The following is a 115,343-nucleotide window of genomic DNA, read 5'->3' on the forward strand; positions in this document are numbered from 1 at the left end:
GGCTAGTAATGGTGCTGCCATATTCCCTGCTGCATTCGCATTTACTATATCAGCATTACCCACAAAAGCTGCTGCTCCAAATCCAAGGAAAATGGTCATGACATAAAAGATCCCAATGATCCAGGTAGCATATACAACTGAGCTTCGTGCTGTTTTAGCATCCTTTACCGTAAAGAAACGCACAAGGATATGCGGCAAACCAGCAGTTCCAAGAACTAGCCCCATCGTCAGCGATAATGTATCGAGACCATCTGTGTATTTAACACCCGGATTCAGGAATGCCTCCTTTAATGGAGTAGCCGTACTCATCTGTTCAAACATACTTGCAATATTAAAATTAAATTTGGCAAAAACAATGAATGAAATGATAAAGGTCCCTGCCATCAGTAATACAGCTTTAACAATTTGAACCCAGCTAGTAGCATGCATACCACCAAAAATAACGTATATAGTCATGAGAGCTCCAACAATTAAAACGGAGGTGGCATATTCTAAGCCCAGCAATAATTTAATCAGAGCTCCTGCCCCTACTAGCTGAGCAATCATATAAAATATAGAAATAGACATCGTATTAAAAGCAGCTACACCACGTATTTTTTTTGCATCAAACCTTGCTGCCAGCATATCTGCCAATGTATATCTGCCCAAATTTCTAAGTGGCTCAGCCACCAAATAAAGTACAACCAAGTAAGCGACCAAAAAACCTATACTATAAAAGAAGCCATCAAAACCTGTTAAAGCAACTGCACCGGCTATCCCCAAAAACGAAGCTGCAGACATATAATCACCCGCTATTGCTAAGCCATTTTGCCAACCGGTCAGACCACCTCCTGCTGTGTAAAACTCACTCGCATTGTTTGTTCTTTTAGAAGCCCAATAAGTAATAATCAAAGTAACAAATACAATAGCGAGAAACATAATAAAAGCCGTATAATTCATCTACTGTTTACCCCCTAATTTCAACACCTTATCACTTAAGCGGTCAAATCTGGCTGCTCTTTTAGAATAGATCATACATAACGTCCACGTCATAATAAACTGTGCAAAAGCAAATACCCAGGCCCAAGTGATATGTCCATAGAAAGAATTATTCAGCACCGATGAATAGGATGTCATTATAGGAAGTGCAAAATAAAAAATTAGGAAAAACAAGGTTAAGGGTATTATAAATTTTTTCTTTTCATTTAAAAGTTGTTGAAACTCTGGACTTTTTACAATAGCCGAATAATCCCTTTTCCCCTTTTGTTCCTCCTTGGATAGCATTTTTTCTTCCATCTTAATCCCCTTTCTAATATTTAATTGAAGCGCTTACAAAATATTCTAAATATTCCAAACACTATTAGTATACTCTATTCAGTGCCTTTGGTAAATCAATATTTAGGCTTATTTTTATACAAGCCAAAATAAGGTTTAAAAAGACGAGATCGTTTAATAAAAAGGATTTACATAAAGGGATTCTACTCAACCAACCAAGCACTATAAAAAAGGTTGTTTACGTAAGGATTTTGCTTGTAGCATAAAAAAAGAGATAGCTTTTTACTATCTCCGTTGCAGTTAAAAAAGTATTTACCTTTTATCCAGATGGTTCTTTAGGATTTTATACATGAGAATACCAGCTAAAATGCCCACTATTGAAAAAATAATCCCTTTAAGTATGTCTTGTGGTTCATCTAAGTCTTGTTTAAATTCATATTCTTCTTTTCTATCTGCTTTTACATATTGACCAGCAGATTCTTGTACGGCTAAGGCTTCCTCTGTACTAACCCCTTTAATTTTATAGTATTTAGTACCTTTCGGATAAGCATTTGAAAAATTACCCGATTGGGGTTCCATATCCGAATACTTTGTTACTTGACCAATTTCATCCCCAATTGCAGTTACGGATTCTTCACTTATTTCATAGACATACCCTTCCCAAACCACAAACGGGTATAACCATTTAGTTGCCATTGTTTTAGCTGGTAAAAATGAAATAAGTACAACAAATAAGACTGTAATCAAAGGCAGATATTGTTTTTTCAACTAAGTTCCCCCTTTATCGTGATTATCACTCATTATTCATGTTTCATTGATCGTCTTGTTGAACTAGCCAGTCTATATCCTATAGTTAAATATCATTATTTTTATAATACCACAATATGGATATTCGTTTTTTTATTTAAGAGCAACAAAAAAGAGGCCTAAAATGGCCTCTTTTAAAATCAATTTATATAATCTGTAGGATTTATAGCATTTGATTTACTTTGTGTCCAAGGTCCTTTATGAAGCTCAAAGTGTAAATGCTGGCCTGTTGAACGTCCAGTATTTCCCATCAAACCAATTTGCTGGCCCTTGCTGACAGATTGTCCAGCGCTTACTCTCATACTATTGTCTCTCATATGCGCATACACTGTTGTGTATTGTTGCCCATTAATATAGTGAGTGATAAATACTACATTACCATAACTAGATGATTTGTAAGCTCTAGATACAACACCGCTTGCAGCTGCCACGATTGGAACAGTACCAGATGTTGCAATATCAACTCCGCCATGTGATTTTCCCCATCTTGGACCATATCCAGAAGTATAATACCCTGCAGATGGTTTCATGAACATCCCAGATGAGCTTCTTGGAGCAGGTGCACTGTATGTTGGTTCACTTGCTTTTGGTGCACTGGATTTTTTAACAGACGAACTTCCTGATGATGCACTGGAGGAGGATTGGCTCTTTTTAGCTTCCTCTGCTCTTTGTGCTGCAAGTTCTGCCTGACGTTTTTTCTCAGCAGCCGCCTCAGCCGCTTTTTGTCTGGCAACCTCAGCCTGACGTTCTTTTTCCTGTGCAATTGCTTTGCTTAAAGCAGTTTCTTGGCCAGCTAAAATAGAAGATTCTTCTTCCATGCTTAATTTATGCTCTTCCAAGTGTTTCTCTTCAAGTTTAAGCTTTTTCATTAGTTTATTTTTTTCTTGCTTTTGATTCTCTTGTTTTGCCTTCAAATCTGTTAATTCTTTTTTCATAGATTCCAAGCTTTTTAGCTTAGTTTCTACTTCTTGCTTTTTCTTCTCTAAATCCTTTTTATCTTTTTCTTGTTCAGCGATTAAATCATTATCAGCTTCCATTATTGTAGATACGGCATTCACCCGTTCAACAAAGTCACCAAAGCTGCTCGCTCCCACTACAACTTCCAGATAGTTCATCTTTCCGCCTGTAACCTGATAGGATCTAGCACGTTCTTTTAATAATTCTGTTCTTGCTTCAATCTTCTCTTCAAGTACTACGATATCTTTTCTTAATTGTTCAATATCTTTTTTTGTGTCACCAATTTTTGTATTTATTTTATCTATTTTTGAATTCGTTTCAGTAATCTCTGATTCCAGCTTTTTAAGTTGGGCTGTTAAATCAGTTTGCTGATCTACTACATGACCGATAGATTCGTTTGTTTGATTAATATCTTGATTTACTTTCTCTTTTTCGCCCCTGATTTGATTCTCTTTTTTCTCTAATTCTGATAGTGATGCAGCCGTAGCATATCCTCCTGAGAATAATGAACCTGCACCAACTGCTAAAGCAATGTTAAACGCAATAAATGACTTCTTCAAGCAATGATCCCCTTTCAATGTCTCACATGTTAGTTTGTATCTTGCTTCTCTCTATATAAGTGACTATTAAAATAAGCGACTAGTAAAAATTCATATATATAATTGCCAATCAAACCAATGATTGGTACTGCCTTATTATATCAATCTGACAAATTTTATCTACCATTCAAACATTACATTTATATTTCGTCGAATTTCGATCTTGTAATATATTTAATAAAGACTGTTTTTATAGTAATTTCGACACGTTTTTCACCCATAAAACTACTAATCACAGATAAAAATGTACCTTTACACCCAGAAAAATAATCCCAGACTCTTGTTAACGAAATAAAAGTTTATATTTTCTGAATTATTAGGGAATAGTAAAAAAGCCTGTTTCTTTACAGAAACGGCTTCTAATTTAGGCTAATCTATTCAAAAATAAAAATCAGGAAGTCTCTTTTTTTCTGCGTGGAGCTCTTTTTCTGGCTGGCTTTGTTGCTGGTTTTGTTTGGTCAATAGATGCTTGGAGTGCTGCCATAAGATCAACAACATTCGATGCTGTTTTCTTTCCAGCTGTAGGTGTGACTGTATCGGATTGTTTTTTCTGCTCAATCAATTCAATTAAAGCTGTCCGGTATTCATCATGATATTTAGATGGATCAAATGTGGTAGTCAGCTGATCGATTAATAAAATAGCTGTATCCAATTCCTTCTGCACAATCTCTTCCACAGCGGGAATATTGGGTACGTCTGCAGCCTTTCTTACCTCATCAGGAAAATGAATGGTCTCCATTAGTAAAGTATTTTCTAATATTCTGACCACAGCGAGCGATTCCTTTGCACGGATCGTAATTTTCGCCAGTCCTACTTTTCCGGATTCTTCTAACGCCTTCCTCAGCAGGGAATAAGCTTTTGTACCGCCCTCATTTGGTGACATATAGTAACTCTTATCAAAATAAATCGGATCGATTTCTTCTATTTTGACGAAATCGATAATTTCTACGGCCTTGTCCTCCTGCTCTTTCTTCAAATTTTCCAGTTCTTCATCATCCAGGACAACATATTTTCCCTTCACATATTCATAGGCTTTGACAATATCCTCTTGGCTCACCTCTTCCCCGCAAACTGAACATACTTTCGAATATTTGATAGGCGCATGGCATTTATTATGTAAGGTGCGCAGGGATATATCTTTATTCTCCGTTGCCGCATGAAGCTTTATTGGTATACTGACAAGACCAAAACTAATAGTTCCCTTCCAAATTGTATGCATAAATACACCTTCCTTTTTTGTATATTATATCCAAATTAATTAATTTTAAAATGATTATTCAAGGTGATGTTATGGTTTATGTTCTTTTTTGATAAAGTCAATAATTTGTTTCATTTGGCTCGATTGATCAACTGTAAAATAATTCTCAAACGGATTCATTCCCTTTATTAATCTATCCTTAACCGTTTTCATTGAGTATTGCTCTGTCTGCAATCCTTTCTTTACTTCATCCCAAAACAATGGTGCTGCAACAGAGGGGTACGCTGTTTCCCTCGGTGAATACGGACAAATAATCGTCTTATCTTTGTCATGCTGAATATAGTCAATATAGAGACGGTTCGCTCTATTTTTTTTCATTCGTTCTATTGTAAATTTGTCCGGAAAACGGTTAATTAGATAGAGAGCAATGAATTCAGTAAATATACGTGTTTCTGTATAACTGATAGCAGCTCCCTTTAAAGGAAGATGAATTTGAATCCCCTTTCTGCCTGATAACTTCACGAAAGCCGTTAACTGAAATTGATCAAGTATTTGTTTCATTACCAGTGCAGCTTTTACAGCAAAGCTTAAATCGCCCAGTTCAGGTGGATCAAGATCAAACACGATTTCTGCCGGATTTTGTTTATCAATATCATTAAAGGGAATATGAAATTCAATGGCTGCCTGATTCCCGAGCCATAAAAGAGTTTCGGTATTATTACAAACGGTATAGTTAATATCATGGTTCATATCCGTTTTTACAAAATCAGGTGCATAGTCAGGTGTAGATTTCTGATAAAATCCCTGTGAACCGACACCTTCTGGATATCTTTTAACTGTTAAGTGCCTGTCCTTTAAAAAGGGCAGCATAAAGTCTGCTACAGTAAGAAGGTAATCCAAATACATTTCTTTGGTCACTGATTGTTCTGTCCAAATGATTTTCCCAGGATTCGTAATGGCTACCTGTTCATACTGGGAAAGCAGTAATTTCGTCCATGTACAGGCTGTCCAATTCTCAGCTACTGCCAGGCTTACATAGACCGGTGAATTTAATTTATAATTTGTAACTCCCCGGTATGCCACTTGTATACAAATACCAGGAGGGACCTTATAAATCTGTTGCTGCCCTTTCCCGGTTTGTTGTAAGACACCCAAAATAGCCTCGCGCTCTTCGTCAGTAAATGCTTCTTTTACTTCAGCAACCTCAATAATTTTTTCTTCATGAAGAACAGCCACTGTACAGACTTTATTTTCACTATCATATTTAGTTAAAAAACATAGGCCTGTATATCTCATATCTCTAGCTCCAATAGGCATTTCTGTGGATCGCGGTCGACAAATGATTCTAATAACGGCTGTCTTAATGTCATTGATTCTGTCCATTCCAGATAAGAAACCTTCACTGTATAAATGGGTTGTATCCAATGATACTGCTTTGTATTTCCTATTTTTGAGGTGAAGGGATTTTCAGTCTGTAAGACTTTTTCCATAAATTCTTTAATCACCTTCCACTCCTCCAGCTTATAGCGGCCTTTCCCGGCACGGCCAATATAATGGAGTTCACCCGAGGGGTCATACAATCCCAGTACCAAGGATTGCAGTTCACTCCCCTTGGTCACATATCCCCCAACTACCGCAATAAGATCTTTATAAAATTTCACCTTCTGCCACCGACCGTCTTTCCCATTCAAGCTATAGGGTTTACGCAAATCCTTAGCAACAATACCCTCTAATCCCTGCTCCTTGACGGCCTCGTATAATGCCTCTCCATTCGAAAAGCTTTCTACAACCTGTACATTCTCTGTTGGCGTAATGATGGATGACAATAATCTCTGACGTTCTGCAAGGTCGTCATCAATAACCCATTTTCCATCCAGATATAAAATATCAAAAACCATAAAGATGACTGGTTGTTCTTTTATAGCAAGATGAATCAATTCTGATCGGTTCATCCGGTCCCGCTTCATTACTTCATGAAAAGATGGCTTTCCATCTTGCATAGCGATAATTTCGCCATCCAAAATCACAGAAGTTGCAGAACAATAGCTGCCCAAATCCGTAAACTCCGGATATTGCTTTGTTCTATTATTTAAATTACGATTAACCAGTTCTACTTCATCATCTATTTTATAGACTAACATCCGTACACCATCCCATTTAACCTGGAAGATCCATTCCTCCCCTTTTGGTATAACTTCAGCTGAAATCGGTTCAAAGGGTTTTATAGGGTCCATATTTTCTCCTTCCATTTAAAGAAGTGTAACAGCATTCGACATTTCATATTTATAGTATGGGAATAAAGACAGAGAATATGTCAGTGAGTGAATAATCAAGTCTATGAGGTGTAGTATCATCAGAAGCATTTAAAACCTCCAATGAACTAAGTAAATTGGCTTCGAAGATTCTGGAGGTATCTGTAGAGACAAAACATATGATCCATTACGGTGTATGAAGGAAATCCTTGCTGAAGATACTAAAAAAAGATAGCCATTACCTTGGCTACCTTTTGATTGCTATCAAATGATTATGACTATAATTACAGAATGATTTATCAAATACCCGTCATACTTGATTTCAATATGACTGGATTTAACTTAATATATACAAAATTTACTTACAGTAATGATTCAGTTCCATCGACGTATATTTCAGTGCCGGAAACATGACTTGATTCGTCAGATGCAAGGAAGTATACCAAATTCGCTACCTGTTCAGCTGACCCAGGACCATCTGCCAATGGCTGCATTCCTTCAGGATATTCAATTGGTATTTCGATTTCCTTTAAACTTTCAGACTTAGTTGTGCTGTTATCGATATTTGTTTCAATTGCACCAGGACAAATAGCATTAACTCGAATTTTATATCTGGCCAACTCTAAGGCTGCCATCTTCATAAATCCAATTTGACCGGCTTTTGAAGTACTATAGGCTGCCATACCAAAACCAGCGAACCGTCTATTTCCATTGATTGAGCTTGTAATTATGATGCTGCCACCTTGCTCTTTCATATAAGGAATGCAGTATTTAACAAACAAGAATGTGCTTCTAAGATTCGTTTCAATCACTTCATTCCAGTCCGAAATTTCAAATTCTTCAATAGAAGACAAGGTCCCGTTTATACCAGCGTTACTGAACAGAATATCAAGCCTTTCCCACTTATCCATGACCTGTGAAATTCCTTCACGAATTTGAACTTCATCACGGATATCAACCTGATAAACACAGGCTTCTCCTCCAGCATTTGTGATTTCTTCCTTTACTTTCTCTGCATTATCAAGATTTATGTCCATGATACAGACACGAATGCCATTGTCCGCAAACTTCTTAGCTGTGGCTGCGCCAATACCTGAACCTCCACCAGTAACGATTGCAACTTTCCCCTTTGATTTTTCAGATAATACCATACGTTTCATCTCCCATGTACATTTCTATTTATCTACTTATTTATCCATTAAGCACACTATTGAAACGTATGACTGAACGGTTTATACGTATATTCATAGAACAATTCCTATATTCCACCAATTTTTTAAAAATTATTTCCAAACCCTCTTATAAACATTACTCCTAACAGATATAATTAATATATCAAGCATGCGGTGCTGCCGAAAGGAGAAACAATAGGTTTATGTTTTCACTCAACCAATTTATAAAAAGCAGAGGGTTCGTCCGTTTTCTCACCATCTTATTTATAATAGGGATCTTCTATGCCCTTAGAGATATGATGAATTTAGTTCTATTCACTTTTATTTTTATTTTCTTAATGGGCGGTTTAGAGAGAATCATTTCATCTTCCATATCCAAAATCAGTCCAATACGAATTAAGCCACAAATAATAATTATCCTGCTCTATACAATCATAATTTCCTCTTTGGTTATGATCGTCTATAAATATATACCTATTATTACTATGCAAATAACCGACCTTGTAAAAGTAATTATTGATTTTTACAAACACCCGCCTGATAACACAGCAATCGATGTTGTGATCAGTGCAATGCAAAAATTTGTATCACCTTCTGAAATTGAGGAAAATGCAGTGGCACTGTACAGTTATGCTGCGAATATCGGCAAATTAAGTCTGCAGTTGTTTTTAGCTCTGCTGCTAAGTTTATTCTTTCTTTTGGAAAAAGAAAAAATAAAACGATTTACCCGTTCATTCAAGAAAAGCAAGCTGGGCGTTTTATTCACTGAATTAGAGTATTTAGGAAATATATTTGTAAATTCATTTGGTAAGGTTATTGAAGTTCAATTTTTAATTGCCTTTGTTAATGCTATATTATCGACTATTATTCTATATTTCTTAGGATTTCCACAGCTATTGGGACTCGCATTTATGATTTTCCTATTGGGACTTATTCCTGTTGCGGGCGTTATTATTTCCTTAATTCCTCTTTGTACAATTGCCTATAATATTGGCGGAGGAATGCATGTTTTATATATAGTTATCCTTATAGCAGCCATTCATGCTTTGGAAAGCTATGTGTTAAATCCTAAATTCATGTCTGCCAAAACACATTTACCTACGTTTTTCACATTTCTGGTCTTGGTGTTTGGTGAACACTTCCTTGGAATTTGGGGGTTGATTCTAGGTATTCCTATTTTTATCTTCTTATTAAATATGCTTGATGTTCCAGATGCTGAAGTGACTGAACCTAAGCAAATATAATTGACCATAAAATAGGCATGAGTTTCGGGAATCTTCCGAACTCATGCCTTTTATTATTCTTATATATTTTAATTTCAAATCAAGCGTACGTCTTAGAAAACAAGGCTGCAGTCGAGCCTTTTTAAATTCGTTGTCTGTACAAGGTTAGTAACTCTTTTGTAAATCCATCTATATTAGAAAAATCATTTTTAAGTGTTTGAGCTAGCTGCCCTTTTTCAATGAATAACACCCTGTCGGCAAGTTCTGCGGCAACATCCATCATATGAGTAGAGAAAATCGTTATTGTGCCTGCTTCTTTAAGCTTTTTGATGATATCTATAAATTCATTAATCCAGTAAGGATCGAGTCCATTGGTCGGCTCGTCCATAATTAAAAGTCTGGGTTCAGCTAAAATCGATTGGCCGAATAACAGCCTTTGTCTCATGCCTTTAGAAAGATTTTTTACGAGCTCTTTCCGCTTGCCGGTTAATCCCAAACGATCAATCACATCTCTCACTCGATCATTGGAAACCTCTCGGATAGCAGCATAAAAAGACATAAACTCCTCTACATTCATATCACCCTGAGCATAAAATTCATCAGGCATATAACCGATCAATGATACATATTCTTTATTTTGTGCAGTCATATTGACCTCATCCAACAAAACCGTTCCGGCTGAAGGGGAAGAGATACTGGCTAAAATATTCAGGATAGTACTTTTCCCAGCACCGTTTCCTCCGCATAAAGCAACACATTGGCCTTCCTGCACTGCCAACGAAAATGGCTGCAACGCTGTATCGGTTTTATAGTGTTTTGAGATATCAGTCACTTCTAACCTTGTCATTGTGCTCTTCTCCTTTTTAAAAACCAAATTGCAATAAAGCCTAACGCGGCAATAAATACAAAGGCGTATAAGAATAGTACTCCCCATACAATTCCTTCATTAAATAGCGGAACCAATCCATCATAGGCTTGACCGAAGATAGAACCGCCATCCAATCTGATTACCAAGAAAAAGCGTAAGAATTCTGCTGGATTTACGATCATCGCAATTTTCATAAGCACTCCTATCATTGAATAAGGTAAAGCACCTAAAACAGCGATTAACGCAGTCGGCCATATCATGATAAGAAGAAACCAGACTGCCACTGATAAAGTAAGTGCCTGCCATTTTGTGCTTACAAATGACCCTATAAAAAGGCCAAGTGTCAGGAAAAATAAGATTAACAGCATGCTAAATAGAAAAAGAACAAGCATCCAAGTTAATGAAATATCAATCCCAGTCAACAATCCAATTATCATACTCAGCCAATATGCAAGTGAAAAACACACTGCCTGGGCAGTAAATTGGCCTCCCAGTTTACCAAAAAAGTAGGAGACGACATCTAATGGATACGTACATAATAATCTCCATTGACCATTTTCCATTTCATTAGCTATTGAAAAGGAGCCAAAAATCAACATAAATAATGGCAATATATATAACATAATATTAACAACTGTTCCTGTAATATTTGTATATCCTGAGATTGCTCCATTTGTCCGCTCCAATGCCAATAAAAGAGAAATGACAACAATCCATAGAATGGCGATTGAATAATACGAACGGCCTCGCGAAGTCATTCTCCATTCAGAGCTCCATATGTTCCACATCCTTCTTCCCTCCCGTGAGGACATCTAAATAAAAGGCAACCATGCCGGCTGCCTTGTTTTTCTTTACCTGTTAACTATGGCCATGACTGTCCGTTTCATTATGATTCATCTCTTTATGCTGTTTCCAATCATGTTTTTGTAAATCGTCGTAGGATAATAAACTTCCTCCTGATTCTTCAACAAATTCTTCAGCACTTGATTGGTCTTCAAAAGAAATCACGTGGTATGACATTGGTGTCTTGATTTCTTCTCCATAAACGAAATAGGAATTTTCAACATCTATCCATTCTTTAGAATGATAATCACGTACAAAGGTCTTTTCAATTTCCTTTTCCTCGTTTTCATCTGTCCAGTTAAACATGCAGCCAATGTCGTCAAAAACAAATGTTTTACCATCTGTTAGGATAATTTCTGTTGCATGCTGATTATCCGCAACCGACATATTACAGTTTGCGCATGTGTCAGTCTTTGGATCAATTTCCACTGGCTCAGCCGATTCATTACCGCAGGCAGACATAAGCATAACTGCTCCAATTCCGACTAACGCAGTTTTCCATAATGAGTGTTTCATTGTTGTTTCCTCCCTTTTATGAATAGAAATAAACTGCCTATAAACAATAATCCGCTGACTATCCATACTGACAGATCAGCATGATTTTTTTGATTGTTTGATTGGATAGATTCCATTAAGGGAGCTGAGTCTGTTAATAGCTCTTCATCCGTACTTTTCAGCATTTTTTGCAGAATTGTTATTCCCGGTGCCTGGAAAAAGAGCTGATACTCGGGAACTTCCTCTGTCAAAGCCAGAAAATAAGGATCGGCTCGGTAGATTAAATTACTTATACTATCTCCGTCTGAATCTATTTTCGCTGATGCGTCCCAGTAGTTCCCATCCAATTGATTCCCTTCACTTTCGATGGCCTGGGCATCATTCACATTACCCAGGAAATCATTTCGGTTAATCCGATTTTCCTCTGATTCTTTAAACTGAATACCTACAAAATTTGATTGCAGCCTGTTATTCTTAACGGTATTCATATTGGCCTTTTCAATAAATATGCCAATCCGATTATTGTGAATCTCATTTGTTTCAACCGTAACATTCCTTGAATCGTATAGTAACAAACCCTGAGAATTCACATTTTCATTATTTTCAGCGAATGTATTCTTACGTACGATTGCATCTTCCGCACCCATGATCATGGCACCCGTAAAGTTATTGAGTGATTCATTCCCTTCGATCAAACAGGAATTGGAATACATTAAATGCACCCCATAATGGGCATCCTGAATTTTATTGTTTTTAAATGTATTATGATGGCTGTATTCTACATAAAATCCATCCTGAACATTACGTATTGAATTTTTACTGAATGTGTTGTAATTTGACTCCCATAGATTAATAGCATGGCCTTCAGACGTTCCTGTAAATGAACTTTCTAGTACACTTACATGATTCGCTTTATCCAGTTTAATACCATTCCCAGCTGATCTGATTGTGAGATCGTTAAGTTTATGATGATTTCCAGCCAGCACAATCGCAGATTCATCAATTGGTAAGCGAGTTGCCTCTATTTCAATATTTGATATCTGTACATCCTTACCAGAAATGTTTATAAAGGACCCCTCTCCTGTATAACTCAGCACTGTATCCTCTGTTCCTTTAATGGTCATTGGCTTATTTATAGAAACCGGATCTTCATAGGTACCACTTTTAACAATCAAAGTTCCTCCAACGGGCGTTTGGTCAATTTGCTGCTGCAGAGTTGTTTCTGCGAAACTACTCGGTTCATATATAATCCATAATGCTACAAACACTAAAAAGATGCGTAACCTCTTCATCAATAACCCACCTTTTTCAATCAATCGTTCGCTCCACATTAAGCAGTTAATGGTATAATCATATTCTTTTATATAATTATTTTACTAGAAAAATAATTCTGTTTTCCAGTATAAAGCTATCAAGCCTATCATTCCTATATCTATATGGAGCTATTTTATGAAGATCCTTATATGTATCAGCCTTGAGGGTTAATGAGTGAAATTACTAACAACCTATTATTGTAGAAGTTTATTCTCCTTCATGAGAATAAACTAAGGGGATAGTAGAAGGACCCGTAGAATTGAGACGATGCAAACTGGAATTGAGCGAGTAAGTAAACTAACCGAAAATCTTAATGGACATCTCAATACCAGAAATGAATGGATTGGAACCATTAAATAAAAATACACTACCATCTGTCAAAATCATCATAATCATCGTGTCCAAACAACATTGTATGGTTACATGAAGCGTTTATAAATGAGATCTAAACCTTTGAAAACAGATGGATAAAAATAAAGGAACTGAATGAACAGCCATATATATGTTCAATGTACAGTTCCCTTTTCATTTAGCAATGTTTCTCTAACCTCAACAGCTCTTTTATAATAAATAGATTTCGGCATACTCTTTAATAAATCATAAGTTTTATTAATTTGCTCCAGGGCTTCATCCTTGTGGCCCTGTTGATTTAAACAAAGAGCAATATAGATTCCTGCAGATTGCACCATTCCTACATCGATGGGATGCACCAAAGCACCGGATAGATGGCATTTACGTAGATTTTCCAAAGCTCGATCAATTTCTCCCAGACCATATAGTGCTTTCCCATATTCCAGATAATAAAGTTCGTCTATCTTTTCCGGATTAATCGCAAATTCTTCTAGGTAGTAAATAGCTTTTTTGTAGTCTTTTGTTATTTCATTATGATAAACCGCATATAAAAGTGGAAACATCATTAATGCAATCTTATTTTCCGAAAAAATTGCATATTCCCGAGACTTACTGATTAATCTAAGAAACTCCTTATCATCTCTCATCACAAGCGGATAATTGGAAGCAATCCTGTATATATCATCCATACGATAATAGACATTCGTCTCTTTGGACAATGTGATGGCTTCCTGCAATTTTAAATGGGATTCTTCATATTCTTCTAACGCTGATAAGACGATTCCTTCATCCAATAAAAGCTTCAATTGAAATACGGTATTTTCTTCAAGTCCATTACCAGAGTAGAATTTTCTGATTTCACTCAAAATGATTAAAGATTCATCCCACTTTCCATGCCACAAACAATATTGATGATAAAACCATAATGTTTCAGCACCGTCTAGGAACAAAGAATTCATCTGAAAATAAGAAGCTGCTAATTCAATATATTTTTTCATATCTGGTTTATCCAATTGAAAGCCTGCTTCTGCATATAAACTGTATAATTTCGCTTCAATTACACTACGTGGTAAATTCTCAGAAACCCGCTTAGATAATTTATCGCAAATAGCTAAATAGTTTTCTTGTTTCTTATCATTCTTGATTTCATTTAATAAAGGTAAATAATCCTCTTTCTCATTCAGAAGATCACTAGGTTCACAACCAAGCTGTTGAGCAAGATATTCTAGTGTGCTCATCGATGGCGTTGCTTTACTGTTTTCAATTTGGCTCAGCATTCCCTTTGTCAATCGATCTCCAGCCAACTCGGATTGAGTCATCCCTAAAGCTTTACGTAACGTTTTAATTTTATTGCCCAGCATGGTTATCCCCTCCTTATGGAAAGTATACGGTAAATACTTCCGATTCACAAATTAAAGTTTAATTATTTTAAATTTTTTGTTGACTTCCAAAAATTAGTATTTATATAATAAGTTTAATGATATTAAACTTTTAAACTAAAGGAGAAAAGCCCATGAGTGTACGTTATACCGAAGCAGAACAAGAGAGATTAAGCGCAAGGAATATTTTATTATTTTTTATTGGAAAATTTATTTCGTTATTTGGTGCAAGCATCTATTCATTCGCCATCGGATTATACATTTTAAAAATTACAGGTTCAGGTACAAGTTTTGCACTTGCTCTTGTGTTTGCCTCTGTTCCCCGAATTATATTTGGGCCAATTGCCGGAACCCTTGCTGATCGCTTTAATCGTAAAACGATCATTATTTTGACCGAAATTCTTAGCGGAATACTCATGTTTTTTATGATTGGTTATTCTCACTTCTTAGAGCTCTCACTTGCATTGTTATATACATCAGAAGTTCTGCTAGGGATTTTTTCCACCTTCTTTTCTGTGACTGCATCTTCAACCATTCCCTCAATGGCTGGGAATAAATCGATACAAAAGGCAGGCTCATTAAACCAATCCGCATCATCGCTTGCCGGTATACTCGGTCCAATCATAGCTGGTATTCTATACGGATTCTTAGCAATTGAGGAAATCATTTTGCTAACTGGAATCACCTTCATACTTGCCGGTATAATTGAATTATTTATTATTTTCAACCTGTACACTGAGAAAGCGGAACAACAGGAAAAGACGCAATTCATGAAGAGCTTGGCTGAAGGCTTCTCCTATTTAAAAGAAAATGATTTTTTATTCTCCCTGCTCAAAGTATCGCTTTGGATTAACTTCTTCTTTGCGGGTATAAATGTTGCAATCCCCTACATCCTGAACACATCACTGAATTTTTCTTCCCAATCATACGGAATTGCTGCTTCGATGGTTTCTGTTGGAGCACTCATCACATCATTAATCATTTCACAACGCCCTGAAATGAAAGATAAATTAAAGAAAATCAGATTGGGCTTAATTGGTTTAGCAATACTTGTCATTATGATTGGCTTGCCTCCTATTCTCAAAATGACTTCAGAGATTGCTAATGTCGGATACTATATCATCATCCTTGGAATGATTGGTTCTATCATCATGATCGTAAATATTCCCATTCATGTACTAATACAACGTACAACCCCGCCCCACTATCTAGGACGTATTTTCGGATTAGTTGAAACGATTGCATCTGCGATCTCACCGCTTGGGATGATTCTTTTCGGCATCTTGCTTGACTACATACCAGCTTTTTATATACCGCTCATCACTGGATTTTCACTGCTCTTAATTAACATTCTTGCTACGAAAAACATCAAAGAACCAGAAGAAGTCGAATTAGCGAGTTAATGAGAAAGAGGAATCGCCCATCTGGGTCATATCCAGCTGGGCATTTTTTTAGTTTTTACTGGCATATGAGATTATCCTGCAGATTAAAGGGATATCCAGTCAGTTTCCCATTTAACGAAGTGTTTCTGATTGAGTTTTCAGCTAGCTTCCGGCCGAATTGACTTTGATTCCAGCCAATCTATGCTTTAATCCAGCCGTTTCCTCTCCGAATCCAGCCAATCTGAACCACATTCCGGCCGATTCACCCTGGGATTCAGCCACACTACATTTAGACGCATACCTATATATGTAGGATTAACCCCAATATTTAGTCATCTCTAAATCCGATCCATCATACAAACCGTCTCAGCAAATAAATCTCTTTAAACAAAAAAACTCCCTCCATAGCGATAATCTACATTATCGAATGAAGGGAGCTCCAACTCTCATTTACTATTATTTCTCTTCAGGAAATGCTTTTGAATATAAATTGTATCCGCCATCAAGGTTTTTAACTTTAATGCCGTTTCCTTCAAGTATTCTGGTAGCTAAGTAACCTCTCATACCTACCTGACATGTAAGATACAAATCTTTATCAGTTGGAATCTCTGATAACCGCTCTCTCAATTCATCTACGGGAATATTGACCGAGCCGGCAATTGCTCCTTTAGCAACCTCAGCCGGTGAGCGGACATCTATTAAATAACCTCCGCTTTCCACTATCTCATCAATTTCATGCCATTGCACTGTGCTGACCATTCCCTCAATAATATTGGTCGCCGCGTAACCAGCCATATTTACAGGATCTTTAGCTGAGGAATATGGAGGAGCATAGGCAATCTCGATATCCGGAAGATCTAATGCCGTTAAGCCACCTTTTATAGCTGTCGCGATTACATCTATACGTTTGTCTACTCCATCCTTTCCAACTGCCTGCGCTCCGTATATTTTCCCCGTTTCCTTATCGAAGATCAGTTTTAAATGCAATTGGGAAGCACCTGGATAATAGCCAGCATGGCTGCTTGGTGCCACATGTACAACCTCATATGGTAGACCTAAAGATTTTAGCATCTTTTCGTTGCTTCCTGTAGAAGCAACGGTCAACTCAAACACCTTCGCTATGGAAGTACCCAATGTTCCGGTATAAACACTTTCTTTCCCGTGGATATGATCCGCCACTAAACGCCCTTGACGATTGGCAGGCCAAGCGAGCGGTACATAAGTATCCGTTCCATTAATATAATCCTTTACTTCAATGACATCTCCGACTGCATAGATAGATGGATCTGATGTTTGCAGATGCTCATTTACTTTTATCGCATCCCGAACCCCAAGCTCGAGGCCGGCATCTTTCGCGATGGTACTTTCGGGTTGAACACCAATCGCTAAAAGAATCATATCTGTTTCTACTTCTTTACCGCTTTTCAACCGAATGATACGACCATTCTTTTCAAAAGATGATACACCATCTTCAAGGATTAAATGAACTCCATTGTCCCGTAAATGTGTGTGAACCATTTGAGCCATCTCTAAATCAATTGGTGCCATTACCTGATTTCCCATCTCAATAACTGTTACATCTATGCCGCGCTCCCGTAAATTTTCGGCCATTTCAATTCCTATAAACCCACCGCCAATGATGACAGCCTTCTCAGGTTTATCCTGATCCACCTTTTCTTTGATCCGGTCCGTATCAGGAACATTCCGAAGTGTATAAACAGATTTAGCCTCATCGATTCCCGGAATGGCTGGACGAACCGGTTTTGAACCCGGAGATAGTATTAGCACATCGTAGGATTCCTCATATTCCTCGCCTGTCATTGCTTTTCTGGCTATGACAGTCTTCTGCTCACGATTGATTTTGATAATTTCTGTCCAGTTGCGTATATCTAAATTATAGCGTTGACCCATTCCTTCAACCGTTTGAACAAGCAGTTTATTACGATTTTGGATAACTTCTCCTATATAATATGGAAGACCACAATTCGCAAATGAAATATATTCACCTTTTTCAAACATGATGATTTCATCTTTTTCGCTTAGACGACGCAGTCTTGCCGCAGCAGATGCTCCGCCTGCCACACCGCCAACAATTAAAATCTTCATTTTAATAGACCTCCATTAGTTCATCAATTAGTCTAATCGTAATATACCCCTTTGGGTATGTCAATTTATCGAACTTACTTGTTTAATCTCTATCATTGCTCCCCGAAAAAAGTTTTCATAACAACCGTTTTACTTTTAAATAATACAAAAAAGCAAACCCACCCTTTAAGAATGGATTTGCTTATCATTACAGCTAAAAAGATTTTTTCAAATAATAGTTCTCGTGTTGTTTAACTTCCTCCATGTTTTTAGGCAGTAAACGATAGAACAGGATACCACTTGCCAGAAGGATAACACCGAAAATAAATGTTTTTAAATCAGCCGTTCCTTTGATGATTACCCATATGGAATATGCCGTCGCCAATACGGCTATGGTACCATCAATAATTCGTGAACGCATTTCATTAGATTTATACGTCTCTCCAGTCCAAACTAATTTCAATTGGAATGAGGAGGAAATTAAATATGGAACTAAATAAGATAGTGTCGCAATATAAATAATGAAGTCAAATGCATGAGCAATCGAATTTGAAATAGTTGAGAAGATAAATAATTGACCTAAACCATTCGAAACAATCATGGAAAAATTAGGGATCCCACGCTTATTGACCTGCAAAAACTTAGGTATAAATAAACCTTGTTTTGCTGCCTGATACGGTATTTCAGCACTTAATAAGATCCAGCCAATTGTTGAACCAAATAAACTGATCAACCCAATGACTGCCAATGCTTTCCCACCAATGGGTCCCAGTACTGTTTCAATTGCATCAATTAATGGTTTTTCTGAATGAATAAGTGCATCCTGTGTTAATAATCCCATAACAAGAGTACTGATTCCCATATAGATAGCCAAGGCAATTAATAGCCCTAAAACGGTCGCTCTTTTTACATCTGCTTTTTTCTTCGCCCTTGATGCGAATACAACCGCGGATTCAACCCCTAAAAAAGCCCATAAGGTAGAGACAGCAGCAAAATTTACCTGACTGAGTAATCCCTGACTCTCTCCATCGATCATACGAGTTTCCGCAAACGGTATAATATTAGATTGTTCAAAGGCAAATAGCCCAATTACAATGAATAATCCAAATCCAAGTACTTTTGCCGCAGTCGCAACAAAGTTTAATTTACCGGCATTCTCAATGCCTCGCATAATAAAGAAATGAACGCCCCAGAGCATGATTGTACAGACAAGGAATGTTAAGGCATTTCCTACTTTTAGACTAAAATTCCCTATACTGAACAGTTCAGCCGTACTCGTTAAACTTGGGAAGAAGGTAGATAAATACCCTGCAAACGTTGTGATAATGGCAATATTACCAGCAAAATTACCAATCCAATATCCCCATGTGGACATAAAACCAGATAATCTAGAGGCTAAGGAATTTTCCTTGAACAATTCCTTAGCATAAATCTGGGGGCCACCTGTTAAATGTGGCTTCCGAATAGCCAGATTTCCAAAAACCAGTGCAATAGTCAATACTCCTAATCCTGTTAAGCCCCATGCCATGACTACTCCGGCAGGACTAGCTACTTCGGCCAACGTACGCGGCAGCATAAAAATTCCAGACCCAACCATGTTGCCGACTACAAATGCCGTTAAAATCCAAAAACCCAATTCCTTCTTGTTGTTCACGATAATTCCCCTTCCAAAGCTGTCATGTTACTCTCTATTTTTGAATTATCCATATCTGTGTAAATAAACCAAATAAAAAACACACCTTATTGTTAAGGTGTGCAACATTTTATGATTAGCCACACCAGACAATAAATGGATAGTTCTCCATGGAATAAATACCTATCACGAAGTATATATTCCATGACAGTCCTGCACCTGTTCGGATACAGTCCCAGCTGCTCTCTTCGGAAAAAAAAGAGCGCTTCGGCAGATTTTCCTTTCAACTAAAGTCAGCAAGCTTTCCGGCTCTCGTTTAGTTTACTAATAAAATCCGCGACCTCTACCTCATCTTTTAGTCCGATGAGGATTTGTATAAAATTATTATTCCTGTATAAAGGATACAGTGAAAATGAGAATGCTGTCAATACTATACGACAATGTTATTTAAAACGAATTATTTATGATTAATCCATTTATTTTGGAAAGCAGCTATACTGCTATATTCGGACTCCAATTTTCTGTATATATTGATGTAAATGGGCAATAATTCCTCATATCTTTCTACATTCGCTTCAATCGGCGTATGGACATGCGTAGTTCCTACATAATTTGATACAACGGAAAGATCATCAATTTCACCAAGTGCATATCTGCCGAGTACAACAGCCCCTAAACAAGAGCTTTCAAAGCTTTCAGGTACATCCACTTCCTGATTAAAAATATCCGCAAGCATTTGCCGCCATAACTCTGAACGCGCAAATCCCCCCGTTGCTCTGATTTTGGTCGGTACTCCTATCAATTCCTGCAAAGCTAATAAGACTGTATAGAGATTAAAAATGACTCCTTCGAGCACCGCTCTGACCATATGCTCCTTTTTATGATGAAGTCCAAGTCCAAAGAACGATCCTCTGGCATCAGGGTTCCAAATGGGCGCTCTCTCTCCTGCCAAATATGGATGAAACAGCAGTCCATCTGCTCCCGGTGCTACTTTTGAAGCTATTTTGGTGAGTACCTCATACGAGTCAATTCCGAGGCGTTTAGCTGTTTCTACTTCTGCTGAAGCCAGCTCATCTCTTAGCCATCTGAAAGTCATACCCCCATTATTAACCGGTCCGCCAATCACCCAATGCTTATCCGTCAATGCATAGCAAAAAATTCTGCCCTTTTCATCCGTAATCGGCCTATCTGTTACTGTACGAATGGCTCCACTTGTTCCAATTGTAACAGCCACAATCCCTGGATCAATCGCATTGACACCCAAATTGGAGAGAACGCCATCACTGGCTCCTACTACAAATGGAGTATCCCTGGGCAGCCTCATTTCCTCTGCATAAGCGGAGTCCATGCCTGATAAATAGTATGTAGTTGGAACTGGTTTAGATAAATGGGTCTCTGTAATACCCGCAATTGCCAGTGCCTCAGAATCCCATTCTAAATTTTCAAGATGAAACATTCCTGTTGCTGAAGCAACCGAATAATCAATCACATATTGCCCAAATAATTTATAAAAGACATATTCTTTAATGGAAATGAATTTATAAGTCCTACCCGCTAATTCGGGATGATCATTTACCAACCAAGTGATTTTTGTAAGAGGAGACATCGGATGGATTGGCGTTCCAGTTCTCCGATAAATTTCTTGCCCATTCCTCTCATTTTTAATATAGTCGGACCACTTCTTTGAACGGCTGTCAGCCCATGTAATGCATTGAGTTAATGGGTTCCCATTTTCCTCAACTGCAATTACGCTGTGCATTGCCGAGCTAAAGGATACTAAAGACAATTCGTCAGGATTTATTTGACTTTGGACCATTACTCCTCTTATTGCATTAAGTACAGCATGAAAGATCTCATCCGGATTTTGTTCTGCTGTAAGCGGAGTCGGGCTATATAACGGGTACTCTACATGATAGGTGCTGATTACAGATGCGTCTCCCGAAAATAATACAGCCTTTGTACTGGTGGTTCCTATATCAACTCCTATATAAAACATCTATCTTCCCTCACTTCCCTAAAAGCTCAATACTAGATTCTTACCTTTATTCATATTTTTATAAACAACTTAACACAATTTGACAGCCATTGATTATTTTTTTCACGGCTTGCATATACTTTCTACTAACTAAAAACGACAACAGGAGGCTTCTTACATATTGAAGAATAAAACAATTGCCATTCTTGTTCCATTCTTTTTGCTCATATTTCTTTTTATTTACACACAGACAAAAAAAGAGCCTATTACAGAGGAATCTATACCAGTTTTGACTCAAACAGGAGTTAAGGAAGGTCAATTCGCACCGGATTTCGAATTAACGAATCAGGACGGAAAAATCATAAAATTGTCTGATTTTCGCGGTCAAAAAGTTTTATTAAACTTTTGGGCAAGCTGGTGTCCACCCTGCAAATTAGAAATACCAGATCTCAACGAATTTTATAGTGAACATAAAATGGAGGAGATTACTGTATTAAGCGTGAATATGACCTATTCAGAAAAGAACAAGCAAACCGTTCAAACCTACCAAAATATGTATAAAATTAAGTATCCTGTATTACTGGACCAAACAGGTACTATTGCTAAATTATATAAAATTTTAACGATCCCAACCAGTTATTTCATTGACTCTAACGGCATCATTCAAAAGCGAATGATCGGACCCTTGCAAAAAGAAACGATAGAAAATCTGATGGAAACACTAGATTAAGGAGTGATCCATAGCACTTCTAGAAAAATATTACAAAAAAAGACAAAATTATCCTTTATTTTCATACCTAAACCATAGTAAAATAATATCTATGGAAAAGATCAATTTCGAATCAAGGGGTGTTGTTTCACGAATGAAAGCATACAATATTTTAATTACATTGATGCTTGTGTTAATTAGCGTGTTGTCTATTAAAAATTTATATACAGGCCATTGGGACTTGCAATACTCCCTATTAAACGGCGGAATGGCTATTATTGTTTTAGGTATCTTTACGGCTTATACACAGTCTTTAAAAGAACAATCCAATTAAATAACAGCTGGTTTGGAAGAATCCAAACCAGCTTTTTTTGTATCATTCATGATTCCTTACTATCGCTTGAACACAAACGGGTTTCGAAAGTGAAATCGTATTCCCTGTAAAGCTTGGAATACCTTCTTGATTAATTTCAAATAAAACTAATGAATCACTTTTCTCATTTGCTGCAATAAGTACTTTTTCTTCGTCTATTAGCTCGAAATTTCTCGGCCCCTGTCCTTCCGTATGTGTAAATGCGATAATTTCTGGTATACCTGATTCTGCCACTTTGTACGTTGCAATACTGTCATGCCCTCTATTTGAGGCATATAAGAATTGGCCATCCTCTGAAATGTGTAAATCGGCTGCAGTATTTTCCTCTTTATAATCATCCGGCAATGTAGTAACCACTCCTAAAAGAGACTCTGGTATACGTTGTTCATTTAATTCGAATACAGCGATTGTATTGCTTAATTCCTGGATGACATACATGATTGGCAATGTAGGGTGAAAGGCAAAATGTCTTGGGCCCGACCCAGGGATAGTAGACATTTCAGCTAAATTAGAAAAGTCCTTATCATCGTATACATAGATTTTATCAGTACCTAAATCTGCTGCAACCACAACGGAGGAATTCGGTACAGGTACGATTGAGTGAGCATGCGCTGCATCCTGTCTGTCTGCCCAAACCCCTGATCCAACATGTTCATTTGTTGTCGTATGCTCTCCAAGTGATCCATCTTCCTGAAGTTCTATCCTGGTTACCGTGCCACCATAATTACTAATGTATAAACAAGATTCATTTTCACTAAGACTGACATAGCAGGGTGCCATCCCATTCGTAGATTTACGATTCAACTCTCTAATCTGTTCAGATTGGCGATTGATTGCATAAGAGACAACCATCCCATATTCTACTTCACTTACCGCGTATAAATGAGTTTGAGCTTTATTTATAACAAGAAAGGAAGGATTTTCAATACCTGTATATTTCTCGACTAATTCAAGTTTCTTTTCTTTCACGTTCAATTTGAATAAATGAATACCTGCACTTGGTTCTTCAGCATAAGAACCGGTATAAATCATCCATTCATTTTTCTTATTTTCTTGAATTTCATTCATCTTGACTGCCCCCATCCCATGTTAAATAAACTAAGTTTCTGATTTATTTCTATTCCCCTTTTTAAAGATATTGAATCCTAAAAACCCCACAACCTATATTTCAAGGAAGTGGGGTCATTTATCCATACTGATATTAATTAGTAACCAACTCGGATTGTGGGTTCGCAGCATCATGCAATGCAGTTTCAAGCTCTTTTGTATAAATCTCTGTTTGCTCTTCAGTCCAATGCAGTACTTGTTTCATATATGAAATCACTTGATCTTTGTATTCATGAACATGCGCAATATCGAATAGGACCATACCTGTTCTGCGATTAAAGAAGTCAAGCGGCGTATAAGCAAGTTCATATTCAATTGCATAGCCCAATTTAGCCAATACTGGCAATGGCAGCCCTATTTCGTCCGCTTTTTCTTTGTTTTTTCGGGCTATTTCAAACAGAAGTGGAGCATTGGATCCATATGTTGAAATAATCTCTCTAGCTTCTGCATCTGATAACCCGGTACCGATTGCTTTTTCTTTAGTTTTACTTATATATGAATTAAATTTAGCTGATCCTCCAACACGTCCTCCGGATATCGGCATTTTTTCGGTATAGCAGCTACCAAAATGTTTATATCCTTCATCTCTGAATTGTTTGGCTACTAAATCCAGCACGGTTTCAGCCATTTTACGATAGCCAGTCAATTTTCCGCCTGCAATGGTAATTAATCCAGAATCAGATACCCATGTTTCATCCTTCCTGGATATCTCAGAAGCACCTTTCCCCTCCTGGCTGATTAATGGACGCACTCCAGCCCAGCTGGATTCCACATCCTCTTTAGTAAGTTTTACGGAAGGGAACATATAGTTAATAGCATCCAATATATAATCTCTGTCTTGATCTGTCATTTTGGGATTGATTGGATCTTGACCATAAAATGTATCAGTTGTTCCAACATATGCCTTACCTTCACGCGGAATCGCGAATACCATTCTTCCATCAGGTGTATCAAAATAAACCGCTTGTTTCAAAGGAAAACGGGATTGATCAATCACGATATGTGCACCTTTAGTAAGCTGAAGCACTTTACCTTTTTTAGAATTGTCTTTTTCACGGATAAAGTCTACCCAAGGACCTGTTGCATTTATGATCTTCCTTGCTTTAATTTGGAAAGAACCCTCATCCAATAGATCTTTCACATTTACGCCTACTATTTTTCCATTTTCATAGATTAAATCCTCGACCTTGGCATAATTCAGTAAGCTTGCTCCTTGTTCAAATGCTTCTTTCATGACTTCCATCGTCAGGCGGGCATCATCGGTTCTGTATTCAACATAGTAACCGCCACCCTTTAAGCCATCTTTTTTAACCAATGGAGCCTTTTCAATCGTTTCTTCTACTGTAAGCATGGTGCGGCGCTCTTCCTTTTTCACTCCAGCAAGAAAATCATACATCTGTAAGCCAATGGAAGTAGTAAATTTACCAAATGTACCGCCTTCATGGAAGGGTAATAGCATCCATTCAGGTGTTGTAACATGGGGACCATTTTCGTAAACAATAGCCCTTTCTTTCCCAACCTCTGCAACTACTCCTACTTGCAATTGCTTTAGATAGCGCAATCCACCGTGAACCAGCTTGGTTGAACGGCTTGATGTACCGGCTGCAAAATCCTGCATTTCAACTAGCCCTACCTTCATCCCTCTAGTAGCGGCATCTAAAGCAATCCCTGCTCCGGTAATTCCTCCACCAATGACAAGCACATCGAAATGTGTGTTTTGTAATTTATTTTTATATTCATGTCTATTTAAACTATTTAAACCCATCCTCTTGTTCCTCCTCTGTAGATAAGTGCTATTGAGATAATAAAAAGAGACCACAAAATACATTACCCTTAATTAAAGGAATGTACTCGCGGTCTCTTAAAATCTCTAACCTTATATTAACTTATTTTCATTATATCATTTTTTGAGAAAAACTCATACAAAATTGAATTATGATTTAAAGGTTCTGGTACTTGCCACAGCTCTTTCCCAACCATCAACTAATTCATTACGTTTCTCTTCTTCCATAGTTGGTTCATATGATTTATCAATGATCCATTGGGCAGCAATTTCATCCTGGCTTTCCCAGAATCCAACAGCCAGTCCAGCTAAATAAGCAGCTCCAAGGGCAGTCGTTTCATTAATTTTTGGTATTTCAACCGGCACGTTTAAAATATCACTCTGGAATTCCATTAAGAATGAATTCTTAACGGCACCGCCATCGGCACGCAATGTTTTCAATTCAATTCCGGATTCCTCTTCCATTGCATCAATAACAGCTTTTGTTTGGTAGGCTAAAGATTCAACTGTTGCTCTGATAAAGTGATCCTTTGTAGTCCCTCTTGTCAGACCAAAAACCGCTCCTCTTGCATCACTATCCCAATATGGAGTCCCTAGACCTACGAAGGCTGGAACGACATATACTCCATCGGTAGAGTCCACTGCCCGGCAATATGTCTCGCTATCAGCAGCATCCTTAAGCATCCTTAATCCATCTCGGAGCCATTGAACAGCAGAACCTGCTACAAAGATACTACCTTCCAATGCATATTCAACTTTACCATTTAATCCCCAGGCTAAAGTTGTCAATAATCCTTTTTCCGATTTAACCGGTTTTTCACCTGTATTCATGAGCATAAAGCAGCCTGTTCCATATGTGTTTTTAGCCATTCCTTTTTCAAAGCATGCCTGACCAAACAATGCTGCCTGTTGGTCACCAGCAATACCTGCAATTGGTATACTCTTACCAAAGAAGTGATAATCAATCGTTTGTGCATATACCTCAGAGGACGGACGCACTTCTGGAAGCATGGATTTCGGAACATCCAAAATCTCCAGCAATTCATCATCCCACTCAAGGTCATAAATATTGTACATCATTGTTCTTGAAGCATTGGAATAATCAGTAACATGAGCTTTACCGCCGGATAGCTTCCAGATTAGCCATGTATCAATTGTACCGAATAATAATTTCCCTTCATTGGCTAAATCACGTGCCCCTTCTACATTGTCGAGGATCCACTTAACTTTTGTGCCAGAAAAATAGGCATCTATTAATAAACCAGTTTTGGAATGAAAAAGATCATTATGGCCAGCATTTTTCAATTCCTCACAAATATCTCTTGTTTGGCGGGATTGCCAAACTATCGCATTATAAATAGGTTGACCTGTTTCTTTATTCCACACCACCGCTGTTTCACGCTGATTTGTAATTCCGATTCCTTCTATATCTGTTGCCTCTATACCTGATTCTGAAAGACAGCCTGCAATAACAGCGAGTACTGAACCCCAAATTTCATTGGCATTATGCTCCACCCAGCCCGGCTTAGGGAAGTACTGCGTAAATTCCTTTTGAGCACTATGTACAATTTCCCCTTTTTTATTGAATAAAATAGCTCTGGAGCTAGTTGTCCCCTGATCAATTGATAAAATATATTTCTCCATTTTTTTCATCTCCCATCTACTAATTTTTATATTATAATCGATTTCTTTAAAGTTAGTAACTTATAACCTTGCTTTTGCTGGATCATTAGCCTGTCGAAGTGCTTGTTCTGAATCTTTATTAGTTATAAAATAAGCGATTACCAGGATAACCACAGTGCCAGCTAATACTGCCCAGAAAGCTCCAGTCAGCGTATTATTGAAGACCGCTTTATGGAATAAAGCCCCCAAGGATCCGCCAAGGATGGGTCCTACAACTGGAATCCAAGCATATCCCCAATTAGATGGGCCTTTCCCTGCTATCGGAAGAAGCGCATGGGCAATACGCGGACCCAGGTCACGCGCCGGATTGATGGCATAACCGGTTGTCCCCCCAAGAGCCATACCGATTCCTACAATTAAAAGACCGACTGCGAATGGATTTAAGCCTTCCGTAAAATCATTTGCTCCAATAAATTGCAAACCAAGTAATAAGATAAATGTCCCTATAATTTCACTAAGTAAATTTGAAAATGTATGAGGAATAGCGGGACCAGTTGCGAAAACCCCTAATTTTGTCCCTGGATCTTCAGTCGCTTTCCAATGAGGTAAGTATTGTAAATAAATAAGAGTTGCCCCAATCATTGCTCCAATCATTTGTGCCAAAATATATCCAGGTACATCTGCCCAAGCAAAATCTCCGCTAAACGCAAGACCAAATGTAACAGCAGGATTTAAATGAGCACCGCTAATGCCGCCAACTGCAAAAACGCCTAATGTAACACCAAGCCCCCAGGCAATGGTAATAACAATCCAACCAGCATCCTTTGCATAAGATTTGGTTAAGTTAGCTCCAGCACATACTCCTGCTCCAAAAACAATCAAGATCATCGTACCTACTAATTCTCCCCAAAATGGTGTCATTCCTTCCATCTCCCTATCATATAATTTCATAAAAAATGGAGAAACAAGCACTAAAGTATTCCTACTTATTAAGGAATACTGCCACCTGTGTCTCCATGTCTTTTCACATACTTATTAACTTAAACACAGTGTAAAACTATTTGTAAACGCTGTCAATTAAAAACGAAATAAATAGGGAATTCGACTCATTCCCCTGCAAAATACTGCCAAAGATCTCGTTTAGACGAGGTTATTGAGACAGCTCCAGCTTCAAGTGCTTCTTTCGCTTCTTCAACCGTTCGGATTAAACCACCCGCAAAAATGGGTAGCTGAATTTCCCCTGCAACTTCTTTAATCATATTTGGAAGTGCACCCGGAAGTACTTCAATATAATCGGGCTGTGATTTTTTAACCATCTTATAGCTGCGTTCGAGCGCATGGCTATCAATCATAAAGATTCGCTGGACAGCTAATGCCTGATGTTTTTTTGCTTCTTGGATAACCGCTGATTTTGTAGATATGACACCAAATGGTTTAAACTCCTGACAAAGATATTGAGTACCATATTCATCATTTTTTAATCCATTGATTAAATCCACATGAAAAAACAGCTGTTTATCTGCCATTTTGGCCATTTGAGTAATATGTTTGATTTGACCAAGATGAGTCTCTAAAATAACACCTGTTTTAAATTTCGATTGTAAAAACTTTTCAAAGTCCTTCATAGTTGAAGCTGCCGGTAATATTTTCTGATTCAATCTAATCTCTCCCATTTGGACCCCTTATTCATAGGTAAAAATCCCTTTCAATATAGAATACAATTAATCTATGTATTCTTCTACTAAAAGGGATTTATATGATTATGATTAACGTACTATTTCTGCATCCCCTGCTGATTCATTCTTCTTGAAAAAGGATAATCCAACAGATAATCCCGCAAACAGAACCAGGAAGACAACTAGTATCATTGCATTTCCAAACATCATACCGAAGTCATCCAGAGATACCAATGCACGGAATCCCGCAATCGAATAAGTCATCGGTAGGACAGTGCTTAGATCACGTAAATATTCAGGCAGCATATCGATTGGCAATGCAGATCCGGTAGTAGAAAGCTGCATAATCAAAAGTGCCACACCTATAAACAAACCAATGTTGCCGGCAAGCATAGTCAGGAAGAACACAATTGACATAAATGAAATACTCGCCAATACAGCAAACAAGATGAGCAATAGACTATTCGCAAATCCTGAGTTAACAAAGAATATGGTAAAGCCAGAAAGAAGAATCGCCTGACCAGCTACCAATGAAGCGAGCAAGCCAAATCTTTTGGAATACCATGCGAAGTTTGAGATAGCTGCATCCATTGGTTTTCTTACTCCAACAACCAACATCATTAATAAAACACCGACAAATAAAGCTAAAGATAATACATATGGAGCGTTTGCATAACGATAATACGGATAACTATTAATTTTTGAATCGATCAGCTCAACCGGAGAGGAGAACATGCTAATCGTTTCATCAGTAGCATTTATACCTGCCGTTTTTTCTGCTCCGTCGCCTAAACCGTTGGATAATTCAAGTGTGCCGTCTTTGATTTGACCGACACCTTTATCAATTTCAGTTACCCCTTCCTTCATTGTACCCCAGCCAGTGTTAACTGTTGCGTTACCATCAGCTACTTGCTTAGAACCGTCAAATAGTTGCTTAGATCCATCAACAGCTGTTTTCCAGCCAGCATTCACTGTGGCATTACCACCAGCCACTTCAGCAGCACCATTTTTCAACGTATTCAAAGATGTTGACAATGTACCCCATGCACTATTTACTGTTGCTGTTCCGTCTGCCACTTGCTTGGAACCATCATAAAGCTGTTTAGAACCTGCTACTGCGGTTTTCCAGCCATCGTTAACCGTAGCATTACCGTCCGCCACTTGCGCTGCACCTTTATTTAGCGTGTCTAAAGATGTTGTTAACGTACCCCATGCAGTATTAACTGACCCTGTTCCTGCTGCTACTTGTTTGGACCCTTCATAAAGCTGTTTAGAACCAGTGACTGCTGTTTTCCAGCCTTCATTTACGGATTTATTACCGGCAGATACTGTGGTAAGGCCATTATCCAAATCAAAAAGACCATTCGATAAGGTCGACCAAGATTGGTTAACGGTTGCCGTTCCATCTGCCACTTGTTGCGAACCATTGTATAAATCTTTTGATCCATTAACCGCTGTCATCCAACCGGTTGCAACTGATTCATTTCCTGCTGCTACCTCGGTTAGACCGCCTTTAATCGTCCCAACTCCAGTTGTAATGGCTCCCCAATTTGTATTCACTGTACTGGTTCCTGTTTCTATTTGCGCTGCACCTGCTGCTAACTCAGATGCTCCTGTAACAATTTTCTCTTGACCCGGTATAATTTGTTGATCAAAAGCACCTGCCAATTTTTGTACCCCTGGCTGCAATTTACCTGAAATGCCTGCAGATAAGGATTCAGCCCCATTTTTCAGACCATTTTCTTTCCTAATACCCTGATCAACTGCTTCTACCCCAGCCGCGACATCCTGGGCACCCTTTAATAACTTTTGAAAATCCGGATCATCTTTTATACCTGGATAGATTAGCGCTATCTTATCTCCTAACTGTTTTATTCCACCTGCTACATCACTTGAACCCTTTGCAAGAGCCGGTGTATTGGCAGCTATTTCATTTATGCCGTCTCTTAATGCTGCACTTCCATCTACCAAGGTTGGCATACTTCCATTGAGTTGATTTACACCATCTTGCGCTGACTTCAATCCCACTAACATATCAGAAGTTCCTGTTTTCAAATCTCCTGCACCTGCATTTAATGCTTTACCACCATCTGCAAGTTCCTGAATTTTACCACTATTACCATCTAACTGAGAATATAAAGCTGCTGATCCATCTTTTAGTTCATTTGCACCTTTTGCAAGTTTCTCAATATCAGAAGATTTTCCACTCATTGTTCCGTGAAGTTGATTTAAACCATTTTTAAGATCGTCTGACCCCTTAGCCAGCAATTCAATATCTTCTGTTTTCCCACTTACAGTTGAGTACATGACAGAGGAACCCTTCTTCAAGCTCTCTGTCCCATCTGCAAGTGCTTCAATATCCTTCTCCTTCGCACTAAATGTTCCTGATAAGGTCCCTAAACCATCTTCAATTGACTTTGATCCGTCTGCTAGTTGTTGAATTTCAGCGGCTTTACCGCCCACTGTTGAATAAATTAAACCTGATCCATCTCTGAGTTCAGCTGCGCCATCAGCAAGCATTGCAATACTAGCTGAACTTCCTGCCATTGTGCCATTCAACTGGCCCAACCCATCCTCAACCTGCTTCGACCCACTTGCAAGTGTATTAATATCACCGGTCTTACCACTTACGGATGAATAAATAAGGCCTGAACCATTACTAACCTGAGCTGCTCCATTTGCCAATCTTGCAATATCAGCAGATTTTCCAGCCATGGTTCCATTCAATTGACCGAGGCCTTGTTCAAGTTCTTTTGAACCGTCTGCAAGTTTTTGAATATCTCCTGTTTTTGTTGTTAATGAATCCAGTAGGGTTCCAGTACCGTCTTTCAGTTTAACAGAGCCTTCGTGAAGCTTTGTTGAACCATCCGCGCCAGATTTAAATCCTTCTGCTACATCACCAAGCTGGGCAAAAACTGTGCTGGTATAGGTAGCGGTGATTGTATCAGCAAGCTGCTCCTTAATTGTTCCTATAGCTGTTTTCGTTGCTGTTGCAGCTATAAAATGCAGCCCTTCATTCTGCGTATACTTTAGTTCCGGTTTTTCCGGATTTTCATCCATTACGGTTGCTACCTTTTGGGAAAAGTCTTCAGGAATCTCAATTACCATATAATATTCATTATCATTAAGTCCGCGATTTGCTTGTTCCTTACTGACAAATCTCCATCCCAGGTCATTCCCGTCTTTCAGTTTCGCTACCAAATCTCTACCAACATTGACTTCCTTGCCATCTGTTACAGTACCTGAATCATTATTCACAACTGCGACCGGTAAGTTTGATAGATTATCATATGGTCCCCAACTTGGCGTTAACATAATCAACCCATAAACTAACGGTACCAGTAAGACAGCAATTAACGAGATCCAAAAACCTCTCCTGCGACCGAGTTCTGACATCCGATTTCCATTACCTAAAGAGCTCATGCATTACCCCCACTTGTCTGATTTATCTATATTAAGGCGGTTATGAAAGCGCAACCACTCGTATACTGATTATATATTCTGAATATTTAGTAAAACTCCTTCTAGTAATTTAACAAATTTGTAAAATAATTAGATATTTTGTACCTTTTTTTAATTTACAATAAGAAAATCTTATGACTAAATTAAAGAAAAACTTATCATAAGTAGTCTTTTAGACCTTTTTTATTTCCAAAAGACTCCATAAAAAAACTTCCCTACAAGAGACGGGAAGTTTTCTAATCTATTATTTTGGTCTTTCCAGAACAAATTGTTCTCCAATCTTCATAAAATTTTGGCCAGCAAGCCGGGAAACAGGCTTGAGCAATTCTGTACGGATTGTGCCATCCTTGTAGATGGCTTCATCTATATGATAAAAAACAATATTACCGATTAATAGATCACAACCTGCATCTTCTGCTGTATGGCCTCCAAGCGGAATTACTTTATGTACGGTACATTCCATCCGAATTTTCGCAGGGCTAAGCCCTGGAACTCGTACATGAACACTATCTACTGTTTGAAAGGGCGATCCTTCTAGTTCACTTTGGTCCGGAGGTAATTCGGCTGCTGTCCAATTTGCTCCCTCTACGTTTTCTTCATCTGTAATATGGAGGACAAATTCACCCGAATCAATTGCATTTCTTGCTGTATCTTTTCTTTCACCGTTCCTTCGCTGGATGGATACAGCAATCAGCGGGGGATTTGAACTAACGATTGTAAAATAACTAAAAGGCGCAATATTTATAATTCCTTCGTTAGAAATGGTTGAGATAAGAGCAATCGGCCTGGGAACGATTGCCCCTGTTAAAAAGGTATAATTCTCTCGTTCACTCATTTCGGTTGGATTTAGCGATATCATCTAATCATCTCCAATTTATTTAAATTGCTGAGAAAACCATAAGCCTGCAGCCTCAACCTCTGATTGAGTCAACTGGTGTCCGTTATTTTCCCAATAAACCTCTACTTGGGCTCCGGCAGCCTTCAGCATTTCACTCAGTTCTTCTGTTTCTTCCGGTGGACAAATGGGATCGTTTTTGCCGGCACCTATAAAGATTGGCAGACCTTCCATTTCCGGTAGCTTCATTCCTCTTAACGGAACCATAGGATGATGCAAAATAGCTCCCTTTAATACATCCTGGTAATGAAAAAGCATACTGGCAGCTATATTAGCTCCATTTGAATAGCCGACTGCCAACACATTGTTTCGGTCAAATCCATACACGACTGAGGCTTCGTTTAAATAATCGTTTAGTTCCTTTGTACGAAACTTTAAATCTTCAACATCAAAAATACCTTCAGCCAATCTTTTAAAGAACCTTGGCATTCCATTTTCCGAAACATTGCCTCGGACACTTAAAACAGATGACTCAGGTGAAATCAATTGAGCAATCGGTACTAAATCATGCTCTGTTCCACCTGTACCATGCAGCATAAAAAGTGTTGGAAGTTTCATATTTGTTCCCTTTATAAAATAGTCTCTCATGCATATTCCCCCAATTGATCGCTTGAAACGTTCCAATTTATCCCTTGAATTCTTGAGATTCTTACCTCACAGGATTTCAATTCTATTAAGATCACTTTAAATTTATCTTGAAACTAGTATATTATAGAACTTTATTTATTACAAAATTGAGCAGCAAGGGTATTCCTCTATTAAAATAATCGATGAGGATAGAGGGCCATTATAGTGATTGTCCATAAAAGTATTCAGATAACCAACCAACGCAAAAAGGTCCTGATCAGCACGGAAAGACTCTGATCAGGACTATTCATTGATACCGATAATATGGTTCCACATTGTTACTTCTAACCTTTCTTTCAATCTGAGTTTTGTTTCTTTGGCTACAGGTTATTAAAATACCTTAGTAAGCCGCTAAATGTTATTGGAGTTTTTCGTTAGTTAATAAGCAAGCTCTCTACAGAAGGGGAGTCGGTATAGAAGAATCAATCGCTTCTAAAACATGAATCGTTTCATGTAAATCCTCCTTTGTTATTATCTCAAACTTCTTTCCAATACCCGACAGAGCACTCTCACATATTTCAATCCTAACCCCTCCTTTATAATAAAAAAGAGCCTATTTTATATAGGTCTCTCCATTCTTTTTCTACAGCTAAATTGCATCTTTTTCATATTTTTTAAAATGATGTAATTATAGATAAACAGCAGTTTATTATTATAAATTAATGTGAAAGTAAGAAATCAATCACCCGATCCGATGCTTTACCATCATTTAAATCACAAAACTTATCGTAAAATTCAGGATAATTTTTAACTTTTTTCCTAGCAATATCCTTCAACACTTCATACAATTCCTCTTCATTTTTACAAATTGGTCCAGCATGAAAATCCTTTAAATCAAAATAAGAACCCCTTAACGTTCCTACATAGTGGTCATAATCAGGTACGTAATAGATAACAGGTTTTCTACTGCAATACCAATCAAATACAATTGAGGAATAGTCAGTGATTAAAACATCTGCCGCGCACATTAATTCCGTCGCATCATCAAAACGGCTAACATCAATCACTCTATTAGAAAGATTCGATAAAGTTTTTCCGGAGCTACTCATATGATGAGAACGTATGAGTAAAACTGCATCCTTAGGAGCGTATTTTATGAATGTCTTTGGATCCAATAATAAATCAAACTCAAACATCGCGTTACCAATATGTTTTCCATCCCTCCATGTAGGAGCGTATAAAAATACAGGGGTAGAGTCACTTAGAATTCCCAAGTTGGTTCTGATTTCTTTTCTTTTATTCTCATACTTTTTATTTTGATAGAATATATCATTTGCCGGATAACCATACTCCAAAATAGGACCCTTGTATTTAAATGCTGATTTAAAAATGTCAGTTGAATATGTATTTGGTGTTAAGAGTGCATTCCATGTCGTTGATTTTGTATAAAATTCCGGGGTTGACCTCTTTTCTATAGGTCTTGATGTTAAATCCCAATGAAGTCTTTTAAAAGGAGTTCCATGCCATGTTTGTAAATAAAACGTTTCAGGTCTATGATACCAAAGAGGAAATGTTGTATTATTGACGATGAATTTAGACTGAGCCAACAGTTTGTAATACTCTTCACTTGCCCGTGATACTATTAAGGGATTACCAGGTATCTTAGAATCCCCTTCATAACACCAAATATAAGTTAAATCAGGGTACCTCTCAAGCATTCTTTCATAAATATAACGCGGATTTCCGGTATACTGTTTTCCTAGATTACTTTCAAAAAAGATCATCTCATTATTAATAGTCAGTTTTTCTACAGCATTTCGATACTGCCAAGGTTTACCATACCCACGATGCTCAGCTATTAAGTTAAATAACTCTGGATGATGTGGAAAGACCTTTTTCTTCAAATCATCTTCTGACATATTGGAAAAATAGTTAATAATCAGTCTCTTTAATTCATTGAAATCTTCATTCATTTACACCCCTCCATCCACCAATATATTTCAAATTTAAATAGGATCAATCTTTAACCTCTATATCTATTATTGCAATTATATACATTTTTGTAAAATACAAGCTTAACATATTAACTAGTGAAGACACTTTCCTTAATTCATGCTGCGAATGAAAATCATTTCTACCTCACAAAAAAGTGATGATGAAGGACATTGGAGTGAAATATGCTTTTCATGTCTAAAATAAAGGGGGCTAGCCTTATAATGTAACTGAAAATTTATTAAAAGCACTTCATTCTAATTAATATCTCACCCCATTAAATTACAATTGATTTAAGTCAGTAAACAATCTAGTCATATTTTTTATATGAACCATGACTTCGCTTGAAAGACTAATTTTCTATAATCAGACTTAGGTTGGTGCCAAAACGATTTAGCAAACTCTAATCATTGTAATTGGAGTATCTCCTTCCCATACATACCTCTTTTTCATATATAGTGCCATCAATCGGGATAATTTCAATTGATTTACCTGTATGTGGTGAATGAAGAAGTTTACCTTGTCCATAATAAATCCCGACATGATGAATGGCTCCTTTTCCATGATCATAGGCAAAGAAAAGCAAGTCCCCCCTTTGCACTTCATTTAAAGCAATCTGTTTGCCCTCCTGCGCCTGTTCACTTGCATCGCGCGGAATAGAATAGCCATTTGCCTTATAAATGGTATAGGTAAATCCTGAGCAATCATATCCATAGCTGCTCAGTCCACCCCACAAATAGGGCAAGCCGACAAATTGCTCTCCAGACATGACGATGTCTGCATTACTCCCTTGAACCTCCCTCTCTTGATTGTTAAGTAAAGCAATATCGTCTCTGTGTAAAAATCCAATACCTAAAGGTGTGTCTACAAGTATCTGTCCATCTTTTTCACCAAGATACGATAACCTTGTTTGATAGCTTAATACGAGGGTTTCTTGTGTTTTCTCCAGTGTAAGCAAAGCCTTCCGACTTGTAATCAAGGCAAAAGTGTCATTGGATTCAGGTTCATAATTCTCCAGCTGGCATAGAGGAACCCAGCCTGGATATCCTCTGGTATCTTTCTTTGAAGACTGCTCGATAGCGATGATATGGGCCCAGCCATGTTTGCATTCGAGCAGCAGGACCTGTTCCCCAAATAATAATTGGGTCTGGATTCTATTGGATTCGCATAAATCAAGCCGCTCAGCCTCATTCATAAATAGAAGCCATTCCTCCAATCGGACCGGATGGCTAATGGCTGGCCGATCAAGCTCTCTATAGGACTGATTAGTAGTCCAAACGGTTGCTACAGCTACATTAACAGTCATGATTTTAGGAGTATCTCCCACTTTGTGATCCCCTCTCACTTGAGCTGAATATTCCTGATACCTAATCCATCCGTTTCAGGTAACATAAATTTACTTCCATTATATTGTATGCCCCCTTCAACCAAGGAGCGGGATAACATGAGAGGGGCATCAAAATCATAGCGGGTAATATTACGTTTACTTACAGCAAGGTGAGCAGCAGCGGTTAAACCTAAATGCGTTTCAATCATACTGCCCATCATACATTCCATCCCTGCCGCCTCAGCTAATTGATTAATGTATTGGGCGTAAAAAATCCCCCCAGTTTTCATCAATTTAATATTAATCATGTCTGCACTCCGTGTACGAATGACCTCTAAGGCTTGCCTTGGGGTAAATACACTTTCATCTGCCATAATACATGTATTCACCTGATTCGTTACTTGTCTGAGCCCTTCCAAATCATCTGCCTTCACCGGTTGTTCCACCAATTCAATTTGTAAACCCATATCTTCCATACGGCTGATTGCCCGAATCGCTTCCTTCGCTGTCCATCCCTGGTTAGCATCCAGACGTATCGTAATCTCATTCCCCACACACTTTCTAATTTCTTTCACTCTGGCAATATCTTCATTTATATTACCGAGACCTACTTTAACCTTTAAGGTCGTAAAACCGCTCTTCACATATTCCAATGCCTCCTCCCCCATTACGTGAGGGATATCCACACTTACCGTAAAGTCCGTTTCAAGCTGAGAGCTTCTGCCACCTAAATACTGATAGAGAGGCAGCTTACTATTCTGGGCCAAACAATCATAAATGGCCATATCAATTGCCGCTCTTCCGCTTGAATTCCTTGTCATAATAGCGGAAAGATCATGAAAGATCTCTTCGAAACTCAAAATATCTTTTCCTATTAAATAGGGTTTAAAGAAATCGTGAATCGCTGTTTCTATTGATTGTAATGTATCACCAGTAATAACAGCAGTTGCGGTTGCTTCTCCCCATCCAACCAGGCCATTATCACATTGAATTTTCACATAAACAGAGTCAGCATTGTTTACATTCCGTAATGCTGTTTTAAATGGTTTAAGTAAAGGAACTTGTATACGATAGGTTTCAATATTACTAATCTTCATCAGCAATGCCGCTTTCAATGGTAAGTGTCTTCTCTATCGTGTTGATTTTGGCTTTCACGCCAAGTGGTACTCCGACATGTGGATTGCAATGGCCAATTTTAAATCCACTCATAGCTGGCTTATTAATCAATTTTGTATAGTGAGTCAACACCTCATCGAGGGTGAGTGTTCGTCTGCTTTTTGGCTCGCAATCGGCAAAATCACCAATGACTAGACCGGCAATATCATTTAACTTTCCAGCCAACCATAAGTGATTTAAGAAAATATCGATATTCCTTGGCTCTTCATAAATATCTTCTATTAGAAGTATCTTTCCCTTCGTATCTATTTCAAAGGGAGTCCCCAAGGTCGTTGTCATCAAGCTTAGATTGCCTCCTACTAATTCTCCCTCCGCTTCTCCCTCGATAATGGGGTGCAATGGAGAGATATCCTCTGTATAGATCAATTCTTCAGATTGAAACAGCTGTTTAAATGATTCCTTAGAGCGAGGATGAATATCTTCATTACCTAAATCAGATGCAAGCATAGGCCCGTGAAAGGTGACTAAGCCAGTCTTTTGTCGAATCGCCGTATGTATAAATGTAATATCGGAATATCCCCAGAAAATCTTTGGGTTATTTCTGATTACGTCATAATCGATGGCATCCGCAATTCGCGCCGTCCCATATCCTCCACAAGCACAGATAATGGCTTTTACATCTTCGTCCTTAAACATCGCTTCAAGATCTTCCACCCGATCAGCGTCTTCGCCTGCAAGATAACCATATTCCTTATAGATATGGCTGCCCATTTTTACAGTAAGACCTAAATCCTCTTCCAGAAAAGACAGTGCTTTTTGAAGGGCCTCCTTCTTCGGAGGACTGGCAGGAGCAATAACGCCCACTGTATCTCCCTCTTTGATACGTTTTGGTTTAAGTTGTTCTAACATCTTCTCACTCCCCAATTATGAAATAAAGGATGCTCTATTGAACATCCTTAAATTAGCCGAGAACTATAGGTTCGTTTCTTTATAGGAATCTTCAATACTAAAAATTACGATTCCTACAAAATAAAAAGCCAACTAAACTAAATGTATGTAAAATAAATCAGTCCTATTCAGTTCTATACCTAAAAACAACTAGCTTTTTGTGTAGATTTTTTTCCACATACCCTCCCTTATTTTCCTAATTATCAAATAATTAAAGCGAAAAGAAAACATAAAAAACTCATTTCTTCAAAGAGTTCCAAAAAGTACTTTTACCTTCCCTTATTCATAATAACAATAACCCATTTAATTTACATAAATAAACAACGATTTGGATGAACGATTATTAATTACCAAAGACAATAAACCTATACCTATAATAAGTAAGCCACTTGGAGATTGGATTTATGATTGGAGTTCCTGTTGAACTGACATTCATTGCATCATCATTACAAAACCCTAGGACTTATTAATTGTCGACTGTTTAACACAAAGTTTCTCGACAGTTGATTTTGTATCGAAAAATATCGTATTGCTCCATTTAGCTTTATAGCATCTATGGTTACAATAGGTATAGGAGGTAGTTGTATGTACTCATTAAATTTTTCGCATAACCTTGCTAACCTGCGCCGTAAAAAGAAACTCACCCAAAAGGAATTAGCGGATTTCATCGGCGTTACGAAAGCATCCGTATCTAAATGGGAAAATAAACAGAGCTTGCCGGACATCTTACTATTACCCCAGCTCGCATCCTTTTTAGATGTAAGTATAGATGAATTGCTGGGCTATGAAGCACAGTTGAGTCGTGAACAAATCCAAAAGCTATATGTGGAGCTTGCTTCTGACTATACAAGACTGCCCTTTAATGAAGTAATGAATAAATCAAGAGAACTGGTTCGCCGCTATTATTCCTGTTATCCCTTTTTACTCCAGATGTGCATCCTTTGGCTGAACCATTTTCCTCTCGCAAAAGACCAGGATGAGCAACAAAGAATTTTGCACGAAGCTGTAACACTTTGTGAGCATATTGAGGAAAATTGTAAAGTAATAGATATTTGTAATGATGCTATTACTGTGAAAGCTGTAATCAACCTCCAACTCGGTAAAGCTGCAGAAGTCATTGAAGCATTGGAGATGATGGCAGATCCGACTCGTATTTCTCACCAAAGTGATTCAATTTTGGCGCAGGCTTATTTGGCTGTCGGGGATTTAGAAAAAGCCAAAAGCTATACACAAATCAATATGTATCTACATTTGATATCGCTGATTGCAACTGCGGTCCAATACCTAGTCATTCATATGGATGACCCTGCAGTATGTGAAAAAACGATTAAAAAAACAGAAGGATTGATTCAGCTGTATGATTTAGTCACCCTGCATCCGAATAGCGCAGCACAATTTTTCTATCAGGCAGCACTTGTCTATATCACAAATGGAGAAAAAGAAAAGGCATTGGCAATGCTAAGGCAATATGTTCAGACAGCTCGAGTGCTTTTTACCCATAAGCACGCGATTCTCCACGGGGATACTTATTTTGACAGGCTGGATGAATGGATTAGCAAGCTTGACCTAGGGGCATCACCACCCCGAAATATGCGCCTTGTGGCAAAGAGTGTATTGGAGTCTTTTAAGCATCCATTATTTACAGCACTTCAAGACGATCTGGAATTTCAGAGAATACAAAGAGAACTTACGGAAGGAGTAAAATATTATGAATGAAATCAAAGAATTCTTACCCTTTATTATCCCTTTGGTTATTGCAGAATTTACATTGCTGGGTTTTACCATACATCATATTTTGACTCATAAGACCTATAAGCGCGGCAGTCGTACCATGTGGCTAGTTATCGTGATAATCGGCATGCAATTCATAGGACCCATTCTGTATTTCCTGCTGGGAAAAGAGGATGCATGATGAATATGTTAACTTTATCTCATGTTAAAAAGCGGTTTGGAGATAAAAAAGTATTAGAGGATGTCACTTTTTCTGTACCGGAGCATACTGTTTTTGGTTTTGTGGGTCAGAATGGTGCTGGGAAAACCACGACTATGAAAATCATTCTTGGCTTGCTGGAGGCAAACAGCGGAGAGATTACTGTTGGCGGAGAAAAGGTTCGCTACGGCGATACTCCTACAAATCGGCTTATTGGATATTTACCTGATGTACCTGAGTTTTATTCTTTTATGACTCCTATGGAATATTTGCATTTTTGCGGTGAGCTCACAGGGATGTCATCTTCGAGTATCAAGGCTCGTACCAAGGAGCTTCTGGAGCTTGTGGGACTCTCCAATGAGAAACGGCGAATCAAAGGATTTTCACGCGGCATGAAGCAACGGCTAGGAATTGCACAAGCGCTTTTCAACCGACCTAGGCTGCTGATTTGCGATGAACCTACCTCCTCTCTCGATCCTGTCGGAAGAAGGGAAATTCTAGATATTCTTACAGCAGCAAAGGAACATACAACCATTCTCTTTTCCACGCATATCCTATCCGATGTTGAGCGTATATGTGATGAGGTCGCATTCCTTCACGATGGAAAAATTGTATTCCAGGAATCAATGGAACAGTTAAAAAGAGACCATGCAAGCATCGGGTATGAAATTGAGTTGGAGTATCCTGAAGATACGGAAAAACTGCTTGCTGCTTTTCAAAGTATGAAAAAAAGTAATGAGAAACATCTATTGCTGGAACGAACTGACCAGGTACAGACAGAAGCTGTCCTACGTTTTATTTTGGAGAATCATATCCCTTTCCGCCGTTTCGAAAAGCAGGAGCTATCGCTGGAATCTCTGTTTATGGAGGTCGTCAGTAAATGAAATCTTTTCTAGCTTTTTTCAAAAAAGAGTGGATGGAATGGAGTCGAACAGGACGAATGCTCATTCTACTGCTAGTATTTGTACTTTTCGGGATTATGAATCCAGCCATAGCAAAGATAACTCCATGGATGATGGAGATGATGGCAGACTCTCTGGAGGGATCGGGTCTTGTCGTTACAGAGGTTACAGTAGATGCCTTAACCTCCTGGACTCAGTTTTATAAAAACATGCCAATAGCCCTGATTATTTTTATACTGCTATGCAGTGGATCCTTTACTTCAGAATATCAAAAAGGAACACTCATCCCTGTTCTGACAAAGGGTCTCTCTCGCTGGAAATTCATTATCGCAAAGAGCATGATGATATTTACATCATGGACAGCTTGCTATTGGATTTGTTTTGCTATCACTTATGCTTATAATGCTTTTTATTGGGATAATACCACCGCTATGTACACCAGCTTTGCAGCAATGTGTTACTGGATTTTCGGGCTTTGGGTGCTGTCATTTATGGTACTGTTTTCTACACTATCCTCCAGTAATACCACTGTTTTACTCGGAACTGGGGGTACTGTACTGGCGGTTTATCTCATCGGACTTTTCCCAAAGCTAGAATCTTTCACACCGATAAAGCTAACTGAAGCCATGAGTCTCCTGACAGGTCTTGAAGCACCGGGAGAGTTTGTCACTCCGATTGCACTATCTGCCGGCATGGTCGGAATATGCCTTGCTGTTGCGGTAACGATTTTCAAAACAAAAAAGATATAAGATATGTTAAAACAGAAGCCACTGTCAGGATTATCCGACAGCGGCTTCTGTTTCTCTACATTATATGAACTATATGTAAAATATTTTTAAAGTCTAATTTTATTTCTCGCAGGAGAGAACCAGTTTTTCCATGCAAGTACTACGATGAAAATCAAGAAAAAAATGACCGCAATGAAGCTCAAATACTTGAGACCAATCATATTTCCGAAATAAAATCCAATCGTCATATAAAGGGTTGTCCATAGTAAGCTTGCTAAAAATGCGAGTGAGGAAAATTTTGCATAGGGTAATTCACGTGTTCCTGACATATAGGGAGTTAGCTGTCTAATTCCCGGCAAAAAATACCCTATAACAACCATTTTATTTTCAAATCGATCAAACCTTGTATGCATACTCTGCCAGCGTTCCGGTGTGATTTTCACTAGATTTCCATACTTCTGGATAATGGATGTCCCAAGCTTCCTTCCAATCATATAGGTAAAAAACATGCCCACATTAGCACCCAATAGAGCAGCGCAAATGGCCCAAAGAAAATTAAGGTTTTGTTCAGCAATGACAGCACCGATAAAAATAACAAATGTTTCTTCAGGTGCAGGAATACCTACAATCCCGCAAAATAAAACAAAGATAATCACCCAGTATCCATACAGCTGTATATAATGTGTAATAGCATCAAGCGTCATGTAGTTTCCTTCCTGTTTTCAAACCAATGATACATATATATTCCTGTTAACGAGATTTATATTGATTTTCCTGGTTCGCCTGGTCTTTTTGATCTTCAGTATAGTTGTCCACATCAATGGCATATATCGGCCTTTGTTTAACCTCTTTAAAAATCTTGCCAATGTATTCACCCACTATTCCAATACCAATCAACTGCAGCCCGCCAATAATCCATAGAGAAATCATAATGGAAGTCCAGCCAGATTGTGTATTCCCCAGTGTTTTTTGAATCAGAGCATAGCTGCCTGCGACCACACTGATAAACAGCGTCAAAATGCCAATGTAGGTAACACAGCGTATCGGCGCAACACTAAAGGAGGTAATCCCATCAAGCGCAAATGAAATCATTTTCTTCAACGGATATTTAGACTCTCCCGCTTCTCTTTCCTTCCGATCATAAAAGACTTCAGCGGAGGAAAAGCCAATCATCGGAATCATCCCTCTTAAGAACAAATTCCGTTCCTTATATTTTAAGAGTTCTCCCAATGCACGCTTGCTCATTAATCTAAAATCTGCATGATTAGGAATTAGTTTAATTCCCAATTTACCCATCATACGATAAAAGCTAAGCGCTGTGGTCCGCTTGAATATAGTATCCTTCTTCCGCTGATCTCGGACCCCATAGACAATATCATATCCCTGGTTGTATTTTTCAACCATCTCTTTTATGACCTGAATGTCATCCTGTAAATCAGCATCGATGGAGATGACACAATCGGAATGCTTTTGAGCCGTCGCCAGACCAGCGAGCAATGCATTTTGATGACCCACATTGCCAGCTAATTTCAGGCCCTTGACTAACCTATTCTGTACACTCTCCATTTGTATTAAATCCCAGGTATCATCAACACTGCCATCGTCCACAAATAAAATAGCACTTCTTTCTGAGATTACACCGGAGTCCAATAACTCTTTTAGAATGGATGAAAGCTCTTCAGATGTTTTAGACAATACCTCCTGTTCATTGTAACAAGGCACAACAATGGTTAATACAGGCAGATTCATTATGAGTAACTCCTTTACATGACATGATATAGATAGATCTTCCACGCTGAATCTTCATGATCAAAAACATCCATCAATTCAAGGTTATTCTCCTCTGCATTCACAATAGGTACAGCTGAGATTATATATTGACCGCCCATTTCTTTCAGTACATTCGTATTCAACTCTAAATTTTTTATTGTTTTGGATGTATTTTTTTCGTAATCATATTTCTTTCCAAGCTCATCCACGAAAATATAACAACGCCCGCCCCATTTATCAAAATATTTTTTAAGCTGAGCGTTCTTATCCAGCTCACCCTCAATAATTTCTCGGAACTGATGCTTGTACGCTAATGGATAGTAATTGTTATACGTATCCAAGGTATAAAAGCCATTATATTGAGCAATGGCAGGATGTAATCCTATACTCACCACTCTGTACGTATCCTGAGGTTTTCCAATATAATCTTTAATCTCAGTAAATTGGTCAACAGCATAAAACTCCTTAAAAGTCGGTGCATTCAGTCTTCCATAATACACTTCCGGATTGTACATAAATAAGACAATCAGCTGAGCAACAATGACCCCTTTTGAAAACTGCCTCCATCCCCCTCCATTTTTCCAAAGAATGCGGCAGGACAGGGCAAACAATAAGTACAAAACTAACGGTCTCAGGAAATGAAAACGGGCAAAATTAAAATTATTTAAAAGTGAAATTTGTTCTTTCAAGGATGCCCATCCCTCATAAAACCAAAACGCATACCACGCAGACAAAATAAAATTCAAAATAAACAGCTGCACATAGCGTTTCTCACTTTTCCAAAGCTTATTCCGATAAATAAACCATAAAGCTATAAATGACACAGGCAAAATAATATATTGATGAAGCGTTAATACATGATTATGTCCAATTATGTAATTTTTAAATATAAGCCGTACAGATCGCGCAAATCCTAATGCTGAGCTGAAATATTCATCCCGGCTGTTGGGCTCTTCAGGAAATACTAAAGAATAAACCAAGCGATATTCAATCAACAAGTAAATAAAAGTCATTAAAGCAATACTGCCGAAGAACTTCCAATTAGGGTCTTTTTTCTTGATCCAATCATAAAGCCAAAGCAATCCCATAGCCACCAGGAAGAAAAAGAACCCCAGGACAAAGCTCGAATAAAAAGGCAGTAGGATTAAAATGAGCCAATCCGTCCATTTACTATCTCTGCCTCTAATATTTAAAAAAGCATACAAGGCTAATGGATGACCTAATGTTGCAAGCATTCCGGATGGCCAAAAAGGAGTCAAAGCAAAGGCCAGTGCAACGAATACACGAATAAAGCCATATTCCTCTTTTCTAACAAAATGCTTTTTAAGTAAGAGGTACATGCCTATAAACGCAAAGATCCTGGTAATCGCCTGACTGATTGAATATGCCGTCATGGATGGTATTAAATAATGGAGCCACTCAATTCCGCTGAATTCGGTTCCAATTGCATTCCTCGGCAAACCATTAATGATTTGTGGAATAGTCTCATTTATCGGCCCAAACAGCATTTGATTATCCTTCAGAACCTTATACCAAGCGATATTGGAATCTAAGTTATCATGCACCCGTATATGAGAATTTTCACCAAGTATAAACATCGGAGACAAATAAATGATCAGCAACACCGTCGCAGCTATCAATAACTTAGTTTCCTCAGTCCATTTATTTCTTAATTCCCCCACAGCTATACACCGACTTTTCAAGATATATTTAAACTAACCCACCAATAATTGTAAAATTGCAATGTACTCATGGTAGCTATTTACATATCCGATGTCAAGGAGCTATTGGGTCAATATGAATACTGATAGTCGCAAAAATAGGCACTTTTAAAATATAGTCTTACTGAAGTAAGTAAAGATAAATCATCACTACGAAAACAGCTAAAAGTAAAAAACCAATTCAACCCCGGGGTTTTACCCCTAAAGGATGAATTGGTCTCCGCGACACTTTGTAAAATTTAATTCAGGTCATAGTTATATTTCCTGCAGCAATGGTAGTAAATCTGCCAGTTTCTTAATCTCATAGGTAGGCTTCACTTGATCCGTTACTTTAAGATAGCGGTTTACCCAAACAGATCTTATTCCTGCCCGATTGGCACCGAGAATATCTGTCATCAGATTATCTCCAACCATTAGGACATCTTCTTTTTCAACCTCTAATAACCCTATAGCATGTTCAAAGAGTTCGGGAGCCGGCTTCCCTTGTCCAAAATCCCCTGAAATAACAATATGATCGAAATAAGGAGCTATTTCAGGTGTTATTTCCAGTTTTGTTGTTTGCAATTGCGGTGAGCCATTTGTCAGTAAAAGAAGCTTAACACATCCCTTTAATTGGTCCAGCACTTCAAAGGTATCCTCATAAATAAAGGGATGTTTTCTTCTTTCTTCAGGAAACTTTTCTGCTAATTCCTTGCCTAAATCCGCATCCTCTATTCCCAATGCTTTCAATCCATTCGTCCACGCATCCTTGCGATAGAGCGGCATAATTTGAGCCATTATTTGAAATTGCTCATGGTTGTCCTGAAAATCGCCCCATAACCCCTCAAATGGATTTATCCCAATCATTTGTGTAAATGCGAATGTTTCATAGGAGCTGTACAGTTTAGCGGCTTCCTTTCTTACTGATTCTTCCAGCTGCACTGGATCAATCTGATATTTGTTTATAGCCAACCTGCAGGTTACCCTGAAGGCTTCCTGAACACTTTTTTGATCCCATAACAATGTATCATCGAGGTCAAACATGATTGCCTTTACCATATCGGTTCCTCCGTCCCTGCATCAACCACTCCGGTTAGTATCCTATTAATATAGAAATGTTTTGTTCTTTCGTAAATGACATCATGAAACATTTCTATAATGGATTTACCACTTTTCCTTACACGCTCACACTGGTAAAAAATTCATTGTAAAGAGCAGCCACTGCTCGGTTTTCCTGAAGTTCTTTCACACCAAACATCATGCTGACTTCAGAAGACCCCTGATTGATCATTTCGATATTGATGCCGGCATCAGACAAAGCCTTGGATGCCCTGGCAACCGTACCAACATTCGAACGCATTCCCTCTCCTACAATCATAATCAAGGATAAATTGTGTTCAATTTTCACTTCGTCAGCCTCTAATTCCTCTATAATCCGGTTTCTAATAATCCCTTCAAGCTCAGAGTCCATTTGATTCTGTCTTAAAATAACAGTCAAATCATCAATTCCAGAAGGAACATGCTCATAGGACAACTTTAAATCCTCAAGGATTTGAAGAAGTTTACGTCCAAAGCCTATTTCTCTATTCATTAAATACTTGCTAACATAAATGCTGCAAAAATCATTGTCACTTGCAATACCGACAACCGGACCATTGGTTAACTCTTTTTTATTCACAATCATGGTCCCAGGAGATAACGGATTATTCGTATTTTTAATATTCACTGGAATCCCTGCTTTAAAGGCGGGAATTAATGCTTCATCATGTAAAACACTAAAGCCAGCATAGGAAAGTTCACGCATTTCTCGATACGTCAATACACTGATTTCCTTTGGTTTATTAATAATCGTTGGATTAACAGAAAATACGGCATCAACATCTGTATAATTTTCGTATAAATCAGCTTTAACTGCATTAGCCAGAATTGCACCTGTAATATCCGAGCCGCTCCGCGGGAACGTCATCACCTTTCCATCCGTTGTATAACCAAAGAATCCTGGAAATATGACGATTCCTTTTTTATTTCTTAAATGATACAGATTGGCATACGATTCTGCTAAAACCTGAGCATTCCCCGGCTCATCACTGACGATTAATCCTGCCTCACGAGGATTCATATATTCAGCCTCAACACCTCTGGCTTGGAAAAAAGCAGCTACCAATTTGGCATTATTGTCTTCTCCACTGGCTTTAACGGCATCCATAAACTGCCCCTTATCACTTAGGTCTCCATTAAGAATTTCCAATAAATCAGCTTTAATTCTTTCGACGACAGAGCCTGAAATAGATAAATCTTCTGCTATTAATCGGTATCGATCAATAACCATATCAAATAAGTATTGATCACAAGCCCCATTTAACCAGCTTTCTCCACATGCAATGAGCAAATCAGTCACTTTTGTATCGGATGAAAATCGTTTACCTGGTGCCGAAACTACCACAATTTTACGTTGTGGATCTGATACGACAATCTCAAAAACTTTATTCAACTGCTCACCGGATGCAAGAGAAGTTCCCCCAAATTTAACTACTTTCATTCTGCATATCCCCTATGTTTAATTTTCAGATAATATAAACTATTATCACTTCTCAGCGCTAAAGTTTCAAGAGAAAATATGAAAAATTTCAAATAATATCCATTGTAACTTCCATTCTTTGAAAGTAAGCCTACTCTTCAAAGAATGAGAATGGCTGATTGCCTCATGAAGGCGTAATAAATATTCTAGATATCGATCAAATTTTGATACCGCGGAAATGAGTAAATGGTACATTTTAAACTTGTCATTTTAGACACAAGTCGAAAATATATTTTAAAAAAACAATAGATTACGAGGAAAAATAAGGTAAAATCATTATTGTCTGGAGGTGGTTAACTTATGTTTGTGGCATCTTTATTTGGATTTATTTCTATATTGGTATACTTAGGAATTATCGTTTTTATTATTTATGTAGCACTTACTATCTTAAAGTTAATGAAACAAAAAAATGAATATCTAAAGGAAATTCGTGACGAAATCAAGAAAAGTAATAGCATCAATCAGTTAAATCCATAATCTTGATACAGTCCTTTATTCTTTATAACTTGTACCAATAACAATAGAAGGGCCGTCACTATGACTTGCCCTTTTTAAATTCTTGAATTTTTTAGTAACTATTATTTTACTTCTTCTTTATTTAATACTCCAATTGCACCAACCGTAAATCACATCGATCGTCCACGAAACATACATGGCAACCAGAGATCACTGTCCAATCATATAGAATGCTTCTTCTAAGTAAAAAGGTTATATACAGTTAGCCTATTCTACCTACAGGGTGAGGTAATTCCGATTTAAGGATTGTCTAAATCTAAAATTTCATCAAGGTGCTGGGCATAGTATGAAATACCACGCTTATAGTACTGAAGGATTTCATCATTTGTAGTTTCCATTAGATTCATTAAGACAATTTCCATAGCCCTTTTATATTCCCCTGTGTTATATAATGCCATAGAATAAAAGACTTGCAGGGCTCGATGTTCAGGAAATTCCGTCACACCACGATGAAGGATGTCAACAGCTTTTTTATAATATCCCAAAATCCGGTAACTGCTTCCTAAACCAAGGAAACATCTTTGTAGATTAGTACCGGATAGACCTTTTTCGATTGCTTTAACATAGTATGGAATTGCTTTTTTACATAACCCAGAATTATCAAAGGCAATCCCAATTTGATAATTTATTTCTGCATTTTCCGGATCATTTTCTGATAGATTTAACAGAAGATTAAGTGCATGATTTAAGATAGCCGAATCCTGTTTTGCACGACCATCTTCCCGCATCGCAATAGCATTATCCAGAAGCTCACGTACATTTTTATCCATTTATTCCCACCTCATTATTTCTTGTAATTTACAATCAGCCGCCTTCCCCTTGTTTCCTACATTCGACAATATTGAATGAAACCCCTTTTTAGAAAAGTACAATTAGATCCAGATTTCTAAAATAGTTGTTATAAATCATCGCAGAACGAAGGGGCAAGAAATATTTTGATGAGATTTTGTTAAGAGTTCTAGCTAACACATCTACTAAATGTTACATCCCTCTTTTATCTTTTTCATTGCCCTCCAAAAACTCAACCGGTACTGTTTTTGTTAACCAAACATGATTTTTTGATCGATAAAACACATATCCTTGTTTCATCATTTCACCACTTCGTACACGATACACAACCGGTTTTCCATGGCGTTTTCCTACATTGATTGCCGTTTCTTCATCAGATGATAGATGAACATACAAACGACTCTTAGGAATCAGTCCAATACGTTCAATGGATTCTGTATACTTTTCTCCTGTACCGTGCCATAAAAACTCCGGTGGGTCCACGATTTCCAGCTCTACATCAACCGAAATGGAATGTCCTTGATTTGCTCGAATAAGCGTCTTGTCCTCATTAAAAGCGTATCTCTGCTTATCATCGGTTCGCACAATTTCCTCTAAGATGTTCATATCAAAAGGATATTTTTTAGAAATACCCTTAATCAATTCCTCGACATTCGCCCATCCATGCTCGTCCAGGGTTATTCCGATCGATTCCGGTTTGTGACGAAGAATCAAACTCATAAACCTGCTCGCTTTAATCAAACTCATTTTTGGGTCCTCTTTTATAACATAAAAATGCGAATAGAAACTCCACGTTCGAAGCTGATTCTCGATTATTCGAATAGTTTCTTCTATTCTCTCATAAAACGCGTTGTATTTTCGCGAAACCAATGATTTATAATAGCCGATTGGCTCATGATATAATGATGAAATAACCATTTATATAGGATCTAAAATAGGAGGCAAATATTTTGTCCAAACTAGCTACTTTATTAAAAGAATCTAACTACACCGTTATCTTCACAGGTGCAGGTTTTTCGACTGAAAGCGGATTACCAGATTTCCGCTCAACTAATAACGGATTGTGGAAGAAGCAAGATCCAGGCACTATTGCCAGTACAGATGCACTTAATCAAAATGTCAAAGAATTTTTTGAATTTTATCGCCAGCGTGTGGTAGGAGTGAAGGAACACGGCCCACATAAAGGCCATTCTATTCTCGCTAAATGGGAACAGGAAGGTATTATACAAAGTATTATCACGCAAAATGTGGATGGATTCCACCAGGAAGCCGGCAGCAATCGAGTAGCAGAGTTGCACGGAACCTTACAAAAGGTGCATTGCCAAACATGCGGTAAGGAATATGGCAGTGAAATGTATTTAAATGAATCCTATCAATGTGAGTGTGGCGGTAAGCTTCGTCCATCCGTCATTTTATTTGGTGAAATGCTGCCTGAAAAACCATTCATGATGGCTGAGGCTGAAAGTGAAAAAGCAGACCTGTTTATTGTTCTCGGATCATCGTTATCAGTGACACCTGCTAATCAGTTCCCTTTAATTGCTAAGCAAAATGGTGCGAAACTGGTTATTATTAATTTAGAGCCTACTAATTTTGATTTTTATGCAGACCTCGTGATAAATGATCGTAAAGCAGGCGAGCTTTTAGCAGAAATAGATGCCGAGTTATCTGAAAATAATTAAACAGATTCATGCCAATCTTTGAGAAGAAGATTGGCTTTTTATATGCAGTTATCTTCTATCTCAGTACCTGGAAGCTGTACAAATTAGTACTAAACAAAGGGCTCTGTTCGTATATATTGCTGCTAATGTCTGTTAATTAACAAATACCTAAATTACTTCATACAATATTAAAAATTGGAGTTGTTATTCATGGCGAGATGGATTGACATATCAACATCGAAACATCAATTAAAACTTTTTGACGGAAATAGGCTGATAAAAGCTTACCCAATTGCAGTTGGAAAAATGTTATCACCAACACCTACTGGGACATACAAGATAATTAATAAACAACGTAATCCTGGAAGACAATTCGGAGTTCTTTGGATGGGTTTGTCAAAGCCTCATTACGGTATACATGGAACAAATACCCCAGCTTCAATCGGTAAGAATGTCTCACATGGTTGTATTAGGATGTTTAATCATGATGTTCTAGAATTATCATCTAGAGTTCCAATTGGCACTAGGGTTGTTATTCATAAATGACTCTGTTAATCTAGCTCCTCTTACTGCATAATTTTGGTCAAATACGACATAAAAGCATCGCTTCTCTTATTCAACTAATCTTCGCCTTAGTTGAATAAGAACGAGAATTCAAAAACGAACATTATCTACAAACAGAGTCAAACAAAAGAACGACCCATTAATGAGCCGTTACCATATCATTCTACAATTCATTTAATTTAAGATTTTAGAATATCGTGGTCAACATAACGTTCCCCATTCAGAGAACTGATTACATTTATCGCGACTCTTGCTCCGTCCCCTGCTGTTATAATTGTATGCATGCTCACACCAGCAACTGTGCCGGCTGCCCAGACATGATCAAGATAGGTTTTACCGGAATCATCGACATCAATCACTTTTTTAATACGCGGTTCAGTACCATCCTTTGTTTTGATGCCTGAAGCTTCAGCGAGGTCAACTAACAAACCGGAAGCCAAGATAACTTCACTTGCCATATAGCTGGATTCTTCCGTTTGAATGATAACTCCATCATTCGCCACCTCTATTTTTTCAACGGTTGCAACCTTGAATTCAGCGCCGAATTTCTCAGCCTGTTTTTTACCGATAGCAATAAGATCAGGTCCAGCAATTTCTTCTACACCATAGTGATTTTCAATCCAGGCACGTTTAGTGACACTTTTATCATTATCCAACACTAATGTTTTTTTACCTGCTTTGGCAGTGAATAATGCAGCACTCGCACCGCTTGGTCCTGCTCCAATAACTATAACATCATACATATCCTCAAACCTCCCCCAACCAATTATAAAATCCCTCTTATTATAACGGAAATAATTACCAAATTCTATCGAAGTGATTCTTCCATCGATCTGACCAATCGTTTCAGTGAAACCAAGTTCTTTTATAATAGTCACAATTTCTTTATTAGCAAATGGTAGGTTAATAATCTGCTTGGATACCTCAACTGAAATATCCTCTTCCAATCACATTCATCCGGTAAAAAAAGAGAAAAGAGCATCTATATAAAAAATCCAGGTGATCAATGACTCACCTGGATTTTTATACGTAATTAAGCAATTAGCGAACTGCTTTCTCACGGGTTATAAGTACGTAAATAACCATCGACATGAATACGGACACAGCCGCTGTCATATAAATGCTGCTGTAGCCAAATGAATGTCCAATCTGTCCGAAAATCACGGCTCCTATCCCTATGCCTAAGTCAAAGAACGAGTAAAATGTAGCATTAGCCATTCCTTTTCGATTTTGAGGAGCCTGATCAATTGCCCATGCCTGCAAGGCTGGCTGAACACTACCAAAGCCAAATCCATAAAGGAAAGCCGCAAACAACATCATGCTCGTACTAGGCAACCAGGATAGTAATAGCATAGCAATAAAAATTAATAATGTCCCCGGTATAAATACAGCCTTGTGCCCTTTGCGATCATATAATTGCCCGGCAAACGTTCTTGTCAACATAACAGATAATGCATAGATAACAAAATACCACTGGATTCCATCGATTCCCTTTTGTGTTGTATATAAAGGAAGAAAAGTAGCTATTCCCCCAAAAGTAAATGTGATGAAAAATGCCAGTATGGATGGTTTTAACGAGCTTTTTTCATATAAATCAAGTATCTTCTTACCGGTTGGCTGTACTGTCACTTTCTCAGCTTTCTTGAACTTAATCTGCGTTGCTACCAGAAGAGCAATAATTCCTAGAATAGCACAAATTAAGAAAAACTGATTAAATGGCATCATAACAACCAAAGCAAGACCAAGAGATGGCCCAATAGCCATCGCAATATTTCCGGACAGCCCAAAGTAACCCATTCCTTCCCCCCGTCTTGATGCCGGAACCAAGTCTGAAGCAACCGTACCAGTAGCTGTAGTTAATGCTCCCCAACCCAATCCTTGAATAATCCGCATCATGAACAGCAAAGCAATACTTGCCATAAAGCCAAATGACCCGAGGGTAAGGATAACAACAATTAAACCTCCGAAATAGACAATTCGTCTTCCCTTCGTTTCTAATGCCTTGCCGGCAAAGGGCCTAATCAGCAAAGCTGAAAATGTGAAAATCCCGACTACCGCTCCTATAAGCTGGTCACTTCCACCTAGATGTTTAACGTACAACGAAATTGTCGGCAAGGTCATTTGAAAACCTAAAAAGATCAGGAAGTTTGTAATACAAATGAAGACAAAATCTCTTGTCCATATTTTTTCCTTCTTTATTTTTTGTTTAACTCCTTGTTGTGCTTGATCAATCATTTTATTTTATACCTTCTTTCTGCTCCTTTACATTATTTATCTTACCCGAATACGAAACTATCTTTCTATGGAAATTTAAAAAATACACAAAAAATCCCCTCTTCTGTCGGCAAGGGAGTGATATATTGTTATTCCCATCTGATAGTATCCTACACTATTCTGCAGTAAAGACTACTTACTAAAATGGATTTATATTTATCTTTCCTTTGATATTGATAGATTCTACAGCTGAATCTACCAACGAAATCTATTTCTGATTATGGAATACCCAACTCACTATATACTTGAATATATACCCACCAATAAAATAAAACTCAAATCTATTTGTACTAGAACAGTGGGAGTTGAGCTTTACTATTTATTATTAAAAATCATAACAAAAATGATCTTAACACAATTGATTAGCATACTCATTCAATCGGTAATCTACTTTATCAATTTATGATGGAAAGCATAAATTACTGCCTGGGTACGGTCCTGAACCTGAAGTTTACCTAATATATTGCTCACATGCGTTTTAACTGTTTTAAGTGCAATAAATAATTGATCTGCTATCTCTTGGTTCGTCTTGCCTTCCGCCATTAATAATAAAATTTCCATTTCTCTAGATGTTAAATCTTCGTGCAAATCTCTTTTATTTGCATTCCTAAATTTAGACATGAGTTTATCTGTCACTTCCGGTACCAGAACGGATTGCCCCTTATAGGTTTCGCGTATCGAATCTGCTATTTCACTTGCTTTCGATGTTTTTAGCATATAGCTGATTGCACCTGCTTCAAGAGCAGGGTACACTTTTTCATCATCAACAAAACTCGTCACAATGATTATTTTTGCCTCCGGCCACTTCGCAAGAATCTGCTTGGTTGCCTCAATTCCATCCATTTCTGGCATCACCAAATCCATCAATATTACATCAGGCTTTAGGCTCAATGCCATTTCGACACCCTTAAGTCCATTTTCCGCTTCCCCTACCACTTCAATGTCGGATAAAGAAGATAAATAAGCAGAAACACCTATACGAACCATCTCATGATCATCTACAAACAATACTCTTATCATACTTTCTCACCTACATTCACTAATGGTACTCTTACTTCGATTCGCGTGCCTTGCTTTGGTACCGAAACCACCTTTAGAATGCCGCCAATTTCTATCGCCCGCTCTTTCATATTTTGCAACCCGTAAGAGCCAGCCTTTGCTTCATCTGCGGTAAATCCAACACCATCATCGATCACTCTCATAATTAAAGAACGTTCATGCTGAATAATATACACTTCCAATAATTGTGCTTTAGCGTGCCGTAATGTATTCGAAACGGATTCCTGGAGGATTCTAAATAGATGATCCTCAATCCCTTTCTCCAATTCCAGATCTTCTACCTTCCATTTTACCGTAAAAGGGATTTTTTGTTTGAGTTCGCTCAAAAGATTATCTACGCCTTCCTTCAAGCTTTTATCCTTTAAATGTACAGGACGGAGATGTAAAAGTAAGGCCCGCATTTCTAATTGGGACTGTTGAATCATACTTTCAACCATCCTAAGCTGTTTTTTCTCCCTTGTCTCTTCATCCCCACCTGATTCATTGATAGCTGACATAAGCATGGAAGCAGCAAAAAGCTGTTGGCTGACAGAATCATGAAGTTCTCGGGCCAATCTGTTTCTCTCCTCTTTAACCATTGCCTGAACTCGTTTTTCCTGTTCCACTGAATTTTCAGTAGCCAGAGCCTGAGAACGTTTTGCCTGATCAAGAAGGACTGTCTGGATTTGTTTTACTTTCTCGACAGATTCAGATAACTCCTTTGTCTTAATCTCTTTTTCCGAAAGGTTTTCCCCGAGGTTCACACTTCGTAATGTATCATTTAACTGATTTATTTCAGATTTATAGAATAACCCGCTTGCAATTCCGAACAAGACACCAAACAACAGGGCAATACTTAGCGCAAATAACAGAAATGGCACATTAAAGATTTTCTTCTCATATAGAGGAGTCCAATCAGAGGAGAAAAAGATTACATAATAACATAAGAATATAGTTAAAAATAGCAGTAGAGAGATTGATATACAGATCAGTAATTGGCGTTTTAGTATACTCATATCCACTTCACCACCAAATTGCCAGCACCAATCGAAGTAACGACCTTTATTTTATAGCTAGCCTCGTTATATCCTTCTGACCTATACATAATTTGCTGATTTCTAAGCTCTTTTTCCTTTTCTTCTAATAAACGCACTTTTCCATATAAACAGGTATGGGATATTTGCACACCAACATCGTACGGTACAAATATTTCAATGTCCCCAATACCATTCCGAATCGAAATGACTGATATTTCCTTAGGTAAGACTGTATTGCTCAAATTGATATGAGTATCTCCGTATACGCTTATCACATTCAGATCATTCCATTCGTATACGTACTCAGGAGTTTGCTGACTTCCAAAAATTCTATTCGTAATCACAGGCTTAGATATTTCACCATTCTGTTTTTCCTGTTCAAACGATTCTTTAGGTTTGATTTGAATAGGTTCACGTCTCTTTTGAAGATGTTGAGAAATAAAATAGAGAAGAAGAATAAAGAAAATGAGCCTGACAATGAATAGATTAATTAAGCCTATAAGACCTGATATTATACCCATCCAAAATATCATTTTCCCAAATAGTTTAGAATAACGGGAATAGCCATAATAAATACAAATTCCCGAAAATAATATGCTAAAAAGAATTTCATGAAAGCGAAAAAAGATAATTTCAATTAAAGCAATGATTAAAATAGCAATTACTATTTTTTCTGCCCAATGGCCTTCTTTATATCTCTGCATATTCCTACCCCCTATCTGTCATTCATCATAGATGAACACCTGCTGATTACTAATCTAAAACAGACGCAGCAAAATACTGCGTCCTACATACTAGAATACCACTTTTTAATTCACTGTTTCCTTCCTTTTTAAATCTTTTTCAATTTCTGCAATGCGGGTATCAATCGTTGCTTCATAATAATTGGATTTCACTCTATTTTCTATTTGCGTCATATAATCATCAATTTCTAAGGATTGCTGCCCCTCGTTCTCTACTGCATCTTTACCGAACTCCATTAATTTGTCCATTTTATGATGGACCTTTGCAATATTTTCCCGTCCCATCAGCTCAAGTCTCTTTATATGCATATCTTTCAGCTTTTGCTTCATTAAAGTAAACTTCTCTTCAAGCTGCTTTAAATCAAGGCCAATTTGCACAAGCAGATGTTCAATTTTGGCTGAACGATCCTCATAAACCGCCTGTTCGTTAATGGCAAATTCGTATAATTCACTCACATCACCTGCTTCCTTAGCAATATGAGCCTGATGTTTACGTTTATCAGCCATTTCCTTAGCAACCGTTAATTCACGCTTCATTTCCTCTTTCAATCGATATTGACGCTGTATTAGTTGTTGGACCTGTTCAACCTCTCTTTCGGATTGTCTCAAATATTGATTCAATTTTGAAATTGGATTCCGCTCCTCCTGCTTATCGATTAAATCATGAAGATCTGCTTCCACCGAATTTTTCATACGAGTAAATAAATTTGCCATGTTTCCTGCACACTCCTCATTTAAAATTTTTATTTAATTGTTCCCATTCTTTTTCAAAGTTTGTAAATGGATCATCAGGACTCACATAGTCCTTTTCCTGCTTATGCTCCTTATATAGATAATAAAGAACATACATAGCCACCAAGCCAATTAGCGCAGGTATATTACCAACTGAAGCCAATAATGTAATGACCGCAATTGCTCCCCAAACCACTTTCGACACATTTGTATCTGCCTTCATGAAGCCTTTCACGGCAAAATACAAAATAGCTAATGTGATGGCCAATGTAATAATGGAACCAATATTACCGATCACGATTAGACCAGCCACCAGCACAATTAAGATCAATCCGAGATTTTTCATTGATATTCCCTCCTTATGTCTTTAGTTTAGCTTGGAAGAATATTCTTTATAACGACCCTGAGCTTGATTCCCAGCTAGGTCTTGAGGCGTAGCTGAACTAGGACTATTAAAAAGAGCCTGTAGTACTGCTTCCAAAAAAATAGCGCAAAAAATAATTAGGGAATCGAGTATTACAATTGGAGAAGAAAATCCTATCCAGCTAGTGCTGAGATGACTATTTCAAGGACAATGGCTAAGAACCTGGTAAAGAAGTATAGTAAGCTATTAGTAGTATGCAAACAAAGGAGGATATTATGGAGAAAGGAATTGAAATTATACATAACACACCCAGCCCTCAGGAATATATAGATTTGCGAATAGCTGCGGGATTGAGTCCAAAAGAAAAACAGGCCGCTGGTATCGCACTGAAGAATTCAATCTTTGCCGTATCTCTTAGAGAAAACGGAAGGCTAATTGGGATGGGCAGAATTATAGGAGATGGAGGCTGTTTTTATCAGGTAGTGGATATAGCTGTCAGCCCCGATATGCAAGGAATGGGATTAGGTAAAGTAATAATGGAAAATCTGACAGACTATCTAAATAACCATGTGCCCCCTGGAGCATACATCAGTTTAATAGCAGATATTCCAGCTGACAAGCTTTATCTGAAATTCGGTTTTGAATATACCGCTCCCCATTCTGTCGGGATGTATCGAAAAATAATCTAGTTTTAAAGAATACGTACTCAGAGTCCATTAAACTCTGATTTTTTGGTTGACCATTCAGGTCTTCTTTAATAAATGTCCGATATCTCCTCTTATTTGTCTCTCACAAGTTAATCTGGCCTTGTATGTTTTATAAATTCGTACTTTTCTACTTATCCTCTCCTATGTGTTTCTACCCACTCTTCTCTTTTTTTCGAGTATAAATCCAATAATAAGCTAAGACGTATTCACCATTTTTTGAAAAATCAAAAAATTAAAAAGACTATTTATAATCATGGTGTTAAATTAATAGTGTGGTAGATAGTAAGTTATTTACCTTATATTCCATTATTGATAACCAAGGGAGGGATTTTGTAGTTTTAAGTTTTTGACAAATGAAGGGGAGGTTGGAGCTTTGCATTTCAAAAATACTAAGAATGTAGTTTTTGCTTTACTATCACTAGTATTACTCTTATCTAACTTATTAATCGGTATAGGAACAGCGAGCGCTAATACATATGAAAATACTAAACTAAAGCCCTTTAGTAACACAGTAAAAAAGAAACTGGATGTAAGTAAATATGACCCAGATGAAAAGGTACGGGTTATTGTAGAACTAGAAGGTAGCCCTGCAATTGATTACGCCACTAAACAAGGTGTTATGTTTAAAGAACTCTCTAAATCAAAACAATCGGAATTACAATCCACAGTTAAAGATCAACAATCCAATTTTCTTTCCTCTGTTAATAAAAAACGCGTAAAGTTTGATGTGGAAAACTCCTTTACTGTTGTTGCAAACGGAGTCAGCGGTGAAGTGAAGGCTTCGGACATTTCAAAAATCGAGAGTATTTCCACTGTTTCTTCCGTTTATATTGCCAATGAATATGAACGACCGAAAGTAAAACCAGAAATGGTATCAAGTGGAGATATTGTTAAAGCTGAAGAAACATGGGTCAGAGGGTACAATGGTACGGGTACAGTTGTCGGTATTATTGATACTGGAATTGATCCTAGCCATAAAGATATGATTTTGACTGATGAAAGTAAAGCTAAATTAAAAAAATCTGATGTAGACTCAGTTGTATCCAAGAATAATCTCCCAGGAAAGTATCACACTACAAAAGTTCCATATGGATATAATTATTATGATAAAAACCAGGAAATATTAGATTTAGGGCCTGATGCATCCATGCATGGAATGCACGTAGGCGGGACAGTTGGCTCCAATGGCTCTAAAGATGCCGGTGGTATTAAGGGAATTGCCCCTGAAACACAATTATTGGCTTTAAAAGTTTTTGGCAATGATGCTGCTATGCCTTCTACTTGGGGCGATATTTACATTAAGGCTATTGATGACGCCCTCCTGCTTGGTGCAGATGTGCTTAATATGAGTCTAGGATCAACCGCAGGATTCCAAAGTCCGGAAGATCCAGAACAAAAAGCAGTGGAAAGAGCAGTAAATAATGGTGTGCTGATGTCAATCTCAGCAGGGAATTCTGCACAAATCTCTGATGGATATGCAGATCCTCTTGCAATCAATCCTGATATAGGACTTGTCGGTTCACCAAGCGTTTCCAAAGATTCAATTTCTGTCGCATCATTAGAAAACACGAATGTATTTGTAGACAAATTCGAATTAACAATAGGCGGAACGACTTATCCGGCTGGATATAAAACACAGTCCTCTCCTCTGCCACTAGATGTTTTTGGCACAAATGAACAGGATGTCGTTTATGTAGGAGATGGACACCCAGATCGATATAAGGACAAGGATGTAAGGGGTAAAATTGTCTTTGCTGTCAGAACTGGCGCTGCTCCAAACTATGGAGAAATCCAAAAGCAAGCAGAAACTGCAGGTGCAATTGGTGTTATTGTCAGAGGAACACCGGCACATGGCGATTTTGTAAGCATGGCCTTAAACAGCCCTACCATTCCACTAGTTTCACTACGTGTGAGTGATGGCACCATGTTTGAAGAGAAAATCAAAGCAGCCGGTGACATTGGCAAAGTTAAATTTACCGGGGAAATGATTCAACTTGAAAATGGTACAGCTGGTCAATTGTCGACCTTTACTTCTTGGGGAGTAACGCCAAATTTAGATTTCAAACCAGAAATTACGGCACCTGGTGGAAAAATCTATTCCACATTAAATGATAATAAATACGGAGTTATGAGTGGTACATCCATGGCTGCACCCCATGTATCAGGCGGTTCAGCTCTTGTTTTAGAGTATGTAGAAAAAACTTTCCCGAACCTAACAGGCAAGGATAAAGTTCAGCGCGCTAAAACTTTATTAATGAACACATCTGAAACTATTAAAGATCCTGCTGGCACGACATACTATTCACCACGCCGCCAAGGTGCAGGTGTAATGAAATTAAATTCAGCAGTCACTTCACCAGTTTACGTTGTAGCCAAGGGAACTAATGAAGGAAAAGTCACATTAAAAGAAATTTCAACTGATAAGTTCTCCTTCACACTGACAGCTACTAACTTCAGTGAGAAAGATGCAACCTATACAGTTGATACCAGCGTGCTTTCTGACGCTCTATATGTGGCAGGCGGATATACATTTAATAATTTGACTCCTCAGGAAATCAAAAAAGCGATTGTTGCATCCGACAGTGAAATTACCATTGGAGCTGGAAAATCAAAAGATTTCACGATCACAATCGATTTAAAAAATGCCAAAGCTGATTTAGAAAAAGCAATGAAAAACGGATACTTTATCGAAGGCTTTGTTTTCTTAAAAGCCAAAAATGTAGAAGATTCATTACCTACCCTATCCGTACCATTCGTTGGTTTTAAAGGCGATTGGAACAAGGCAAACATTATTGACCCAATGAATAATGATGCTAACTCATTCTACGGATATACAGGTCTCGCTGATTCATATACTGGTGAATTTTACGGTGTTAGCCCATTTGATAAGAACCAAATTGTCGATCCTTCTAAAATAGCTTTTTCACCAAATGGAGATGACCATAATGATACCGTAGCACCAGCCCTATCATTTTTACGAAATAGTAAGACAGTGGAATACAGTATTACCGATACAGATGGTAACACCCTTCGTAAAATAACGACTGATAAGTACCAAAGAAAGAATTATGCAGCCGACTCTGTTGTCACTTTCGACTTCTTAACAGAATGGGATGGCAAAGTAAACAATAAACAAGTCCAGGAAGGCTTGTACTATTACCAAATTAAATCAACGATTGATTTTGAAGGCAAAGAACCTCAAGTATTTAAAATGCCGATTTTGGTCGATAATACAGAGCCAACTGTATCAGAGCTTAAATATGATGATGCAACTAAAACTGTCACTTTTAAAGCAGAGGATACAAAAGCCGGGGCAGGTCTTAAATATATCGAGCTTTCCGTTAACGGTAAAACACTAAAAAATTATGTGGAACCAAATAACAACAATACCTATAGTGTTAATTTAACGGATCAAAAGTATAGCGATGATACCCCTGTCGAAGTGAAGAACGGAGATAATATCAACGTTATAGCACATGATTATGCAGGTAACCGTGGTGCTAAATCATTATTGGATAAGAAGGTTCCTTACATTGTCTCTTGGACACCGGCACCACTTGGAGTCTATGATTATTTGAATGTTGAAATCGATGGATATGTAACGGACGATTCTGAGATGGACTATGTTTGGGTTGAATATGAAGGAAAACGACAAAGCCTACCTCTTGAATGGGATGAAGAAATTAAACAATATTACTTCGAGGATACTCTCGATTTCTCTAAGGAAGGTAAAAAGGACATTCGATTCTATGGAGCGGATGTAGCCGGCAACAAGATTGATTTTAACAGAGAAATCTTCATTGATACAAAAGAACCTACCATTGATATTGACTATAAAGCATTTTCACCAGGCGAAAGCCAAAAGGTTAAGGTAAAAGTTAACGACAACTATAATGCACTGCGGTTACTCGTGAACGGAAATGAAGAAATAAACACGTTTAATGATCTGGGAGATTTACCTGTATACGCACCTTACTCTATATCTAAGGAAATAGAACTTGAAATAGAAGAAGGTGTTAATGAATATGAATTCGTTCTTGAAGATATTGCGGGACACCATGTTACGAAGACAATTGAAATTAATAAAGTTCCTGTACCGGTTCGACCATCTGTAAATACAGTAACAGATGCCAGCACTAAAATCACAGGTACTGCTCCATCCGATTCAAAAGTAACCATCACAGACAAAAAGAACTTAACGCTATCTACAACAGCGGAAAATGGTAAATTCTCAGTAGATTTAAAAACCAAACTAAAAGCGGGTACTAAATTATACGCTACTGTTACAGATCCGAAAACTGGATTAGTGAGCGAAGTAACAACGATCACAGTAACAGACAAAAGCGCTCCTTCTAGTCCTTCTGTTAACGCTGTTTCGGATAAATCAACTACCGTAACAGGTAAAACAGAAGCTGGAGCAGCAGTGACGGTAAAAGCTGGTTCCAAAACTCTTGGTACAGCTACTGCCAATAGCAAAGGAAACTATACCGTCAAAATCAATAAACAAAAAGCTGGCACTTCCCTTTCTGTAACTGCGAAAGATAAAGCTGGCAATACAAGCAAAGCGAAAACGGTTAAAGTGGCCGATAAAACAGCTCCTTCTGCACCTTCAGTCAATACGGTATCTGACAAGTCAACAGCCATAGCAGGAAAGACAGAAGCAGGTGCGAAGGTGACGGTGAAATCTGGTTCCAAAACTCTTGGTACGGCTACTGCCAACAGTAAAGGAAACTACACAGTCAAAATCAAAAAACAAAAAGCTGGCACTTCCCTTTCTGTAACTGCCAAAGATAAGGCTGGCAATACAAGTAAAGCGAAAAACGTTAAAGTCGCAGATAAAACAGCCCCATCCGCACCTTCTGTTAATACGGTCAAGTCAAGTTCTACAAAGGTTACCGGTAAAACAGAACCAAGTGCGAAAATAACTGTGAAAGCAGGATCCAAAACTCTTGGTACTGCGACAGCCAACAGCAAAGGGAACTACACGGTCAAAATCAAAAAACAAAAAGCCGGCACTTCCCTTTCTGTAACGGCTAAGGATAAAGCAGGAAACACAAGCAAAGCAAAAACAATCAAAGTGAAAAACTAATTACCCAAAAAGGTGTCCTGGCAGGAAATCCAGGACACCTTCTTCTTTACAGAGATAGATAATTACTGTACAAGAGTAACTTTAGTATTCTCACTTTGGAGTTATGTGTTGAATATTAGACTTATAACAGAAAAACGTTTTCGGATGAGGAGGACTGATAGTATGCTTCAAATGTTCTTATACAATTGGCAAGTTAGAGAAGACTGGTTTAAATGGTGTCAAAACGTTTCTAGTGAGGAATTGATAAAAAAACGCATCGGGGGAATGGGCAGTATATTACATAATTTATATCATGTCATTGATTGTGAACAAATATGGATTAATCAAATGAAAGGATCAGGAGTCGTTGTCAGAGATCTCACCACTATTACTGAATTGACAGATGTCATAGACTTTTCTAATGAAATTAAAAAACTCACTACAGAATTTATAAACCCCTGGGATTCACAAATGGACAATAAGATACTGAATATAACGAATAGAAACGGGCATACATTTTCCTTCACCTATGGAAAAATCCTCCGCCACATCATCACTCATGAAATACATCACGTTGGACAACTATCTGTTTGGTCAAGAGAATTAGATATAAAGCCTGTATCTTCCGATTTACTATTCAGAGATTAATCCCCCTCTCCTATTAAGAAGGGAACTTGACTTCTTGTTCCCTTCGAGTGTATCTGTATGTACTATTAAAGTTCAGGGCACCTTATTTAAGAGGTGATTTTATCCTCTCCTCACATAGATTCCATACACCGCTTTACACAAAAAAAGAGATACTCCATACAGTTTTCTTTTATTCATTCCGAAATACTACTATTTCAGTACACTCTGCTTGCAATATAAACATTAGATTGTTATATTAACAATTTGTATAATAGTAACAATTTTCTTTTTTTATGTAAAAAATACAATCATGGGGTGACATAATGAATTATCTATGGGGTTTGTTAGGAATTATTTGTATTTTAGGCATTGCTTTTCTTCTTTCCACTAACAAACGAAATATTAATATCCGTACAGTTGTCGTGGCACTAATTATCCAAATTTCTTTTGCATTCATTGTTTTAAAATGGCCGCTTGGACGAGCAGCCTTTCAGAAAGTAACCGATGTTGTAAACAACACGATTGGTTATGCTAATGAAGGAATCAGCTTCCTGGTTGGTGGACTTTATACACCAGAATCCGGGATTACACATGTTTTCTTATTTAATGTTTTAGGAATCATTATTTTCTTCTCTGCCTTAATCTCTGTTTTATATTACTTAGGAATTATGCAATTCGTAATCAAATATGTTGGTGGTGCCCTTTCAAAACTATTGGGTACTAAAAATGCAGAAACATTTAATGCAACTGCCAATATATTCGTAGGTTGTACGGAGGCCCCTCTCGTAATAAAACCATTCATTGAGAAATTAACGAAATCAGAATTGTTTTCTGTCATGGTATGTGGGTTAGCCTCTGTCTCCGGAAGTGTATTAGTAGGATATGCTTTATTAGGTGTTCCATTGGATTATTTACTTGCTGCCAGTATTATGTCAGCACCCGCGGGACTATTGCTTTCTAAGATCATGATTCCGGAAACCGAAGAAAGCCAGGAGGATGCGGAAGGCTTTGAGATGACAAAAGATGAAGAATCAACAAACGTAATCGATGCAGCTGCAAACGGAGCCTCAACAGGTCTTCAATTAGCTTTAAATGTTGGAGCTATGCTGCTTGCTTTTATCGCCTTGATTGCATTGTTAAATGGTATGTTAGGGTATATTGGCGGTTGGTTTGGATTTGATCAATTATCCATCGAGCTAATTTTAAGTTACATATTCGCACCATTAGCTTTTGTAATTGGCGTTCCGTGGAATGAAGCTCTGCAGGCTGGAAACTTCATCGGTCAAAAACTCGTCATTAATGAATTTGTTGCCTACAGTAATTTTGCACCAATGATTGATACAATGTCAGATAAAGCCGTTGTCATTATCAGCTTTGCATTATGCGGGTTTGCCAATCTTTCTTCTCTTGGAATCTTACTCGGTGGACTTGGCAAGCTAGCACCAAATCGCAGACCGGACATTGCCCGTTTAGGAATAAAAGCGATTATTGCCGGCGCATTGGCATCTTGTTTAAGTGCTGCTATTGCAGGCATGATTATTGGTTAATCATGCTCCGATAAAAATTTAATGATAAATCAAGAAATGAGGCTGCCTCGTAAGCAATTAATTGGCTTACTGGCGTCTCATTTTTTGTTAAGGATTTCCGTAAGTCCTTTAATCTGGTATTAAAGCTAGATTATTTTTTATTACTCTTAAAGCTCCATTCGTAAACTAATTGATCATAAAAGAAAAAGAGACGTCACTTTAATCATGACGTCTCTTCCCTATCAAGCTTTTTATTGATTAATGAACGCGCACTACACGTCCATTAAATTTTTGTTTCCAGTACCCTGTTTTAAGGCTGGCAATTGCTACACCAGTAGAGCTTTGGGAACCGATGAATTTTCCACCGCCAACATAAATGCCGACATGGCCATCTTTTTTATACGTATCGAAGAAAACCATATCTCCCGGTTGCATTTGGCTTGTTGGAATCTGTCTTCCTGCATATTTCAGAGCATCTGTGCTCGCTGGTACTGAGTATCCACCTTGTTTAAATGCCCAGCTAACAAAACCGGAGCAATCAAAGCGTCCTGCTGCAATATCAGCTTGTGTTCTTCCGCCGCCGAATACATAGACGGAGTTCCCAATATATTTATTGCCTGCAGTAATAACGGTTTGAATATTTTTATTTTGGGTAGAACTATTAGTAGAACTTGGCTTCTTATTAGAAGAGTTTGAATTAGCTGGTTTAGAGCTAGTTTGTTCGTTCTTCGAAGTGCTTACAGCTTCTTCTTTAGAGCTGGAATTCACTTTAGTTGTTGTTTCTTCTTTTTGAGTATTAGCGATCTTTTCAACTTTCTCTTTTACACTGGAAGTTTCTTTTACAACAACTGGCTCTACCACGATGTCGATATTTCTTGCTTTGGCTTCTGCCAATTGGCGTTGGCTTTCTTCTTCCTTAGCTTTAAGCTCTTCCTTTAAGGAATTTGTTTGATTTTGTTGTTGCTTAATATCCTGCTGCATTCCAACAAGCTCTGTTTTCATATCCTTTAAGCCAGCAAGCTTGTCTTCCACAGTTGCTTGTTTATCCTCAAGTTTCGTCTGATCTTCCTGAATTTCATCAATTAATTGACGATCCGCTTTAACAATTGTTGAAACTGCTCCGATTCGTTCAATAAAATCTCCAAAACTAGTAGATCCAAAAATGACCTCTAAATAGCTGACATTACCATTTGTTTGCTGGTATGTAACAGCACGCTTCTTTAAAATTTCTTGGCGTTTTTCATTTTTTTCTTCCAGTTCGGCAATTTCTTTATCTAAAGTCTCTACTTGTTTTTCCGTTTTGACTATATCTTCTTCTGTTTTATTAATCATACTTTGATTATCTTTAACAGCCTGGTTTATTTGAGAAATACGAGTATTAAGAGTAGAGATTTCAGCTTGTACCTCATTTAAAGCAGCTTGAGCTTTATCAACCTCAGCTTGCCTGGCCGGGTCTTTTGCAGCACTTGCTGATGGAATGCCTATGTAACTGCTGAACCCAAGCAATAAAGCCGTACTTAGCGCAATAATTCTTTTATTCATCATTAAGATATTACCTGCTTCCTAGTTTTTTAATTTATCGGGTCTTTCATACCATTTCTATTTATCTATTTATCTAACATGGATAAGTATATCATGCTAATTTAACAAATAAGTTATAGTAATATTACAATTATGTTTCAAAAACATGTACAAGTTTTTATTTTGTAATAATAGGGTATAAATAATTTCGATTCTATAAAAAAACTTACAAAAGGTAATTTATTTAGTAAAATAAATGTAAATTACTTTTAACAGAAGAAGAAAATTAAGCTAAAATCCACTTAAAAATCCCGTGATTATTGGCGAATCAAACCTATTTTATTATTTTAATAAAACATCTAAACTATCCAAGTATTTTCTATGATCCTCTTATTTCCATATTTCTAATCTATAATCCCCATTCTAATAGCCTTTACAGCTACTTCTGTTCGATTTTTGGCATCCAACCTTCTCATAATAGTCGAAATATAGTCTCTGACTGTATACTCACTTAAATAAAGCTGAACAGCTGCCTCTGTTGTAGATGCTCCTGCAGCCAATAACTTAATAATATCAACCTCACGCGGAGAAAATGATAGTTTACGCTCCAAATCACTCTGTGTTACAGAATTTTCAGGGTTCGTAAACCTAAGCAATAGCTCTCCTGCACTTTGCCCAAATTTCATTAATGCGGGATACAAGCTCCTATCCCGCTCAAATTTCCGCCCTGGCCCTTTATCTAGTAAAATTCCGCCAATCATCTTACCTTCTTCCGGAACATAAATAGGGACAATTAACAGGGATACAAGATTAAATTGCTTAATAAATTTTTCAGGAAAACCATATGTGGCATCCTCTATATAAATAGGCTGAAAATTACGCAGCTCATTTCCTGCGGGTTTTAATTTATTCAAATAATGTGTCAGTGCAGGAATGTTTATGATTTGTTCCTGAATCTCTCTAACTTGCCTAACTTCTCATTTAGTTTTGATTCAGGCGTCGGTAGCCAGATGGAAGATAAAAGTGAAGAGGAATTAAAGGATATTATAAAAAATCTACAAGAAGGGACTAAAGACGAAAAAGAAGAAGAAGAAGAAGAAGAAGAAGCAAACGAGTCAGACGAGCAAGATAAAGAAGAAACGAATAAAGAGGAAGAATCGGACAAACCTTCGGGCGATCAACCTGCGACTGAACCTGAAACACCGGAAGCTGAGACACCGGCTACTGAACCTGCCCCGGATCCTGCTGTACCACCTGAACCAGAAGAGGAAGAAGACGGTGGAAATCCGGATGATGGGATAGAAGAACCTGAGCCTCCTGTTGACGATGGCACAGACGAAACTGAACTACCAACTCCGCCACCTGCTTCAAAAACTACTTATCTATCTATAAAGGAGCTGTCGAAACGAATCGACAGCTCCTTTGTCATGACGGTTTAAACGAACTTACATTTGGAAAGAGATAGGGTTGAACTGTCGTATCACTTCTTACAAACAACGGATGCAGGGGATGCCCATCTCTTGTTGTACCCAGGCAGTTAGGATCATATCCCTTAAACCAATCCGATAATTCCTGATAATCTTTGTGAAGGATGGTACAGTTTTCTCCCCAGCCAACGATAATTTCGGAACCGCTGTGTAAGGCATTTTCTAAATAGAAGCGATTCTCAGGGCCTGTAGCCTCCTCCAAGGACAGATTCCTGAGATCTCTCCATCCCCTGCTACGATACGCAAATACATTTACCAATTCCACAGAGCCGCAATCTAATTTCTTAGCAAATGAAACACAGCGCATAGTCGTCCGGTCATCCACCCTGTCATCAGCCTCGCTTGGGTGTAAAAGAACAAAGACAGCTTTTCTTAAATTGTAATCATCCCATTCCCTCTTTAGGGAATATCGATAATTTCCTTTTATGATGGCACTCCTTTTCAATCGATTTCCCCCTTTCCGTTCCTATTATTATGTATAAGCTCCTGAGGTGACTTTTATGATAAAATTGGCCAACAATCACTGAGGACAATTTTGGTCCATTATTTTATTTGGAGCTTGACTTGTTGTTTGTGGGTAAGCGGGTAACCGCCAATTTCCAAATGAATTGGGCCTTTTGTTACTTTTTCAGGTTGAAATTCCACTCTTACTTCTTTTCTCTCTATTCCTTCACTTGACCTGAACGACTGTTTGTGCCCGGTAATATCATTACCGGCTCCATCTGTGACTAATCCAATATTCAAACCATTATGATTATCAGGAGTATCTAGCTGAACAACGATTTCCCGCCCTTCGATTTTTGCTGACTGAATGATTCCATCCGCTGGGTATTTTAAAAGATGACCGTCTTTTTCATCAATTTGAATCGTAACATCTTCCTTATTTAATGCATGGATTCCGTCAAATACGATATAAAGCTCCTTTGAAGTATTAAAAAAATTACTTTCTATATAAACTAAATGTTCATCGTCATTTATATAGGAAGCCATTACTCCACTGTTCCCATTTCCCCACTCTTCACCTTTCTCATCAACAACCCTTACATTTTCAAGGACAAAAATACGCTTTGTATTTGCCTTATCATAGCTAATACTTATAACCATACTCAGCGGGTATGTGTCCACTTTTGTAAAAGTGATAACCTGATTATCTACTTTAACTGTTTTATTTATCCGTATTTCCTTATGCTGATTCTTATAGATAGAGTGATCAATGGATAAGGGAAAATGGAATGTATTTAATAACTTATCGCTCTGATCAACTTCAAATGAAATTTTAATATCACTTTCCTCATTCAGCGATTCATCAAATTTAAATCTTACACTTGTAGAGTTCTCTTCCTCCATAGATGAAGATGGATAGTATACAATAGAGAGTTCATCTTTTTCCTTTCCATCTACAATCAGTTCAATATTGCGATTACTTATATTCTCCCTTTCTTCTTGTGCCTCTACTTTATAAAAAACAACTAAATCATGATGATCGACAATCAATGATTCAACGGTAATCTCTACGCCATTACTTTCTTTTTTAAGTTCAATTTCCTGTAAAAAATCATTCTCCACAGCAGACATATAGCCTTTATCGTTTCGAATTAGATTGATAATTTTTTCTGCGCCCGGTATGGACAAGAGGGCATTTGCAAAGGACGGTGATACTCGCACCAGGCTAATGCAAGACAGGAGTACAATAGCAGCCGCTGCCAATCCTGAATATTTTATAAGTCTTTTTCTCTTCTTGTGTTTTGCTTTACTAAAGCCTGAGTGAATGGCTGCGGAAACTTTTTCGTTTGGTACAGGCACATATTCCATTTGTTTTTTTAAATCCAATAATTCTTGTCTCTCTTTTTCATACATGGCGGGCACCTCCCGATTCCTTCATTAGTTCCTTGAGCTTCCGAAGGCCTCTGTAAAGTCTGGTTTTAACCGTACTTTGCGGGCATTCACATATCTCGGCAATCTCACGTATGGGCAGGTCCCGTAAATACTTTAATACGATCATTTCACGTGATGGTTCATCAAGGAACATGAGAGCTTCTTCTATTTCAAGCTGACCATAGTCATCCGTATGGACCATTTCCTGTCCAATGAAATGATGGTGTATTTTTTTGGCCTTCAATTCATTTGAACAAACGTTTAATAAAATTCTTACAAGCCATGTGGAGAAATAGGATGGCTCTCGCAGCTTTTTAATTGAACGGTATGCTCGAAAAGTCGTTTCCTGGATAGCTTCCAGAGCTTCCCCTTCATTTTTCAAATAGACAATGGCCATTCGATACAGCTGTTCCTTATGAAGATCTAATAAAGTTAAAAATGCTGTATCATCCCCTTTTATAGCCTTTTGTACTAAAGAAAGATCTTCATGCATGCGGCACCCCCTGTTTTTTCTCTCTATCTATTAGACCGTTTATCCTAGATAAAAGTTTCATTTTTTATAAAATTTACCATATTTTTATAGTTAATAAGATTTATAGCATAAAAAAAAAGACCTCAAAAGCAAGAAGTCAATAATTTATAAATCTAATTAGAGGACATAAAGTATAGAAGGGTTATCAATGGAAATATCATAAATGCTATATTTAATATCTGAGTAAACCATAGAACCATAGACTTTTTATGAGCAATTTTATTAATATATAGAAAAGAAGCTGCACCAATAGCACAGGGGATCAAGCCTAATAATGGATACCTTTGAGGATCTGAGTTGACTGATTGGATAAGTGCTAGTATACATACTACCAAGCTTACCCCCATTAAAAGCGCTGGGATCCATACTTTATTTCTATTCATTCCCCATACCATCCTTTCCGCAGGACAACTAATATTTATATAAATTGATTCAATTAATCCCATTTTATGCACTCCACTATCTAATAAATCCTTCTCACTATAAAACAAAATAAAAAATGATTGGTAATGTGATTAAGCTAAGTATTGTACTTATAAATGTACAAACTGAAACAAATTCCGGCTTTGTATTAAACTGAATAGCATACATCGTCGTATTTGCAGCAGCCGGCATTCCCGCCATGATAATCATTAATTGTTTAAGCAAGGAATCAACTGGCAAGAGGATTGAAATTCCCCACGCTACAAGCGGTGCTATTGCCAATTTAATGATTAATGCATACGTAACCTTTTTATATTCAATATTCTTTAGGCTGATTTTAGCCAACTGCATGCCTAAAACAAGCATGATTGTCGGAATAGCAGCGCTTCCAACTAAATCAATGGTAGTCATTAAGGAATGAGTAACGGTAATACCCGTGTACTGAAATAACAGTCCAAAAATCGCTCCATATGCAACAGGCATACGTACTACTATTGCAAGTGTATCTCTAATCCCTCCGCCTATATCGCTTCCTCGCGCCGCTACATATACCCCAATTGTCGCCATCACAATACTTTGGGTGACCATTAAGATAATGGCATAATCAAATCCGGCAGCCCCAAACAACAATAACGCGACAGGTGTTCCATAATTACCATTGTTCATAAAAACTGAACCAAGAATAAGTCCGCAGGTTTCCTTTATGTTGTATTTATTTATAAAGGCAATAAAACATACAAAGATAATAAGTGCTATACAAAGCCCAAACGCGTAAATAACAATATAAAGATAATCTAACGTCAGTTCATTAGTATAAAATGTTTGAAACACCAGTAAGGGTGTCATTAAATAAAGGGACATCGTTGAAATCGTTTTCGGATCAAACCCTATCTTCTTCTCGCCTATAAATCCTAAAGCAAATATAACAAATACCGGAATCAATACATTAAAAAACTCCATCTGCTTACCTTCTCTCTGGTTGAAACTATCATCTTTCACACACCATTATACCAATATTTTCCTATAAAACTTCAAAATATTTTAAATTTTTTAAACAGTCATTTTATTTTACTTATTTATCTATTAAAATAGAAATTATTGGAATTTAATTAAGGAATCAGGGAGGCATTATGCAGTCTTTCAAAAATTTATTTAGTCCATATCGGGGGTTACCCAAAGAAATCTATATCATATTCTTTGCGCGAATTATTAATAGTCTGGGAGGGTTTGTACATCCGTTACTTGTTTTAATCCTCACCCAGAAGATTGGCATGGATAGTGCCCAAGCTGGACTATATGTTACTTTAGTCAGCGTTATTTCTGCACCAAGTATGATTTTAGGCGGAAAGCTGGCAGACACTTTGGGAAGAAAATTTATTATTGTTGTTTCACAAGGTCTAGGAGGCATAACCGTTATATCCATAGGTTTAATAGAGCCTTCGATGACCATGGCCTATTTGCTTATGTTATCATCACTCTTCTTTGCTTTGTGCTCACCTGCCTACGATGCACTATTGGCGGATTTAACTACCCCAGAGAATCGGAAGGGTGCTTATTCATTAACCTATATGGGTTTTAATTTAGGTTTTGCAGTTGGTCCAATTATGGCCGGTCTACTATATAAAAATCATTTAGATCTTGTTTTCATCATAGATGGTATCGCTACTCTCTTAGCTACAACATTGATTTTTATTTTTATAAAAGAGACAAAAACCAAACATATTTCGGTAACAGAGAAAACGGAAAGAAACCTTGAGCAACATGTAGAAGGATCTGTTTTTAAAGTGCTGAAGGCAAGGCCTATATTAATTATGTTCGCTTTTATTCTATTATGTATTGAATTTGAATACGCACAATGGGCATTTACCATACCTCTGCACTTAGAGGAGCTATTTAATGATTCTGGTGCAGCTTATTACGGAACACTTGCCGCATTTAACGGTATATTGGTTATCTCGTTTACGCCGATTATTACGAAACTGACAAATAAAATAAGGCCTATAAAAGTGATAGCTACCGGAGCCTTGTGCTATGCTTTTGCCTTTGGTATGCTCGCCTTCACCACGATTCTTCCTTTCTTCTATGTATCTATTTTTATCATGACTATTGGAGAAATCATGATTGCGATCAATGCTTCGACCTTTATCGCTAATCAAACACCAGCTTCGCACAGAGGCAGAGTAAGCAGTATTCTTCCACTGGTAATTGGCGCCGGATATGCAACAAGTCCAATGATTATGGGAAGCTTTATTGCAGCTTACTCGATTACATCAGCCTGGATGGTAATTGGATCCCTCGGATTCATTTCAGCAGGACTTATGTGGATGCTGCAGAAGAAAGATTTAACCAATCAGCCTGACACCGACCATGTGAAGGTTGGTGCTTAATCTAATAGCACATAGAGGGGGCAATCACATTCTCTTTTCATCATGTGATTGCCCCTTTAATGGATGATAGCAAACTGCTAGTACTGAATAACGTTAAGTGTTTCACACACAAAAGCTATTCTCCTGTTAGCTCGGCTGACCTGGTTCCCTTCTTATTAGAAAGAGTATAGAAATGTTATTCTTTTTCAAGCCTTTCAACCCAAACAAAATATTCATAATCAGGAATAGGCATAATCATTCTTTTATCATTTTCTACTGCCGTTTCATTACTCACTCCTGCAACAAAAGTATTTGTTTTGGATGAATTTGTATCATGTTTACTTTTTGGTATAGGAATATTAATAGTGTCTTTTACATACCAATATAAATCATTACATCCTACATATGCCACAGCCCATTCCGTTTTATTATTCGCTTCCACTTCCAATACGTAAAAGCCTTGTTTTTGATTATCACTTGTTGAATTTAATATTTTTGTCATTTTAAATTTATCTTCTTTTGAATAATATGATTCTAAGGCTTCTTCTGGTGTACCAGCAAATCCACTACAAGCACACAAAAGCAAACTGCATGCTACTATGATTAGTTTTTTCATAAAATCCCTCTTTTTTGTTTTTCTCAACCTTGTCTCTTTTCTACCATAATAACAAATTTTACCATTAGTAAATACATAAATTTGGTACTTCCTATCTATATGTGCTTATATTCACAATGAAAACCGTCTCCTATTTTACAGGAGCTCTTCTCTATTGAAGTTATATTCTGGCCATTAATACGTTTTTGGGAATTATCGTTGGGAGAGGAATATGATTACAAAGTAAAAGGCGGCGGAGGTATGGATGGGCACATGAGCTTTAACTATGTAGTTTCTACTTTATTACCGGAATCTCTTCCTGAACTGACATTTAATTTTACTGAATATCAAACTCCTTTCAAAAGAAAAAACCAACAGGCCTTGAGATAAAAATATATTAAATGATTAAAGGACCAATCGCGGTCCTTTAATTTAAACATGAAGCCATAGTATGTATAAAGATCATAGTTGAGAATTAGCTAATTGATACATCCTCTTTTGAAACGATTTCCCATCCATTAGCTGTAAGCTTATTTATATAGTCATTAAAACTAATTTCCTCTAATTCAATTGCCATTGGGCTAAGAGATACATAGCATTCATTATTCTCATAATTAACAGTCACCTTCACAACCTCGTATCCATTGTGAAATCCGGGATCAAACCCAGGATCTTCAATTATGTCTCCTATTACCGGACGGATAGTTGACTCAACTGTTTTCATCATCATTTCGCTTCTATTATTTTCTTTGTCCCTGGTAGAGGTTAAAAAGACGAATAAATTAATTTTCATATCTTGTCTCCTTCTTAAATGGTTTTAAAAACTTTAAAGACATGTTCAAGGATGATTTCATTGCACGTCTGGTTCTTTTACAATCACTTCCTGAGCTTTGTTAATTTAATGATAAACCTGATTACTGGATGCATTAATTTGTTGCTCACATACTCTTGCACGAATTTTTGTGGTCTCAATAATTTTATAATTACCATGTCTGACAACTGTTCTGGTTGTGTTGAGTTTCAATTCGTCTGCATATTCTTTAGAAATTTCCACAATACACGAAGCTTCCCTCAGTATTATAATTTCTCCAAAGATAAATAAATTTCCTCTTTTGAAGACAATCACATCACCTATTTCTCCTTGTACATATTGATCTCTATACTCGAAATCCATTTCACTACTCACCGTCCATGTTTTTATAATTAATCAACTAAAGATATATATTCATTGTTACTATCGACAGTTTTTTATGTATTTTTACACATTTTTTATTTCTATAATATGGTTAAAAAGATACAATCGTACATATCTTTAATTTATAATAAACATATCGAGTTTTAACAGTTAACGAGGTAGGTGCAAGTATGGATCAGCAACAATTATATTTTTCAAGTACAATTGGCAGTCAAAAGCCTGAAACTATCCGTAATAAAACAGCAGCCTGCCCCTTTTGCCAAAGAGATGAGCTTACCGATATTCTTGAGACAAAGGGAGATATCATTTGGTTGATGAATAAATATCCCACCCTTCTGGATACCTATCAAACGGTCATCATTGAAACCAATCAATGTCATGAAGATATAAGGGGATATGAACAAAAGCATATGCGTGAATTAATACGCTTCAGTATTGCCAAATGGCTTGAAGTCGAGAAGACTGGTGAGTATGAGTCCGTTATCTTATTTAAGAATCATGGTCCCTTTTCAGGCGGCAGCATTCAGCATGCCCATATGCAAGTCATTGGGATGAAACATGTAGATTACCATAAGAATATGGCTATGATTGATTTTGAGGGCACAGAGGTTTACAAGAAATCCGGTATTGAGTTAAATGTATCTAAGTATCCAGTTATCGGCTTTACTGAATTTAATTTAATATTGAACACTTTAGATGAGATTGATGATTTTGCTGATAAGCTTCAAATCCTGGTCCGTTATATTTTGGATGGTTTCCATAAGGGATGCACCAGCTATAACCTTTTCTTTTACCATTTTCACGACTTGATTATTTGCAAGGCCATCCCACGCTTTGTTGTATCTCCCTTGTTTGTCGGCTATAAGATTCCACAGGTCCTTATGGAAGATCGGCTCGATATCATTAGGAACGATTTATCCAGTTTACTCAGCCAGGCTTAGGCTTTTCGCAGGTCTTTCCTCCCGTCTTATAGCGGGAGGTTTTTGAATTTCAGTATTCATTGCTGATATAGGAACCAAATTAATAAAAACAGTATCATCAGGAACAACCAAAATACGACTTGGAAATATGGCCTTTTCAATACTAAGCCTCCACAGAATGAATTAGATGACCACAAACGCAAAAGTACTCTTCCAGAGCCAACTCCCATATTTATAACGCATATAATCTAATTTCCACAACAAATAAGGACGAGTCTCGAGTCTATGACCATCGACAGCGACCAGCCATTGATTTTCGCCCGTTTTCACCTGATCTATACTATGCATTCCATCCTTCCGCCAGTCATTCGTCTTTGTGCCATGTAAGACAAGATTAATCTCTCTCTCCTCATAGCAGCTATCATTAAGTTCTGTAATTTCAAATACTCTGACGGCACGTCCATATGTAGGCTTTCCATCCTGCGTATAACGATAAATTCTGTCGTTCTCAACAATCACTCTACCACCAAGCCGCGTAACATGATGATTATTGCATATCAGAGGGCTTTTTGGGTGCTCGCTCCAATCTTCCATTAAATTATTGGAATGAAATAGGTGCAGCTGTCCCTGTTTACTCGCAAACATCCACCATTTTTGATTGTAATAAAATAAACTGGGATCTGCATACTCTCCATTAACTAATTCCGAAACAACCTCCCACTCATCTGGAAATTTATTCGCTTTATAAAGGAGGATTTTACCCGCTTCAATCGTTTCCGGTATCATATAGCACTCTCCTCCATACTCAAATACATACGGATAGGATAAATGAAAGTTTTCACGCAATACCATCCGTCCATATTTCCATGTATGGCCATCCTCACTTTGAGCAAAGCTGATGACGCCCTTCATAGTCGATTTATCCAACACCTCAAAGAACATATAATAGGTAGAATTTCGGACGACAATAAACGGATCCGCAATGAACTCAGCCGGTAAATCTGTTACATCCGTGGCTTTTAATGTTGGGGTTTTCAGTACTTTTTCAGCCGGCTCTTCTGTGACGATAGAAGTGGATGAGAAAACTTTAATTGACCATACGCCGACGATAATCTTTCGTTTCCATAAAATTAAGCTGCTTCCTATAATAAGCAAGCAGCATACAGATAACAAACCCAATACCATCACCTTTTCATTATTTTATAAAGAATTTAGAGAGCTTTACTTCCTTCCCTCTCCAGAGAGCATGTAACACTACATCTTTGATATAAATAAATTCATTCGTTTTATAAAAAAGGGCCATATACACAAGACAAGGCACGAAGGCACTAATACAGCCTCTTGCCACTAAAGAAAAGAAAGTCTGTTCAAGAACCATTAAGTCTGCCACCCATACGGTAAGTATGCCTGTTCCAATCGTTAAACAAGCGTAGAATGTATAAGTCTTAAAATACGAAAATACTTGTTTATCGAACAGATGCTTATATACAAGCCTTGGTGAATTCCAAAAAACGGTTGTTAATGTACTAATGAGAGTCCCAAGGAAAATGCCAGGCAATCCTATGTACATCGCCAATAAACAAGAAGCAACTAAATTCACACCAGCCTCTAACAAAGTAAAATACTGGTCCTGAACAAATAGACCGCCCTTTACCTTAAAGATTAAGATGGAAGCTCTCATCCCCGTTACATAAAAATTCACCAGGATAAGGATATAGGTCAAGGAATCTAATAAATAACCACTTCCAAGCCACCAATTAATAAATGGCTCAAGCATACAGTATAAAAAAATGACACCAACCGAATAAATCCAAAAGTTTAAAAAGTAAGTGATTCGAAAAATGCTGTACCGCTTTTCTTTATTCTCGAGAGCAATTAAATTACCAACACTGGCGCCAAACCCATCTAAAAGAGGGGCCATGATGGTCCCCAATTGCCCTATAATCATCGTATAATTTGAATAAATACCAACTACCGTAACTCCAATAAAAGCAGAGATTAATAGATTATCCGTACTCGTTACACAAAAGCCTGATATAGTATGAAGAAATAAAGCTTTGATATTCGTAATCAGCTGCTTTCTTTCAATCTCATCCAATGAATAGCGAATTTTGGTTTTAATATAGGGATAACGTTTATTCACGATATTTCCGTTTATAAGTGTTTGAATAAGGAATAACCCAACCTCCACGATCAAATAGAGTAGGTAATCTTCGGTCCATAGTAATATTACAATTTTCCCTGCATATCCAAGCAGCTGAAAAAGAAAGTTAACTCGCATGATGACATATTCTTTTTGATCAGCAGTAATCAAGGATACTTTGTGAGCATTCAAATAGGCAATCACATTTTTGGCCACAAAAAGAAAGTAGGCGATGGTAATAGTCATGCCTACATCATGTTCCTTTAATAAATAGCCTAAAAAAGGATAAAATATAAGGCTAATTATAAATATAATCCCTGCTAAAACCGCATAGGCTCTTTTATACAGCTGTATGAGAGCGATAATCTTAGGACGATCCTGCACAGCAAGTGGTTTGTATAAACTATAAACGATGCCCGCTCCAATCCCGCTCTCCACAAGCGCGAGCATGGCAAGTACATTTGTAAGTAAGCCATTAATACCGAGATAGGTAAGCCCCAGACTGTCTAAAAAGACTTTTCTTGAAATAAATCCAAGTATCGCAATAATGACCTGTGTACTTACACCGATATACATATTTTTAATTGAATGCTCAGTTCTCATCTTTCTCATCCTTCAAGTAGTGGCGGCTCAGTCAATTAACCGGTAAAAACGGTCGATATTCTCACTGTTTCCCTTTTTCTCCATCTGCAAGTTAGCAATCATCTGCTCACAAAGCAGCGGGTTTTGCATTAATTCCTTAATCCCCTCGTAAATAGCTCTCGGATTCATATCAACAACTAACCCATTAATCCCATGCCGTATTTGTAGATGAACAGATTCAAACCTCGTAGAAACAACAGGTATATTGAGAAGTCTCGCTTCAGCGATAGCCAATCCATATCCTTCAGTCCTTGAGGTTTGTACATAATAATCTGCATGCTTGATATAGGGGTATGGATTTTCTGTAACCCCCAGCAAAACAAAATGATTATCTAGTCCATTTCTTTTAATAAAGCCCTCAATCTCTTCCTGTAATGGCCCTTTCCCAAGAACATACCAACGAAATTGTACCCCATCCTCCTTTAACAGCTTGCATGCTTCAAGAGCCAAATCTAGTCCTTTTAGATACTCCAGACGCCCGATCGTTAATAGTGTAAATCCATTATTGAATGGATAATCCTCTACAATGGCATCTTCTGCCTTCCACTCTATCTCTGTGTCATCAATCAAATCGTAAACAACCTCGACTTTTTCAAGGAATTGAGGGAAAGTCTTAATAAATATGCTTTTTGCCGTATCGGATACAACCACAATTTTTTCATAGTGCTCATAAAATTTATCCTGATACTTTTTTTCGTTCGGATTAAGGTCATAACTGGCATTCACCCAGCTGAATTTTCGTTTAGCCTCCACTTTTTCAGCTACATAAAAATTAGGAACTCCCTGTGCGTAACTGATTGCGATATCATACTTTTCTGAACGTGACTTAAACCTTCCTGATACACTCTCCCAAAAAATTCTCGCCAGTTGAGGATTATTATAGGGTCTCAATCTGAGCCGGACCGAATAGGCGATTCTTGACCAAAGCATTCGATATTCCCTATGACTTATGGCATACCTTATAGCGTCGATAAAGCTTAGATTCGTAAAACGCATATATGGCAGGGGCGGCAGGAGCTTTACCTCAGCAGGCACCAATTTTTCAAGAGGACCTCCATAAGCAAATAAGAGTAATTCCACCGAGTACTTGGAATAATCGATTAGAGACAATAGTGTAATTAAGCTCTTTTCCGCACCCGCACAACTTAAGGAATCAATCACAAATAATACCTTCTTCATACGCTTACCCCTCTATCCTTCCGATCGGTCATGATTCGCTTGAGCCCTTTAGTTCTTGGAAGAAGACGCATCATTCGCATGCCCTTTTTTACGGCCAGAAATAGAATATATAAAGAGGGATGAAACTGAAAAAGAGTCAAATCCAGCTTGAGCTCCTTATTTTCAGCTACCGCCTTTTGTAATCGTGCATAGTTCTTTTCAATATACAGTTTGATCTCCGTACGATACATTCCGCTTAAATCTGTTTTTCTATTCCTTACTAGCAGCTGGTAATGAATTAAATGAGCCTTTACCATTTCCTTATAAGATTCATCTACCAGATGGCTGTAATATTTCTCTAAAAATTCATGGCGTTGTTTTAAACCTTGAAGAAAGTCCAAATTTTTCTTCGAATAGGAAGCAACGATACTCTCTGCATGCTGGTAATAATAATAAAGAGGTTCATGTGTAATTACGTAAGTATTCACCCTTTGCATCACGAGATGTGACCAAAATACATCCTCAAAAAAAATCCCCTTTTGAAAGGGGATATCTCTAATTAATTCTGTTTTATAAAGTTTTCCCCAGGCAAAGTTTTTCACGATTTGATTAACAACCAGCTCCTTCATTAGTTGTTGGTTATCCAATACAGTTGGCGGATCGTTCCGTTTTTCAAAACGTTCATCATACAGCAGATAATCCTTATATGCGTAATAATAGGATGTTTGTACAATATCTGCGTTATCCTGTTCTATTCTATCAACCAGCCTTTTCACCAGGGCCGGATTAATCCAATCATCTCCATCCACAAAGAATGTGTAGTCACCGCTCGAATAATCCATTCCTGTATTTCTCGCGTCTGAGACACCGCCATTTTCTTTATGAACCGGAATGATTCTAGGATCACGTTCGCCATAATAGTCAATAATTTCTCCGCAGGAATCCTTTGAGCCATCGTTGACCAGGATAATTTCGATATTTTGATAGGTTTGGGCAATCAGACTTTCAATACAGCGCGGTAAATACTTCTCCACCTTGAAAATTGGTACAATGATACTCACCTTTTTCGGTTTCAACATCCTACTTCAATCCTTCGCTTCTCAAATAGAAACAGCTATTTTACGCTTTACTTTTCCACTTAATATACTCAATTAATGCCCGATACTCATCCATTTGCTCTTTATCAATTACGGTTGTCTTTAATTCTTCGATTAGATCGATTAATTCCTGATTCAGATTTTCATCGTTTTCATCACTTTCTTGTACGCGCAATAATGTTTTTAAATCTGCATTCAAAACATAAGCCAGCCTTTTCAATACTTCAATTGAAGGATTTTGATTCACTCCTCTCTCAATATTGCTTAAATAGGATTTAGATATTCCGGCATTTGCAGCTAGCTGGGTCAGTGTCATTCCTTTACGTTTGCGTAAATCCTGTATATTTCTCCCTATCATTTTTTTCTACCTCTTTAGCTCAGATTATTTACTTCATTAAGGCCATCCGCAAACAGTCAATTACTCGTTCCATATCCTCTTCTGTCATATTGGTACCTGATGGAAGACAAATGCCTTTGTTGAATAATTGTTCAGATATAGACACATCATCCTTGTGGGTAAAGTAATCTACATCTTTGAATAGTGGCTGCATATGCAATGGTTTCCACATCGGTCTGGCTTCAATATTTTCATTTTTGAACGCCTGCAAGCAACGGGTAACTGCATCCTTATGTTCCAGAGTGAAGACTGTCAACCAACGATTTGATACAGTATGTTCTAGTTCCGGCAAAAAGTTTAGACCATCGATCTCCGATAAAGCTGACCGATACATCTCATAGATTAATCTCTTTCTATCAATTCTTTCCTGTAAAACCTCAAACTGCGCCCTCCCTATTCCTGCCAATATATTGCTAAGCCGATAATTATATCCGACTTCCTTATGCTGATAATAGGGCGCAATTTCCTTTGCCTGCGTAGCTAAAAATTTTGCCCGCTCAAGAGCCTCAGTATTATTAGATAAAAGCATACCTCCACCTGAAGTGGTGATAATTTTGTTACCGTTAAAGGAAAATACGCCAAACTCTCCAAAGCTTCCACATGATTGACCATGATAAAAGGAACCAAGAGCCTCCGCTGCATCCTCCAAAATGGGCACCCTGTATTTAGAACATATTTCACAAATCTCATTCATCTTTGCACTTTGCCCATATAAATCCACCACAATAACAGCTTTAGGAAGTTTATTCCTTTTCACTGCGAATTCAAGCGCTCTTTCAAGAGCCTCCGGGGACATATTCCAAGTCTCCGGTTCAGAATCAATAAATACAAGCTCAGCACCCTGATAAATCACAGGATTGGCACTGGCTATAAAGGTAAGTGATGAACAAAAAACAATATCGCCTTTGCCCACATTCATTAAAGAAAGCGCTAAATGAATCGCCGCTGTCCCTGAATTGACAGCTACCGCGCCCTTCACCCCCGCAAATTCAGCAATTTCTTTCTCAAACGCATCTACATGTGGTCCGGCAGGAGCAATCCAATTATCATCCAGAGCTTCATGTAGAAAAACCATTTCTTCACCGCTTAAATGAGGTGTTGCCAGGGGTATTCTTTTTTTATTAGCCACCGTCTGCAATGGTTCCACCCCCTTCTTTGATTTCAGTAACTCGGGCGGGTACACCCACAGCTCTGCAATAATCCGGAACATCCTTAACAACCGTTGCTCCGGCTCCTATACGGGACCATTTACCGATTTTTATTTCTGGAATAACAGTGGCTCCGGCCCCAATCAGCACACCTTCTTCAAGTGTCACTGATCCGGTTAAACATCCCTTTGGTGAAACATGGGCGTAATCCCCAATCCTACAATCATGATCAATAATAGCTCCCGTATTGACAATCACATGCTTGCCTACCTTCGAATCTGAATTGATGATGGCACCCGGCATGATAACAGATCCTACATCTATTCGAGCACCAGGACTAATGACGGCCTGATCAGAAATTAGAGTACAATAGTGATCCTCCGGAAGAGTAAGATTCTGCACAATCGCTTTTCGTGTCGCATTGTTTCCGATAGCCAAGACAATTTTGACATCTGGAAACTGGTTCAAAATAAAAGGAATCGAATGAACAGGACCAATGTACAAATCCAAAATGGTGTCGAGCAATTCATACTTATCATCAAGATAGGCAATAATCTGATTACTCCCACTAGATTCTATTAAATCTTTGATCACTTTACTGTGTCCTCCGTGGCCAATAACTGCAAAATTCATTTCACTCACTCCTTCAGCGGGCGTTCAAAATAATCTACTGTCGCCATTCCTTTTTTGGTAATACCTTCAGAATGAATAACCTTTTTAATGGTAAGGAATAAAATCTTCAAGTCCAGCCAAAAGGAATGATGATTGACATACCATAGATCATATGCGAATTTTTCTTCCCAGCTAATGTTATTACGGCCGTTGATTTGAGCCCAGCCTGTTATACCAGGCACAACCAAATGGCGTTTCGCTTCTTCTTCGGTGTAATAGGGCAAATACTCCATTAATAAAGGCCTTGGCCCAACAAAGCTCAGTTCACCCTTCAGCACGTTATACAACTGCGGCCACTCGTCCAGACTATATTTCCTGAGCCAGCTTCCAAAGGGGGTTAGCCGTACTTCATCCGGTAGTAAATGCCCATGCTCATCACAATCATTTTTCATTGTCCTGAATTTATAAAGCTGGAATGGTTTTGCATATAAACCGGGACGCTGTTGTTTAAATAGAATGGGCGATCCCAATTTATATTTGATTACAATGGCCAGAATGAATATAAATGGCCATAAAAGAATCAGCATAGCCAGAGCCATGCTGAAGTCAAATACTCTTTTCAATTAATTGCACCTCATTTGCAAGGATTTTTAGAGGAATTATGTTTCACAACGTTCGGCAGGAATGAAGTGAAAATGGTTTTGCCTCACTTTCTTGGCAATCCTCCTGAATGCAAAGATATTCTCACGAAGATAAAGTAAGAAATAAAAATGACAGGAAATTATCCTTCCAATAAATCTACCAACGGATGGAGCTGGTTCAATTGCTGATTGTTCCTCTTGTATAAATTTCCCTTAAGCGAAATAAATAGCTCGCGAGATGTGCATAATTGTTCAATGGCATCGGCCAATCCAGTTGGCCCTTTCTCAGCAATTATGCCTGTTTGCTTATTCCTGAGCTGCCCACGAAAGGAAGGGATATCTGTCACTACAACTGGACACTCCAGCACAAGCGCCTCTTCTACCGCAACACAATGCGCCTCTGTTCGTGAAGGTTGTACATATACGGAGGAGTTTTTCATATAAGGATAAGGATTTGCTTTTTCCCCTAACAAGTGAAAACTGTCCTCAAGCCCATACTCCATCACTCTCTTTTTTAAAGATTTCATCTCCGGTCCATCTCCAATCCAATACCAGCGAAACTGCATTCCACGTTCCACGAGCATTCTGCAAGCCTCCAATGCCTCCCATATCCCTTTTTCCTCAACCAATCTGCCCACTGTAACGAATGTATATCCTTCTGCGAATTTCTCACCCGGCAGCTCCACCGGTTCCTCTGCCTGTCTTAGAATAGCTGCATGCGAAACTTTATTATGAATGACCTTTATCTTATTGGATATCTCCGGAAAGTATTCTGTTAACGAGTGACTGGCTGATTGAGATACACATACAATCCAATCACTTTTTGCAAATATCCTTCCATCCAAATCAGGCGCAGGCCAGCCCTGTCCCATACTGTAGTGGTAATCCATATGGTTATAGACGATTTTTTGTTTGGCTTTTACCTTCTCAACCACATAATAATTACAAAAGAAATCAAGATAACTGACAGCTGCATCATACATTTTATCGCTCACGGGAAGTGTATGACGGTAAACAGACCACCTTGCTGCTGTCCCAACTCCCTTGGAAATCCTCCCCACAAATGCTGACAATAGCTTGGCGGCTAAAAGAGAATACTGTTTGCCCCGCACCAAATGAGGAATGGCTTCCTTTAAGGGCATCGAGAATGTATCATATAATGGCGGCAATAGGTTCACCTCACGCGGAACCTGCGAAAACAAAACCCCACTGTAATCGAATAAAAGCAAATCAACCTCATATTTCTCATAATCCAATTGATGAAGAAGGGCAAGCAGACTTCTCTCCACACCGCCGGTTTGTAAATACTGAGTCATAAATAATAGTTTTTTCTTCATTCCAAATCACCTTAACTCTTACGACATATACAGCTCTTCCCATTGTCGTACGCTATGTTCCACATCAAAGCCATTTTGTAAAAGAAATTCATGGATCACTGACAATGACAATCTCTGCTGAGCAGCAGCTCCTCTAATCGCTTCTGTCCATTTATGGATTGATTCTTCAAGACTGAGATTGGTTACTAATCCCAACCCTACATCGACCGTAGCCGGAACACCATCAGACACAATACATGGTGTTCCCGCGCATTGTGCTTCAAGAGCGGCGATGCCAAACCCTTCAAAAAGAGATGGAAAGACAAAGACATCAAAGAGATACATCCATTTTGGAACGTCTCCCCTTATTCCAGGAAAATGAACCACGTCTGCCAAACCCAATCTTTCAGCCTCTGCCTCTGTCTTCTGTTTTAACGGACCATCCCCAACTATGATAGCTGTAGCCTTTACTCCGTTTTGATGAAGGTGGTGGAGAAGCTTCAGAATAAACAATTGGTTTTTAGATTCGGAGAAACGTCCCACATGGCCAATCACGATACTCTCTGCCGGAATACCCAGCCTACTCCTTTCCAGTTGCCGATCAACCTGATTCAAAGTTTGATAGCTTGCAACATCAATCGTATTGTTAAGTATGTTCATCCGAGACTTACTGCCAAACAAAAACCGGCCAGCTTCCCGACTGCATGCACAATATTGATTTGCGAATACTCGAATCATTCCCTTTAAAGCCTGCAGCCCTAAAGCCTGTATTCCATGTTCTCCTCTGTTCCAGCTGGTGCAGTGAGAATGACAGATTCGAATTTTCACCTTTGCCAAAAAAGCGGCAAAGGCCACCACACCTCCCTGAAAATCGGTGTGTACATGGATAGCCTCATAATGGCCGTCTTTTATGATGGAAATAAGGTTTTTTACATAAGCAACAGGCCCAGCTCTTCCCAGACTATTAATCCGGTATATTCTGCCGCCCAGGTTCCTGATTTCTTCTTCAAAATCTCCCTCTTTTAAGCCGTGTGAAACAAAATCAAATTGAAGCTCTTGATGATTGACTCTGCGATAGATATTCATAATCATCATTTCTGCACCGCCTCTCTCAAGAGCACTCACAATATGCAAAACTCTTTTCATCCTATCACCCGCCGAATAAATGACTTTTATACTCAATACCAAGAGAAATAACTGTCTCATAATAGAAGAAAACAAAATAAAAAATTAAAATTCCAAAGTAAATCAGCTTTCGATCCCTTTCTCTAAATGACTGAACGACCCATGGAATCAAGATCAATTGATAAAGACCAAAATAGTAATAAAACCTGGCAAATATCCAGTTTTGTGTAGAGACAAGCATAAATACAGCACCTAACACGGCCATATTTACAATTACGTCACTAGCAGGAAATAGCTCTCTAAGCCGGTCTCTTCCCATAAAAGCCAGCAAAAGAGGCACGGAGGTGACAAGTACACGCAGCATACTGGCTCCACCCTCAGAGAAGCTTTGATAGTGGCCGTATTGAGTGGATTCCAATGCTGAAAATAACAGTTCGGAGAAGTAGTTGAACCCGAGTACGAGAATGACAGATAAAAAAAGAAGCAATAACGTCGTTTTAGACCACGCCTTGCTTCTTACCAGAAAATAGATTGGAATCATAATAATAGCACTCATATGAATACTTGAAGCCAGCAATACAATGCAACCATACTTTTTCCAATTACCATCTATCAAATATTTAGTTCCCATAAATAAAATGGCTGCAGCCAAAAACTGTCGCAGCCCATTCATGGAAGTTAAAAAGAGACCGCTTGTGATAAATACATACAAGCCTATTTCTATTAAACGGCAGTATTTATAGAGCACTATGATAATAAGACCATTCGTGATCAAGGCAGTCATAAAAATTAACAGCTGCGGATTCATTGAAATCTTCTGAAGCAGCATTTGCAGAATTCCAAACCCAATGTCTTTATTTTCGAAAATATACGCCCAATCTATTTTGTTTATTTTGTAGGCATGCATATAAAAAAAGGTATCACCAATATTTGAACGTAATCCCGAGACAAATACGAGGGTTAGAAGAGCAAGCAGAGTGAATAGCTTGCTTGGCCTGATTGGCATTGAACCAAGACCTAAATCCAGTGAATAGTACCTGGCCATCAAGGCAAACATCGTTACCAATGCCAAATTTGCATATAATACTGTCATAACAGTCTCCTTTCCCCACCTGAAAGACAGACCCGTCTAGGTTGCCGTTTTTCTTAAGATATAGGTATAGAGTAAAAGTCCGGGCAGAATGGCTAATCCAGTCAGCCATTTTTCAGGTGTATCCAGCAGGAATCGTTTATCCCTAATCAGCATACTGCTTGATACATAATGAATCGCCTGACGGAATTTAAATAGCATTCCCGCCATCGGAAGCTTCATTAGTTCTCTTCGATAAAAGGCAAATCCTTTTGGATTACGTCTGTATTGGGAGAGCATATTAAGGCTTGATCCATCCTCTAAATATTCAACACAGCAAAAGACTTCATTCATCAAAAGCATTTCATATTCACAGTCCAGCCGGTAGTATTTATAATCAAGTCCTACATATCGTTCACCCTGAAATAATGGGTACGGATATTTTTTCGTAAGGCATGTCCGGTAGACGAGTTTTTTATCTCCTTTCATTCCATGCTTATGATAGAGATCAAATAATGTAGATTGTTCAATATGGCCGGGCAAATTTGTCCCAATGATAGTTCCATCAGGATAGGCATCGAGTCCGATAATGCCACCCACATGCTCTCCGCCATACTTCAACCAAAAAGAGATGATTTTCTCAACCGCATCCACCGGCATATAATCATCAGAGTCAATACATACATTTAATTCTGAATCTATCAATTGATACGCTGTATTATGAGCCCCATGCATACCCTGGTTCTCCTGATAAACATAACGGATCTCCACGACTTTTTCCTCGATCCAGGAACGGATCAGTTTTTCTGTCCCATCATTGGACCCGTCATCGATAATCAACCAGCTAAAATCCTTGCATGTTTGCTTCTTCAGACTTTCGTAACAGGTCCCTAAGCAATAGGCACGATTGAAGGTTGGCGTAAATATAGTCAATATTTTAGGAGATTCGGACACCGCCATCCCTCCTTTCATCTACAGGATTGAGAAGATTCATATAAAATTTATTCATCCATTCTGCAGTAAAACGGATATTATATCCTTTATCAGTCAGCGTTCTTTCCTGTACCTTCCTATCAGTATCCCTCTTCGCAAAATAGCGTATTTTATTTAGCCATTCGTCTATCTCGGCTAATCTGGCATACCGAATTAACTGGACACCCAAATCTACCTCCTGAGTGATTTGATCAGACAAAATACAAGGAAGCCCGGCAGCCTGTGCTTCAATGATTGTGACCGGTAAACCTTCATGAAAGGAGGGAAATAACATGAGATCAAATGCCTGTAAAAGGTCGGGAATATCCTCCCGAATCCCCAGAAAAAGCACATGGTCCCTAAGCCCCTTTTCAAAAACCAGACGTTCGATTCGCTTACGCAACGGCCCATCCCCAGCCAAAATCAGTTTTGCTTTAGGGTAAGACTTCAAGGTTTCTGCAAATATCTCAATCAGGAATGCGTGATTCTTTTGACTATGAAATCTTCCGACATGTCCGAATACAAACTCATCATCCATCAGATTCAGTTTATGCCGAACGAGACGCCTCCTATCTTCTGAAAATAAGAAGCGCTCGCTCTCCACCCCATTTTTGATAATCGTTGCCGCTGCAGAGGATTTGCCAAATAACCATATTGCTGCATTCTTCGAACAAGCAATATAATGAGAGGCAAATGCTTGAACAAGCGTACCGGAATACCATTTAAATAATTTAATTGCCCGATTTCCTTCACTTTCGGTATTATGACTATGGGCAATACGGATGGATACTCCGCTTTTTTTTGCCGCCTTGCATACCATCCCACTCATCTTATCCAAATGGGAATGAAGTATTTGATATTCAGGATGATTCGAAAAAAAATCCTTTAATAACCTTTGATATTTAAATGGGCCAACCTCTGAAATATAAGGAATTCGATGAATGATTCCGCCCATTTCTTTTATTTCCTGATCAAACACCCCTGGCTTGCATGTCAAAAAATCAAATTGAATGCGGCTTCTATCCATATTCCTGTACAGATTCATAATAAATGTTTCAGCACCGCCACGATTCATATTCACCACTGCATGCAATACTCTTATTGGGCTGTCCACACTTCCTCCCCCATTCCGGTCATATAAGATTGATAGATTCTGCTCACTTGCTGCAACACTGTCCCCACGCTGTACGAACTCTCCATGATTTCTCTTCCTTTGGTCCCCATCATAGATGCCATTACTGGGTTGAAATAAAGTTCGGCCAGTTTATCGACCATAGTCTGCCTATCATTTTGTTCGACAATCCAGCCATTTTGAGAGTCCCGAACCAGTTCGTTATGGCCCCGATTCTGTGTAGCGATTACTGGCAGCCCGCAAGCCATCCCTTCCATTACATTGACCGGAAGCCCTTCACGGTGACTCGAGGATACAAGGACATCGCAGATCGGTAAAAGTCTATCTATATCATTCCTAAAGCCAAGGAATTCTACATGATCTGAAATCTCTAATCTCTCTGTTAGATTTCTGCATTCCTCAAGCAACTCTCCATCCCCCGCAAGCAATAGCTTTACATTAGGAACTGACTCTATTAAATGGGCTATGGCATGTATCAGAAACTGATGATTTTTATTTCGATTAAATTCAGCAGCATAAAATAATAGATAATCATCTGCAAAATAACCGAAGCTCTGTCTTCTCTCTACTTTATCCGCGTGCCCAATTGGCGTGAATTTTTCTATATCAACACCGACTCCATTTATTTTTTCGATTCTTCCTGCCTTAAATGGGTGCTGCTTGAGAAGCCCATAATCCTCTTCATTAATCGTAATTAGGCAATCCGTATAATTCGCCAGCCATTTTTCAATCGGATAGTAAACCAGCCAATTTACGAATGGCGCGTGTTTATAAAAATGAAATCCATGTACCGTATAAATGACAGTGGTCCCTTTTTTCCTTGCTTCTCTGGCTGCCAGTCGGGCAAGCAAGCCTCCCATTGGTGTGTGGCAGTGAATAATTTCGTAGTTTTCCCGTTCAATAATAGATGAAAGCTCAAGATATGCAGAACGGTTTTGGATATGAAAGGGGGAGCGATGCACAGGAATGGTATACTTTTTATCCACATAAGGAAGGTTTAGATTACCGCTCGCTGCTATATGAACTTTCCATCCATGCTCCTTAAACCACTTCATAACCGGCTGATGAAAGGCTTTAAAATGATAGTCGACTGTTGCGCAGAACAAAATCGTTTTTGTCATCGCTTCATCCCTCCATAACCATTCGGGCAGCCCTTGGCTTTTTATAATCAGTCAGCATAAATAATTGCTTTTTTAGCTGTTCGTTCGTGAGTGCAGGATAATCTCGTATCAATTGATTAATCAGTTCTATATCAATCGGTTGTGAGTTTCCAATATAAATATGTTGAAACACTTGATTTCGCAGGATCTCATTCTGATTCAGCAATTCTTCGACTAATTTTTCACCAGGACGAATTCCGGTATACTGAATATCAATTTCCTCTGGCGTATATCCGCTTAAGGTAATTAGTTTCTTAGCTAAATCTACAATTCTAACCGGTTCGCCCATATCGAGAACAAATATTTCCCCGCCATTAGCAAGAGCAGCTGCCTGAATACACAATCTGGATGCTTCAGGGATTGTCATAAAATAACGAAACATATCCGGATGTGTAACCGTAACCGGTCCTCCAGCCTGGATTTGTTTTTTAAATAAAGGGATGACACTGCCGCGTGAACCAAGCACATTGCCAAAACGGACTACGACAAACTTTGTCGGGCTGTCATAATTCATATTTTGAACAACCATTTCAGCCAACCGTTTCGTCGCCCCCATTACACTTGTTGGATGGACAGCTTTATCACTAGAAATTAAGACGAATGTTTTAACACCATGCCAGTTGGCAGCTCTCGCTACATTCTTCGTTCCAATCAAATTATTCTTAACTGCTTCATCCGGATTCCTTTCCATTAAAGGAACATGTTTATGAGCAGCTGCATGGAAGATTAAATCGGGCAAATGCTTCCCAATCACAGACATCATCTTATTAAAATCCTGAATATCCGCAATCTCGGTAATAATCTCTATATCGGATGATCCCTCCACGTTAGCTAATTCCATTTCAATATGATAGATACTCGTCTCCCCATGCCCCAGAAGAATGATTTGCCTAGGCTTGAATTTGGCTATTTGCCGGCAAATCTCTGAGCCTATTGAACCACCTGCCCCTGTTATCAGAATGACCTGGTTTTGGATGTTCTCTTCAATCTTTTCCGTATCCAACTGAACAGAATCTCGTCCCAACAAATCTTCAACCTGTACATCACGAAACTCATTAATCGGAGCTTTCCCGGATAAAATATCATCCAGAGCAGGTACCATTTTCGTTATGCAATTTGTACTTATACAGATTTGATACAGCTGCGATAAAGTTGATTTCGGCAAGGATGGAATGGCTATTATAATTTCGTCTACATGCCATGCTTCCACAATAGAATGGATATCTTTCGTCTTCCCCAATACTGGGATACCTAGGATATGTAGATGCTGTTTGGCAAAATCATCATCAATAAATCCTATCGGCTGAACATGGGAATCTGTTATTTTTTGCAGGTGGCTGGCAACGATCATTCCAGCAGAACCAGCACCGACTATTAAGATTCGCGATTTTGTCTGGCCAGGCTTTAGAACAGAGTCCCTGAATAGCCGCCAGCCTAAACGTGCCCCACCCATTAACGTTAAATTCAATAGCCAAACTGTAACAAGCAAACGAACGAATACATGATCCATAAAAATAAATTGAAGAATAGCGACTGTGATAATCGAACAGGACACTGTTTTAAAAATAACAAACCATTCTTCAATGCTTGCATATTCCCATGCTTTTTTATATAGCTTGAATACCACCGAAAAACATAGGGTAGCGGTGATTACCATAGATGCAAGTAACAATAAATCCTTTAAATCAACCGTAATATATGCATTTATCAAAAATGTGCCATAAAGAATGGCTATCAGGATCATAAATGAATCTATAAGAGCGAAAATCCAAAACCGTTGTTTATAACTCATGCTTTCCCCTCCTTCGCTTGTTATTCGTCATAAAGCCCTTACTTATATGCCGCTCAATCATATAAGTAAGGTCTTTACCCGGTGTTATAAAATGGACAAAAAATGAATCTATTATGAAGACACTCCACCGAGAACTACTTCATGGGTACGGACTAATCCTTTACATAAAATCAATAGGGCATCAAACCCATCCTCACATCACCTTCCCGACGACTGGCGTCTAAGGTTAACACCCACAAGATGACCGAGTGCCTCCATTGATAGTGGTAAGGAGACATCACCAAAAGTACCGATTCCATTAAAAGCACTAATAATTCTATATAAAGAACACCGGATTAAAAAAAATCCTATTTATTTAAGACTCCCCCAATAACCGTTGCTTTGGCCATTTCCAGCATCTTGCGTGCCTGGGATGCGTCTTCTATTGAAGTGCGATCCTTTTGAATAACCAGTAATACACCATCACATATATGAGCCAGCAGTTTCGTATCGGTTGCCTCTAAAATTGGAGCAGAATCAATAATGACCTTGTCATAGATTTCAGTAGCTTCATATAAAATTTCATCCATCACATCGGAGCCTAACAATCCCGCTTTTGGTAGCTTTTCCCCTGTAGTCAATATAGCCAATGTTTCCACCCAATTAGGATAGACTGCTTGACCCAAAGTTGTCTCCCTCATTAATAAATCAGTCAACCCAATGGTATTACGAATTTTAAACAAGGAATGAATAGCTGGTTTACTTAAATTTGCATCAATCAATAAGATACTTTCACCCTGTAAAGCCATAGAAATAGCCAGATTGGAAGCAATGGTGGTTTTACCCTCCCCCTCTGATGGTGAGGTAACTAGAATAACCCGACAATTTGCCCCCTCCTCTGAAAAATGAATATTTGCTTGTATTTCTCTAAACTCCTCAGATACGAGTGATCTTTTCATCGACAATGTAACTAGCTTTTCGCTAATCATTTCAAGTGGTTTTATTTTATTCATAATTAAACTTTCTCACCCCTGTGGCTAACCTTGGCTTTTTGTCGTTGTGTGCTTATTGAACTGCCTTTTACTCGTTGAATCTTCGAAATCCTTCCAACCACAGGGATTCCAATCAAGTTCTCTATATCCTCTGTACTGCGAATGGAATGATCAAGTGTATCAAGCAAAAAAGCAATTCCTATCCCGGCAATCACTCCCAGACCTATTGCCATAATGATTAGCTTCATTTGGTTCTCATTGATAGGAGTTGGATCTTCTTTTGCTTCTGATAGAAAATGAACATTATCAAAATTAATAATGCTAGGCACTTCTTCTTTAAATACTTGAGCTGTTGTATTAGCAATGGCAGCTGCCTGGTCAGGATTAGAATCAACCACACCAATATTGACTACCTGTGAATTATCAATACTCGTTACGGAAATCTTCGCGGCCAAATTCTCCGGACTTATCGAAAGACCCAGATCTTGACCTACTTTTTCCATAACTTTCGAGTCTTTAATAATCACCTGAAGAGTATTCCTGAGGTCAGCATCCGCTTCGATGATAATCGTCGCTGAAGATTGATAGAGTGGAGTCGTAAACCATTTGATATAGAATAAACCACAAACAAATGTAATGACTGTAAAAATGGCAATTATCCAAAACCTTTTCTTTAAAACCCTGATCCATTCCCGTACATTGATTTCTTTTGACTTTCCAGGATTCATTCCACTCCCCCCAATCTTCTCACTGCCATCCTATACTCCTCCTACAATTCCAGAAAAATGCTTTAAGAGCCAAGCAAATGGCTGAATACTCCTTTCTTTTCAGCGGCAAGCTGCTTGTATCGCCCGGTCTGAACAATCCTTCCTTCATCAAGAACTAGTACTTGATCTGCATTGCGGATTGTTGACAGCCTATGGGCAATAATGATGATGGTCATCTTACCCTTTAATCGATCGAGCGCATCCTGGATTTTGGATTCATTTTCTTGATCCAGTGCACTTGTTGCTTCATCCAAAATGAGTACAGATGGTTTTCTAAGAATCGCTCTTGCCAACACAAGCCTTTGCCTTTCTCCACCAGAGAGACGAACTCCCCGATCTCCTATTAATGTATCCAGTCCATTCGGCAATTTACGAACAAACTGGGCGGCTGCAGCAAATTCAAGCGCTTCCCATAAATCCTCCTCTTTTGCTTCTGGACAAATTAACATAAAATTATCCCGGATACTTCCATTAAACAGGAATGGGTCCTGTGGGACATAGCTGATGTTTTGCCTGAATAAGTATCTGTTCTCTTCATTTACTTCAATATCACCAATAAAAATTTTGCCTTCATTTGCTATTAATAGACCCATTAACAAATCTATTAATGTACTTTTGCCAGCCCCGGATCGTCCGACAATGGCTGTCGTAGATTGAAACGGGATCGTGAGATTGATATTTTTTAATGCATAGGTCTCCGATTCTGCCTGATAGCGATAGGAGACATTTTGACAAGTAAGATCCCCTTCAATATGAAAGAACTTCCCTTGTTCTGCAGGGGATTCACTGGAAGACCGACTATCCTCCATCAGCTTTATTAATGAGTCAAAGGCAGGAAGGGCTGATGCAATTTGTTCCATACTATACTGAATCGCTGTAAACCTTGGCCATAATCTCGAAAAAATTAAAACAATCACTAGCAATTCTTCAGGTGCAGAATGAAACAGATTAAGAGATAAATAGATAAAAAGGGCAACTAGCAAAGCCTGTGAGGATTTATAAAAAAATTGAGATTGTGCCTGTACATTTGCATTCTGCATGCGTTCATGTGTATATCGGTCATTGAAATCGCTTAGCCAGTTATTCATCGTATGTTCCAATGAATTACTTTTAATTTCCTTCATACCATTCAAATGATCGGATATCGCACCATAATAGGATCTGGCGACTTCTGTTGTCTGATTTCCAATTGCTTCTGACTTTTTAATATATCTTCTCGAAAACAGACCCAACACGGCCCCGCAGCATAATACGAAAAATGTAATTTCAGGAGACAACCACAATGCAATTCCAATTTGAATAATCGTAAAAACGACAGAGGTAGCCAGAAGTAAAAACTGACTGATGCCCACGCTCACCCTGTTCAATTCATCCGTTAAGCTGTTCAATAAATCAGAACGTCGCTTCTTCAAAAAAAACAACCAGTCAGCCCAAAGCAAGGACTGATATATTTTTGATCTCATATGATTGGTATATCCCACGTAGATCATTCTGTTTTGAATCGTTAATTTCTTTTGAATCCAGTTCTGTCCTGTAATAATTAGTACGTATATAACTAAAATAATCGCCAATCCAATGAAGACAGGAATCTCATCAACAACTGAAAATAGTTCACTAAAGGGCAATGACTTGCCTGATTGGCCAAGCATGCCGCTCATCTCAATGATCGGAATGAGCAGAAGAATACCAATGCTTTCTATAAAACTAACCATTACCATACCAAGTAAATTCACATATAAAATTTTACCTGAATACGTTCTTAATTCTTGGATAAATATCCATAATGATTTCACCCGTGATCTCCCCTAACTAAACGAGCTGCCTCCACATCCACAAAAACGGTCGCAGCGGAAAATATAAGAAATGAAGCGATTTTGGCAATGGCAATGTCTTGGCATCATCAATACAAGGATACAGCGCTCCGTAAAATCGAAAGGCCTTTTGCCTTCTCGTCATAATAGATTGATAGTAGTCATCAGCCCTTTTGCGAAACCGCCTCGAAAGTCTATCATCATGAATATCAATCTCGTTTATGATTAAAAACAGGGCATCTTCAGCCAACCGATACGACCGCTCCGTCACATGGCCGTAAAGCGGAAGCTTCGTGTCTAACAATTCTTCTGCCAACAATCCAACCTGACCAGCGATATGTGAAACCTGATAGCGTTGCTTCATCTTTTTAATCAATCGCCAATCTGTGATTTGCTTCGACAGATCAGCCAGATCAATCAGCCAGCGTAACCGGAACCAACCGTGCCGGGCTCCATGTAACAATAAAAATAAGTAGAGATCTTCTGTACCAAGTAAATACGTTGTTTTTTTTGTCAAAGTACTGATTTGCTTCCGATTCCATAACTGATCAAAGCTTGGCTCTTTTGCCCCGCCCGGATGCAGCTTCCAATGAAGCTCTACCTTTTGTAAGGTATCGGGATGCATATATTCCACATGATGGTTTTTCCATTTCCAATCCCCTAAAACAGAACGTTTATATTCATCTCTTTCATATCCTCTTTCGATCAGGATGGCATCTGCCTTTTTAAAATCCTTAAGGGAAATTAACACATCAAGGTCATTGGATGTACGCATTGTTAAATTCCCATAGAGCTGATGTGCAAGCGCAGGCCCCTTCAGAAACAAGCAACGAATCTCCTGTTTTTGAAAACAATCTGATAAACGTTCCATTTCTGCACTCATTTTCATCATTTGAAAGGTATTCTGTTGATAAAGGCCTCTAAGCTTCGCCAGTATTTCCCGAGGAATTTCCTTACCGAACCCATCATTCAATTTTTTATAAATCATCGGATACAATCTGTGCTGTTTCACAACCTCCAGAAATACATACCAATTGATTGAACTGTTTAATAAAATTTTTACGGAGTCCCTTTCATTTTTAATCAAGGCGAGCATTAGGTTCAGCTCTTTGGAAAAACCGGTCACGTGCAAAGGTTGTCTATCCATCATTTTTCCTCCTTCTGATCCCCCATTCTTTTCGCGAAGGTTCCCACTACTGTGTATCCTTCCTTCCCATTGGCTCCAGTCACAAAATATAATCCACTCCGCAGCCAGGCATGAGCCTTCATCTTTCCATCTTTATCTCTTGCTGTTGCCATATAAAGAGTACTTTCAATGCCACGCCGCTCAAGCATTCTCATTCCTGCAATCGCCATAACAAGACATTTACTTTCCCAAAACGTATATCTGCTCATCGTCTCCAAGCTTTTGGACACTGACTCCAGGATTTCAGCATGGGCTGGCACATAGGTTAATGGTGTCTCTTCCATTTTTCTGCCCAATTTAGGCGCAATTTTTGAAAAGGGCAAACTCTTTTGTATCCTGGCTACTCCTAAGGAACAATAAGCTTCTACATACATCATGAAGGTTTTACTATCTAAGGACAGTAAGGTTCGAGCTTTCTGAATGAGGTTCATAAACAAAACTCCTTAGGAAGTAATGGTTTAGTCAATTAATTCTTCTTTTTTCAACATATCCAGGAATGAACGAACCTGACTTTCACATTCTTCAGGGCTAACATCATACTCATTTGTTAACCGATCCACAAGCTCATTGATAGACTTAGGTTCATTCATCAGTTCCCAGATTAAGCCTCCAACTTCACCAAGATTATAATATTTACCATTATGGACGCTTAGCATCACTTTCTCCCCGTCCATATCACTGACTACATTGCCATCCTTTTGGACATATTTCCTAGCATCGATCATTTCTGTTTGGTTGCTCATTGTTTACTCCCCTTCCCCGTTTCGGTTACCTCTTTAATTATTTTGACTAAATCATGAACCGTAAATGTTGAAATTGGTCGCTTCAGCTGATAGATTGCCAGTTGATTACTTAATTCAGCGGAACGCCTGAAATGCCAATCCATTAAGCCAAGCGGCTTCAAAAAAAGATTACGATACGTGTGCTTATACAAGGTATGAAGACGTTCCAGCCCTTTAACGGGAGTAATGCCAATCGTATTCGTATCAACTGGCAACAGTTCAATGACCCCTGCGAGCGGAACAGATTTTTGGAGAAAACTTTTCCCTACAGGTACTGAAAATTTCGTTTCTCTTCCATATAAAGGTTGATAATTCGAGGATTTCATTCCAAAATGATCCAATGATTCCTGCCATAGCTTTTGAGATGGATAGGATGGAATGACCATGGGTCGATCCCCGGTAAAACATATTGGAATAACATCATCACTTAACAGTTTATATCCCTGATTCATGAAGGCTGAAGCAAGTGTTGATTTTCCGGCACCTGACTCGCCAACAATGGCATACGCTTCACCATCCAATACGATGGCACTTCCATGGAAAGGCAACAATTGATGCTGCATCAGAATAACTCCCATGCATGTCCCCAATACATAGAGCCTAATTTCATCTTCATCTGAATCAAGATGTGGTGAAATGCTGATTGTTTTACCAGAATCAACCGCAAAGATGGCTACCTGATCAATTTCAAATAAAACACGATTGTCTTGAACCCAGTATCCTTTTTCTTTTTCCTGAGCACAGTTCCATTCATCTGCTAAATGTTCATATTTTATGACGATATCTAATGGAGATTTTGATTCTTCAATCTGAATTAACTCTGGCAGCTTCATCTCACTTGAGATTGTAAATCCAAACGCTTGGTACACCATCTGTTTCAATGCCTGAACCAACTTCATCACTCCAATTTTTAAAAAAGCCCTTATACGATAAATTTGTATAAGGGCTTTTTCCTTTTCTGTACAATCAGCTTCCTCTTTTACCGCCGTATACTTCTCCACCATCAAAAGTCATTTTTACATCAAGAACCTCAAGATTTGGTTTTTGCCATTCTTTTTTCATTCCTTCACCCCCTTATGTATATGTTCTTTATTTAGAACAACTAGAGCGAAATAGGGCCCATGTCATCCTAATATTGTATTGAATTACATCTCTATGTTAAAGATATAATCCAAATTACAATCTGTTCTTTCAAACTTCTCCATATAATTCATAGATCAATAGTCACGAGTTCTTTATAGAGAACTAATGTATACTAAAAATATCATCTTTAGTAAATTCTGTCAAACAAATTAACAGAAAAATTTTATAATTTTTAATATATACAAAAATACCAACCGAATGACAAAAATTGCGTTCAAATTCAGCAATTATTAGACAGATCTTGGTGATAATAACTTCAAGCTTTAATCTGAAGTGTTTATGAGGATTAGGTGTGGATAGAGATTAAGTTCCTCCCCTAAATTTAAAGGATCACTTTGTGTCCCTATATGGAAGAAAGATCCTGCAACAAAAATTCATCTTGACTTTAACTGACTTACCCTTTATATTAAATATTGTTAATTACATAGTATTGTGATTCCGTAGCTCAGCTGGGAGAGCACCACCTTGACAGGGTGGGGGTCGCTGGTTCGAACCCAGTCGGGATCATACTTTTCGAGAAGGCTTAAGCCCATGTGTATCAAGGGTTTGAGCCTTTTTTGTTTTCCGGTTGAAGTCTCATCCTCTTGTAACTAGCCAAGTACCTTTATCAGGCTCTACTAGGTCATAGAATTCTTGAAGAGCCATACAGGTTTCATACTCGCTATAATTGACTCCGTTTAAAGGATTAGAGTATTTTTCCATTACCATCAATCTTCTTCTATTTCATAAATCAACCCTTTAATTGCATTGATTTTAGCTATTTCATTTTTATCTGATGTCATTACATAGCACTCTGATTCATGAGAATTAGTTGCCAGCCAGTCCTCTCCTTTTTTAAAAAATGATAAATCTTCAGGGAAGTTAGGAAAAAAAAAACAACTAAATAGAGAATTGGATAGTTCCAAAACTGTTTTTTCAGCATGTTCATCTGTGGAAAAATAGTATACTTTTGCAGTTTGATTATCTCCTATAATGTTACTTGCCCATTCAGATTTCTCTTTCATAAGCTTAAATGATGGATCAAACTTTCGTAGAATGGGGGCAAACTTAGTTAAGTCTCCCATATCCTTTCTAAGAACTAAATGCCAATTCAATAAGCTCACGGTATGTATTTCCAGACGGATTCTTTGTAATTTTGAACATAGATATTACCCCTCACTATTTTTTGAAAAGAAGAATATACCTAACCCCTTCTTCCATTTATTTAACCACATATTTACATTAAATTTCACTACTTCTCTATGATTCTTAACTAGTTGTTATACACTGGTGATTCTCTCAAAGAATCAGTTTATTAGTAATATTTTGTCTCTATACAAAACAATTAAACAGAAGGTAAAGTTAATATATAACCTTTCTTTTTTGATACATACTTATAAAACAAATTTCCAATATAGCTGCTATCCTATTTAAAACCTATAGGAAAGAAGGAATGAAAGATGGAGAAGCTAGAAGTGATAGTGGAAATGAAAGAGGGAAATCTGATTCGTCTCTATGCCAATAAAGTATACGATACTTTAGGAAAGATCTATCACGGTGATATCTTTACGACAAAATGTGAATTGTTAAAGCATTACCCCGATTGCGAAGTGATGAGTGGATATGGGTTAGCAGACCCGCAAACCAACCTTTTAATCTCAGGAATGAATGATTGGTTTGATACCATCGAAGAAGCGGTGACTACACTCCAAGCATTACATCACAAACAAGAGCTGGATGCTTTATATGAGTTAACAGCAAGCTATTATAGCCTGCTTAAATCAAACACTAATTTAGCAAGAATAATAGACGAACTGGACAATCGTGATGCAACATCATTCCCCGAAAAAGTAATCTCATTATATATGATTACAGGTTTCGCGAATGATTGGTTCCCAGATGAAATCGCAGAAGATAAACGGCAAGAGGTCAAGAATGTACTAGACCAAGCATATGCGAAATGCTCAAACATTGTAATGGCACACCAACAAGCAAAGAAAGCCCTAATGATGATCACGGCAACAGAATACCTGTTTCAACGCAGAATATTTCATTCTAAACATTAAAGAAAGCAACTACAAATTATAATGTAGTTGCTTTTTTTGCGTTGTATCTCATTTAAAAGATGTTTATCCCTTCTTCTGCATTTCGAAGGTTTCTATAATTTTCATTTACATAAGTAGTTTCATTAAATAACCTAAGAAAATACCCACAATCGCGAAATCGGTATCGCCAAATGTTGTACCTTCAAAACCTAAGTCTCCTAACACCGGTAATAATAATGCTGGCAGGAAGCTGATTAGAATACCGTTAACAAATGCACCTAACATAGCTCCTCTTCTTCCGCCGGTAGCGTTTCCGAATACACCAGCTGTTGCTCCGCAGAAGAAGTGTGGAACTAGACCGGGAACAATTACTGTCAAGCCAAATAGCGGAAGTAAAAACATACTGATAATACCTCCGAGAAAGCTAAAAATAAAACCGATAATGACTGCATTAGGGGCGAAAGGGAAAACCACTGGTACATCTAATGCCGGTTTAGCATAAGGCACAACTTTGTCCGCTACCCCTTTGAAGGCAGGAATGATTTCCGCTAATAATAATCGAACACCCGCTAAAATAATATAAACACCTGCAGCAAACGTGATTGCTTGGATAATGCAAAACACAATAAAGTTTTGACCGCCGCTTAACTCATTTTCAATATAAGCTGGACCAGCAGCAATCGCAACGATAAAGAACATAACTAACATAGTTAAAGAGATTGCGACGGATGTATCTCTAAGGAATCCTAAACTTCTTGGTACTCGTATCGCTTCTGTTGACTGTGCTCTATTCCCCGCTCCTTTACCTACCATTCCAGCAACCCAATATCCGAATGAACCAAAGTGACCGATTGCAATCTCATCATTACCTGTAATCCTTCTAACAAATGGCTGTAGAAGGGCTGGACTTAAAACCATTAATAATCCTAGAATAATAGAGCCAATTATAATTAATCCTGCTCCATCCAGTCCGCCTGTTGATAATACGACTGCTAACAAACAGGCCATAAACATAATATGGTGTCCTGTTAAGAATATATATTTAAAAGGAGTGAAGCGAGCTAAGAGGATATTAACAATCATACCTAACAGCATGATTAGAGCTGTTTCCATACCAAAAGCATTTTGAGCCATCGCCACGATCGCTTCGTTGTTCGGGATAACACCATCAATATCGAAGCCCTTCTCAAGCATTTTCCCAAAAAAATTGAGTGAACCCGTTATGACAGCTGCTCCAGCACCAATAATCAGGAAGCCCATAATTGTCTTCAATGTTCCAGATACAACCTCAGTAGCTGGTCTTTTCTGCAGTAATAAACCGATCAGAGCAAATAATCCAACCAAAATCGCTGGGGTGCTTAATATATCTACAATCAAATCCATTTTATATTTCCTCCAGGTGTTTTTCTAAAACAGCTTTGATTTCTTCGACGTTGAATAAATTCATGAGCGGAATGACTTTTCTGCCGTTTCCCTCTAACTGTTCCATGATTTCAGGTGAACCAATATAGTAATCTACTGTCTCCGCCCTGGCGGATGTTAAATCGGTATGCCCTACCTCTGCCTCCCTGTTCATTTCACGCAAAGCTTTCTTTACATTCATTTCTGCAATAAAACTGCTTCCTAACCCGTTTCCACAGACAACTAATATTTTCATCATGCTGCCTCCTATTGTATAAATGAAAATAATTGCTTTAAAAATTCATCCTTGGATTTGGAATGGATCAGTTGATTCACATTCGTTTCATCACCTAAGACAGCTGCCAATTCAGATAGTGCTTCCAAATGTGAGTGCTCATCCACTGCTGCCAGTACAATGATTAGCTGAACCTTATGATGCTCTTTATCCGAAAACCATACGGGTTCTTTCATGACAAGAATGTTTAATCCTATCTGTTTAACACCAAATTCAGGTCTTGCATGAGGCAAAGCAATGTTTGGGCCAAGTACATAATAAGGACCTAGTTCCTTCGTAGTACTGATTATTTTATCTACATACGTCTGTTCAATAGAATCATTTTCTATCAAAGGAGCAGCCGCTAATCGAATAGCTTCTTCCCATGTATTCAAATGATTCTTGAACTGGATTAGCTGTGTATTCAGAATCTGATTTAACAAGACCCACCCTCTCTCTAAACTTTTCTTCATTTATAATTCATTCATATAAATCTACTTGTAGATTTATTCCCTCTATCTTTTTGAAATTTATTTTTAGGACATCATGTTAATACTCCATATTAATCATCTACTTCCTGAAAATTAACGATAATGCAGACATAAGTTTCATCTTGTTCTTTCAAATGTCTTGGGAAAATAGCGAATGGTATTTTTGCTTCATAAATAAAAAAAGCCAGTCTTAGACCAGCTTTTATTTAAATGATATTCATATTATTAATAGTTTACTACTTAGCAAAAATGCTTATTCTACTTCTCCTTCAAAACGAATCAATGGGCAAGTAGTCCAATCATAGTTCTGCACTTCTTCCCACGTTTTAAAATAAGCTTGCAATGATTCTGTGATCATTAAGTTGCAATATTCTTCTTTCTCGTGGAAGACAAAGATAGGTTTACCAATTGAATAAGCTAACCCAATCTCAAACATTGTCCCAGAATCCGTTTCATCATATATCGCGAAAATGAGATCTGCATCTTTTACATGGTCTACATCATTCTTAAAAACTACATCTCTCCAAGGCTGTGTATTATACACATATTCTTTAAATTGATGCTCTCTAGGACTAAATACGTCAAAGCCCATACCTCGCAAAACTTCTTCTGCTTTGGAAAGTCGTCGTGCCTGATTATCGTTAAACCAACCACTTGCTAAATAAATCTTCTTGCCTTTTAAATTCATGTTGTCCTCCACAATACTTAATATATTAACAGAGGAATTATATTTGAATATGAATTAAATAACAAGCACAGGCTTAATAAATTTAAATATTGTTACAGGATTAGCGTTCTTTATGTATAGATAATTAGATATAATGGGTTAATTCATTCTAAATAAAGTAGTAATCATGGCTTGATTATAGCTATGGCATAAGTATTTTAGGATAATCTTTTGCAGTTCCATTAAACTTACTGAACCCAAATTGTTCTTGTGCTCTATTTTCCAGATCGACTATGATTTGATCATAGGGATGATTAGTTAATTGAGTGATAATCCCGTCATTTGTAACTGATTTTACTTTTTGCCAGGGAAATTCATAAAGTGAACCTTCATCATTCAAGTATTCTACAAGGACATGAGAAAAGTAATTAAGCCAAAAGACACCTGGAATTCTTTCTTTCAATGTTCCAGTTATATGCTGTCTTTCCTCTGCCTTCTCTTCAGTTACATAGCCATAAATGGCCTCGAAGCAATCTACTAACTCTTCAAATAATAGAAATATATCATCCTTTATTAGATTAAATACTTTATTATTCAAATAAATGGTTAGGTAGTTTAAGCTCAATTCAGTCGGATGCACGCACCAATGAGTATCAAACCAATATCCTTTACCCTTTCCTAACATACCGCCTGATTTTCCAATCATTTTATCCTCCGTTATCTCATATATTCCAGGTTCTTCCTTCACCCACATATCAATGGCCTCTTCAATTGAAAAAGGCTCTTTGACCGGTTCAAATAAACCGATTTTCTCTATATTCAACCCATTTTTGTTCATTAAATCAAAAAAATCACTTGCATATTTTTCTGATCCAATGTGCTTAACTGAATATATGTCTATAAAAACCCCCACTGTCCCACCTCATTTACTTATCTACTATCTAAGCTTATATAAATTGAATTTCGCACTGCTTGGATTATGATTCATCCCACCCATTCTCTTGTCGATAAATCTGTCTTTCTATAGCTGATAACACCTTAGCAGTTAAAGGTCGTTTAACGGCTGGCAACAGGATTTTGTCATGATAATCCTCATCAGCAAAGACGTTCCATGGCGTGATTCCGTAGAATGCGTTCGCTAAATCCTCAAGGACACCGCTTGTAAAGTTCATGGCACCTCTACATTCGGAACCGTTAAATTCTTCAGGAACTTCCTCCTTTTGAATTCTTACACTCCTATTTCCCAGTACCCTCCAATTGTGATTATCTAATGAAGTCGGCGTTAGTGAGAGTATCGAAATAAAGGGATTAATTATAATTTCTTCTAAGCTTGGAGCTTCGGAGTGGTTTAAATCAAATAACCCACAAACTGGGTTTGTATAGCTTTTCCATACTACCTGCCCAAAGGCATATGTACCATTATCTAAAGGGATTTGAAATATGTCTCCCACTTTCCATTTTTGTTTCTTTGGTCTTTTATGTGAAAGTAATTGATGTTTGGCAGCACTTTTTTCTTCCTCGGATAAAGTAACATCAGTAAGTTCATTTATGATGATTGCTATTTCCAGCATCAATTCTGCATGAGAAGTTCGCACTGTAACTGCACTTGATTCATAATCAAATTCAATACACTTGTAAATCTTGGGTTCAACCTTCTCTCTTACTGTCTTACGGAGGAGTTTTGCTGCCTCATTATTTGTTTCTACTTTAAACAATTCAGCTAAATCCTCATCAATAAAGAAATACGAAATAGATGCATCCGGTAAAAATATTTCTATTTTCCCTAGCTTACAATTTTCAGTCATTATATTTCATTTCCCCTTTAGGAACTGCTGTTTTAACAAATAGGCTGATGATAAGGATACAGTTCCTTAATTATCGATAAAAACCTATTATGATAAATTCGGCAAATTCTCTCCTTTCACCTGTCAGACGACAGTATTTCGCAGTTTTAATTTCTTTAAATCTCTAGAAAAAACAAAAAGGCTCCTTAACTCGATTGGAGTCAGACGCCTTAAATTTCCCAAGTATTTAGATAGCATATAATCCGCTTCTTATTCATTTCAGGCCCCCTATCCTTATCATTTAAAATTTCACCTATTCACCATTTAAACAACCTTAGTTCATGGTTATACCACTTACCCTTTTAACATTCCTTCTATCATATAACCAAAAAGATATATTTCATGGCTTCTATTGTTCTTATGCCTTTTTTAAAATGGCAGAGCTTTCATCCCAATATATGTCTTATTCTAATTATTTTCACAAATTGGACAAATAACTTGAAATTATTAGAAAAATCATAGATAATCAATTTATTGATAGTGACACTATCAAAAACGACAAAGGGGATGATTTTTTGTCTAGTAAAATACCTACTAATTGGGACAAAGAAGTAGATGTAATAGTTTTAGGGACTGGTGGCGCCGCTTTGACAGCTGCTGTGGCCGCTTCTGAAAGCGGTTCCAATGTTCTTGTGTTAGAAAAGACCCATCAAATCGGTGGAACAACTGCTTTTTCAGGTGGAGTTCCTTGGATTCCACTTAATCATTATATGAAAGAAAAAGGGTATGAAGATAATCGTGAAGATGCTATAAATTTCATAAAACGCTTAGCACTTGGCCGAGCAGATGATTCTATGATTGAAACTTTTGTAGATAAAGGACATGAAATCATTAAGTTTTTGGATGATCATACACCTGTCAAATTTGTTTCTCCAAAATCTTATCCTGAATATTACGCCCGTATGGATGAGGCATTGAAACATGGGACACGTTCATTAGATCCAGCTCCATTTGATTTAAATGAGATTGGAGAATGGGGTTCATTAGTCCGTCAAAATCCAATTTTCCCTCCTCTGACATTAGAAGAAGGCGGAGCCGTTGGAGGAATTGACTTCCAGTTAGTGGCTGAGCGTATGCAAAATAATATTGTTACTATGGGTCGTTCATTAGTTGCTTCTTTATTTAAAGCATGCTTGGATCGCGGTGTCGAAACCTTAATCGAAACAGCTGGTAAAGAGCTAATTATGGACGAGGATGGACAAGTAGTTGGAATCGTCGCTGAAACAAAAGATGGTGAAATTCTACGTTTTGCTGCACGCAAAGGAGTCATTCTTGCATCAGGCGGATTTGAATGGAATAAACAATTAGTTAAAGCTTTCTTAAAAGCTGAGTTCACTCATCCAGTCACACCTCCTGGTAACGAAGGAGACGCACTCTTGATGGCTATGAAGGCTGGCGCTGCACTTGAAAATATGAGTGAAGCATGGTGGTATCCAGCAATGGTGGATCCAACATTTGAATATGAAGATAATGTAATGGCGCAGCTTGGTGGTGGCCGTAATGGTCCAAACTCAATCATCGTGAATAAGTACGGACGCCGATTCGTCCATGAAGGAACAACCTATAACGATATGCCAAGAGCTTTCTTTAATTATGATCCAGTAAAAGTAGAGTTTCCAAACAAAGGACCTAACTGGATGATTTTTGACCAACAGCTAAAAGATAGCGAACTCATTATTACAATGGCACCTGGTGACCCTGCACCGGAATGGGTAGATCAAGCTGATTCTATTCGCGAGCTGGCTGAAAAAATTGGTGTGGATCCAGACGGTTTAGAAATGGAGATTCAAAAATGGAACGAATATTGTGAGCAAGGTGAAGACCCTGATTTCCACCGCGGCACGATACAATTTGAAGCCCTTACAAATGGCGGCGGAAGTCCTGAGAAAAATCTAGGCAAAATCGAAAAAGGTCCATTCTACGCATTACCTATCTATTTAGGTGCACTCGGTACGAATGGTGGGCCAAAAATTAATGAAAATGGACAAGTTGTTAACTTTAATGGGGAACCGATTAAAGGTTTATACGCTGCCGGAAATGCTTCAGGAAATCCACTTGGTCCAATTTATCCAAGTGCAGGCGGAACAATCGGGCCTGCTATGGTATTTGGCTTCTTAGCTGGACAGCACGCAGCCAATTCATAATATAAATGGAACAAAAATTTTTTAACTCAATTACGTCAAAAACCATATAAAACAATCATACAGAAACGGGAAGGTGCAGATCATGCCACAAGGAACACATACAGTTGAAGTACCATTAGATATTCATACAATTTGGGAATTTGTTCATGACATGAACAAATGGGCTCCACTTGTTCCAGGATATATCGACCATGAAATTTTAAGTGAACGCCAATCTACTTGGGCTTTCAAGGGTGACTTAGGATTTATGAAAAAGACAGTTAAGCTTCAAATTGATATTAAAGAATGGAATGAACCATCCGAAGTAATTTTTGATCTAAAAGGTTTGTCTGATAACTTTAATGGCGGTGGCTATTTCCGTGCGGAAGTCATTGACGAAAATACAACGAAAATGTCAGGACATCTTGATATCACTGCTGGCGGTATGATGGGTGCAATGGTCAATCAAATATTAACCAAATTTGTTCCCCAGACAGCACAGGAACTAACAGATGCAATTGTGGATAAATTACTGGAAATTAATACAGTAAAATAAACATTTTAGACCGTTTATCTTAAAGAGATAGAAAAAAGACGTAATTACGCGTCTTTTTTCTTATTTTCATAGTTTAGAAATCGTAATAAATATTATCTTCCAATGATTTTAATCACCTGCCTAGAAACTATACAGTTTAAAAAATGATAAAATTTAGCGTTCGATAATAAATAAAACCTTCCTTAATGTTACTCTCAGGCTACCAGCTGATTTCTCTTTTATCCCTATTCCAACGAAAAAAACTCATCATATAATGACGAGTTTTAAAATAAATTATTCCTTATATTATAGTAAAGCTGGTAATGGACCATACATCTCAAAAAAAGAACCCTTATTATTTCCCTTTTTGTAAGTATGATAGAATTATATCCTTTACTATAATCAAATTTCCCTTTTTAGGAGCAGCGATAAAAACATCCTCTGGTATTAAAGAATATAATGAATATTTCTTTACAGCAGTTCCGAACATATTCATGATCGTACTTATAATCACTTCATTGGTTTGTGAAAGCTGTATGCTTCCATCCTTCTTACCTTCATTAATAATTTTTAAAATGATGCCGCTAATTTTCCCGTAGGCCTTATGTATTTCTTCTAGCAATCCAACTTCAATTTGGATAAATGCAATATAAACTTCGAACGCTTCCAACAGTTTTGATGATATGCTATTTTCTTCGTTTATATACATAATATAAGCAGTTAGCACGTCATCCATCTTTTCTATACCCGTTTTGTTAGATTCTATAATTTTTTCAAAAATAGGTACCTGTTGTTCTATGACTTCTTTTATAACTTCAATAATTAAATGCTCTTTTTTTGGAAAATAACGAAATAGAGTTGCCACCCCTACACCAGATTCATCCGCAATTTTCTGCATGGTTGTTTTTTCAAAACCATGCTCTGCAAATAATTCTTTAGCAGCTTGAACCATCCTCTTGCGTCTCTCCAATTTTTTATCCATTTCATCACCTACCAAACAATATTATACTACTTTTATTAAAAGAAGGCCGTTAGTAGCAAATCACTTTGAATTAGAATACTCTGTTTTCTCATCAGTTATTCCTTTCACGAACACTCTTATATGAAGCATCTAGCTAAAAATGTTTTAAACAAGCAGTTCCGAAATAGTCGAAAGTGATGAGCAAAACAACCCCTATCTGAATAACGTATTTTCAGAAGGAGGAATATAGCTTGAAAAAACTGATTCTTTTTGCTGGTCTTGTTGGTCTGTTGGTTGCTTGTGGTGAAGAAGAGGTAGTTAAGCCGAAGGGAGAGCCTAAAGAAGAAGTTCCTGCAGCAGTGGAACCTAAAGAGGAAGCTCCCGCAGTAGAGGAGCCTAAAGAAGAACCTAAAGAAGAGGCACCTGCAATTGAGGAACCTAAAGAAGAAGCTCCCCCAGTAGTGGAGCCTAAAGAGGAAGCCCCTCCCCCAGTACAAAAGGGATCCATTGACCCTCAAGTCGCTCTGACAATCCTTCAGGACGCTTATCAAGGAATTGCCAAGGTGGAGTACAATGCACAATTAAAAGCCTTCCTTATCCTGCCGACCGATCCGAACTTTATTGTGGAAATGGAAATGATTTTAACCGGTAAAATGTCGAAGGACGACTGGAACTATCTGGCTGACTCAATAGCTAAACTTAGTGGTGAGCTGGGACCAGAATACCTTGTGTTCCTGCTCAACCCAGCCAATCCAGACAATTATATCCTCATGGCAGAAAACGGAGTCATCAAATACGATGCACTTAATGAGGATGTAAAGAGTCAGGATAAAGCACTTTAACTATCTAGGACATAGCAACAGATTACTGCATAGTAATTGGCATACAGTGCCGGAAGATATACCGAATATACGCGCCAGTCAAGAACCTGTTTTTCTGATATTCCACGTTTTAGACTGATTAACCGAGAGAAACAGCAACATATAAGCTTCTGGTTTAAGTTACTTTCCAGAGCTTTACATGATGATACAAGATAAGTAGAAGAAGACTCTCAAAACAAAATGATCCCCAAAAGTCAGAATTCAACTCTAACTTTTGGGGAAATCTATATTACAGTAACTAATATAATAGCATTTTTATATATTTTTATATTGTTCTACACTTTAGTCGCTTGATTATACGGTTTATCTCTTTAGCACTCAAATTAATTCCCCAAAATATTTCCTACTCCCCCTGCATAATCCGCTGCAGGACCTTATCCTCCAATAACGTTAACTTATTGTCTGTAAATTGTCGCGGTCTAGGTGCATCGACTTTTACATCCATTGATACATAACCATCCTGTATGAGAATGATGCGGTCTGCCAGACGAATGGCTTCTCTTACGTCATGAGTGACGAGTAGAGCAGTAAATCCAGTACGCTGCCAAAGGGTTTCGATTAAGTTTTGCATTTCGAGCCTTGTAAATGCATCAAGAGCGCTTAATGGTTCATCCAGCATAAGTAAAGATGGTTCATGAATAAGAGCACGTGCTAAAGCGACACGTTGTTTTTGTCCTCCTGATAAGGTAGACGGCCATTGATCCTTGAACGATAATAAGCCAACTGCATCCAAGACTTCCTCTGCTTTTACTTGCCAATTCCCATCAAGACCGAGCCCTACATTATCCACAACTTTTTTCCAAGGTAATAATCTTGAATCCTGATACATCATCGTCACATTGGCGGTTGATTGATTGGATGCTACTCCATTAAATAGCAGTTCCCCACTCGTTAAAGTCTCTAGTCCTGCGACAAGTCTTAAAAGCGTACTTTTTCCGCTTCCGCTTTTCCCAATGATGGCTACAAACTCTCCTTTTTCAATGGTTAGCTTTATATTTTTTAATACCTCTTTGTCACCGAATTGCTTGCTAACGTCATTGATTTCAATCTGAATCGCCTGATCATTAACTATATCTTTCTGACTCTCCCACTTTACAGCTGCCAGCTTACTCACTCTTACCACCTCCTTCATCATTTGTTGTAGCTTACATTCCACTTCAGCGCTTTTTTCTCACCTAATTGGGCAATGATATCTGCCAGTTTACCCAGTAACGCATAGATTACAATACTTAAAATAATGATATCCGTTTGCATAAATTCCCTTGCATTCGTTGCTAGATAGCCAATTCCTACTTGTGTAGGAATTGTTTCAGCAACGATTAAGGTTAACCACATTACACCGAGAGCATATCGTAAACCAACGAATATGGAAGGAAGTGCACCGGGCAGAAGAATTTCTTTAAATAATCTCCATCCCTTTAATTTATACATTTTCCCCATTTCAACTAATCCTGGATCTACATTACGAATGCCGTGGAACGTATTGACATAGACAGGGAACAAAACACCTAATACAACCAGAAATATTTTTGCACCTTCATCGATTCCCAACCAAACAATGACAAGCGGCAATAATGCTAAGTGCGGTATATTACGTAGCATTTGAATGCTCGTATCCGTTAAACGGTAGGAGCGGTCTGAAAGGCCATTAAATATACCAAGCGCAAAACCAATTAGTCCTCCAATCACCATTCCAACAACAGCGCGCCCTAAGCTTGCCCCAATATGAGTGACCAATTCACCGCTCGCGAGTAACTCCCATCCACTAATTAATACACTAATAGGGGCAGGAAAAAGGGAAGCATTAACGATTTCTAATCTGGCGACGACTTCCCAGACAATCAGGATAATAACTGGAATAATCCAAGGCTCCATATTCCTAACTATTTTATGATTCATTGTCTTCATTCCTTTTTAGTTGATTGGCATATCTTTAGAAACATCAAGTTCTTTCGGTATCAAACCAATTTCAAAGTATTTATCAGCTTGTTTTTGCTGTGTATCCACAATCTCCTGGGTCAATTTCGTTGCTCCGAAGGTTCGACGATCCAGCTGCTTTTTCACGATCTTTTCGTCAATCCCCAATGCCTTGGACATAATCTTGACTACTTCATCTTTATTTTCATTTGCCCATTTGTCTGATTTATCCGTTGTTTCTAAAATAAGATCAACTAAATCTGAATGCTCTTTCGCAAAGTCTGGTGTTGCATAGTAGAACGTACGATTTGGATATTGATAATCCACATTTTCTGTAAAAGTGATTGTATCTAATTCAACCTCAGCTGCAGCAAAGAATGGGTCATAGGATGCTAATGCATCCACTTTTTTCGTTTCAAAAATGGATCTTCCCTGCGCGGCATCCTCAGGATATACCCATTCCACATCATCAACCGACAGACCGGCCTTTTCAATCGCCAGTACCGCTAAATAATGATGATTACCACCTTTTAAAACTCCAATCTTTTTCCCTTTTAACTGTTCAATAGAAGTAATTCCGGATTCCTTTAAAACCATCAGTCCAACACCTTCAGGATTTGGCGCATCTGCCCCTACATATACAAGTGGTTTGCCGGAGGCTTGAGCAAAGATTCCGGAACCGTCAGCAGCATGTCCATAGTCGATGGCACCAGCATATAATCCTTCTAACAAGGTTCCGCCATGAGTGAACATTTCCCATTTCACCTTGTATCCTTTTTCCTTCAAGGTTTCTTCCAGATAGCCAGATTCTTTTAAAATATGTAGTGTATTCCCTTTTTGATAGCCAATCGTAATCTCTTTATCTCCATTTTTTGAAGCGTTACCTGAACTTTCTTTTCCGCAACCAGTGATGAATAATACACCAACCAGTAATAGAATTCCGATTATATAGTTTGATGTGCGCTTTTTCATAGGTCCCCACCCTTATCTTTCATTTATTTTGAAAATCTATAGATTGCTTTAGAAATTTGGACCTCTTCATCCTGTCCGGCACCGCTAAATTGGACTAAAAATGGCTTTTCTCCTCTTTCATTTAAAATGTCAGATACACGGCCTTCTCCATTCGGGCTAAATAAAACAATATCTCCACCCTTTACATGCAGCCTTTTCCCAGTAGCATTCAATGAAGAATCAAAAAAGGTTTCTCCTTCCTGCAAGTCTAAATAATTAGCCCATTTTTTTGCAGTTTCATCATGCTTTTGAACAGCAAATCCTACATATGATAAATGAATGTCACCTTTTTCATGCTTTGCGATGACAGATCGCTCTATTAAATCGTGCTTGCGTTCTTCGTCTTTTTGATCCCATTCAATAAAGAATGGTAAATCTAGTTTTTCTCCCTGTTTCCCTGCATATAATAGCTTCCAGCTGACCACACTTCCATCGGGTCTTTTTCTACTCATTGGGTGTGGGCCATATACATCCAATCCAAGTTGACGAAACCTCTCCGCAACACTTTCTAAATTATTGGAACGCAGCGCGATTCTTGATAATCCTTCTACGAATTGATCGTTCTTCAATGTTTCCCTTAAGCTATATTTCATATCAGAGGAGGACACTACTGCCTCTTT

General features: G+C 38.0%; 110 protein-coding genes, 1 tRNA gene and 1 riboswitch (2 of these 112 cut by a window edge). Of the genes, 24 read left to right on the top strand and 87 right to left on the bottom strand.

From position 1 onward, the window contains the following. The 8 genes from AC4D4A_RS07175 to AC4D4A_RS07210 form a co-directional block, all read right to left on the bottom strand. On the bottom strand, positions 1 to 939 hold the 5' portion of the coding sequence (locus tag AC4D4A_RS07175) for a solute symporter family protein (protein ID WP_490995258.1). The gene continues 600 nt to the left of window position 1, outside the view; only the first 939 of its 1,539 coding nucleotides appear in the window; the start codon lies at positions 937 to 939; the stop codon falls past the left edge of the window. Next, positions 940 to 1,275 carry a DUF485 domain-containing protein gene (locus AC4D4A_RS07180; protein ID WP_490995259.1) on the bottom strand — a complete coding sequence of 112 codons (336 nt, stop codon included), beginning with the start codon at positions 1,273 to 1,275 and terminating at the stop codon, positions 940 to 942. Positions 1,276 to 1,566: 291 nt separating this feature from the next. Continuing rightward, positions 1,567 to 2,022: a hypothetical protein gene (locus AC4D4A_RS07185; protein WP_490995260.1), complete on the bottom strand. Its 456-nt coding sequence runs from the start codon at positions 2,020 to 2,022 to the stop codon at positions 1,567 to 1,569. A gap of 179 nt (positions 2,023 to 2,201) precedes the next feature. Continuing rightward, positions 2,202 to 3,578, bottom strand: a complete 1,377-nt coding sequence (locus AC4D4A_RS07190; protein WP_490995261.1) for a murein hydrolase activator EnvC family protein — start codon at positions 3,576 to 3,578, stop codon at positions 2,202 to 2,204. Positions 3,579 to 4,008: 430 nt separating this feature from the next. Further along, a complete protein-coding gene (gene ku / locus AC4D4A_RS07195; protein ID WP_490995262.1) occupies positions 4,009 to 4,836 on the bottom strand; it encodes a non-homologous end joining protein Ku in 828 nt (275 codons plus the stop codon). Between the two features lie 69 nt (positions 4,837 to 4,905). After that, on the bottom strand, positions 4,906 to 6,111 hold the full coding sequence (gene ligD / locus AC4D4A_RS07200) for a non-homologous end-joining DNA ligase (protein ID WP_490995263.1): 1,206 nt from the start codon (positions 6,109 to 6,111) through the stop codon (positions 4,906 to 4,908). Further along, a complete protein-coding gene (locus tag AC4D4A_RS07205) occupies positions 6,108 to 7,049 on the bottom strand; it encodes an ATP-dependent DNA ligase (protein ID WP_490995264.1) in 942 nt (313 codons plus the stop codon). The genes ligD and AC4D4A_RS07205 overlap by 4 nt, the downstream gene beginning before the upstream one ends. Before the next feature lie 380 nt (positions 7,050 to 7,429). Continuing rightward, complete coding sequence (locus AC4D4A_RS07210) at positions 7,430 to 8,218, bottom strand: SDR family oxidoreductase (RefSeq protein ID WP_490995265.1); 789 nt, start codon at positions 8,216 to 8,218, stop codon at positions 7,430 to 7,432. A 224-nt stretch (positions 8,219 to 8,442) separates the two neighbouring features. On the opposite strand from AC4D4A_RS07210, the gene AC4D4A_RS07215 reads away from it, so the two are divergent. Next, positions 8,443 to 9,483, top strand: coding sequence for an AI-2E family transporter (locus AC4D4A_RS07215; protein ID WP_490995266.1), 1,041 nt, complete (start codon positions 8,443 to 8,445; stop codon positions 9,481 to 9,483). 121 nt (positions 9,484 to 9,604) lie between these two features. Here the strand turns inward: AC4D4A_RS07215 and AC4D4A_RS07220 are convergent, their stop codons facing one another. The 5 genes from AC4D4A_RS07220 to AC4D4A_RS07240 form a co-directional block, all read right to left on the bottom strand. Further along, entirely contained in the window at positions 9,605 to 10,309 is a 705-nt protein-coding gene (locus AC4D4A_RS07220; RefSeq protein WP_490995267.1) for an ABC transporter ATP-binding protein, read from the bottom strand. Continuing rightward, on the bottom strand, positions 10,306 to 11,118 hold the full coding sequence (locus AC4D4A_RS07225) for an ABC transporter permease (protein ID WP_490995268.1): 813 nt from the start codon (positions 11,116 to 11,118) through the stop codon (positions 10,306 to 10,308). The genes AC4D4A_RS07220 and AC4D4A_RS07225 overlap by 4 nt, the downstream gene beginning before the upstream one ends. A 70-nt stretch (positions 11,119 to 11,188) precedes the next feature. Further along, positions 11,189 to 11,689: a nitrous oxide reductase accessory protein NosL gene (locus AC4D4A_RS07230; RefSeq protein WP_490995269.1), complete on the bottom strand. Its 501-nt coding sequence runs from the start codon at positions 11,687 to 11,689 to the stop codon at positions 11,189 to 11,191. Continuing rightward, a complete protein-coding gene (locus AC4D4A_RS07235; protein WP_490995270.1) occupies positions 11,686 to 12,960 on the bottom strand; it encodes a right-handed parallel beta-helix repeat-containing protein in 1,275 nt (424 codons plus the stop codon). The genes AC4D4A_RS07230 and AC4D4A_RS07235 overlap by 4 nt, the downstream gene beginning before the upstream one ends. Before the next feature lie 528 nt (positions 12,961 to 13,488). Then, positions 13,489 to 14,694 (bottom strand): helix-turn-helix domain-containing protein, encoded by a 1,206-nt coding sequence (locus AC4D4A_RS07240; RefSeq protein WP_490995271.1) that lies wholly within the window; start codon positions 14,692 to 14,694, stop codon positions 13,489 to 13,491. A gap of 152 nt (positions 14,695 to 14,846) precedes the next feature. Here AC4D4A_RS07240 and AC4D4A_RS07245 point away from each other — a divergent pair, with 152 nt between their 5' ends. Continuing rightward, entirely contained in the window at positions 14,847 to 16,115 is a 1,269-nt protein-coding gene (locus tag AC4D4A_RS07245) for an MFS transporter (protein WP_490995272.1), read from the top strand. A gap of 435 nt (positions 16,116 to 16,550) precedes the next feature. Here the strand turns inward: AC4D4A_RS07245 and cdr are convergent, their stop codons facing one another. From cdr to gntK, 3 genes are all read right to left on the bottom strand, one after another. Then, positions 16,551 to 18,200, bottom strand: a complete 1,650-nt coding sequence (cdr, locus tag AC4D4A_RS07250) for a CoA-disulfide reductase (protein WP_490995273.1) — start codon at positions 18,198 to 18,200, stop codon at positions 16,551 to 16,553. 193 nt (positions 18,201 to 18,393) lie between these two features. Continuing rightward, positions 18,394 to 19,833: an amino acid permease gene (locus AC4D4A_RS07255; RefSeq protein WP_490995274.1), complete on the bottom strand. Its 1,440-nt coding sequence runs from the start codon at positions 19,831 to 19,833 to the stop codon at positions 18,394 to 18,396. A gap of 132 nt (positions 19,834 to 19,965) precedes the next feature. Next, positions 19,966 to 20,166, bottom strand: a riboswitch (Lysine riboswitch). 103 nt (positions 20,167 to 20,269) lie between these two features. Next, on the bottom strand, positions 20,270 to 21,808 hold the full coding sequence (gene gntK / locus AC4D4A_RS07260) for a gluconokinase (protein WP_490995275.1): 1,539 nt from the start codon (positions 21,806 to 21,808) through the stop codon (positions 20,270 to 20,272). Positions 21,809 to 21,968: 160 nt separating this feature from the next. Between gntK and AC4D4A_RS07265 the strand changes: the two genes are divergently transcribed. Further along, positions 21,969 to 22,517 (top strand): peroxiredoxin family protein, encoded by a 549-nt coding sequence (locus AC4D4A_RS07265; protein ID WP_490995276.1) that lies wholly within the window; start codon positions 21,969 to 21,971, stop codon positions 22,515 to 22,517. Between the two features lie 133 nt (positions 22,518 to 22,650). Then, positions 22,651 to 22,830: a hypothetical protein gene (locus AC4D4A_RS07270; RefSeq protein ID WP_490995277.1), complete on the top strand. Its 180-nt coding sequence runs from the start codon at positions 22,651 to 22,653 to the stop codon at positions 22,828 to 22,830. Positions 22,831 to 22,872: 42 nt separating this feature from the next. Here AC4D4A_RS07270 and AC4D4A_RS07275 read toward each other — a convergent pair whose 3' ends face one another. From AC4D4A_RS07275 to AC4D4A_RS07330, 12 genes are all read right to left on the bottom strand, one after another. Next, on the bottom strand, positions 22,873 to 23,937 hold the full coding sequence (locus AC4D4A_RS07275) for a lactonase family protein (RefSeq protein ID WP_490995278.1): 1,065 nt from the start codon (positions 23,935 to 23,937) through the stop codon (positions 22,873 to 22,875). 133 nt (positions 23,938 to 24,070) lie between these two features. Beyond that, complete coding sequence (locus tag AC4D4A_RS07280) at positions 24,071 to 25,741, bottom strand: glycerol-3-phosphate dehydrogenase/oxidase (RefSeq protein ID WP_490995279.1); 1,671 nt, start codon at positions 25,739 to 25,741, stop codon at positions 24,071 to 24,073. A gap of 168 nt (positions 25,742 to 25,909) precedes the next feature. After that, positions 25,910 to 27,403: a glycerol kinase GlpK gene (gene glpK, locus AC4D4A_RS07285; RefSeq protein WP_490995280.1), complete on the bottom strand. Its 1,494-nt coding sequence runs from the start codon at positions 27,401 to 27,403 to the stop codon at positions 25,910 to 25,912. A 60-nt stretch (positions 27,404 to 27,463) separates the two neighbouring features. Continuing rightward, positions 27,464 to 28,303, bottom strand: a complete 840-nt coding sequence (locus AC4D4A_RS07290; protein WP_490995281.1) for an MIP/aquaporin family protein — start codon at positions 28,301 to 28,303, stop codon at positions 27,464 to 27,466. 185 nt (positions 28,304 to 28,488) lie between these two features. Continuing rightward, positions 28,489 to 29,040, bottom strand: a complete 552-nt coding sequence (locus tag AC4D4A_RS07295; RefSeq protein WP_490995282.1) for a glycerol-3-phosphate responsive antiterminator — start codon at positions 29,038 to 29,040, stop codon at positions 28,489 to 28,491. Positions 29,041 to 29,148: 108 nt separating this feature from the next. Further along, a complete protein-coding gene (locus AC4D4A_RS07300) occupies positions 29,149 to 32,481 on the bottom strand; it encodes a YhgE/Pip family protein (RefSeq protein WP_490995283.1) in 3,333 nt (1,110 codons plus the stop codon). Positions 32,482 to 32,764: 283 nt separating this feature from the next. Beyond that, positions 32,765 to 33,379: a flavin reductase family protein gene (locus tag AC4D4A_RS07305; protein ID WP_490995284.1), complete on the bottom strand. Its 615-nt coding sequence runs from the start codon at positions 33,377 to 33,379 to the stop codon at positions 32,765 to 32,767. A gap of 15 nt (positions 33,380 to 33,394) precedes the next feature. Further along, positions 33,395 to 34,003, bottom strand: coding sequence for an alpha/beta hydrolase (locus AC4D4A_RS07310; protein ID WP_490995285.1), 609 nt, complete (start codon positions 34,001 to 34,003; stop codon positions 33,395 to 33,397). Between the two features lie 698 nt (positions 34,004 to 34,701). After that, positions 34,702 to 35,955 (bottom strand): CDP-glycerol glycerophosphotransferase family protein, encoded by a 1,254-nt coding sequence (locus AC4D4A_RS07315; RefSeq protein WP_490995286.1) that lies wholly within the window; start codon positions 35,953 to 35,955, stop codon positions 34,702 to 34,704. A 422-nt stretch (positions 35,956 to 36,377) separates the two neighbouring features. After that, the gene (locus tag AC4D4A_RS07320) at positions 36,378 to 37,301 is read right to left on the bottom strand and encodes a C40 family peptidase (RefSeq protein ID WP_490995287.1); all 924 of its coding nucleotides are present in this window, start codon (positions 37,299 to 37,301) and stop codon (positions 36,378 to 36,380) included. 14 nt (positions 37,302 to 37,315) lie between these two features. Then, positions 37,316 to 38,398 (bottom strand): dipeptide epimerase, encoded by a 1,083-nt coding sequence (locus AC4D4A_RS07325; RefSeq protein ID WP_490995288.1) that lies wholly within the window; start codon positions 38,396 to 38,398, stop codon positions 37,316 to 37,318. Further along, complete coding sequence (locus AC4D4A_RS07330; RefSeq protein WP_490995289.1) at positions 38,388 to 39,326, bottom strand: S66 peptidase family protein; 939 nt, start codon at positions 39,324 to 39,326, stop codon at positions 38,388 to 38,390. The genes AC4D4A_RS07325 and AC4D4A_RS07330 overlap by 11 nt, the downstream gene beginning before the upstream one ends. A 624-nt stretch (positions 39,327 to 39,950) precedes the next feature. Between AC4D4A_RS07330 and AC4D4A_RS07335 the strand changes: the two genes are divergently transcribed. The 4 genes from AC4D4A_RS07335 to AC4D4A_RS07350 are packed head-to-tail and all read left to right on the top strand — an operon-like array spanning position 39,951 to position 42,946. Beyond that, positions 39,951 to 41,081 (top strand): helix-turn-helix domain-containing protein, encoded by a 1,131-nt coding sequence (locus AC4D4A_RS07335; RefSeq protein WP_490995290.1) that lies wholly within the window; start codon positions 39,951 to 39,953, stop codon positions 41,079 to 41,081. Further along, entirely contained in the window at positions 41,074 to 41,277 is a 204-nt protein-coding gene (locus AC4D4A_RS07340) for a PLDc N-terminal domain-containing protein (RefSeq protein ID WP_490995291.1), read from the top strand. The genes AC4D4A_RS07335 and AC4D4A_RS07340 overlap by 8 nt, the downstream gene beginning before the upstream one ends. Next, positions 41,277 to 42,179: an ABC transporter ATP-binding protein gene (locus AC4D4A_RS07345; protein WP_490995292.1), complete on the top strand. Its 903-nt coding sequence runs from the start codon at positions 41,277 to 41,279 to the stop codon at positions 42,177 to 42,179. The genes AC4D4A_RS07340 and AC4D4A_RS07345 overlap by 1 nt, the downstream gene beginning before the upstream one ends. After that, complete coding sequence (locus tag AC4D4A_RS07350; RefSeq protein ID WP_490995293.1) at positions 42,176 to 42,946, top strand: ABC transporter permease subunit; 771 nt, start codon at positions 42,176 to 42,178, stop codon at positions 42,944 to 42,946. The genes AC4D4A_RS07345 and AC4D4A_RS07350 overlap by 4 nt, the downstream gene beginning before the upstream one ends. 86 nt (positions 42,947 to 43,032) lie before the next feature. On the opposite strand, the gene AC4D4A_RS07355 is transcribed toward AC4D4A_RS07350, so the two are convergent. From AC4D4A_RS07355 to AC4D4A_RS07375, 5 genes are all read right to left on the bottom strand, one after another. Continuing rightward, the gene (locus AC4D4A_RS07355) at positions 43,033 to 43,629 is read right to left on the bottom strand and encodes a DedA family protein (RefSeq protein WP_490995294.1); all 597 of its coding nucleotides are present in this window, start codon (positions 43,627 to 43,629) and stop codon (positions 43,033 to 43,035) included. 46 nt (positions 43,630 to 43,675) lie between these two features. Continuing rightward, positions 43,676 to 44,674, bottom strand: coding sequence for a glycosyltransferase family 2 protein (locus tag AC4D4A_RS07360; RefSeq protein ID WP_490995295.1), 999 nt, complete (start codon positions 44,672 to 44,674; stop codon positions 43,676 to 43,678). A 14-nt stretch (positions 44,675 to 44,688) separates the two neighbouring features. Then, positions 44,689 to 46,377: a DUF6044 family protein gene (locus AC4D4A_RS07365; RefSeq protein ID WP_490995296.1), complete on the bottom strand. Its 1,689-nt coding sequence runs from the start codon at positions 46,375 to 46,377 to the stop codon at positions 44,689 to 44,691. A gap of 294 nt (positions 46,378 to 46,671) precedes the next feature. Beyond that, the gene (locus AC4D4A_RS07370) at positions 46,672 to 47,454 is read right to left on the bottom strand and encodes an HAD family hydrolase (RefSeq protein ID WP_490995297.1); all 783 of its coding nucleotides are present in this window, start codon (positions 47,452 to 47,454) and stop codon (positions 46,672 to 46,674) included. Between the two features lie 118 nt (positions 47,455 to 47,572). Then, complete coding sequence (locus tag AC4D4A_RS07375; RefSeq protein ID WP_490995298.1) at positions 47,573 to 48,934, bottom strand: aspartate kinase; 1,362 nt, start codon at positions 48,932 to 48,934, stop codon at positions 47,573 to 47,575. 339 nt (positions 48,935 to 49,273) lie between these two features. Between AC4D4A_RS07375 and AC4D4A_RS07380 the strand changes: the two genes are divergently transcribed. Continuing rightward, entirely contained in the window at positions 49,274 to 49,450 is a 177-nt protein-coding gene (locus tag AC4D4A_RS07380; protein ID WP_490995299.1) for a hypothetical protein, read from the top strand. A gap of 278 nt (positions 49,451 to 49,728) precedes the next feature. Here the strand turns inward: AC4D4A_RS07380 and AC4D4A_RS07385 are convergent, their stop codons facing one another. Next, positions 49,729 to 50,259 (bottom strand): tetratricopeptide repeat protein, encoded by a 531-nt coding sequence (locus AC4D4A_RS07385; protein WP_490995300.1) that lies wholly within the window; start codon positions 50,257 to 50,259, stop codon positions 49,729 to 49,731. 211 nt (positions 50,260 to 50,470) lie between these two features. Further along, on the bottom strand, positions 50,471 to 51,025 hold the full coding sequence (locus AC4D4A_RS07390; RefSeq protein ID WP_490995301.1) for an RNA 2'-phosphotransferase: 555 nt from the start codon (positions 51,023 to 51,025) through the stop codon (positions 50,471 to 50,473). 203 nt (positions 51,026 to 51,228) lie between these two features. On the opposite strand from AC4D4A_RS07390, the gene AC4D4A_RS07395 reads away from it, so the two are divergent. Beyond that, positions 51,229 to 51,957: an NAD-dependent protein deacylase gene (locus AC4D4A_RS07395; protein WP_490995302.1), complete on the top strand. Its 729-nt coding sequence runs from the start codon at positions 51,229 to 51,231 to the stop codon at positions 51,955 to 51,957. 189 nt (positions 51,958 to 52,146) lie between these two features. Next, positions 52,147 to 52,482 carry a L,D-transpeptidase gene (locus tag AC4D4A_RS07400; protein ID WP_490995303.1) on the top strand — a complete coding sequence of 112 codons (336 nt, stop codon included), beginning with the start codon at positions 52,147 to 52,149 and terminating at the stop codon, positions 52,480 to 52,482. Between the two features lie 197 nt (positions 52,483 to 52,679). On the opposite strand, the gene AC4D4A_RS07405 is transcribed toward AC4D4A_RS07400, so the two are convergent. From AC4D4A_RS07405 to AC4D4A_RS07435, 7 genes are all read right to left on the bottom strand, one after another. Then, on the bottom strand, positions 52,680 to 53,243 hold the full coding sequence (locus AC4D4A_RS07405; protein WP_490995674.1) for an NAD(P)/FAD-dependent oxidoreductase: 564 nt from the start codon (positions 53,241 to 53,243) through the stop codon (positions 52,680 to 52,682). A gap of 298 nt (positions 53,244 to 53,541) precedes the next feature. After that, positions 53,542 to 54,735 (bottom strand): MFS transporter, encoded by a 1,194-nt coding sequence (locus AC4D4A_RS07410; RefSeq protein ID WP_490995304.1) that lies wholly within the window; start codon positions 54,733 to 54,735, stop codon positions 53,542 to 53,544. A gap of 426 nt (positions 54,736 to 55,161) precedes the next feature. Then, the gene (locus AC4D4A_RS07415) at positions 55,162 to 55,794 is read right to left on the bottom strand and encodes a response regulator (RefSeq protein WP_490995305.1); all 633 of its coding nucleotides are present in this window, start codon (positions 55,792 to 55,794) and stop codon (positions 55,162 to 55,164) included. Then, positions 55,791 to 56,828, bottom strand: a complete 1,038-nt coding sequence (locus tag AC4D4A_RS07420; protein ID WP_490995306.1) for a sensor histidine kinase — start codon at positions 56,826 to 56,828, stop codon at positions 55,791 to 55,793. Before AC4D4A_RS07420 ends, AC4D4A_RS07415 begins: the two co-directional genes overlap by 4 nt. Continuing rightward, a complete protein-coding gene (gene liaF, locus AC4D4A_RS07425) occupies positions 56,825 to 57,553 on the bottom strand; it encodes a cell wall-active antibiotics response protein LiaF (RefSeq protein ID WP_490995307.1) in 729 nt (242 codons plus the stop codon). The genes AC4D4A_RS07420 and liaF overlap by 4 nt, the downstream gene beginning before the upstream one ends. A 105-nt stretch (positions 57,554 to 57,658) precedes the next feature. Continuing rightward, positions 57,659 to 58,306, bottom strand: a complete 648-nt coding sequence (locus AC4D4A_RS07430; protein WP_490995308.1) for a PspA/IM30 family protein — start codon at positions 58,304 to 58,306, stop codon at positions 57,659 to 57,661. A gap of 16 nt (positions 58,307 to 58,322) precedes the next feature. Continuing rightward, positions 58,323 to 58,670, bottom strand: coding sequence for a lmo0954 family membrane protein (locus AC4D4A_RS07435; protein ID WP_490995309.1), 348 nt, complete (start codon positions 58,668 to 58,670; stop codon positions 58,323 to 58,325). 293 nt (positions 58,671 to 58,963) lie between these two features. On the opposite strand from AC4D4A_RS07435, the gene AC4D4A_RS07440 reads away from it, so the two are divergent. The 4 genes from AC4D4A_RS07440 (at position 58,964) to AC4D4A_RS07455 (ending at position 66,637) form a co-directional block, all read left to right on the top strand. After that, positions 58,964 to 59,377 carry a GNAT family N-acetyltransferase gene (locus AC4D4A_RS07440; protein ID WP_490995310.1) on the top strand — a complete coding sequence of 138 codons (414 nt, stop codon included), beginning with the start codon at positions 58,964 to 58,966 and terminating at the stop codon, positions 59,375 to 59,377. A gap of 391 nt (positions 59,378 to 59,768) precedes the next feature. Beyond that, positions 59,769 to 64,484, top strand: a complete 4,716-nt coding sequence (locus tag AC4D4A_RS07445) for an Ig-like domain-containing protein (protein WP_490995311.1) — start codon at positions 59,769 to 59,771, stop codon at positions 64,482 to 64,484. A 162-nt stretch (positions 64,485 to 64,646) separates the two neighbouring features. Beyond that, positions 64,647 to 65,111 (top strand): DinB family protein, encoded by a 465-nt coding sequence (locus AC4D4A_RS07450; RefSeq protein ID WP_490995312.1) that lies wholly within the window; start codon positions 64,647 to 64,649, stop codon positions 65,109 to 65,111. A 302-nt stretch (positions 65,112 to 65,413) separates the two neighbouring features. Then, the gene (locus AC4D4A_RS07455) at positions 65,414 to 66,637 is read left to right on the top strand and encodes a NupC/NupG family nucleoside CNT transporter (RefSeq protein ID WP_490995313.1); all 1,224 of its coding nucleotides are present in this window, start codon (positions 65,414 to 65,416) and stop codon (positions 66,635 to 66,637) included. A gap of 237 nt (positions 66,638 to 66,874) precedes the next feature. Here AC4D4A_RS07455 and AC4D4A_RS07460 read toward each other — a convergent pair whose 3' ends face one another. Continuing rightward, positions 66,875 to 68,161 (bottom strand): C40 family peptidase, encoded by a 1,287-nt coding sequence (locus AC4D4A_RS07460; RefSeq protein WP_490995314.1) that lies wholly within the window; start codon positions 68,159 to 68,161, stop codon positions 66,875 to 66,877. Positions 68,162 to 68,541: 380 nt separating this feature from the next. After that, the gene (locus tag AC4D4A_RS07465; RefSeq protein ID WP_490995315.1) at positions 68,542 to 69,051 is read right to left on the bottom strand and encodes a response regulator transcription factor; all 510 of its coding nucleotides are present in this window, start codon (positions 69,049 to 69,051) and stop codon (positions 68,542 to 68,544) included. Between the two features lie 96 nt (positions 69,052 to 69,147). Here AC4D4A_RS07465 and AC4D4A_RS07470 point away from each other — a divergent pair, with 96 nt between their 5' ends. Next, positions 69,148 to 69,576, top strand: a complete 429-nt coding sequence (locus AC4D4A_RS07470; RefSeq protein WP_490995316.1) for a hypothetical protein — start codon at positions 69,148 to 69,150, stop codon at positions 69,574 to 69,576. Here AC4D4A_RS07470 and AC4D4A_RS07475 read toward each other — a convergent pair. The 5 genes from AC4D4A_RS07475 to AC4D4A_RS07495 all read right to left on the bottom strand — a co-directional run bounded on the left by AC4D4A_RS07475 (position 69,563) and on the right by AC4D4A_RS07495 (position 73,414). Next, positions 69,563 to 70,069: a DUF1643 domain-containing protein gene (locus AC4D4A_RS07475; RefSeq protein WP_490995317.1), complete on the bottom strand. Its 507-nt coding sequence runs from the start codon at positions 70,067 to 70,069 to the stop codon at positions 69,563 to 69,565. The genes AC4D4A_RS07470 and AC4D4A_RS07475 overlap by 14 nt on opposite strands. Positions 70,070 to 70,167: 98 nt before the next feature. After that, positions 70,168 to 71,481 carry a DUF4179 domain-containing protein gene (locus AC4D4A_RS07480; protein ID WP_490995318.1) on the bottom strand — a complete coding sequence of 438 codons (1,314 nt, stop codon included), beginning with the start codon at positions 71,479 to 71,481 and terminating at the stop codon, positions 70,168 to 70,170. After that, positions 71,474 to 71,992: a sigma-70 family RNA polymerase sigma factor gene (locus AC4D4A_RS07485; protein WP_490995319.1), complete on the bottom strand. Its 519-nt coding sequence runs from the start codon at positions 71,990 to 71,992 to the stop codon at positions 71,474 to 71,476. Before AC4D4A_RS07485 ends, AC4D4A_RS07480 begins: the two co-directional genes overlap by 8 nt. Before the next feature lie 152 nt (positions 71,993 to 72,144). After that, a complete protein-coding gene (locus AC4D4A_RS07490; RefSeq protein WP_490995320.1) occupies positions 72,145 to 72,477 on the bottom strand; it encodes a hypothetical protein in 333 nt (110 codons plus the stop codon). A gap of 34 nt (positions 72,478 to 72,511) precedes the next feature. Then, positions 72,512 to 73,414, bottom strand: a complete 903-nt coding sequence (locus AC4D4A_RS07495) for an AEC family transporter (RefSeq protein ID WP_490995321.1) — start codon at positions 73,412 to 73,414, stop codon at positions 72,512 to 72,514. Positions 73,415 to 73,584: 170 nt separating this feature from the next. Between AC4D4A_RS07495 and AC4D4A_RS07500 the strand changes: the two genes are divergently transcribed. Beyond that, the gene (locus tag AC4D4A_RS07500) at positions 73,585 to 74,841 is read left to right on the top strand and encodes an MDR family MFS transporter (protein ID WP_490995322.1); all 1,257 of its coding nucleotides are present in this window, start codon (positions 73,585 to 73,587) and stop codon (positions 74,839 to 74,841) included. Positions 74,842 to 75,016: 175 nt separating this feature from the next. Here the strand turns inward: AC4D4A_RS07500 and AC4D4A_RS07505 are convergent, their stop codons facing one another. Continuing rightward, a complete protein-coding gene (locus AC4D4A_RS07505; RefSeq protein WP_490995323.1) occupies positions 75,017 to 75,436 on the bottom strand; it encodes a hypothetical protein in 420 nt (139 codons plus the stop codon). A 198-nt stretch (positions 75,437 to 75,634) separates the two neighbouring features. Between AC4D4A_RS07505 and AC4D4A_RS07510 the strand changes: the two genes are divergently transcribed. Then, on the top strand, positions 75,635 to 75,805 hold the full coding sequence (locus AC4D4A_RS07510) for a hypothetical protein (RefSeq protein WP_490995324.1): 171 nt from the start codon (positions 75,635 to 75,637) through the stop codon (positions 75,803 to 75,805). A gap of 85 nt (positions 75,806 to 75,890) precedes the next feature. On the opposite strand, the gene AC4D4A_RS07515 is transcribed toward AC4D4A_RS07510, so the two are convergent. Both AC4D4A_RS07515 and AC4D4A_RS07520 read right to left on the bottom strand, forming a co-directional pair. After that, complete coding sequence (locus AC4D4A_RS07515; protein WP_490995325.1) at positions 75,891 to 76,208, bottom strand: hypothetical protein; 318 nt, start codon at positions 76,206 to 76,208, stop codon at positions 75,891 to 75,893. 105 nt (positions 76,209 to 76,313) lie between these two features. Continuing rightward, positions 76,314 to 76,589, bottom strand: coding sequence for a DUF2187 family protein (locus AC4D4A_RS07520; protein WP_490995326.1), 276 nt, complete (start codon positions 76,587 to 76,589; stop codon positions 76,314 to 76,316). A gap of 191 nt (positions 76,590 to 76,780) precedes the next feature. Here AC4D4A_RS07520 and AC4D4A_RS07525 point away from each other — a divergent pair, with 191 nt between their 5' ends. Continuing rightward, complete coding sequence (locus tag AC4D4A_RS07525) at positions 76,781 to 77,551, top strand: DUF4931 domain-containing protein (RefSeq protein WP_490995327.1); 771 nt, start codon at positions 76,781 to 76,783, stop codon at positions 77,549 to 77,551. A 162-nt stretch (positions 77,552 to 77,713) separates the two neighbouring features. Here AC4D4A_RS07525 and AC4D4A_RS07530 read toward each other — a convergent pair whose 3' ends face one another. The 23 genes from AC4D4A_RS07530 to AC4D4A_RS07640 all read right to left on the bottom strand — a co-directional run bounded on the left by AC4D4A_RS07530 (position 77,714) and on the right by AC4D4A_RS07640 (position 100,513). Beyond that, positions 77,714 to 78,709 (bottom strand): glucosamine inositolphosphorylceramide transferase family protein, encoded by a 996-nt coding sequence (locus tag AC4D4A_RS07530; RefSeq protein ID WP_490995328.1) that lies wholly within the window; start codon positions 78,707 to 78,709, stop codon positions 77,714 to 77,716. Between the two features lie 16 nt (positions 78,710 to 78,725). Next, positions 78,726 to 80,276 carry a lipopolysaccharide biosynthesis protein gene (locus AC4D4A_RS07535; protein ID WP_490995329.1) on the bottom strand — a complete coding sequence of 517 codons (1,551 nt, stop codon included), beginning with the start codon at positions 80,274 to 80,276 and terminating at the stop codon, positions 78,726 to 78,728. 27 nt (positions 80,277 to 80,303) lie between these two features. Then, the gene (locus tag AC4D4A_RS07540; RefSeq protein ID WP_490995330.1) at positions 80,304 to 81,494 is read right to left on the bottom strand and encodes a glycosyltransferase; all 1,191 of its coding nucleotides are present in this window, start codon (positions 81,492 to 81,494) and stop codon (positions 80,304 to 80,306) included. Further along, entirely contained in the window at positions 81,491 to 82,552 is a 1,062-nt protein-coding gene (locus AC4D4A_RS07545; protein WP_490995331.1) for a glycosyltransferase family 2 protein, read from the bottom strand. Before AC4D4A_RS07545 ends, AC4D4A_RS07540 begins: the two co-directional genes overlap by 4 nt. A 40-nt stretch (positions 82,553 to 82,592) precedes the next feature. Further along, positions 82,593 to 82,928: a helix-turn-helix domain-containing protein gene (locus AC4D4A_RS07550; RefSeq protein WP_490995332.1), complete on the bottom strand. Its 336-nt coding sequence runs from the start codon at positions 82,926 to 82,928 to the stop codon at positions 82,593 to 82,595. Positions 82,929 to 82,956: 28 nt separating this feature from the next. Beyond that, positions 82,957 to 84,105, bottom strand: a complete 1,149-nt coding sequence (locus AC4D4A_RS07555) for a DegT/DnrJ/EryC1/StrS family aminotransferase (RefSeq protein WP_490995333.1) — start codon at positions 84,103 to 84,105, stop codon at positions 82,957 to 82,959. Beyond that, positions 84,089 to 84,748: an acetyltransferase gene (locus tag AC4D4A_RS07560; protein WP_490995334.1), complete on the bottom strand. Its 660-nt coding sequence runs from the start codon at positions 84,746 to 84,748 to the stop codon at positions 84,089 to 84,091. Before AC4D4A_RS07560 ends, AC4D4A_RS07555 begins: the two co-directional genes overlap by 17 nt. Positions 84,749 to 84,753: 5 nt before the next feature. Further along, positions 84,754 to 85,350: a sugar transferase gene (locus AC4D4A_RS07565; RefSeq protein ID WP_490995335.1), complete on the bottom strand. Its 597-nt coding sequence runs from the start codon at positions 85,348 to 85,350 to the stop codon at positions 84,754 to 84,756. A gap of 158 nt (positions 85,351 to 85,508) precedes the next feature. Further along, a complete protein-coding gene (locus tag AC4D4A_RS07570) occupies positions 85,509 to 86,705 on the bottom strand; it encodes a glycosyltransferase (protein WP_490995336.1) in 1,197 nt (398 codons plus the stop codon). An 18-nt stretch (positions 86,706 to 86,723) separates the two neighbouring features. Further along, positions 86,724 to 87,830, bottom strand: coding sequence for a glycosyltransferase family 1 protein (locus AC4D4A_RS07575; RefSeq protein WP_490995337.1), 1,107 nt, complete (start codon positions 87,828 to 87,830; stop codon positions 86,724 to 86,726). Between the two features lie 4 nt (positions 87,831 to 87,834). Then, positions 87,835 to 88,902: an EpsG family protein gene (locus tag AC4D4A_RS07580; RefSeq protein ID WP_490995338.1), complete on the bottom strand. Its 1,068-nt coding sequence runs from the start codon at positions 88,900 to 88,902 to the stop codon at positions 87,835 to 87,837. A 36-nt stretch (positions 88,903 to 88,938) separates the two neighbouring features. Next, positions 88,939 to 89,832, bottom strand: coding sequence for a glycosyltransferase family 2 protein (locus tag AC4D4A_RS07585; RefSeq protein WP_490995339.1), 894 nt, complete (start codon positions 89,830 to 89,832; stop codon positions 88,939 to 88,941). After that, the gene (locus AC4D4A_RS07590) at positions 89,816 to 90,964 is read right to left on the bottom strand and encodes a glycosyltransferase family 1 protein (protein ID WP_490995340.1); all 1,149 of its coding nucleotides are present in this window, start codon (positions 90,962 to 90,964) and stop codon (positions 89,816 to 89,818) included. Before AC4D4A_RS07590 ends, AC4D4A_RS07585 begins: the two co-directional genes overlap by 17 nt. After that, entirely contained in the window at positions 90,949 to 92,103 is a 1,155-nt protein-coding gene (locus AC4D4A_RS07595; protein ID WP_490995341.1) for a glycosyltransferase family 4 protein, read from the bottom strand. Before AC4D4A_RS07595 ends, AC4D4A_RS07590 begins: the two co-directional genes overlap by 16 nt. Positions 92,104 to 92,107: 4 nt before the next feature. Further along, a complete protein-coding gene (locus tag AC4D4A_RS07600; protein WP_490995342.1) occupies positions 92,108 to 93,934 on the bottom strand; it encodes a polysaccharide biosynthesis protein in 1,827 nt (608 codons plus the stop codon). A 347-nt stretch (positions 93,935 to 94,281) separates the two neighbouring features. After that, positions 94,282 to 94,926, bottom strand: a complete 645-nt coding sequence (locus AC4D4A_RS07605; protein ID WP_490995343.1) for a CpsD/CapB family tyrosine-protein kinase — start codon at positions 94,924 to 94,926, stop codon at positions 94,282 to 94,284. 2 nt (positions 94,927 to 94,928) lie between these two features. Beyond that, positions 94,929 to 95,633 carry a YveK family protein gene (locus AC4D4A_RS07610; RefSeq protein ID WP_490995344.1) on the bottom strand — a complete coding sequence of 235 codons (705 nt, stop codon included), beginning with the start codon at positions 95,631 to 95,633 and terminating at the stop codon, positions 94,929 to 94,931. Between the two features lie 62 nt (positions 95,634 to 95,695). Next, positions 95,696 to 97,465, bottom strand: coding sequence for an ABC transporter ATP-binding protein (locus AC4D4A_RS07615; RefSeq protein ID WP_490995345.1), 1,770 nt, complete (start codon positions 97,463 to 97,465; stop codon positions 95,696 to 95,698). 16 nt (positions 97,466 to 97,481) lie between these two features. Beyond that, positions 97,482 to 98,630, bottom strand: a complete 1,149-nt coding sequence (locus AC4D4A_RS07620; RefSeq protein ID WP_490995346.1) for a nucleotidyltransferase domain-containing protein — start codon at positions 98,628 to 98,630, stop codon at positions 97,482 to 97,484. Further along, complete coding sequence (locus AC4D4A_RS07625) at positions 98,630 to 99,100, bottom strand: lasso peptide biosynthesis B2 protein (RefSeq protein WP_490995347.1); 471 nt, start codon at positions 99,098 to 99,100, stop codon at positions 98,630 to 98,632. Before AC4D4A_RS07625 ends, AC4D4A_RS07620 begins: the two co-directional genes overlap by 1 nt. A gap of 27 nt (positions 99,101 to 99,127) precedes the next feature. Continuing rightward, entirely contained in the window at positions 99,128 to 99,412 is a 285-nt protein-coding gene (locus tag AC4D4A_RS07630) for a lasso peptide biosynthesis PqqD family chaperone (protein WP_490995348.1), read from the bottom strand. Then, entirely contained in the window at positions 99,409 to 100,344 is a 936-nt protein-coding gene (locus AC4D4A_RS07635; protein ID WP_490995349.1) for an aldolase, read from the bottom strand. Before AC4D4A_RS07635 ends, AC4D4A_RS07630 begins: the two co-directional genes overlap by 4 nt. 73 nt (positions 100,345 to 100,417) lie before the next feature. Next, positions 100,418 to 100,513 (bottom strand): paeninodin family lasso peptide, encoded by a 96-nt coding sequence (locus tag AC4D4A_RS07640; protein ID WP_490995350.1) that lies wholly within the window; start codon positions 100,511 to 100,513, stop codon positions 100,418 to 100,420. Between the two features lie 515 nt (positions 100,514 to 101,028). On the opposite strand from AC4D4A_RS07640, the gene AC4D4A_RS07645 reads away from it, so the two are divergent. After that, positions 101,029 to 101,101: transfer RNA gene (locus AC4D4A_RS07645), tRNA-Val, on the top strand. A 200-nt stretch (positions 101,102 to 101,301) separates the two neighbouring features. Here the strand turns inward: AC4D4A_RS07645 and AC4D4A_RS07650 are convergent. Continuing rightward, the gene (locus AC4D4A_RS07650; protein WP_490995351.1) at positions 101,302 to 101,697 is read right to left on the bottom strand and encodes a stage III sporulation protein AH; all 396 of its coding nucleotides are present in this window, start codon (positions 101,695 to 101,697) and stop codon (positions 101,302 to 101,304) included. 336 nt (positions 101,698 to 102,033) lie between these two features. On the opposite strand from AC4D4A_RS07650, the gene AC4D4A_RS07655 reads away from it, so the two are divergent. Continuing rightward, positions 102,034 to 102,639 (top strand): hypothetical protein, encoded by a 606-nt coding sequence (locus tag AC4D4A_RS07655; RefSeq protein WP_490995352.1) that lies wholly within the window; start codon positions 102,034 to 102,036, stop codon positions 102,637 to 102,639. Positions 102,640 to 102,744: 105 nt separating this feature from the next. On the opposite strand, the gene ulaA is transcribed toward AC4D4A_RS07655, so the two are convergent. The 6 genes from ulaA to AC4D4A_RS07685 form a co-directional block, all read right to left on the bottom strand. Beyond that, positions 102,745 to 104,001 carry a PTS ascorbate transporter subunit IIC gene (gene ulaA, locus AC4D4A_RS07660; RefSeq protein WP_490995353.1) on the bottom strand — a complete coding sequence of 419 codons (1,257 nt, stop codon included), beginning with the start codon at positions 103,999 to 104,001 and terminating at the stop codon, positions 102,745 to 102,747. A 1-nt stretch (position 104,002) separates the two neighbouring features. After that, a complete protein-coding gene (locus AC4D4A_RS07665) occupies positions 104,003 to 104,278 on the bottom strand; it encodes a PTS sugar transporter subunit IIB (protein WP_490995354.1) in 276 nt (91 codons plus the stop codon). Positions 104,279 to 104,286: 8 nt separating this feature from the next. Beyond that, a complete protein-coding gene (locus AC4D4A_RS07670; protein WP_490995355.1) occupies positions 104,287 to 104,736 on the bottom strand; it encodes a PTS sugar transporter subunit IIA in 450 nt (149 codons plus the stop codon). 301 nt (positions 104,737 to 105,037) lie between these two features. Next, complete coding sequence (locus tag AC4D4A_RS07675) at positions 105,038 to 105,472, bottom strand: nucleoside 2-deoxyribosyltransferase (protein WP_490995356.1); 435 nt, start codon at positions 105,470 to 105,472, stop codon at positions 105,038 to 105,040. Positions 105,473 to 105,653: 181 nt separating this feature from the next. After that, the gene (locus tag AC4D4A_RS07680; RefSeq protein ID WP_490995357.1) at positions 105,654 to 106,364 is read right to left on the bottom strand and encodes a hypothetical protein; all 711 of its coding nucleotides are present in this window, start codon (positions 106,362 to 106,364) and stop codon (positions 105,654 to 105,656) included. A 64-nt stretch (positions 106,365 to 106,428) separates the two neighbouring features. Continuing rightward, positions 106,429 to 107,256: an Imm26 family immunity protein gene (locus AC4D4A_RS07685; RefSeq protein WP_490995358.1), complete on the bottom strand. Its 828-nt coding sequence runs from the start codon at positions 107,254 to 107,256 to the stop codon at positions 106,429 to 106,431. A 554-nt stretch (positions 107,257 to 107,810) separates the two neighbouring features. Here AC4D4A_RS07685 and AC4D4A_RS07690 point away from each other — a divergent pair. After that, positions 107,811 to 109,439 carry an FAD-binding protein gene (locus tag AC4D4A_RS07690; RefSeq protein ID WP_490995359.1) on the top strand — a complete coding sequence of 543 codons (1,629 nt, stop codon included), beginning with the start codon at positions 107,811 to 107,813 and terminating at the stop codon, positions 109,437 to 109,439. Between the two features lie 82 nt (positions 109,440 to 109,521). Continuing rightward, a complete protein-coding gene (locus AC4D4A_RS07695; protein ID WP_490995360.1) occupies positions 109,522 to 109,974 on the top strand; it encodes an SRPBCC family protein in 453 nt (150 codons plus the stop codon). Positions 109,975 to 110,308: 334 nt separating this feature from the next. On the opposite strand, the gene AC4D4A_RS07700 is transcribed toward AC4D4A_RS07695, so the two are convergent. After that, positions 110,309 to 110,935, bottom strand: a complete 627-nt coding sequence (locus AC4D4A_RS07700) for a TetR/AcrR family transcriptional regulator (protein ID WP_490995361.1) — start codon at positions 110,933 to 110,935, stop codon at positions 110,309 to 110,311. Between the two features lie 230 nt (positions 110,936 to 111,165). On the opposite strand from AC4D4A_RS07700, the gene AC4D4A_RS07705 reads away from it, so the two are divergent. Beyond that, positions 111,166 to 111,756, top strand: a complete 591-nt coding sequence (locus tag AC4D4A_RS07705; RefSeq protein WP_490995362.1) for a hypothetical protein — start codon at positions 111,166 to 111,168, stop codon at positions 111,754 to 111,756. A gap of 382 nt (positions 111,757 to 112,138) precedes the next feature. Here the strand turns inward: AC4D4A_RS07705 and AC4D4A_RS07710 are convergent, their stop codons facing one another. The 4 genes in view from AC4D4A_RS07710 to AC4D4A_RS07725 are tightly spaced (at most 26 nt apart) and all read right to left on the bottom strand, a layout consistent with a single transcriptional unit that may run on beyond the window. Then, entirely contained in the window at positions 112,139 to 112,900 is a 762-nt protein-coding gene (locus AC4D4A_RS07710) for an ATP-binding cassette domain-containing protein (protein WP_490995675.1), read from the bottom strand. Between the two features lie 26 nt (positions 112,901 to 112,926). Continuing rightward, positions 112,927 to 113,694 carry an ABC transporter permease subunit gene (locus AC4D4A_RS07715; RefSeq protein ID WP_490995363.1) on the bottom strand — a complete coding sequence of 256 codons (768 nt, stop codon included), beginning with the start codon at positions 113,692 to 113,694 and terminating at the stop codon, positions 112,927 to 112,929. Between the two features lie 15 nt (positions 113,695 to 113,709). Further along, positions 113,710 to 114,684: an aliphatic sulfonate ABC transporter substrate-binding protein gene (locus tag AC4D4A_RS07720; protein WP_490995364.1), complete on the bottom strand. Its 975-nt coding sequence runs from the start codon at positions 114,682 to 114,684 to the stop codon at positions 113,710 to 113,712. Positions 114,685 to 114,707: 23 nt separating this feature from the next. Further along, positions 114,708 to 115,343, bottom strand: the 3' portion of a protein-coding gene (locus AC4D4A_RS07725) for a VOC family protein (protein WP_490995365.1). The gene runs 174 nt beyond the window's last position; 636 of the gene's 810 nt are visible here — the last part of the coding sequence; its start codon lies off the right edge, out of view — the gene reads right to left on this strand; it ends in the stop codon at positions 114,708 to 114,710.

It is taken from the genome of Pradoshia sp. Z5_111 (assembly GCF_058267535.1).

Bases quoted from the DNA above. Each gene is read 5' to 3' on its own strand.
- AC4D4A_RS07240 (WP_490995271.1), bottom strand. From the start codon at position 14,694: ATGCTGGGCAATAAAATTAAAACGTTACGTAAAGCTTTAGGGATGACT.
- AC4D4A_RS07375 (WP_490995298.1), bottom strand. From the start codon at position 48,934: ATGAAAGTAGTTAAATTTGGGGGAACTTCTCTTGCATCCGGTGAGCAG.
- AC4D4A_RS07420 (WP_490995306.1), bottom strand. From the start codon at position 56,828: ATGAGTATACTAAAACGCCAATTACTGATCTGTATATCAATCTCTCTA.
- AC4D4A_RS07450 (WP_490995312.1), top strand. From the start codon at position 64,647: ATGCTTCAAATGTTCTTATACAATTGGCAAGTTAGAGAAGACTGGTTT.
- AC4D4A_RS07245 (WP_490995272.1), top strand. From the start codon at position 14,847: ATGAGTGTACGTTATACCGAAGCAGAACAAGAGAGATTAAGCGCAAGG.
- AC4D4A_RS07350 (WP_490995293.1), top strand. From the start codon at position 42,176: ATGAAATCTTTTCTAGCTTTTTTCAAAAAAGAGTGGATGGAATGGAGT.
- glpK (WP_490995280.1), bottom strand. From the start codon at position 27,403: ATGGAGAAATATATTTTATCAATTGATCAGGGGACAACTAGCTCCAGA.
- ulaA (WP_490995353.1), bottom strand. From the start codon at position 104,001: ATGGATTTGATTGTAGATATATTAAGCACCCCAGCGATTTTGGTTGGA.
- AC4D4A_RS07485 (WP_490995319.1), bottom strand. From the start codon at position 71,992: ATGCATGAAGATCTTTCTTTAGTACAAAAGGCTATAAAAGGGGATGAT.
- AC4D4A_RS07625 (WP_490995347.1), bottom strand. From the start codon at position 99,100: ATGAACCTCATTCAGAAAGCTCGAACCTTACTGTCCTTAGATAGTAAA.
- AC4D4A_RS07410 (WP_490995304.1), bottom strand. From the start codon at position 54,735: ATGATTGATCAAGCACAACAAGGAGTTAAACAAAAAATAAAGAAGGAA.
- AC4D4A_RS07315 (WP_490995286.1), bottom strand. From the start codon at position 35,955: ATGAATGAAGATTTCAATGAATTAAAGAGACTGATTATTAACTATTTT.
- AC4D4A_RS07495 (WP_490995321.1), bottom strand. From the start codon at position 73,414: ATGGAGTTTTTTAATGTATTGATTCCGGTATTTGTTATATTTGCTTTA.
- AC4D4A_RS07440 (WP_490995310.1), top strand. From the start codon at position 58,964: ATGGAGAAAGGAATTGAAATTATACATAACACACCCAGCCCTCAGGAA.
- AC4D4A_RS07370 (WP_490995297.1), bottom strand. From the start codon at position 47,454: ATGGTAAAGGCAATCATGTTTGACCTCGATGATACATTGTTATGGGAT.
- AC4D4A_RS07570 (WP_490995336.1), bottom strand. From the start codon at position 86,705: ATGAAGAAAAAACTATTATTTATGACTCAGTATTTACAAACCGGCGGT.
- gntK (WP_490995275.1), bottom strand. From the start codon at position 21,808: ATGTTTTATATAGGAGTTGATATAGGAACCACCAGTACAAAGGCTGTA.
- AC4D4A_RS07610 (WP_490995344.1), bottom strand. From the start codon at position 95,633: ATGAATCCTGGAAAGTCAAAAGAAATCAATGTACGGGAATGGATCAGG.
- AC4D4A_RS07275 (WP_490995278.1), bottom strand. From the start codon at position 23,937: ATGAATGAAATTCAAGAAAATAAGAAAAATGAATGGATGATTTATACC.
- AC4D4A_RS07325 (WP_490995288.1), bottom strand. From the start codon at position 38,398: ATGAAGATTAGTAATATTGAAACCTATCGTATACAAGTTCCTTTACTT.
- AC4D4A_RS07180 (WP_490995259.1), bottom strand. From the start codon at position 1,275: ATGGAAGAAAAAATGCTATCCAAGGAGGAACAAAAGGGGAAAAGGGAT.
- AC4D4A_RS07655 (WP_490995352.1), top strand. From the start codon at position 102,034: ATGGAGAAGCTAGAAGTGATAGTGGAAATGAAAGAGGGAAATCTGATT.
- AC4D4A_RS07415 (WP_490995305.1), bottom strand. From the start codon at position 55,794: ATGATAAGAGTATTGTTTGTAGATGATCATGAGATGGTTCGTATAGGT.
- AC4D4A_RS07205 (WP_490995264.1), bottom strand. From the start codon at position 7,049: ATGGACCCTATAAAACCCTTTGAACCGATTTCAGCTGAAGTTATACCA.
- AC4D4A_RS07270 (WP_490995277.1), top strand. From the start codon at position 22,651: ATGAAAGCATACAATATTTTAATTACATTGATGCTTGTGTTAATTAGC.
- AC4D4A_RS07550 (WP_490995332.1), bottom strand. From the start codon at position 82,928: ATGATAGGGAGAAATATACAGGATTTACGCAAACGTAAAGGAATGACA.
- AC4D4A_RS07605 (WP_490995343.1), bottom strand. From the start codon at position 94,926: ATGAATAAAATAAAACCACTTGAAATGATTAGCGAAAAGCTAGTTACA.
- AC4D4A_RS07390 (WP_490995301.1), bottom strand. From the start codon at position 51,025: ATGAGTTTGATTAAAGCGAGCAGGTTTATGAGTTTGATTCTTCGTCAC.
- AC4D4A_RS07405 (WP_490995674.1), bottom strand. From the start codon at position 53,243: ATGTATGATGTTATAGTTATTGGAGCAGGACCAAGCGGTGCGAGTGCT.
- AC4D4A_RS07525 (WP_490995327.1), top strand. From the start codon at position 76,781: ATGGATCAGCAACAATTATATTTTTCAAGTACAATTGGCAGTCAAAAG.
- AC4D4A_RS07720 (WP_490995364.1), bottom strand. From the start codon at position 114,684: ATGAAAAAGCGCACATCAAACTATATAATCGGAATTCTATTACTGGTT.
- AC4D4A_RS07535 (WP_490995329.1), bottom strand. From the start codon at position 80,276: ATGAGAACTGAGCATTCAATTAAAAATATGTATATCGGTGTAAGTACA.
- AC4D4A_RS07515 (WP_490995325.1), bottom strand. From the start codon at position 76,208: ATGAAAATTAATTTATTCGTCTTTTTAACCTCTACCAGGGACAAAGAA.
- AC4D4A_RS07560 (WP_490995334.1), bottom strand. From the start codon at position 84,748: ATGAATTTTGCAGTTATTGGCCACGGAGGACACAGTAAAGTGATCAAA.
- AC4D4A_RS07340 (WP_490995291.1), top strand. From the start codon at position 41,074: ATGAATGAAATCAAAGAATTCTTACCCTTTATTATCCCTTTGGTTATT.
- AC4D4A_RS07490 (WP_490995320.1), bottom strand. From the start codon at position 72,477: ATGGGATTAATTGAATCAATTTATATAAATATTAGTTGTCCTGCGGAA.
- AC4D4A_RS07290 (WP_490995281.1), bottom strand. From the start codon at position 28,303: ATGACACCATTTTGGGGAGAATTAGTAGGTACGATGATCTTGATTGTT.
- AC4D4A_RS07345 (WP_490995292.1), top strand. From the start codon at position 41,277: ATGAATATGTTAACTTTATCTCATGTTAAAAAGCGGTTTGGAGATAAA.
- AC4D4A_RS07505 (WP_490995323.1), bottom strand. From the start codon at position 75,436: ATGAAAAAACTAATCATAGTAGCATGCAGTTTGCTTTTGTGTGCTTGT.
- AC4D4A_RS07400 (WP_490995303.1), top strand. From the start codon at position 52,147: ATGGCGAGATGGATTGACATATCAACATCGAAACATCAATTAAAACTT.
- AC4D4A_RS07355 (WP_490995294.1), bottom strand. From the start codon at position 43,629: ATGACGCTTGATGCTATTACACATTATATACAGCTGTATGGATACTGG.
- AC4D4A_RS07335 (WP_490995290.1), top strand. From the start codon at position 39,951: ATGTACTCATTAAATTTTTCGCATAACCTTGCTAACCTGCGCCGTAAA.
- liaF (WP_490995307.1), bottom strand. From the start codon at position 57,553: ATGCAGAGATATAAAGAAGGCCATTGGGCAGAAAAAATAGTAATTGCT.
- AC4D4A_RS07385 (WP_490995300.1), bottom strand. From the start codon at position 50,259: ATGGATAAAAATGTACGTGAGCTTCTGGATAATGCTATTGCGATGCGG.
- cdr (WP_490995273.1), bottom strand. From the start codon at position 18,200: ATGAAGATTTTAATTGTTGGCGGTGTGGCAGGCGGAGCATCTGCTGCG.
- AC4D4A_RS07620 (WP_490995346.1), bottom strand. From the start codon at position 98,630: ATGGATAGACAACCTTTGCACGTGACCGGTTTTTCCAAAGAGCTGAAC.
- AC4D4A_RS07210 (WP_490995265.1), bottom strand. From the start codon at position 8,218: ATGGTATTATCTGAAAAATCAAAGGGGAAAGTTGCAATCGTTACTGGT.
- AC4D4A_RS07235 (WP_490995270.1), bottom strand. From the start codon at position 12,960: ATGAAGAGGTTACGCATCTTTTTAGTGTTTGTAGCATTATGGATTATA.
- AC4D4A_RS07480 (WP_490995318.1), bottom strand. From the start codon at position 71,481: ATGTATGAAAAAGAGAGACAAGAATTATTGGATTTAAAAAAACAAATG.
- ligD (WP_490995263.1), bottom strand. From the start codon at position 6,111: ATGAGATATACAGGCCTATGTTTTTTAACTAAATATGATAGTGAAAAT.
- AC4D4A_RS07685 (WP_490995358.1), bottom strand. From the start codon at position 107,256: ATGACTGAAAATTGTAAGCTAGGGAAAATAGAAATATTTTTACCGGAT.
- AC4D4A_RS07300 (WP_490995283.1), bottom strand. From the start codon at position 32,481: ATGAGCTCTTTAGGTAATGGAAATCGGATGTCAGAACTCGGTCGCAGG.
- AC4D4A_RS07310 (WP_490995285.1), bottom strand. From the start codon at position 34,003: ATGAGAGACTATTTTATAAAGGGAACAAATATGAAACTTCCAACACTT.
- AC4D4A_RS07220 (WP_490995267.1), bottom strand. From the start codon at position 10,309: ATGACAAGGTTAGAAGTGACTGATATCTCAAAACACTATAAAACCGAT.
- AC4D4A_RS07230 (WP_490995269.1), bottom strand. From the start codon at position 11,689: ATGAAACACTCATTATGGAAAACTGCGTTAGTCGGAATTGGAGCAGTT.
- AC4D4A_RS07700 (WP_490995361.1), bottom strand. From the start codon at position 110,935: ATGGATAAAAAATTGGAGAGACGCAAGAGGATGGTTCAAGCTGCTAAA.
- AC4D4A_RS07520 (WP_490995326.1), bottom strand. From the start codon at position 76,589: ATGGATTTCGAGTATAGAGATCAATATGTACAAGGAGAAATAGGTGAT.
- AC4D4A_RS07380 (WP_490995299.1), top strand. From the start codon at position 49,274: ATGTTTGTGGCATCTTTATTTGGATTTATTTCTATATTGGTATACTTA.
- AC4D4A_RS07665 (WP_490995354.1), bottom strand. From the start codon at position 104,278: ATGATGAAAATATTAGTTGTCTGTGGAAACGGGTTAGGAAGCAGTTTT.
- AC4D4A_RS07460 (WP_490995314.1), bottom strand. From the start codon at position 68,161: ATGATGAATAAAAGAATTATTGCGCTAAGTACGGCTTTATTGCTTGGG.
- AC4D4A_RS07695 (WP_490995360.1), top strand. From the start codon at position 109,522: ATGCCACAAGGAACACATACAGTTGAAGTACCATTAGATATTCATACA.
- AC4D4A_RS07430 (WP_490995308.1), bottom strand. From the start codon at position 58,306: ATGGCAAATTTATTTACTCGTATGAAAAATTCGGTGGAAGCAGATCTT.
- AC4D4A_RS07545 (WP_490995331.1), bottom strand. From the start codon at position 82,552: ATGTTGAAACCGAAAAAGGTGAGTATCATTGTACCAATTTTCAAGGTG.
- AC4D4A_RS07540 (WP_490995330.1), bottom strand. From the start codon at position 81,494: ATGAAGAAGGTATTATTTGTGATTGATTCCTTAAGTTGTGCGGGTGCG.
- AC4D4A_RS07675 (WP_490995356.1), bottom strand. From the start codon at position 105,472: ATGAATTTAAAAGGCAAGAAGATTTATTTAGCAAGTGGTTGGTTTAAC.
- AC4D4A_RS07600 (WP_490995342.1), bottom strand. From the start codon at position 93,934: ATGAGTTATAAACAACGGTTTTGGATTTTCGCTCTTATAGATTCATTT.
- AC4D4A_RS07305 (WP_490995284.1), bottom strand. From the start codon at position 33,379: ATGATATCGCTAAATCCAACCGAAATGAGTGAACGAGAGAATTATACC.
- AC4D4A_RS07215 (WP_490995266.1), top strand. From the start codon at position 8,443: ATGTTTTCACTCAACCAATTTATAAAAAGCAGAGGGTTCGTCCGTTTT.
- AC4D4A_RS07470 (WP_490995316.1), top strand. From the start codon at position 69,148: ATGGAAGATAAAAGTGAAGAGGAATTAAAGGATATTATAAAAAATCTA.
- AC4D4A_RS07575 (WP_490995337.1), bottom strand. From the start codon at position 87,830: ATGAAAAGAGTTTTGCATATTGTGAGTGCTCTTGAGAGAGGCGGTGCA.
- AC4D4A_RS07640 (WP_490995350.1), bottom strand. From the start codon at position 100,513: ATGAAAAAAGAATGGCAAAAACCAAATCTTGAGGTTCTTGATGTAAAA.
- AC4D4A_RS07360 (WP_490995295.1), bottom strand. From the start codon at position 44,674: ATGAATCTGCCTGTATTAACCATTGTTGTGCCTTGTTACAATGAACAG.
- AC4D4A_RS07500 (WP_490995322.1), top strand. From the start codon at position 73,585: ATGCAGTCTTTCAAAAATTTATTTAGTCCATATCGGGGGTTACCCAAA.
- AC4D4A_RS07630 (WP_490995348.1), bottom strand. From the start codon at position 99,412: ATGAGCAACCAAACAGAAATGATCGATGCTAGGAAATATGTCCAAAAG.
- AC4D4A_RS07455 (WP_490995313.1), top strand. From the start codon at position 65,414: ATGAATTATCTATGGGGTTTGTTAGGAATTATTTGTATTTTAGGCATT.
- AC4D4A_RS07435 (WP_490995309.1), bottom strand. From the start codon at position 58,670: ATGAAAAATCTCGGATTGATCTTAATTGTGCTGGTGGCTGGTCTAATC.
- AC4D4A_RS07715 (WP_490995363.1), bottom strand. From the start codon at position 113,694: ATGAATCATAAAATAGTTAGGAATATGGAGCCTTGGATTATTCCAGTT.
- AC4D4A_RS07330 (WP_490995289.1), bottom strand. From the start codon at position 39,326: ATGTTAGAACAACTTAAACCAAAACGTATCAAAGAGGGAGATACAGTG.
- AC4D4A_RS07595 (WP_490995341.1), bottom strand. From the start codon at position 92,103: ATGACAAAAACGATTTTGTTCTGCGCAACAGTCGACTATCATTTTAAA.
- AC4D4A_RS07280 (WP_490995279.1), bottom strand. From the start codon at position 25,741: ATGGGTTTAAATAGTTTAAATAGACATGAATATAAAAATAAATTACAA.
- AC4D4A_RS07225 (WP_490995268.1), bottom strand. From the start codon at position 11,118: ATGTGGAACATATGGAGCTCTGAATGGAGAATGACTTCGCGAGGCCGT.
- AC4D4A_RS07580 (WP_490995338.1), bottom strand. From the start codon at position 88,902: ATGACAGTATTATATGCAAATTTGGCATTGGTAACGATGTTTGCCTTG.
- ku (WP_490995262.1), bottom strand. From the start codon at position 4,836: ATGCATACAATTTGGAAGGGAACTATTAGTTTTGGTCTTGTCAGTATA.